Genomic DNA, 115,343 nt, shown 5'->3' with positions numbered 1-115,343 from the left:
GCCAAAGTGCGCTTCGCCGTGTCCTGACCGATGACGTAATTCTCCAGGAAGTCCCGGATCTCCATCGGCTTCGGGAGTTCGTCGAGCTTCACCTCGCTGGACTCGGCCAGCTCTTCCTCGATGATCTCGTTGCACAGGTCGATGCACTCATCGCAGATGTACACGCCCGGACCTGCAATGAGCTTCTTGACCTGCTTTTGGCTCTTCCCGCAGAAAGAGCATTTCAGCAGGTCGCCGCCGTCACCGATGCGCGCCATCTCGTGGGTTCCTACTTCCTTGTCCGCGTGCGACCGTCTAGCTCTGATTGTGGACGACCAAGCGAACACAGCCGACAATCAGAAACCATGGCCCATGATGAGACCGTACCCGCAGATCGCGAGCGAGGTCGACTCCTTAGCGGTGATTCGCGATCAGAAGCCTGCATTTGTCGCTCACCCCACTCTCTTTCGGCAAAATACCTGGGCGCAACTGCGCAATCACTGCGAGCCCGGCCGTCGGCGGCCGGATCGGTGACTCAGAGTGGCGCGGATTCAGGCAGATTGCCTGCAACCTCGCGTACCCCGGCGTGTCGCGATCCGGCCGGTCCGCCTAACGCTGAGCGCTGAGCTTGCGGTAGTCGAACACCTGGTCCACGATCCCGTACTCCTTGGCATCTTCGGCCGTGAGGATCTTGTCGCGGTCGGTGTCCTTGCGAATGGTGTCCGCATCCTTGTTCGTGTGGCGAGCCAGCGTGGTCTCCATCAGGCGACGCATGCGTTCGATCTCAGCGGCCTGAATTTCCAGGTCGGAAACCTGGCCCTGGATGCCACCCTCGACCGAAGGCTGGTGAATCAGCACGCGGGCGTTGGGGAGGCACGCACGCTTGCCCGGCGTACCGGCGGCGAGCAGGACGGCGGCGGCCGACGCGGCCTGGCCCAGGCAGACCGTCGCGACATCGGCACGGACGTACTGCATCGTGTCGTAGATCGCCATCAGCGCAGTGAAAGAACCACCGGGCGAGTTGATGTACATCGTGATGTCACGGTCCGGGTCCTGCGACTCGAGCACCAGCAGCTGCGCCATCAGGTCGTTGGCGGACACGTCGTCGACCTGCGAACCGAGGAAGATGATGCGCTCCTCGAACAGCTTGACGTACGGGTCCATCGTCTTGACGCCGTAGCTGGTCTGCTCGGTGAAGCTGGGCAGGATGTAGCGCGACTGCGGCATGCCGGCGGGTGCGCCACCGGAAATGGAACGGGGGTCGAACAAGTTAGCCATCTTCTCTCCAAGAGTGTGGGGTGGTGGACTGCAGCGACGACTCGTTACGACGTCCCCGTACCGCCGGCCTGCGTTGCGCGAGAAATGACGTGGTCGACGAAACCGTATTCGAGCGCTTCCTGCGCGGTGAACCAGCGATCGCGGTCCGCGTCGGCCTCGATCTGCTCGACCGACTTCCCGGTGTGTTCCGCGTTCAGCTCGTTCAGTTCACGCTTCGTGCGCTTCAGCAGCTGAGCAGTGATCGCGATGTCGGCCGCGGTGCCACCGAACCCGCCCGAAGGCTGGTGCATCATGATTCGCGCGTGCGGGAGCGCGTAGCGCTTGCCCTTGGCGCCGGCGGTCAGCAGGAACTGGCCCATCGATGCGGCCATGCCCATGCCGTACGTCGCGATGTCGCACTCAGCGAACTGCATCGTGTCGAAGATCGCCATGCCGGCGCTCACCGAACCACCCGGTGAGTTGATGTAGAGCGAGATGTCCCTTGTCGGGTCCTCGGCCGAAAGCAGGAGGATCTGGGCGCAGAGCTTGTTGGCAATATCGTCGTCGACCTGAGTGCCGAGGAAGATGATGCGCTCGTGCAGCAGACGCTCGAAGACCGAGTCGGTGAGATTCATGCCCGACGACGCTGCCCTCATGACAGGCGCAATGTTGCGCGTCGCGTCGGTACTCGTCGCGATCAGACCCTGCGTCGACTCGTTATGCGGTGTCACGGTACCTGCCTTCTCGATTGCATTGACTTCGCTGACACAAACACTAACGAAGTAAGGCGGCGCCGGAGTCCCGGCGCCGCCTTACTTCGCTCAAAGCGGAAATTACGTATCCGCTACTTCTCTTCGGCCGACACAGCTTCTTCGTCGGCTGCGATCACTTCGTCGTCGTCCGAGTCGTCTTCGAAATCATCTTCTTCGAACTCGTCCGCGTCGGTGACCGTCTCGCCGGCCTCGCTGCCGAACAGTGCGGCGGTGTCGATCGAGTTGCCTTCGGTGTCGCTGACGCTCACCCGGTCGACAACGCCGGCCAGCGCCTTGCCACGACGGACATCGGCAAAGATGGCGCCGAGCTGGTTGGCCTGCTGGATCTGCTGGATGAACTGCTCGGGCGAGATGCCGTAGCGCTGCGCCTGGAAGATGATGCGCTCGGTCAGCTCTTCCTGGCCGACCTCGGTGCCTTCGGCTTCCGCGATCGCGTCGAGCAGCAGCTGGATCTTCACCGACCGCTCGGCCGACTTCTGCGCGTCCGCCTCGAACTCTTCGCGGCTGCTGCCCTGCGCCTCGAGCAGTGTGTTGAGCTGCTCGTCGTCGTGATCGAGACCGTGCAGCGCGTCGTGGATCTGCGCGTCGACCTCGGACTTGACGACACTCTCGGGCACCGGAATCTCGACGGTCTCGAGCAGAGTCTCGAGCACCTTGTCGCGGATCGAGCCGGCCTGCTCGACCTTGCGAACGCGTCCAACGCGCTCACGGAGGTCGGCCTTCAGGTCGTCCAGCGTGTCGAACTCGCTCGCGAGCTGAGCGAACTCGTCGTCGGCCGCGGGCAGCTCGCGCTCCTTGACCGAACCGACCGTCACCGTGACGAGTGCTTCCTTACCGGCATGGTCACCGGCAACGAGGGTCGACGTGAATTCCTTGGTCTCGCCCGACGACAGTCCGATGAGCGCCTCGTCGAGACCCTCGATCAGCTGACCCGAACCGACCTCGTGCGACAACCCGGTCGCGCTGGCTTCCTCGACGGTTTCGCCGTCGACCGTGGCCGACAGGTCAATCGACACGAAATCGCCGTCCGCAACCGGGCGGTCGGCACCGGTGAGGGTGCCGAATCGCGCCTGAAGCGACTTCAGCTGCTCTTCGATGTCGTCATCGGTGACCGCGATCGGATCGACGGTGACGCTGATCGTCGAGTAGTCCGGCAACGCGATCTCGGGACGAATGTCGACCTCTGCGGTGAACGACAGTTCCTGGCCGTCTTCGATCTTGGTGATCTCGATATCGGGCTGACCGATGACCTTGACTGCCGACGTCTGCACGGCCTCGCTGTACTTTCCGGGCAGGGCGTCGTTGACGACCTGCTCCAGGATCGCGCCGCGACCGACACGGGCTTCGAGCAACTTGGCGGGTGCCTTGCCTGGGCGGAATCCGGGGATACGGACCTGCTGCGCGAGCGTCTTGTACGCGCGATCGAAATCAGGCTTGAGTTCCTCGAAGGGCACCTCAACGTTGATCCGGACTCGCGTCGGGCTCAATTGCTCGACGGTGCTCTTCACGGAGTTACTCCTTTGTAGATTTGTCACGTTCTCTGCACTCGCCTGGGTGGCGAGTCGATCTGCACGGCTTGGGAAAGCTCGTGTTCCTGCTGGTCGGGGTGACAGGATTTGAACCTGCGACCCTCCGCTCCCAAAGCGGATGCGCTACCAAGCTGCGCTACACCCCGTTCCACTCACACACTTCGACTCCAAGAGCCATCGCGTCCAGCGAACAGGACACTGTGGCGGGAGCCAGCACGCAATCCTACGGTGCCCCGATTACCGATACCAAAGCGAGGTTCGGTACAGTCTCATCGCACACGACATCCGCGGCGATCCCGACTGGTGTCGTTTGCATGCCGATGTAGCTCAATGGTAGAGCCTCAGTCTTCCAAACTGATTACGCGGGTTCGATTCCCGTCATCGGCTCCAGCTCGTAGCAGCATCGATCCACACCCCGCCGACCAGGCCATTGTCGCCGCGGCTATTCGCGAAACTCCCCAGCAACCGCCTGTTCGGCCGACGATCCCAGCGTGACGCCCGGCGACCTATCGGCGCCGCACTCCGTCAACCCCGCGGCGGCCTTGGCAGGAAATAGCTGGTTCGCCGCTGATATTCGGGGTAGCCGGGGCGCTTGGCCATCGACCGCTCCAGGAGTCGCGCGCCCGTCGCGAAGACCAGAAAATACGTCATCACGACCGGCGAGGCCACGGTCAGCACACCGGGCCACGCACTGGCCGCGATCAGCCAGAGCCCCCACCACACGGCCGAGTCGCCGAAGTAGTTTGGGTGCCGCGTCCACGCCCACAGACCCTTGTCCATGATCGTGCCCTTGTTCGCCGGGTCCGCCTTGAACTGCGCGAGTTGCTGATCGCCGACCGCCTCGAAGATCTGACCGAGCGCCCACACGGCGACACCGAGAGCAAGGAGCGGAGTCCAGCCGGTGCCGCTGACCGCCGATACCTGCAACGGCAGGGACACAAACCACTGCGCGACTCCCTGCGTAGCGAAAACTCGCCGGATCGCCTCGCCCGGACTGGCGCCGTCGAGCATTGCCACGTAGCGCGGATCTTCGCCCTTGCCCGCCGACTTCCGGTACACGTGCCAACTCAGGCGAAGTCCCCACACCGCAGTGAGCACCAGCAACAGGACGCGCCGCGTGCCGTCGCCGTCTCCGATTACGGCGCATGCCGCCGCGACGACGACGAAGCCGATCCCCCACGCGACATCGACGACGTTGTACCTGCCGATTCGACGGCCGACGACGAATGCGCCCACTTGCACCACGACGAGGAGGACAGCACTCACTCCGGAGACGAGCGCGAAGCTCGACCACCCACTCATAGCGACTTCGACATCAGGATTTGATCGACGCCCATACGGCCCTCTTCGAAACTCAGTCCGCCGCCGACGAGATACAACCGCCACACACGCGCGACCTCGACGCCGACCAATGCCACCACTTCGTCCCAATGCTCTTCGAACGTTTGCAGCCACGCGGCGACCGTCCACGCGTAGTGCTCGCGAAGCGCGTGCACACCACGGATCTCGAACCCCGCACCTTCGAAATAGGACAGGGTGTCGCCGACCGGTCGCATGGTCATGTCCGGGGCAATGAAGGACTCGATGAACGGCCCACCGCCTGGATAGCGGCCACGACGTGACATCTGCTGCACAAGAACGTGAGCTCCGGGCAGCGCCCGATCGAACAGCGTCCGCGCGTAGATGCCGTAGTTCTTCTCACCGACGTGTTCGCCCATCTCGATCGACGCCACAGCGTCGAATTCCCCGGCGATCTCGCGATAATCGGCCAGCCTGATCTCGACCCGGTCGGCCAAGCCCCTGTCCGCGATCCGCTTGTCGATGAACGCCTTCTGCTCACGGGAAATCGTGATACCGACGACCTGCGCGTCGTAATGCTCTGCGGCGTGCAGGCTGAGCGATCCCCAGCCGCATCCGACATCGAGCAGACGCATACCCGGTCGGCCGAGCCCGATCTTGCGGCACACCAGATCGAGTTTGTCGCGTTGAGCGTCCGCGATGCCGTAGTTCGGATCCGGTTCCGTACCAGGGACATTCCGCGTGAAGTACGCACACGAGTAGGCCATCGACGGATCGAGGATCAGCGAATAGAAGTCGTTCGACAGGTCGTAGTGGAAGCTGATCGCCGCACGGTCGCGAACCCGACTGTGCAGCCGGCCGCGAACCGCGGCTTGGCTCGCGGGCGGTGCCAGGGGTCTGCCGACCGCGCCGAGCCGACGGGCTAGACGCAGCAGTCGCGCGATGTCCCCCAGTGCCGGTGTGGCCCGGAGTCCACGTTCGGCCGCCACCTGCCGGACGTGGGTCAGCGCTTCCGACAGGTCACCCTCGACGTCGAGCGCGCCGGTTACGTATGCCTGCGCCGCGCCCAGTTCCCCTGGGCTCCACAGGATTCGGCGCAGCGCATCCGGGCTGTCGAGAACGACGCTCGGAGCGCCGACCGGTCCCGCGGTACTTCCGTCCCAGGCCGTGAGGTGCACCGGCAGGTCGCCGTCGACCAACGGCCGCAACGCTTTCTCCAATTGCGCTGCGACGGTCACGCTTTCACCTCGTCGCGCACTAGGACCAACTGTTCGACATCCAGGTAACCCGAACGGAATCCTGCCTCGGAGTAGCCGAGGTAGAACTGCCACATCCGGCGGAAGACCTTGTCGAATCCGAGTTCGGCAGCCTTTCCGCGCTCGGCGTCGAATCGCTCCCGCCACAGCCGCAGCGTTTCCGCGTAGTGCGGGCCGAGAGCGAGCCGCTCGCGGACCCGCAGCGTCGTGTGTTTGGCCGCGACAGTTTCGATCGCCTTCGTCGACGGCAGGAACCCACCGGGAAAGATGTACTTCTGGATCCACGTGTAGGTGTTACGAGTGGCCAACATTCGGTCGTGCGGCATCGTGATCGCTTGCAGCGCAACCTTGCCGCCAGGCGCGAGCAGCTTGTCCAGCGCGCCGAAGTAGGTCGCCCAATGTTTGTGACCGACGGCTTCGATCATCTCGACCGACACGATCGCATCGTATTCGCCTGTGACGGAGCGATAGTCGAGCAGATCGACCTGGACGGCAGCGCCGTGCCCCGCCTCGGCGACTCGCTTCAGCGCGAGTTCCTGCTGCTCGCGCGACAACGTGACCGACCTGACGATCGCACCGCGCGACGCCGCACGAATGCAGAGTTCGCCCCACCCGGTGCCCACCTCCAGAACCCTGCTGCCCGGCCCGACGCCGGCGGAATCGAGCAGCCGGTCGATCTTTCGTTCCTGCGCGGCCTCGAGCTCTTCCCAGCTCGGCGGGTCCGCGACAAATGCGACCAAATCGGTTCTGTCGTCGGTGGTTCCGACCACCTGCGGCTCGCCGAACAGGGCGCTGGAGTAGGTCATCGTGGAATCGAGAAAGAGCGCGAAGAGGTCGTTCGACTTGTCGTAGTGCGCCGAGATGTTCGACTGGGCATTCTCTTCCGAGCCGAGTTCACTGGCGGGCGGTCCCGCGACAGCGATGCTGCGCAGGCGTTGCAGCGGAGCCGGAACGAGCTGCGCCATGCGCGACGCAAAGATCGTCAGAACGCCGGCGAGGTCAGGTGCAATCCAATCCCCCGCCATGTACGACTCACCGAACCCGATCAGGCCGCGCGCGCCGACGCGCTCGGCAAATGCATCGGGTCGGCGAATGATCATGCGCGGGAGTATGTCCGAGTCGGCACGCGCACCGATGACCGATCCGTCCGGGTACTCGACCCGAACCGGTAGGCGCGATGCTGCGCGTCGAAACAGCTTATCGGCCGCCCACGCTCGCACCCGGAGCCGCGTGGACTGTGGAACCCGAGCGAGTCCCGGCCAGTCCGTGAAGTCCTCGTCGGGCTGCCGTGGAGTCACATCGTCGATGCTGCTGCTCACGTACTTACCTCCTGTGCACGTTTGGCGTCCGGCCGTGGCACCACCGGCAGACCGCGCGCCCACAACGCGATTCCCTGCTTTCGGATACGAGCTGAAACTGCCAGTGGGGCGACTGGCCTACGAAGCTGTGCACGAACGACATTCGCGATCGTGACCGGTTCACGGGTGCCGTCCATGCCGGCGAAGAACGGTTCGGTTCCGTCGCGTCGAAGGACGATCCGGACGGCAAGTTCGGCATCGGGTTCGGGCACAGACAGTTCGTACTCGCCCGAGACATCGTTGAACGGTGATACGTAGAACCGCTTTTCGGTCGTTGCACGCCCGGATTCGGACGGCTCGACGACGTATGCGTGCCGCTGGCCGTAGGTGTTGTGCACCTCGGCCACGACCGCGCGCAATTCTCCCGAATCCGATCGGCACCAGAACACGCTGAGCGGGTTGAACACGTGCCCGAGGACACGCGCATTGAGCAACGCTGTTATCCGCCCACCGGCGAAGTGAATATCGTTGCGCGCGAGCACCGTTTCCACCCTGGAGCGCAGATCGGTACCCGGCGGTTCGAGATGGTCGGCTGCACGAATCTGCGCGAACGGTCGCAACCACAGCGGCAAACGCGGCAACTCGTCGACGTCGACGAACCAGCTATAGCTGCGATATTCGAATTCGTTGCGAAGCGGCGCGGTGCGGACGTGCCGGATTCGGGTCGAGTACAGCGCGGGCGTCACGACGGGACCCCGTGCAACTCGACGATGTTCCTCGGCGCGTCTGTATCGGCATCCCACGATCCGCCGATTCGTTCTGCCGCTCGAAGACCGGATAGCGCACCGTCCTCGTGGAATCCCCACCCGTGGTACGCACCGGCGAAAGCGATTCGGCTCGTGCCGATTTCGTGCAATCGTCCCTGCGCAGCAACCGAGGACGGCGTGTACACCGGGTGCTCGTAGGTCATCTCGGCGATCACCGAAGCTGGATCGACACGATCGGACCCGCCGAGCGTGACGAGGAAGCGCCGGTCGGTGACCGTGTCGATGCGCATGAGGCGCGTCAAGTCATAGGTCACGACTACCCCGCTGGTCGGGTGTGCCGGAATCAAGTAGTTCCACGACGCTCGCGCCTTGGGCGCGGTCGGCAGGACCGAACTGTCCGTGTGCAATTGGACGTGGTTCTGCACGTACGGGATAGCGCGCAGCACGTCGACCGTCTTCGCGGACGGGTTGGCGAGCATCGACGCAGCCTGATGTGGATGTGTTGCAACGACGACCGCGTCGTACGTCCGCGCCTCGCCCCGCTCGTCGACGAGCTTGACGCCGTCGTGACTGTCGATCACGCGGCGCACAGCAACTCCGGTACGCACCTCGTGAATCCGGGCGGCGATCTTTTCGACGTAGTTGACCGAGCCGCCCGTCACTGTCCGCCAGGTCGGTGAGCCGAAGACCGTCAACATGCCGTGGTGTTCGAGAAAAGTGAAGAGGTATTTCGCCGGGTACTCGTCGGCGACCTCGGGATCACACGACCAGACCGCAGCGATGAGCGGACGCATGAAGTGCTCGACAAAGAAGCCGCTGAACTTGTGCCTGGCCAGAAACTGCGCGATGTTGTCGCTGCGGGCACCGGGTTCGGTCGGTTCGGCCAGGAGCGCCCGCGCGTGACGGTGGAAGCGAACGACCTCGCCGAGCATCACTAGGTAGCGTCCGTTCGTGGCGGTCCGCGGAGTCGGGAACAAGCCCGCGCCGCCTTTCGCACCGGCGTACTCCAGGCCACTGGCTTCCGAACGAACCGACATGGACATGTCCGATTCCTGCGTCTGCACGCCGAGTTCACCGAACAGGCGCAGCAGGGTCGGGTAGGTCCGGTCGTTGTGGACGATGAAGCCAGTGTCGATCGCGACGTGTTGACCGGTGTCGAGGGTCAGTCGGTGCGTATGCGCGTGGCCGCCGAGTCGTTTGTCGGCTTCGTAGAGCGTCACACGGTCGTGTTTGGCCAGCACATACGCGGCAGTGAGGCCTGCAACACCGCTTCCGATGACGGCGACGCTGCGCCGACGCGAAGGCATCACACCGGCGGCCTCGACAGGCCGGAGATGTGTCGCGTGCGAGTTCCTCATATGGACGTTTCGGAGCTTTCTGTCGAATGGATTGGTCATCGGGAAGGGGTCACACATCCCTGACACGTGTTCATGCCCCGATTGTGGCATCAAATCCAGAAAATTGCATCGTTTGTGCATCGATTTTCTGGCTTTGTCCGCCAAAAGATCGGGACCTGCTACTCGAGTAGGCACCGCATGCGCGAAGATGGATCTATCGAGGCACAACGAGCAACCGATTCGGCCACGCCCGCCTACACGGTGCGGGCGGTTGCCGACCGTCTCGGTGTCCCGACGGCGACGCTCCGGAGCTGGAACCGGCGCTACGGCATCGGGCCGCAGACCCACGAGCCCGGCCGCCATCGCAACTACACCGAATACGACATCCGCGTCGTCGAGAAGATGCTCGAGCTCATCAGTGCGGGCGCGAGTCCGGCGAGCGCGGCCCAGGCAGCCACCAACGGCCGCTACCAGCCGGCTCCCGAACTCGGCGATACCGCGCCCCTGCTGGCTGCGGCCTTCCAGCTGGACACGGTCGAACTGCTGCGCCTATTGGCCATCCATTTCGAACATTTCGGCGTCGTTGCCACCTGGGAGCACCTGTGCAGGCCGGCGTTCGCAGCAATCGTTCGCGAGCAGGGCGACACGGGCGGGTGCGTCGACGTCGAACACGTGCTGTCGTGGTCCGTGGTCGCCAGCTTGCATCGCATTCCGAACGCTGCACGCCCGGGTTCGATCCTCCTGGCCTGCGCCGAGGACGAGTTGCACACCATGCCACTCGAAGTTCTGCGCGCTGCCCTGGCCGAGCGGGACGTCGGTGCTCGCGTTCTGGGTTCGGTTCCGCAGGTCGCGTTGGCCGATGCGATAGCGCGCACAGGTTCGCCGGCGACCGTGCTGTTGTGGGCAAGCAGCCGCGCAACGATCGACAGGGCAGCCCTCATGGCGACCCGGGACGCGCATGCGCGTGTCTACGTCGCCGGTCCGGGCTGGGGTGGTTCCCAGCCCAGCGGCACACGCTTGCTCGAGTCACTCGCCGCCGCGGTCGAGGAGCTCGTACCGGTCAGCCTTCAGCTCGCTTGATGTCGTCGTAGCGAGACAACGCAACCTTGCGCTCGACCTGATGGTCGACGATCGGAGCGGGGTAACCCGCCGGGCGGTCGCCGTCCAGCTTGTGGACCTTCGCACCCGCCACATCGCGCAACTCGGGCACCCAGCGCCGCACGTATTCACCCTTGGGGTCGAACTTCTCTCCCTGCGTCGTGGGGTTGAAGACGCGGAAGTACGGCGCCGCGTCGGTACCGCAGCCTGCGGTCCACTGCCAGCCGTGCTGATTGGACGCGATGTCCCCGTCTGCGAGCAGTGTCATGAAATGCCTTGCGCCCCACCACCACGGCAGGTGCAGATCCTTCGTCAGAAACGAGGCCGTGATCATCCGGACGCGGTTGTGCATCCATCCCTCCGCCCGCAGCTGCCGCATCCCGGCGTCGACGATCGGAAAGCCCGTACGACCGTCGCACCACGCCTGGAACGCTTTGTCCGCGTCGGCTCCGGAGTTGTACTCGATGGCGTCGAATCGTTCGTTGTAGTTCTCGCGGGCGGTCTCGGGGCGATGGAACAACACGTCCGCGTAGAAATCGCGCCAGGCCAGTTCACTGCGATACGTCGTCCTGCCCGCTCCGTCGCCGCGCAGGTCACGCAACATTGTCCGTGGGTGGACACAGCCGAACTTCAGATACACCGACATGCGACTCGTGTTGTCGAGGTCGGCGCGATCGCGCTCGTCGTTGTAGCCGGTGAGGGCATTTTCCCGAAAGTCGTCCCACCGTTCGAGCGCAGCGGCTTCTCCCGCCGGCGGCAGTTCGATGCCGTCCAGCGAATCGTCGTCGGGGATCTCGATCCGGCCGTCGATGTCGGCGGGATCGAGCCAGCTCACAGTTCCCGCGTCGGTCTTCGCCGGTAACCGCCAGCCATGGTCGTACCAGGCTCGCCGAAACGGTGTGAACACCTTGTACGGCGTCCCGTCACCTTTGGTCAGCCGGCCGGGGGCGACGGCGTACGGCGATCCGGTCGCAATCAATTCGACGTCGCCGAGGGCTTCTGCGACCCGCTCGTCCCGCTTTGTTCCGTACGGACCGAAGTCGGCACTGACGTGGACCGATCCGGCCCCGATCTGCTCTGCGAGCCGCGGAACGACCTCGACCGGATCACCGTGCAGCACCAGCAGACGGCCGTCGAGTTGGGCATCGAGTTCGCGCAGGCATCTGAAGAGGAAGACCCGGCGCGGCGAACCCGCTGGTCCGAGCAGCCGATCATCGAGAACGAACAACGCCATCGAGTCCGACGCAGCGTCCGCGGCGCTCGACAACGTCGGCAGATCACCCACTCGAAGATCGCGGCGGAACCAGACTATTGCGGTGCGGTCCATAGGTTCGAGCATCCACGCAAGCCGCGTTCTTCGCCAATGAGGGGGAAACTTGTTGTCAGTATCCTGGACGAAACGGAGGGGGGAGCTATGGAATTCGTCTTCATAGTGTTGATCGTGCTCGGGGTGCTCGTCGTCATCGTCAGCCTTGCCGCCCGCGGTGGCCGGGGAGCAAACAGACGACGGCCACGCTCGTTCGGCAGCAGCGACGGCGGCGGCTCTTCGTGGGGCGGTTTCGTCGACGGCGGAAGCGGCGGTCACCACCACGGCGGCGACAGTGGCGGCGGCAGTAGCTGCGGCGGCGGGGGAAGTAGCTGCGGCGGGGGCGGCAGCAGTTAGTCCTGCTGGCAGCCCGGGCACCAGAAGAGGTTGCGGCCCTCCAGAACCGAGTGCGCGACCGGTGTCGAGCACACCCTGCACAGCGAACCGGCCCGGCGATAGACGTAGGTCCGCGGGCGGTCCTTGGCGTAGGAGCCTTCGCCATGATCGTGTTCTTTGGCGACCGTGAACATCTTGCCGCGGCGAAGTGCGACCTTCATCATTGCTACGAGGTCCACCCACATCTCGTCCCACAATTCGCGCGAGATCTCGGTGCCGGGCCGGGCCGGTGAAACCTGGTGCCGGAAAAGCAGTTCCGCGCGATACACGTTGCCGACGCCGGCGATGACGGACTGATCCATCAACAGCGCACCGATCGACTTGCGAGACTTGTGCAACCGAGCAAAGGCACGCTCAGGATCGGCGTTTCGGCGCAACGGATCAGGGCCCAATCGGTCTGCGATTGCGGCCAGTTCTTGCTTGCTGACGACCTCGCAGGCAGTCGGACCGCGCAGGTCGGTCCCGAACGCGTCGCCGACCATGCGCATCCGCACCTGCCCGACCGGTGGTCCCATCGGAACCGATGACTCGCTGAAGGCGCCGTACAGCCCCAAATGGACATGTACGACGAGGCCCGAATCGTAGTAGTGCAGAAGATGTTTGCCCCACGCCTGGGCTTTGGTCAGCACGTGCCCGTCGACGAGTGCTGCGCCTGACGCGAACTTGCCCTGCGGGCTGGACACGCGCACGGGTGCACCCGCGAAATTGCGCTGATGTACGCGAGCCAGCCTGTGCAGTGTCGGGCCCTCAGGCATCGGTCGGGTCCGTGGAGAAGCAGTCGCGCATAGGAGCGATTCTGTCAGGCCGGTCCGACACGTTCGTCGCTCCAGCCCGAACCCCTGGCGTCAGTCGAATTGCGGCTCCTCGTGCCGGGTCCGCTTGAGCTCGAAGAAATGCGGATACGACGCGAGCGCCACCGCACCGTCCCACACGCGGCCGGCATCCTCACCACGCGGAATCCGCGACAGCACGGGACCGAAGAAGGCGACACCGTTGATGTGAATCGTTGGAGTTCCGACATCGTCGCCGACCGCATCCATGCCCTCGTGGTGGCTCTTGCGCAACGCCGCATCGTTCTTGTCGGTATCGGCGGCTGCAGCAAGTTCGGCAGGCAATCCGAGCTCTGCGAGGGACTGCTCGATCACCTCGGCGAAATTCTTGTTGTTCTCGTTGTGGATTCGCGTGCCCATCGCCGTGTAGAGCGGCAGCAGGATGTCGTCGCCGTGCTCCTCGGCAGCCGCAATGGCCACGCGGACGGGTCCCCACGCTTGCTTCAATCCCTCGCGGTAGGCCTCGGGCAGATCGCGACCCTCGTTCAGCACGGCAAGGCTCATCACGTGGAAGTTCGCCTTGATGTCGCGCACCTTCTCGACCTCGAGAATCCAGCGGGACGTGATCCAACACCACGGGCAGAGCGGGTCGAACCAGAAGTCGGCGGTATCGGTTCCGGAATCCTGCAGCACTTCGGTGCTCACGTGTAACTCCCAATTCGATCGGCGATGTCATCTAGTCATGTATTCGTTAGGCGGCGAAACTACCCACCCTCCACTCCAACGCGGGGCGGCTGGAAATGCTTCCCGCGATGTCGGGTCGGCGCAGTAGTGTCGATGGTGGAAGGACACATTCGCCTCGCCCACTCGAGGAGTACCCGAAATGTCAGCCCAGCCAACATTCGTCATAGTCGGCGCCGGTCTTGCGGGCGCCAAGCTCGCAGAAGCGTTGCGAGCGCGAGACTTCCCCGGCACGGTCGTCCTGATCGGTGCCGAAGAGCATCTACCCTACGAGCGCCCGCCGCTCTCGAAAGCGCATCTCGCAGGGCAGAAATCACTCGAAGAATTCACGGTTCTTCCGGCTCAGTGGTATCGAGACCACCATATCGACGTCCGCCTCGGAACAGCCGTAACGGCCATCGACCGGAGCGCGAAGACCGTGGCTCTGCCCGACGGCTCGACGATCGCCTACGACAAACTCGCCCTCGCCACGGGTTCGCGATCACGTCGGCCGCCGATTCCCGGATCCGATGCCACGGGCGTGCACTACTTGCGGACCATCGATGAATCCGACAGTTTGCTCGATGTCCTGACGGGCAACGACCGACTGGTCGTCGTCGGCGCCGGCTGGATCGGACTCGAGGTCACGGCGACCGCGCGGGAGAAGGGCGTCTCCGTCACGGTCGTCGAGACCGCCGAGTTACCGCTGCTCGCCGCCCTAGGCAGAGAAATGGGCGAGGTGTTCGCCGAGTTGCATCGCGCGCACGACGTCGACCTCCGCCTCGGCGCGTCGGTCGAAGAAATCACGACCGCCGACGGAAAGGCGACCGGCGTCCGACTCGGCGATGGAACGCTCGTCGAGGCGAGTGCTGTTCTCGTTGCCGTCGGGGCGCAGCCGAACATCGAAATCGCGCAAGCCGCTGGGCTGGATGTCGACGGTGGCATCGTGGTCGACGAGTCGTTGACCACGAGCGATCCCGACATCGTCGCGGTCGGCGACATCGCAGCGCAAGAGCATCCGGCACTCGGGACGCGAGTTCGAGTGGAGCACTGGGCGAACGCGCTCAACCAACCGGCGACCGCCGCGGCGACCATGCTCGGAAAGTCCGAGCCGTACTCGAAGCTGCCGTACTTCTACACCGACCAGTACGACCTCGGTATGGAGTACGTCGGCTACGCGCCGAAGTATGCGCGCGTTGTCACGCGGGGCGACACGAGCAAGCGCGAATTCGTCGCGTTCTGGCTCGGTGCCGACGATCAGGTGCTGGCCGCGATGAACGTGAACATCTGGGACGTCGGCGACGCGGTTCGCGCATTGATCGAATCCGATCGTGCGGTCGACCCGGATCGCCTCGGTGATCCGACCGTCGATCTCGATGACGTATACGCCTGACAGACTGTTCGTCAGACTCATCCGACAGCCGTTCTACCCGCCCGCCCAGGCGCGGGCATATGCCGACGTAGGAGGCACTCTTGGCACCACCGAACCTGACTCGTGAACAGGCGGCGACACGCTCGAGCCTGTTGACGGTCCACAACTACCGGATCGACCTGGACCTCACCGACGATGTCGGCAGGCCCAGCGAGAAGACCTTCTTTTCGCGCAGCACAATCACTTTCGACGCCACGGCCGGCGAGAGCACCTTCGTCGACCTCATTGCCGGCAATGTCCGTTCCGCAACCCTGAACGGCGCAGCGATCGATCTGAGCGGGTACGACGAAGCCACCGGGATCACTCTCGACAATCTCGCGGCTACGAACGAGTTGGTCGTCGAGGCCGATTGCGACTACTCGCACACCGGCGAAGGCCTGCATCGATTCGTCGACCCGACCGACGATTCCGTCTACCTGTATTCGCAGTTCGAAACGGCGGACGCGAAGCGCATGTTCGCGTGCTTCGACCAGCCCGATCTCAAGGCGACATTCGACATCGCAGTGACCGCTCCGCACGAGTGGAAAGTCATCTCGAACGCCCACACGCTCGGTAACGAAGGCGAGCAGGCCGACGTCCATCAATTCGCCACGACGCCCAAGATGAGCACGTACCTGGTTGCCCTGATCGCTGGGCCGTACGCACACTGGTCCGATCACTATGCCGACGAGCACGGGACAATCCCGCTGCGGATCTTCTGCCGCGCTTCACTGGCCGACCACATGGACGCTGAGCGGCTCTTCAACGAAACCAAGCAAGGTTTCGGCTTCTACCACCGCAACTTCGGGACGCCGTACGCCTTCGGCAAGTACGACCAGCTGTTCGTACCCGAATTCAACGCCGGTGCAATGGAAAACGCGGGCGCGGTGACCTTCCTCGAGGACTACGTGTTCCGCTCCAAGGTCACGCGCTACTCCTATGAGCGGCGAGCCGAGACCGTCCTGCACGAGATGGCGCACATGTGGTTCGGCGACCTCGTGACCATGAAGTGGTGGGACGATCTGTGGCTCAACGAGTCCTTCGCCACCTTCGCGTCCGTGCTGTGCCAGGCCGAGGCCACGGAGTACGTGAGCGCGTGGACGACGTTTGCGAACGTCGAGAAGTCCTGGGCCTACCGGCAGGATCAACTGCCGTCGACGCACCCGATCGCCGCGGACATTCCGGACCTCGCCGCGGTCGAGGTGAACTTCGACGGCATCACGTACGCGAAGGGCGCCAGCGTCCTCAAACAGCTCGTCGCGTATGTCGGTCTCGAGCCGTTCCTCGCCGGTCTGCGCTCGTACTTCACCGATCACGCCTACGGAAACGCGACGTTCGACGACCTCCTGTCCGCGCTCGAAAAGTCCTCGGGCCGTGTGCTTTCGGACTGGGGCTCGCAGTGGCTGAAGACCACCGGCCTCAACATCTTGCGACCTGAGTTCACGCTCGACGATGCAGGAAACTTCACGTCGTTCGCGGTTCTGCAGAGCGGGGCCGAACCCGGTGCCGGGGAACGGCGCGTACACCGGATCGCGGTCGGCGTCTACGACGACGACGAGTCCGGAAAGTTGGTGCGCACCAAGCGAGTCGAACTCGACGTCCAAGCCGAAGAGAGTACCGACGTCGCCGAGTTGGTCGGTACGCATCGGGGCAAGCTCGTGCTGGTCAACGACGACGACCTCACCTACTGCTCGGTTCGGCTGGATGCCGACTCCCTGTCGACTCTCATCGCACGCATCGGCGACATTGCCGATTCGCTCCCCCGCACCCTGGCGTGGTCCGCGGCCTGGGAGATGACACGGCAGGCGGAGTTCAAGGCACGCGACTTCATCGAGTTGGTCCAGCGCGGGATCGGCGCGGAGTCCGAGGTCGGAGTTGTCCAGCGATTGCTCTTACAGGCGCAGACGGCGCTGGGCAGCTACGCGGACCCGGAGTGGGCGCAGGCCGAAGGCTGGCCGAACTTCGCCAACCGCCTTTTGGAGTTGGCGCGCGAGGCAGAGGCCGGTTCCGACCATCAACTGGCGTTCGTCAATTCACTGACGTCGTCCCTGTTGTCGGACTGGCACACAGAGGTACTGCAGGAACTCCTCGACGCCGATCCTGCGACCGTTGGTCTGCCCGGCCTCACGATCGATGCAGACCTGCGCTGGAAGGTGCTCTACGCCTTGGCCGCTGCGGGCGAGATCGACTCCGACGGTGCCGAGGCTCCGGTCATCGACGCCGAGGTCGAGAGGGATCCGACAGCAGCAGGCCGTCGGCAGGGCGCTCAGGCGTCAGCAGCCCGGCCGCAGGCCGCGGTGAAGGCCGCTGTCTGGGAGAAGGTGATCGGAGACGACTCGATTCCGAACATCACGGCGCGTTCGATCATCGGCGGGTTCGCACCGTTCGGCCAGAGCGAGTTGATCGCGCAGTATCGCGACCGCTACTTCACCGACATCCCGGACGTCTGGCAACGCCGGTCGAGCGAGGTCGCGCAGACGGTGGTTGTCGGCCTGTATCCGAGCTGGGACATCAGCAGCGACGCGGTCGAGGCAGCGGACCGATTCCTTGCCGGTGACCATCCCCCGGCATTGCGCCGACTGGTCATCGAAGGCCGAGCCGGGATCGTGCGGTCGTTGCGGGCGCAGGAGTTCGACCGAGGCTGACCCTCGTGTGCGGTTGGAGAGTCCAGGGGCTCTCCAACCGCACCCCACGAAGCCAACTGGTCCAACCAGTTGACAAGTTGACCTCTGTTCGGCGATTCTTACCGCATGTCGATCTCACCGATCCCCAGAGCGGCGATCTCCGACGCCGTCTTTGCGCAGCTCGTCGACGAGATCCTGTCCGGCCGCCTAGCACCGGACGATCCGCTGCCGGCCGAGCGCGATCTCGCCGAGTCTTTCGAGGTCAACCGGCATGCCGTGCGCGAGGCGCTGAAGCGGGTCCAGCAGTCCGGGCTGATCCGGATCGCGCAAGGCGGTAAGACGCGGGTTCTCGACTGGCGGGAAAACGCCGGTCTCGACTTACTCGTCGAACTGACCAGGACCGGGGCCGTGCCCCCACGTCGGCTACTCCGCGATATCGCGGAAATGCGCTGCTCGGTAGGCACCGACGCGGCACGACTGTGCGCGCTGCGCGCGACCGACGAACAGCTGGCACGCGTCTCGGCAATCGCCGCACAGCGGCGCGGCGCAGACGCTCCGTTCGCCGAACTTCTCCTCGCCGACGGCGTCCTGTGGACCGCGATCATCGACGGTTCCGGCAACCTCGCCTACCGCCTCGGCCTCAACACGATCATCGAGTGCATCGCCGCGATCGGCGGGCACCATCTGATCGGCTATCCCGCCGAACTCGCAGACCGCGAAGCGCACCTGGAACTCGCTGCGCGGATCGCCGATCGCGACTCGGTCGCAGCACGCGACCTCGCGCAACAACTACTGGGCCGCGTCGTCGACGCGCTGAACGACTGAAGGACCGCTCATGTTCGACCTGATTCTGCATGCCATACCGGTGTTCATCCTGTGCCTCGTCCTCGAAGCGGCCTCGTTCAAGTTTCTGCCCGACGACGACGAGAAGGGCTACGAGCTCCGCGATTCGGCAACCAGCCTGTCGATGGGTCTCGGCAACGTCTTCATCAACATCGGCTGGAAACTTGCCGTCCTCGCCGCCTATGCAGCGCTGTATTCGATTGCGCCGGTTCACCTCTCATCGACCAACCCCCTGGTATGGGTGGCGTTGTTCTTCGCCGAGGACCTCGCCTATTACTGGTTCCACCGGCTGCACCACGAGGTCCGCGTGCTGTGGGGATCGCACGTCGTCCACCATTCGAGCCAGTTCTACAACCTCACGACGGCTCTGCGGCAAACGTGGACACCCTGGACCGCACTGCCGTTCTGGCTACCGCTCGCACTACTCGGATTCTCGCCGTGGATGATCCTATTGCAGCAATCGATCAGCCTGCTGTACCAGTTCTTCCTGCACACCGAACGGGTCGGCAAGCTGCCGCGGCCAATCGAATTCGTGTTCAACACACCATCGCACCACCGGGTCCACCACGGTTCCAATGCCGAATACCTCGACCGCAACTACGGCGGGATCTTGATCATCTGGGATCGGCTATTCGGATCGTTCGAGCCCGAGGGCGAACGAGTGCGCTACGGCCTCACGAAGAACATTCGAACGCACAATCCGGTGACGGTTGCGTTCGGCGAATATCACGCGATGTGGCACGACGTGCGGACCGCACAGTCCTGGCGCGAACGGTTCGGTTACCTCTTCCGTGGGCCGGGGTGGTCGCCGGCTGGGTGACCACCCCGGGACACGACTACGGAGAAGTGATTGCGGCGCTCATGACGCGGACGGCCGAGACCAGTCCGTCGATCAGATCGCCGTCACGGAACGCCGAGATCGCTGCGGTGACACCGAGTTGCGCAACCCGGGTGTTCGCGCGGTCGGCAACATCCCTCCCGGTCCGGACCTCGACTGCCTTGTCGTTGGGCGACACGGCGATCAATATCGAACGCGCAGCCTCCGGAGTTCCCGGAAACAGTTCGTCCGCCCCGGTACCGGTGTCGCTACCGAGATCGCCGACGTAGATGTTGAAGCGGATCTTGGTGCTGCGAGTGGCCGCGGTGAGCGCGTCGTCCAGCCGAATCAGTTCCCGTTCCGTGAAGGGCGGTTCGGCAAATTCCTTACCCGCCTCGTGCACGGCCGATACGCGACCGCTGGACGTCAGTACCGAACCAAACGGCAACTGCGACTCGATGACTGCCGGGTACCGATTGCTACCACTTGCCATGTGCCGAACCTCCGATCAGATCCTCGGCCATGCCAGCGGAATGCCCGTGGTGGCCATGCGTAGTTACTTCGTCGGTGGCGCTCCACAAGACAGGCTCGCGAGTCCAGCGATCACCGAGGGAGAAGTGAGCCGGGTGTGTCCCCGCGATCGGCCTGCTCAGCAAGAAGCAGGCCGACGCGATGATGGCGGTCACCACGGCCGGGATGCCAACGTAGATCAGCGATGTTTCGAGAATGCTCACATGCCAAAGGTAGTCGAGGCGACCAAGATCGGGACACTCAACGCCCCTATTTCATCTGCTACGCCTACGCCGCGCCCTCACCGAGATACCGCAACCAGGTCGGATCCAGCTCTTTCGTGGTCGCGAGCAACCGCCAATGCGGTCCCTTCGGCGGCACGAGCGCTGCGCGCAGCGTCCAACCCAACTCGGTCAGCAGCTTGTCTGCCTTGCGGTGATTGCACGGCGCGCAGCTTGCGACGCAGTTCTCCCACGTGTGCTCACCACCGCGGCTGCGTGGCACCACGTGGTCGATCGTTTCGGCCTTGCCGCCGCAATAGGCGCAGCGAAATCGGTCCCGATGCATCAGTGCGGCCCGCGTCATCGGAATCCGCGCACGGTACGGAACCCGGACGTAGTTTCGAAGCCGGATCACGGACGGCACCGCGACCGAGCGATCTGCAGAATGAATCACCGGACCACCCGGATCTTCGTGAACAGGAAGAGCCTTGTCGCAGACGAGCAGAACGACTGCGCGACGAACAGGCAATGCGGTCAGCGGCTCGTAGGTGGCATTCAGAAGCAGCACCCGGCGCTTGACCCAGGCAGGGACCGCATCGTCGTTCAGGCCAGGCGGCTCGACTGCATGCGGACTTTCGGAGAGAACGTGGAGAACAGGGGCCCCCGACGCCGCACTGGGCACGTCGGTGGGCACGAGTTGTCGATGCGCTCGGGCATCATGTCGGTGCTTCATACGGCCTCCGAATGCGCAGCAAGGTGGGCTGATGGAGAGTGCCACCAGTGCATCACGGATGGTCGAGATATGCACGCCGATTTGCTACAAAGTCGCAGTACATCGGAGTGAACAAACTGTTACGAAGGACTGCTGTTCGGCCGGTGCCGCAGCGCCAGGCACAATGGATACGAGGCGACGGGAGGTGGAGCACGCAGATGACAAGCGCAGAAACGTTCTACGACGCCGTCGGGGGTGCAGAAACATTTCGCCGCATCGTTGCGCGCTTCTACCGCGAAGTCGCGGCCGACGAGATCCTCCGACCGCTGTATCCCGAGGAAGATCTCGGGCCCGCTGAGCGGCGCTTCCGAATGTTCCTCGAGCAATACTGGGGCGGTCCCAGGACGTACTCCGACGAGCGCGGCCACCCCCGGTTACGGATGCGCCACATGCCGTTCACGATCGGCCCATTCGAGCGCGATGCGTGGCTGCGCTGCATGTATGTGGCTATAGCATCGATCGATTCGCAGACGCTCGACGACGAACATCGCAAGGCTTTCACGGAGTACATCGACATGGCGGCGCACGCGATGTTGAACTCCGCGATCTGAGCCGACTCCCCCGAATGTCGCGGGCATCACATTCGTTTGGCACGATGTGCGCTTGTGGACGAAGTAGAGAACGCACCGGCCGCCGTCAAGGCTTCTGCTCACTGGTGGCAGAAGTCGGTGTTCTACCAGGTCTATCCGCGTTCGTTCGCCGACTCCAACGGCGACGGGATCGGCGACCTCGAGGGCATTCGGGAGAAACTGGGTTACCTCGAGCTGCTCGGCGTCGACGCGATCTGGCTCTGCCCGGTCATGCGGTCACCCATGGCCGACGGCGGGTACGACGTCTCCGATCCGCGTGATATCGACCCGATGTTCGGCGGGGTGGAAGCCTTGGACGGACTGGTCACCGAAGCACACGCGCGCCGGATGCGCGTGATCATGGATGTCGTCCCGAATCATACGAGCGACCAGCACGTATGGTTTCAAGAAGCCCTCACGGCAGCGCCGGGCAGCCCAGCGCGTGGCCGGTACATCTTTCGGGAGGGTCGGGGTGCAGACGGCGCCGAGCCGCCCAACAACTGGCCCAGCATCTTCGGCGGACCGGCGTGGACCCGGATCACCGAACCCGACGGCACCCCCGGCCAGTGGTACCTCCACATCTTCGCGACCGAGCAGCCCGACCTGAACTGGGACAACCCCGAGGTCTTCGACGACCTCGCCGCGACACTGCGGTTCTGGCTCGACCGAGGCGTCGACGGATTCCGGATCGACGTGGCACACGGTATGGCGAAACCTGCGGAGCTACCCGACATGTCACTCGCCAATAACAGGCTTTTGGCGAACAACGACGACGACCTGCGGTTCAACAACGCTGGGGTCCACGAGATCCACCGCAGGATCCGGAAGGTTCTGGAGGAGTATCCGGACGCGGTCGCCGTCGGCGAAGTGTGGGTCGACGACAACGAGCGGTTCGGCGAGTACGTCCGCCCCGACGAACTCCACCTTGCATTCAATTTCCGGCTCGCCGAAGTGGAGTTCGCAGCCGAAGCCGTCCGTGAGGCCGTCGAGAACTCGATGTCCGCGGTAGCGACGGTCGGCGGCACTCCGACGTGGACACTCTCCAACCACGATGTGGCGCGCGAGGTTACGCGTTACGGCGGCGGCACGGTCGGCGTCGACCGTGCCCGCGCCATGGCACTGGTCGAGCTCTCGTTGCCCGGTGTCACGTTCATCTACAACGGCTCCGAACTAGGCTTGCCGAACGTCGACGACCTACCCGACTCGGCATTGCAGGACCCGGTCTGGGAACGCTCCGGTCGCACCGAGCGTGGCCGCGACGGTTGCCGCGTCCCGCTGCCATGGGAAGGCCGCCAGCCACCGTTCGCCTTCACGACAGGGCAGCCCTGGCTGCCCATTCCGCCTGCGTGGAAATCGTTGACTGTGGAAGCGCAAATCGAGGACTACAACTCCACGTTCTCACTGTTCCGGAAGGCGCTCGAACTGCGCGCGATCCGTCCCGAATTCTCGGGCAACGACATCGACTGGTACGGCAGTCCCAAGGGTTGCCTGGTGTTCCGGCGCACCGGTGGCCTGATTTGCGCGCTCAATACAACAAATGCCGCGATCCCGCTGCCGCCTGGCGAGGTGCTCTTGGCGACGCAACCGATCGAGGGCCGCCAGCTGGCCGCGAATGCCGCTGCCTGGCTCGTTTAGACGCTCAACTTCAGCCCGCCTGTCCGGTGCCTGGTCACCGAGCCGTACCGGGCGTCCAGGCGCACCCATGCTTTGGTCGCCCGGACGCGGACCTTCTCCCCCGGGTTGTCCGGCACGAAACCCATTGCGGTGAGCGCAAATACGACGCGCATAGGGACGCCGAACTGTTCGCCGGGCCCATGCACCTCCAGAACCTCCTGGTCGAGCAACGACGACGGCGGACCGTGCGCACTCCCGTGGTCTTTTGCCAGCTCTGCGCCGCGCTGGGCGAGGTCCAGCAACACGCTTGCCGGGACATCCTCCAGGTGCACGAAACCCGAATCGGGCGGCAAGGCCGTTCGCCAGGACGAATCCATCGAGTAACCGAGGTCGATCGGCGGACCGCTCCGCAAGCTTGCCAGCACCACATCTGCAGCGACGGTCGTGTCCGAGGGTCGTAGCGTCGCGTCGATGACACGAACGGCCAGCACATCGAATCCCGTTGCAGCCCAAGCTGCGACGAGACCGTCAGGCCGCGCCTTCAGACGGATTACCGCTGCCTCGTTGAGCCGCAGCGCGCGGTCGACGAACGCGACGAGGTTCGCGCGTTCGATCGGATCGGGTATGTCGAGCGACCTGTCGTTCACGCCTCCTCAGACCCGGCGCCAGCTGTCGAGATACGCCTTCTCCTCAGGCGTGAATCGTCGCAAACGCTGCGCCTCGATATCGAACGCGGCGATCTGCGTCGACGCCGTCACCGCTGGCTTCGTGTCTTGCGGCGCACCGCCCGGCCGAACTTCGTAGCCGACCGTAAAGTCCACTGCCCGAAGCTTTTCCACCCACATGACAATGTCCAGCGGCGTGTCTTCGTGGTGTAGCTGTCCCCGGTAACTCACATGGAGGTCGACGATCACCGCCCCGTCGCGCAGTGTTTTCGTCGGCCGATCGTCGTAGAACAGCCACGGGATCCGCGCTTCCTCCAGCAGCGTCACCATGCGTGCATGGTTGATGTGTTGGAACGCGTCCATATCGGACCACCGCACCTCGACCTTGGTATGGAAACCCTTCAGCGGGTCGGGTGCTTGTGTCAACGATTTGCCTCCGATTGTGAGCCGACGCCGCTGACCATACTGCGCACCTGCCGGGCCGCCACAGACAGAGTCGCAAGATCATGAGTCCCGGCCTCGAATATCTCCGCAAGCGACGCTCGGGCACGACCGAGCCTGGACTGGTTCGTCGACTCCCAATATTCGATCTTTTCCTGCGGCGACTCGTCCGCTTCACCGCCGACCAGCACGTCGAGCGTGAGTGATCGCAGCGAGCTGTACAGGTCGTCACGCAAGGCGAGCCGCGCGAGTGCATGCCAACGATCGCCGCGGGCCAAACCGCTTACCGCGGTGAGCAACCAGTCCACTCCGAGATACGCGTCGAGGGCGTAGTACAACTCGCCGACCTCGTCGCCGTCCCTATCGGTGATATCGGAAATGTCGAAGATATCCATGAGCGGGAAGAGATCGAGTAGCACCAGGACCTCCTGGGCCAGATCCGCCGGCACCCCACGCTCCGCGATCGCGCGGGCGCGCTCCTCGAGGCTGGTGGCCCGGTGACCTTGCAGCCACCCGGGAACCTTGGGACCCAGCTCCCGAATTGCCCTGCTGAACCGGTTGATCTCGGCGCCGACCGCGATCGGCTGCGGGCGGTTCATCAGCAACCACCGCGATGCCCGGTCGAGGGTCCGCTTCGACTCCAGTTCGAGTTCGTCGGCCAACCGAACGGACATGTCCGCGCTCCGGATTCGCTTCCACAGACTGCGCAGATCGAAGATCTCGACCGCTGCGGCGTACGCGCGCACGGAGTCGGTACTCCGCGCTCCTGCCTCCTCGAAAAGCCTGTACGCGTACGTGATTCCGCCGAAGTCGACAGTCTCGTTCGCGATCATCGTGGTGACGATCTCGCGTCGCAGAGGATGGAGCTTGATCGCTTTTCCGAACCGCTCCTGGAGCGGAATCGGGAAGTACGACGGCAGCCTGCGCGAAAAAACTTCCATGTCGGGAACATCCGACTTCAGCAGATCGTCTTTCATCGCAAGCTTCACGTGCGCCATGAGGTTGGACAGCTCGGGTGACGTCAGTCCCCCGCCCTCCTGCTTGCGGCGGATGATCTCGGCCTCGGACGGCAACGCTTCCAGTTCGCGGTCGAGTGCACGGGTGCGTTCCAGATCAGCGATTACGCGACTGTGCACACTGAGCATCGCGACCGATTCGGCACGCGAAATTCCCATGAGGAAGTTCTGGGAGATGTTGTCGTCCAGTACCAATCGAGCCACTTCGTCGGTCATCGAAGCAAGCAGCGGATTGCGATCCGGTTCCTCGAGATCGCCGCTACTGACCAACCGGTCGAGCATGATCTTGATGTTGACCTCGTGGTCGGAACAGTCGACTCCGGCCGAGTTGTCCAACGCGTCGGTGTTCATCTTGCCGCCGTTGTGGCAGAACTCGATGCGACCGAGCGCTGTCGCACCCAGGTTGCCGCCTTCGCCGATCACCTTCACACGAAGGTCGCTGCCGTTCACACGAACTGGGTCGTTCGCTTTGTCGCCCACGTCCGCATTGGCTTCGGTGCTCGCCTTGATGTAGGTGCCGATGCCGCCGTTCCACAGCAGGTCCACGGGTGCAAGCAAAATCGCCTTGACCAACTCGGGCGGCGACATCGACGTCACGTCGTCGCCGAGCCCGAGTGCAATGCGCACCTGCGGACTGATCGGCACCGACTTGACCGTCTTGTCGTAGATCCCGCCACCCTCGCTGATCAGCGTTTCGTCGTAGTCTGCCCACGACGATCGGGGTAACGCGAACATCCGTTCCCGTTCGGTAAACGACGTCGCCGCAACGGGATTCGGGTCCAGGAAGATGTGCCGATGGTCGAACGCCGCCACGAGCCGGATGTGCGGGCTCAGCAACATGCCGTTGCCGAACACGTCTCCGCTCATGTCACCGACACCGACGACCGTGAACTCCTGAGCTTGCGTGTCCACGTCGATCTCACTGAAGTGTCGCTTGACGCTCTCCCACGCGCCCTTCGCCGTGATTCCCATCGCCTTGTGGTCGTAACCGGCCGACCCGCCCGACGCAAATGCGTCGCCGAGCCAGAATCCGTACTCCTTGGCAACGCCGTTCGCGATGTCGGAGAAGGTCGCGGTCCCCTTGTCCGCCGCGACAACGAGGTAGGTGTCGTCGTCATCGCGACGCACCACGCGCGCCGGCGGCAGGACCTTCCCGGTCACCCGATCCACGTTGTCGGTCACGTCCAGCAGACCGGAAATGAACAACTTGTAGCAAGCGATGCCTTCGTCGCGGAACGCCTGCCGATCGGCCGCGTCGTCGTCCGTCGGACGCGGTGGGTTCTTGACCACGAAGCCGCCCTTGGCGCCGACCGGCACGATGACGGCGTTCTTCACCGCCTGCGCTTTCACCAGGCCGAGGATCTCGGTGCGGAAGTCTTCTTGCCGGTCCGACCAGCGCAACCCGCCACGCGCGACACGGCCGAAGCGTAGGTGCACGCCCTCGACCCGCGGTGAGTACACAAAGACTTCGAATCGCGGCTTGGGCTTGGGTAGTTCGACGATCTCGCGCGGTTCGACCTTGAACGACAGGTATGGCCGCTGAGTGCCCGCGCTGTCGACGACGAAATAGTTCGTGCGCAGAGTTGCCCTGATCAATCCGAGAATCGCGCGGAGAATCCGGTCGGCGTCGAGGCTGACCACCGCGTCGATCTTGGCGCGCAGCTCGTCCTCGAGTTCCTGTGCCCGGTCGGGTGTCGCGTTATCCGGATCGAACAGTGCGACGAACAGCTGCACGAACAGGACAGCCGTTCCCGGATTGGTCAGCAGGACTCGTGCGATATTGGCATGACTGTAGGGAAAACCTGCTTGCCGCAAGTACTTTGCATACGCCCTGAGTACCGCGGCCTCGCGCCATTGCAGGCCCGAGCGCAGCACGAGTTCGTTGAAGCTGTCGGCTTCCGCGAGCCCGTACCAGACGGCTTCGAAGGCGTCGCTGAACCGTTCCTGCAGTTCAGTCACCCGTGCGGTCATCGCTCCGTTCGAGGCGTTGAGCGCATCGTCCATTTCCTGGTCCAACGCTCCGCGCAGGAGTTCGGGCGGCGCGACGATGCCGAAGTCATAGATCCACTGCTCGGAGTCGGCAAGACTGATCCGGTACGGGCGCTCGTCGAGCACCTCGACGCCCAGACTCTGCAATACCGGCAGCACCTGGCTGAGTGACACCCCCGTGCCCCCGATGTAGAGCGAGAACTGCCAATGCCCCTTTTCGGCGTCGTCGTCCCGGTAGAGGTGCAGATCGATCGCACCCTCTTGCAGCCCTTCGAGTCTTTCGATATCCGCCAGCGCGCGGCGTGGTCCGAAATCCTGCTTGTATGCCTCGGGGAATGCGTCCGCGTATTGCTGAGCGAGCGCGGGCAGGACACTCGTGGATTGGGACACTTCGTCGCTCAGGTAGTCGTCCCAGGTCCTGCTGGCTTGCGCGAGCATGTCTTGGATTCGAACCCGCTTTTCCTCGGACATGTCGGTGCTCGCGCCCGCCGTCACGTCGGTACGACGAACCGTGAAGTGCACGTTCGCGAGATCGGATTCGGTGACTCGCGCCGAGTACTCGATCGATGTTCCGCCGAGTTCGCGGACGAGAATGTCCTGCATCGCAAGCCGAACCCGAGTCGTGTACCGATCGCGCGGTAGATAGACGAGACAGGACACGAATCGGCCGTACGCATCTTCGCGCAGAAACAGCCGAACCTGTCGGCGCATACCGACATTGAGGACCGAGCTGGTCGTCTTGAACAGGGTGTCCGCGTCGGAGGAGAAGAGTTCGGTCCGCGGGAACGACTGGATCACTTCGAGCATGGCCTGGCCCGAGAACGAATTGATGTCGAAGCCGGCCCTGTCGATGACCGCCCGCACCCGGCTCGCAATAACGGGGATGTCCAGGACGTTCTCGTGGAGCGCTGTCACCGTGAATACACCGACGAACAGGTGCTCACCGACGACTGCGCCGCTGTCGTCGAACGCGGCGACGCCGACGAAGTACGGATACACGGACCGATGCACAGTCGCCGGTGTCGAGCCTTGCGTGAGAACCAGGAGTGGCCGATCTTCCGATGGCGGCGGAATCGGAATGTCGACGTGGGTTCGGTCGAGCACACCCGCCCGCAGAACACCCAGTTGTGTGCCTTCGACCGCGTGCGCGTGGGAGCGGTCGGACTTGTTCCGCTCGTAGCGGCTGTACCCGAGCACCGTGTAATGGCCTTCGGCCAACCACCGCAGGAGGTTCGCACAATCGGTCAGGTCGTCGGCGCTGTAGTGCGACTCACCTGCCGCCGCGGCGCTGTCCAATTTTTCGGCGAGTTGACGGTGCACACCGCGCATCGCGTCCGTGTCATCGACAACCTGGCGGACATCTGCCAGCACATCCGGCACGACTTCCGCGATCCTGTCGAGCAGCGCCGGATCCGTCGAGGGGTGCAGTTGTACGTGCATCCATGATTCACGGAGCCGACCGTCGTCCTCTGTGTTGTCGACGTCATGAGGTAGCACGCGAACAAGGCGGTTCTTATCGTCACGCCAGACATCGAAGATCGGATGAATGACTTCGCTGAGGCTGACGCCGTGGCGACCGAGCATCGATGTGATCGACTCGACGAGCAGCGGCATGTCGTCGTTCACGATTTGCACCGCTGCGCCCAACCCGTATTCGTCGTCGGGTCGGTACACGCGGGAGATCGCTTGTCCCGGAGTGCGTTCCATCGCCATATCGAGGTGACGTGCAAAAACTTTCGCCGACGAACCAACGATCGCGCAGTCCGCGTCACCCGCATCGACGTGTCTGAAATATGCGCCTTCGAGGGATTCGATCTCGGACCGTACTCCGTCAGGTAGCTTGGCCGCCCACTCGGAGTCGATCAAATCTGGCGAAGCTGTCATCGCGGCCCACTTTCGGTCAGTCCCTCACCCAGCGCTCGTTTCGAGCGTAGTCGCGGCGTCCGCGAAACGCGCCGGAAACACTTGGCGCGCATATCGCGATGCGCGGCGCTGCGCCGCCGACCGGTCATCCGGGGTGCCGTCGACTGCAGACCGGGGTTTCGACACGGGCGACAGGCGACGAACAGTTTTCGGCGGTGATCACGTCGAGGTCGCCGGTGATGCGGGCGCGGCCGTTGACCCCGGACACCGAACCCGTCGCCGAGGACGTCGACCGCAACTGGTGGGACCTGAGCCGGTTACGCCCCGGCCGGATTCGGCGAACCAGCGCGACGTCGACGCCTCCCCCAACCCGCGAGCCTCGATCTGGGCGAGCACCGCCAAGGCCGGAAAGCTGCGCGAACCCGCGCTGCGACGGCGTCAGCCCGTGACCTCACAACCCTGCAGCGAGCCCCAACTGTTTCCGGCCCGCTAAGGCTGGTTGGAGAACTTCTCCAACGCCGACCGCTCGGCGTCGGAGAGTGGCCGCGACGTCTGGTCTTCGGTGTCCCAGCCGACCATCACGGCAGATCCGACCGCACACACCTCGCCGGTGGCGTCGCGCATCGTGTGCCGCAGTGAGTACGACGTCGTGCCGATGTGCAGGACCACCGTTTCGATGTCGAGCGGACCGGCATCTACGAGAACGGGGCGTAAGTAGTCCATGTCGGCGCGCCGCAATACGACTGCGCGGCGTCCGCGCTCCCCGGCGAAGACAGCTTCTTGGTAGAACCTGACCCGCGCTTCCATCGCGTACTCGAAGTATTTGGTGTTGTTCACGTGCCCGAGCAGATCGAGGTCCGCCCAGCGGACCTCGACCTGGCAGGTGAACGACTTACCAGCTGACCTGTCTGCCACTGCGACTAGCTTCGCGTCAACTTGCGATGCGTGACGCGATGCGGGCGTGCAGCTTCGAGGCCGAGACGCTGAATCTTGTTCTCCTCGTACCCCTGGAAGTTGCCTTCGAACCAGAACCACTTGGCGTCGTTGTCGTTGTCGCCCTCCCACGCCAGGATGTGCGTGCAGGTGCGGTCGAGGAACCAGCGATCGTGCGAAATGACTACGGCGCACCCTGGAAAGTTCTCGAGCGCGTTCTCCAGCGATCCGAGCGTTTCGACGTCGAGGTCGTTGGTCGGCTCGTCGAGCAGGATCAGGTTTCCACCCTGCTTGAGCGTCATCGCCAGGTTCAGTCGGTTGCGCTCACCACCGGACAGAACGCCTGCCGGCTTTTGCTGGTCCGGTCCCTTGAAACCGAACGCGCTGACGTACGCGCGCGACGGCATCTCCTGCTGCCCGACGTGGATGTAATCGAGGCCATCGGAAACGACTTGCCAGACGTTCTTCTTCGGATCGATTCCCGAACGGTTCTGGTCGACGTAGCTCAGCTTGACCGTCTCACCGACCTTCACCTCGCCGCTGTCCGGCTCTTCGAGACCCACGATGGTTTTGAACAGCGTCGTCTTACCGACACCGTTGGGCCCGATCACGCCGACAATGCCGTTGCGCGGCAAGGTGAACGACAGGTCCTTGATGAGGGTGCGGCCGTTGAAGCCCTTGTCGAGATGCTGCACGTCGACGACCACACTGCCCAACCGCGGCCCAGCGGGGATCTGGATCTCCTCGAAGTCGAGCTTCTTGCTCTTCTCGGCTTCGATGGCCATCTCTTCGTACCTGCCGAGTCTGGCCTTGCTCTTCGCCTGCCGGGCCTTCGCGCCCGAACGAACCCACGCGAGCTCGTCTTTGAGGCGTTTCTGCAGCTTCTGGTCCTTCTTGCCCTGGACTTCGAGGCGCTCGGCCTTCTTCTCGAGGTAGGTCGAGTAGTTGCCTTCGTACGGGAATGCGCGCCCGCGGTCGAGTTCGAGGATCCACTGCGCGACGTTGTCGAGGAAGTACCGGTCGTGAGTGACCGCCAGAACCGCTCCGGCGTACGACGCCAAGTGCTGTTCCAGCCAGTTGACGCTCTCCGCGTCCAGGTGGTTGGTGGGCTCGTCGAGCAGCAGTAGGTCGGGCTTGCTGAGGAGCAGCTTGCACAGCGCGACGCGGCGGCGTTCACCACCGGAAAGATGTGTCACCGGCTCTTCCGGGGGCGGACAACGCAGCGCGTCCATCGCCTGTTCCAGCTGCGAGTCGACGTCCCACGCATCGGCGTGGTCGAGGTCTTCCTGGAGGCGGCCCATCTCGTCCATCAGCTCGTCCGAGTACTCGGTCGCCATAAGCTCGGCGATCTCGTTGAACCTATCGAGCTTGACCTTGATTTCGCCGAGGCCCTCCTCGACGTTGCCGCGAACGGTCTTCTCCTCGTTCAGGTGCGGCTCCTGCATCAGGATTCCGACGGTGGCGCCATTCGCGAGGAATGCCTCGCCGTTGTTCGGCTGATCCAAGCCCGCCATGATCTTCAAGACGCTCGACTTGCCGGCACCATTAGGCCCGACGACGCCGATTTTGGCACCGGGGAGGAAGTTCAACGTGACGTTGTCGAGTACGACCTTGTCGCCGTGCGCCTTACGCACCTTAAGCATCTGGTAAATGAACTCAGCCATGCCGCCCACCCTATCGGTGCGACCGACTCCGGATGAAACTCCGGGCGCCCCCGCGACCTGCTAACCAGCGTCGGTGCACCAACTCCCGGTTTCCGGCACCGCGCCGTCGACCAGATATGCATCGACCGTGTCCACGATGCACTGATTCCGGTCGCTCCCATACGCGCCGTGGCCGTCGCCGTCGTAGGTGACGAGAACCCCTGACTGCAGTTGCTCGGCAAGGCCTTCGGCCCACCGATACGGCGTCGCCGGATCCCGCGTCGTGCCGACAACCACGATCGGCGGAGCGCCTGGCGCCTGGATCTCATGCGGTTCGCCCTTCGCCGCCGGCATTCCCGTGCACGTCGCCGACCACGCGAAAAGCGGTGCGAAGATCGGTGAAAGCTCCCGCAATTCCGGCAGTGCATCGGCGACCTCGTCGACCGCAAATTCGGGTGGACCATCAAGACAATCGACGATCCCGACAACATCCCCGAGACTGCTGTAGTGGCCGTTCTCGTCACGACCGCTTATGGCATCGCTCAAGGCCAAGAACAACTCGCCGTCTCCCGCCTGCGCGTCGGCGATTGCCGTTCGCAGAACAGACCAGAGTTCTGGCGCGAACAGTGCGACGGCGAACCCGTTCAGAAGTGTCGATTCGCTCGTTTTCCGATCGCCGTCGCCGGGGAGCGGCGTACGGTCCGTCTTTGCAACGAGGTCGACGAGCAACTGTTGTGCAACGACGGGATCTGCGCCGACCGGACAATCGGCTTGCGTCACGCAATCTGCGACGAACGAATCGAGCGCCAACTGAAAGCTCGCCGATTTCGTCGCGGTGTAGCCGGGTGCGAATGGCCATTCCCGCGGGTCGGTGGCACCGTCGAGCACGAACCGTCCAACCTTGTCGACGAAATGTTCCGCGTAGATGGCGCCGAGGTAGGTCCCATACGACACACCGAGGTAGCTCAGCTTCTCTTCGCCTAGTGCGGCGCGCAGTATGTCGAGATCGCGCGCGACCTCGACCGTCGACATGTGGTCGAGCAGTCCGTCAGGGCTGTTTGCACGGCACGCGGCCGCCGTCTTTTCGGAATGAGCAACGAGCGCCTCGACCTCAGCAGCGGTTTCGGGAGTGGGGTCGACCGACGCCGCCGCGTCGATTTCCTCGTCGGACAGGCATTCGACGGCGGTGCTCTCACCAACTCCGCGCGGATCGAAGCCGACGAGGTCATAGCGCTGGTTGACCGTCGGCGAAAAGAGGATGTCCGACGTCATCGCCACTGCCTCGACGCCTGATGCGCCCGGTCCACCGGGGTTGTAGACGAGTGTCCCGACGCGGATGTCCGGGTCATCGGCGGGCTTGCGGACGACCGCGATCTCAATCGTCCTCTCTCCCGGATCTGCGTAGTCGAGTGGAACCGCCAGACGACCGCATTCCTTGCCGTCGTGGCACTCCGACCAGGAAATGGTCTGCCCGTAGAACGTCTGCAAATCGGTGGCCTCCGGAATCGCGCGCCCAGACTCGACCGCGTGAGCCGCGCAGCCAGCTATCGCCATGGTCGCCACCAGAACAGAGACACCTGTTCGCGATCTCGCTGCCGCCACGTCGTCTCCATCCGTCCGCTAACCGACTCGCAACCCCTTGTGCGATTCGATCTTCTGCCGTCCGATCCTTCGTCGATAGCAACCCAAGGGGTGGACAGTTCACCCCGAGGTTCCGAACCGCGAGCCGAGCAACACACTTTCGGCCAGGCCTTTCCACGCCCGCAGATGTGGATCGCGCGTCGCATCCCGCTGTTCCAGCGCATAGGTCATGGCAACGCCGCGCATGCTCGTGTTCAGCAGTTCGCGCATCTCGCTGTAGCCCTCGACTTCCGCTAGATCAGCGCCGAAAAAGGTGTCGGTCGATTCACGGACCATGCGGCCGAGGTCACGCTCGAGCGGAAGCAGAGCGGCGCGGAGGTCGTCGTGTGCCCTCGAAGCAAGCCACAGTTCCATCGAGGCCCAGAAGTACGGCTGCTGATAAGTCGCCCACATCGTGTCGACGGCCGCCGAAATACGATCGGCGGCGCCGATCGGCCAATCTGACCGATCGCTGAGCGTTCGGAACCGCGTAGCAGCGAGGTGATGGACCGCCGCAATCAGCAGTTCATCACGGGACTGGAAGTAGTTGAGCAACTTCCCTCGCGAAACGCCGGCCTCTTGCTGAATCCGGACAGTCGATGCCCCCGAGTAGCCATCCTTGATCAGCACCGTGACTGCGGCATCCAGAATCTGCTTCTTCGCGACGCGACTGCGCTCTTGCTCCCCGCGCCGCCGCACATCGGACTCCCCGGTCACATCAGCCCGTGACGTCGCGACCGATGAGCTGGCGAGCAATGACCCATTGCTGCAATTCGTTTGCCCCCTCGAAGATTTCAAGAATCTTGGCGTCCCGGTAGAGCTCCTCGAGCCGCACAGACTCGCCCGTTTCGGATACTTGCCGAGCAAACCCGTAGCCGCCGTGAATCTGGAGTGCGTCCCTGACCGTATCGACGGCAACCCGAGTACCGAAGGCTTTCGCCATCGCGGCTTCCGGTTCCGCGGCCCGATCGCCTCGATCCAGCCGGACGGCTGCCTTCTGGTAAAGCGAACGGGCACATTCGATTTCGGTCGCGCGCTCAGCCATTTTGAACTGCCAGTACTGCATCTTTCCTAGCGGGCCGCCGAAGAGCTGCCGTGTTCGCAATCGATGGACCGCGAGGTCGACGGCCGCCTGGGCAACACCGACTCCGGCTGCACCGATCCCGATCCGACCCCTGGTCAAACACGAAATGGCCACTGACAGACCCGATCCCACCTGCCCGAGAACATTTTCGCGCGGCACGAATACGTCGTCGAGGACGATGTCCGCGGTGACCTGGCCACGGTGGCCCATCTTCAGGTCGGGCGACCCGATCCGAACACCGGGCGACCTCTTCAGATCGACCAGTAGCATCGTCATCCGGTCATCCGTCCGGCACAGGATTGCCGCCCACGTCGCGACGACGCTGTTGGTGATCCAGCGCTTCCGGCCGCTCACCCGAAATCCGCCGTCCACCTCGACGGCGACAGTCTGCATGACATCGACCGAAAGATCGCTGCTCGCATCGGGTTCCGTCGTCGCAAACGAGAATGCCTCGTCGCCCGACGTCAACGCGGGTAGCAATCGGGCACGCAACGGCGGCGCCGCGAACGACAGCGCCTGGGGAACCAGAATGCACTGACCGTCGTAGACGCCGGCCATACTCGACGACTCGTAGGCAATTTCCTCGGTCACCGTGCAGGTGCCCAGCATCGGGTACTCGAGCCCGCGGCCGAACTCGGCATCGAACGGAACGGTGAACATCCCGGCCTGCGCCAGGCCGCGGAATGCCTCCCACGGAAAGCTGTCGACCGACTCTTCGCGCTGACCGATGACACGGGCGTAGGGGGCCAACTTCTCGCGAACCGCCTGGCGCGCCTCGGCGCGCAAGGCGACCGTCTCGGCCGGTAGCCACACATCATGCGACATGCGGTCTTGGGTTCGGTCGACCTCTGTCGCCGCAACATCATCCAGTACTGACATCTTCGACCATTCCTCTCGCAGCGATTGCGTTGCCGAGCGTATCCGCGATGTCACTATTCAGTCAAGACTGACTGAATAGTGACATTCGTGCTGCTCAGAACGGCGGCGCCTCGTCGACCGCAGCGCCGACGCCAACCAACTCGGCTGCTCGGGGATCTTCCATCGTCGGCACGAGCCGCACGGGACCACGAACGACCTTCATCACCTTCGCCGTCGCATACCGCAGCGACGGACCTATTTCGTCGACCTCGAGTTCCATGACCGTTCGCTTCTCGCCATCGCGGGTCTCGTACGTCCGCTGCTTCAGCCTGCCCTGCACGATCACACGCGTGCCCTTCACCAGCGTCTCGCAGGCATGTTCGGCTGCTTCGCGCCAAATGCTGCATCGAACGAAGAGCACCTCACCGTCGCGCCATTCGTTGTTCTGCCTGTCGTAGAAGCGCGACGACGACGCGATCGTGAAGTTCGCGACGTTGGCCCCGGTCCCCGTGGAACGAAACTCCGGGTCTGTCGTCAGGTTGCCGATCATCGTGATGGTTGTCTCGCTTGCCATTTCTCGTTCTCCTCGCTCGATCCCGGCCTTTCACCGCGCTGATTGCGCCCTTCCAGACTTGCGAACGAAACGACGCAACGGGGATTCGAAAAGAGATCTGGGGATAGCGCCTTCGGCTGTGAACAACTCGCCGCACGGCAGCAAGGGAGGCGAGGAATCAGTCGGTGCCACCTGCTATACGACGAAACCGACCGTGATGTTCGCCGGCAGTTTCGCGAAAGTTGCGCGCACTGGAGGCCTTTCAATGCCTGACATCGGTCTTGCCGGACGCGACGCTGGGGGGCTACCTGGAGACCTCCTCGACGTCTTCGCCTACGCCGTCGATTACGTCTCGCGTATTGCAGAGATGGCGACCGCCACTGGTAGTGGATCCGATCGCCGCACAGGCCCAGCTGGAGTTCTATCGGTCGTCGCCGTAGAGGTCTCTGGGGTCGGTGTTTGCGCCACACAAGACGATGATGGGCCGCTCGCCCGACTGCGGCACGTAGGCACCGGACATGACGGCCGCGAGAGCCGCTGCCCCACCCCATTCGACCGCGATCCGGAACTGCCGCCACAAACACGTACGCGCCGCGATAATTGCGGAGTCCTGCACCAACACCGACGATACAGTTTGCCGCGCAACGATTTCCATCGCGACTCCACCGAGCCGGGTGGCGCCGAGCGAGTCCTCTGCGACACCGTGCACGGAGACGTCGACCGGTTCGCCGTGCTTCATGGCTTCGTGCAGAGTCGGGGATCCCTCGGGCTCGACACCCACGACGCGCCGGTTCATCCCGACTGCTGCTGCTACTCCCCCGATCAAACCACCGCCGCCGACAGCGACGAGGATGGGATTCGGCTCTGGGACTTGCTCTTCGAGCTCGAGGCCGATGGTTCCGGCTCCGGCCACGACGTCGGGCAGGTCGTATGCGTGCAGTTGAAAGGCGTTCCGTTCGGCGGCAAGTTCGGTCGCTCTCGCATACGCGACTTCGTAGGTACTGCCGTGTAGCACCACGGTTGCGCCTAGGTCGCGCAGGGCATCGACCTTTGCCTGGGGCGCGTTCTCTGGAACAACGACGACGCACCCGACCGACTGCGCTCGAGCCGCCGTCACGGCGGCGATCCCTGCATTTCCACCGGACGCGATAACTATTTCCGAACACCCACGCGCACTGTGCAACAGCGTGTTCAGACTCCCGCGAATCTTGAAAGACCCGCCGAACTGCAGGTACTCCAACTTCAAGGTGACGGGAATGTCGCCTGCCGGACCCGGCACGTCGGCGTCCAGCACGGGCGTCGAACGAACGCGGCCGGCAATCCGCTCGCGAGCAGCAACGACGTCCGCGCGCTCGATCATCGTCCCGCTTCCCGTTCCCGCCGGGCGAGCTCTCGGAACATCGCGTTGTGCGCAGCCAACTCCGCATCGTCGTCACGGTCGGCAGCGCGGTCGTATCGTTTCGCGGCTCGCTCATCGGTGCGCGACCACTGGATGAGAAGTGCCATCATGACGAGAACCAACGGGATTTCACCTGTGGCCCAGGCAATTCCGCCACCCAGGCGTTGGTCACCGAGCAGATCGGTATTCCAGGTCAAGCCGAGGCTCCGGTAGAACCACGCACCCATGACGGTGTCCATGCTCATGAGCACGACACCGAAAAATGCGTGAAAGGGCAACGAACCGAACACCATTGCCAGCTTCGTGACCGGCTGCACCTGCCGGGGTGACGGGTCGACGCCAATCACCACCCAGTAGAACAGGTATCCGCTCAGCAGGAAATGCAACGTCATCAGCACGTGGGCGGGGTGCGAATCCACCGTCGAGTCGAAGATCCCGCCCAGATACAGCGCATAGAAGCCACCGACAAAGAGAGTCGCCGCCACGACTGGCTGAGTCAGGAACCGCGACACCGGACTGTGCAGGCCGGCGAGAATCCATTCGCGCATCCCCGGCGGCTCGTTCTTGCCGGCCGGTGAGAGTGCGCGCAGCGCCAAGGTGATCGGACCGCCGAGCGCGAGCAGCACCGGCGCCAACATCGACAGAGCCATATGCGACGCCATGTGCACGCTGAAGACTGCCGGGGAATAGCGACCGATACCCGACGACGTGCCGATCAGAAGGACGACGCAACCGAGAACCCAGGCGACTGTCCTGCCTGCGGGCCACTGGTCGCCGCGCCGCCGCAGTCGTCGAACACCGACGAGATAGAGCACCGCGAGAACGATCGCAGCCGTGCCGAAAAGGAGATCGAATCGCCAGTCGAAGGCCAACCGCCCGAACGTCGGCGGACCCTCCAGGTTGTAGCCGAGTTCGGCCTCCGTCAGCGTCGGAACCTTTACCGCGTCCGGTGGTGGCGGGGTCCGGCCGAGCCCCACTCCGAGTCCGATTGCTACGGCGAACAGCATCGCCTCGATGCTCGCGAACCGGATCAGTGGACCGCGCGCAGTCGGATCGGCGACCAGGGCAGGCAACGCACGTTTGCGCTGCGCAAAGCCGAGCACTCCGAGCAAGATCAACGCGGCGGACTTCGCGACAATCAGGAGTCCGTACGTCGTCGTGAATACGTCGTGCAGCGGCAGCCGGACGAGCGAATTGATGACGCCGCTCGCGGCCATGACCACGAAGGCGATGCCGGCGATGGTCGAGAAGCGGCGGGCGGCGACGCCCATGTACGCGCCGTTACCGCGCGCGTGTGCGAGCAAGGCAAGCAGTCCGCCTGCCCAGAGCGCGGCCGCCACGAGATGCAGAATCAGGCTGTTGGTCGCCAAGTCGTGTGATCCGCCGGCTGACGAGTGCCCGTTCACCGCAAGTGGCATCAACGTCAGCAACGCGAGACCGAGCAACGGCGGCGTCCACCCCCAGCGCAGGACGAGCCGGCACCCCACTGCGAGGACGACAGCGAGACCGGCTGTCCATGCCCACGCACTCGCCATCTCGACCAGGCTGATCGTTCGCCACACGTTGTTCGGGTCCATCGCAGTGGACAGCGGCTGGCCCGTCGTATCCGAACCGGTCAGCGGAACAAGCAGAGCGGCACAGAACGCCCAGACGAGCGCAGCGTTGGACGCGACTCGAACCGCGCGGTAGCCGTCGACGTCGAGCACGCCGTTCTTCTGTGGCGGAACCAGGAACGCCGCGAGCAACAGACACCCCACAGCCACGACCGCGGCAAGCTCACCGATGGCCCGAACCGCCGGCAGGCCGTAGCTCGTGAGCGCCCCGGGATCGGGGATGCCGAGCACAGCCAGAGCCTTCGACGCGGAGAGGCTGACGACGAACGCTGCGACGAGACCAGCAACCAAAGCCGCCAGGACGAACACCGCCGACGAACTCGCGCGTGCCGTCTGGGAAGTTCGCGGCGATTGCGCGAGGTCGGGTGTTGCCATGGAAACCAGATTAGAGCCGTGGCGGGAGTCACCCCTGCGCGGAGGCGGGCGATCGCAAGTTCAGGTTGGTCGATCGGTCCCGAATAGCCTTGTGAAGTGGGATTATATGAATCCACCCGAACACTTCGGAGGCCGGTGATCATGAGCAGCGTTTTCCAGGACATCTCGGAGCGAAACCGGCTCCCGATGTTCTTCCTCTTCCTGAGCATCGTCTTGGCGTTCGCGTTCATCCGCTTCAGCGTGCGAATGATTCGAGCGGAGGTGAAGTGGTGGCCGGGGAACGTGACACCCGGCGGCCTTCACATCCACCACGTCGTTTTCGGGCTCGTGTTCATGCTCGTCGGCGGCTTCGGTCTGGTGGCGTTGGCACATCAATACTCGCCCGTCGCGTCGTGCATCCTGGCCTCGATTTTCGGGGTCGGTGTAGCGCTGGTGCTCGACGAGTTCGCGATGGTCTTGCATCTGCGCGACGTCTACTGGGCAGAGGAGGGCCGCAGTTCGATAGATACGGTGTTCGTCGCTATTGCAGTCACCGGCCTGTTCATCCTGGGAATCCACCCGATGGGCTTTGCCGGTGACTTCGATGCCCTTCGGGACGACGGCAGCATCGTGGCGGTCGTGAGCGTGTTCTTCTTCTTCGCCGTGAACTGCGCTATAGCCGTGGTCGTGCTGCTGAAGGGCAAATTCTGGACCGGTTTCCTCGGTCTGTTCTTCTCGCCGCTGCTTCTCATCGGTGCGATCCGCCTCAGCCGGCCCGAAGCGCCGTGGGCGCGGAAGTTCTACACCGCAAAGCCTGCGAAGCTCGCTCGCGCCGAGAAGCGCGAGCGGCAGATGCGCGAACCGGTCATCCGACGAAAGATCTGGGTCCAGGAAGCGGTGGCAGGAAAGTTCGGGACGTGATGCACGGCCGAACTCCGCTGCCACGGCGTGCCAGCGGAGTCAGCCCGAATCGAAAGTGACGGAAACTATCTATGCGGCAGGCGCTGCGGGATCCACAGAAGAATGGTGAGTTGCAATCAACCAGCCACCGTTCTCGTATTCGTAAACCCAAGTGACACGGGCGTGCACATCTGCGCCATTTGCATTTATTACCCATAGCCCGGTGTCATACGCGAGATTGCACTCGGATTTCTTGACGCTCAACTCCATTCGCGGCTTCGGGTTCGCTTTGATGAGATTGACGAAGTAATCGGTGATTTCCTGCGGCGTATCCGCGATCGGCATCGAGAGGGTCGGCAGCAGCACCGCATCGGGTCGGTACAGTGCAGCAACCTTGGTTGCGTCGCCCGATCGCAAGGCCTCGTCCCACTTCGCAAACAGCGCGTCGAGCTCGCCGTCACCCGCCTTGACACAATTGTCGTCGGCCTTACCGGAATCGTCTTCGCTCGAACACGCCACCATCGAAGCGGCTAGCGCTAGAGCACAAAGTCCCATTCCGAACGGTTTAAGATTCATTGCCTGTCTCCTATTCGATCTGCGCGCGCGGATGCTCCGGCCGAACGCGTGAATAGTAGCTCTGAACTGCGCCTTTCGGGACATTTTTCACGACGCGCAACCGTGCCATTCAGCAGCAATTATGTGGCAATTGAAAGACGCCTTAGAAATGGGCTCCTGACGCAGAGAAGGCGGTTCGCCGCTATTCGCTGACGCGCTACCTACAGCATCAGACCTGAGTGCCCCCGGCAGGATTCGAACCTGCGACCAAGGGATTAGAAGGCCCTTGCTCTATCCCCTGAGCTACGGAGGCGCGCGGCAATAATAACCGGTCGGCAGGTCAGGGCTCACACACCCTTAGCGACCCTGCAGCCAGCGCATCTTCATGGCGAGATGGTTGCCTACCCACTGCTGCAACTGCGCGGGATCAGCGGGTGGCGGCGCTTCACCCGGAAAGAGCAGCGAGCCGTCGGGATTGCCGACCCGTGTAGTCGACGGCGCGGCTTCGACAGGCGCGGGTTCGAGCGACTCGGCCTGCAGCGGCGCGGGTTCCAGTGCGAGCGGTTCGGCGATCACCTGCGGGGCCTCGGTGAGCACCGGGTTCGCGACCACGGTAGGCACGGCAGGAAGTTCGGGCACCGGTACGACGGCAGCGTCGGAGTTGTAACTATCGGTCTGCACATAACCGGGGACTTCGACGACGGGCTGTTCTGCAACCGAAGGAATGGCTTCGGGCAGCACAGGGGCCGCTACGACATTCGGCTGCGCAACAGGATTCGACGCAATGGGTGCCGCGGCGTTCTCCCGAGTCCATGGGCCGGCGATTACCGTTGCGACAGAACCAGTTCCAAGAAGCGTCACGGCGACGGCAGCCAGCGTGTGGCGCCGCCCCCAGGACGCTTCGACCCGAGCGTGATGGGCCGCGTGGTGCCGGACCGCGCCATGCTGGGGCACCACTGCGAGGGCAGTGACAGGCTTGAAGAGTGCGCGCGGCGCGGTGAAGGGAATCGCGGCCGAGCTACCTGTGACCAGCCCTGCGATGAACTCTGCATCGACGCTGTGACGGCCCATGTCTCGACCTTCCTTCGGCCTCGACGTCGAGGCACTCCGGGTGTTGCGAGACTTACGCTACCTGATTCGATATCGTTTCGTAACCATTTCGTGATGATTTCTTGCCTACTCGGAAGCCGCGTCCAGGCCTCAGCAGGGTTCGGCGGAAATCGAAGCGATAGCGCACGAAATCCCACCGAGCAGACCTGCTCCGCCCCGAATGACATCGGGATTTCCCAGAATGAGGTCGCGGATGCCCGCGCCCAGCGGTGCTGCCTGATCACCGATGATGGGCGGCACCTCGATGTAGGGCAGAACCTCGACCGGGACGTTGAACAGCGGTGGCGCATCCGCGGCCGCCAACGCCGGGAGCGCCACGGACAAGGCGAACGGCGCCGCAAGGAGGGCCGTAGTGACTGTTCGCCAGATCATGAGTGCCTCCTTGAACCCCGACGCGCAGCCGAAGTAGCGCCGAGTTTGCCGACTCGGCTCACGTTATCGCAGAGGTCCTGCGCTGCGATGGCGTTCGATCAGACCCACCGCCGGCAGCCACCCGGCAGACTGATGTGAGGTTCCAGGAGACGGCCGAGGGAAGGGTTCTATGAACATCGGAATTCTCGGAAGCGGGCACATTGCCATGGCAATTGCCGGCCACGCGACGGGTGCCGGATATCCCGTCATGATTTCGCGGCGTGGCGATCCCGAGTCGCTCGCGCCGAACGTCGCGACGCTTGGACCGAGTGCGCGAGCCGGATCGTTTCAAAACGCCGCCGAGTTCGGCGACATCGTTTTCATCGCCGTCGTCTGGGATGCGGTTCCCGCGGTGACCGCGCAAATTCCGACGTGGGACGACAAGATCGTCGTCGATCCGACAAACCCGTTGCGCGCTGAGAATGGCGGGATAACCGTGCTGGAATACGCCGCAGCGACCAGTAGCGAGGTCATCGCGGACCTCGTTCCCGGAGCCCGGCTCGTGAAAGGCTTCTGCACGTACACCGCCGCCGATCTCGCCGCCGACCCTCAGGTGGACGGTTGGCGGCGCGTGATGATGCTCGCCGGCGACGACAACGCGGCCAAGCTCGCTGTTGCTGCACTGACGTCCGACATGGGATTTGCCCCGGTAGATGCAGGCACACTCGTCGAAGGTGGCGGTAAGTTCCAGGTCGGAGGACCGTTACGCGCGCAGCTGCGCGGATTCTGAGAGGGCCGAAATGACCGAACCACTTGTGCTGAGCTCGATTTCGAACGGCGTAGCGACGCTCACTCTCAATCGTCCGGACAAGCTCAACGCATTGACCCCCGGAATGTTCGCGGAACTCGAAGGACACCTGACCACGCACGCCGCGGATCCGGACGTGCGCTGTCTCGTCCTGACCGGCGCCGGCCGATCCTTCTGCGCTGGACACGATTTGGGGGCCCTGACCGAAACGGAAGACCCGAATCATCTCCGGCACGCGGCCGCGGTCATCGATCAGCTCGAGAACCTTCCGTATCCGACGATCGCGAAAATTCGCGGCCACTGCATGACGGGCGGTCTCGAACTCGCACTCGGCTGCGATCTGCTCGTCGCCGCGCAGTCTGCGCAGTTCGCGGACACGCACGGCAAATGGGGTCTCGCGCCGGTCTGGGGAATGTCGGTCCGGCTACCCGAACGCGTAGGACGTTCCAAAGCAAAAGAATTGAGCTTTACCAGCAAGCGCATCGATGGCCGTACGGCCGATGAGATCGGTCTCGTCGACCATTGCGCGACGGACGACCGGCTCGACTTGGCCGTCGAAGAGCTCGCCGCGCAGATCCTGGCGAATTCCGCGGGGACCAACCGGATCTACAAAGCCCTGTTCGCCCATCACACCGGAACCGATCGCGCCCAAGCGCTCGAATTCGAGCGCGTGCTGCCGTTCGGAATGCCGGACGACCTTGCGTCGCGACTCGGCCACAACACGGACAAGGCGTAGTGGCAGGTCCCGCCGACCGGATTGCGTGGGCTGTAGAGACCATGCGCGTCGACCCGTCCGACCGCGTCCTGGAGGTCGGTTGCGGGCACGGTGTCGCAGTGACTCTGATTGCTGAACAGCTCGACGGCGGTCGAATAGTGGGTGTCGACCGTTCACCAAAGATGGTGGCGGCCGCGGCAAGACGCAATGCTGCTTTCGTCGAGTCCGGCGTCGCGACGTTTCATTGCGCCGAACTCGCTGACCTGGATCTGACCGGCGAATTCGACAAGGTTCTCGGCATCCACGTACCAGTCTTCGCCAGGGGCGAACCGGCGCGCGAACTTGCGGCCCTCCGTACGCGCCTCACGCGCGGGGGACTGCTGTTCCTCAGCTACCAACCCCTCGAGCCGGGTCACGTGCCATCGATCGCCGACCGGTTGTCGGCAGTCTTGAACGACAACGGTTTCGGCGTTCGGAACGTGGCGATCGCAGATTTGCCCTCGGGAACAACGCTGTGCGTCACCGCTGAGATCGCCTGAACAACGACGAATGGCCGCCCCGATTCACCGGGACGGCCATTCGCGATGGGTTGAGGTTCAGACTTCAGAATCGTCGGAGTCGGACCGATCTTCCTGCGCCTTTTTCGTGGCTTCCCGCATCTCGAGGCCGTCGGTGATCAAATCGCCGATTTCGCGAGTGACATCCTTGACGGCTTCGGTGATGATTCCGGCAATGTTGCCGACACGGGTCGCGGCCGACTCAGTGAGGTCCTGAATCATATCTTTGTTGCTCTCGAACTTTCCGACCATGATCTCTGCGTACCCCTCAGGCTGCGGCGTTGTGACGTTGAAGAATAACACCGGGCGCTGAACTGGGCCTGACCAGCGAAGGCGGTAGAGCCAGCTTGAAGATCTTCGCCCAGACCGATCCGATCTGCTTGAAGAAGCCACCCTTGTTGTACGAAAGGTTGTACTTCTTGCACAGCGCCTCGACCTCCGGAGCAATCTCCGGATAGCGGTGCGCGGGCAGGTCCGGGAACAGGTGGTGCTCGATCTGGTGGCTCAAGTTGCCCGACATGATGTGGAAGAGTTTTCCGCCGGTGATGTTCGCTGAACCGAGCATCTGGCGCACGTACCACTCACCCTGGGTCTCGTCCGCGGTCTCGTCCTGGGTGAACGTCTGTACACCAGTGGGAAAGTGACCACAAAAGATGATCGAGTACGTCCACAGGTTGCGAACCAGGTTCGCCGCGGCGTTTCCGAGCAGAGTGGAAAGGAACAGCGGACCGGTCAGCAACGGGAAGACGACGTAGTCCTTCAACACCTGCTTGCCGGCCTTGCGCCGCCAGCCCTGCAGGATCGGCTTTACGTCGCTCCATTTGCGCTTGCCCTGCACGACGTTCTCGGCCTCGAGATCGTGCATCATCACGCCCCACTCGAAGAAGACCATCAGCAGGAACGCCCAGACCGGGTTGCCCAGGTAGTAGGGATTCCACTTCTGGGATTCATCCATGCGCAGGATGCCGTAGCCGATGTCGCGATCCATGCCGAGGATATTGGTGTAGGTGTGGTGCATGTAGTTGTGCGAGTGCCGCCACTGGTCTGCGGGGCACACGGTATCCCACTCGAACACACGGGAATTCAGGCCATCTTCACGCATCCAGTCGTACTGGCCGTGCATGACGTTGTGGCCGATCTCCATGTTGTCCAGAATCTTGGACACCCCTAGTGCCGCGACTCCGGCCAGCCAGAACGGAGGCAGGAAGCCGAGGTACATGAGGCCACGTCCGGCGACCTCGAAACCTCGCTGGGCCTTGATGATCTTGTAGATGTACTCGCGGTCGCTGTCGCCCAGATCGTCGACGATCCGCTGGCGCAGCGCGTCGAGCTCCTTGCCGATCTCCTCGACCTGAGCGGCAGTAAGGACGACCGGCGCGGCCTGATCCTTCTTGATTCGAATCTTGTTGCCCCGCAACAAAGGTGTGGGCAAGGTCAATACGGACATGATGTTGTCCCTGTCTGTGGTGGTTGGTCAGATTTCGATGGCGACGTCGCCGACGGCGGCCGAAATGCAAAGCTGGATAGGCTGATCCGGATCGCTGTCCGTCTCCCCCGTCTTCAGGTTCTTCGTGCACCCACTGGTCTTGACGGCGGTGCAGGAGAAGCAAATTCCCATCCGGCAGCCGTACTCGGGCGTCAAACCGGCGGCTTCGGCCTGGTCGAGCAGTGTGCCGCCATTGTTCTCCGCTTCGACGCTGCTGGCCGTGAAGGAAATGGTTCCTGTCGCATCGTCGTCGCCGACTGCGATCGCTGGCGCGAATTCCTCGGTGTATAAACGATTTTCGAGACCCAACTCGGTGAACAGTGTGCGGACACCCTTCATCAGCCCGGGCGGACCGCACAGGTAGGTCGCGGCGTCGGCATGCCACGGTGCGGCATGCTCGAGGTGTTCGATTCCGAAGAAGCCCGATAGTCCGCTCGACTCGGGCTGCGCCGTGTAAGCGAAGACGACCTCGACGTTGTGCCGATTCGCTGCAATATGTTGCAGCTCGTCGCGATACGGTACGTCGGCCGCCTTGTCCGCATAGTGCAGGAACGTGATCGGTCCTTGATGACCCTCGTCGACGAGGGTGCGCAGCATGGCGAGCACCGGCGTGATGCCGCTGCCACCACTGATGAGGAGAACCTTTTCCGGTCGCTCCGCAGGCATCGCGAAGACACCCGACGCCTGGGTCAGGCTGACGATCAAGCCGGGCGCAGCGTGTGCGTGAAGGTACTGGGACACAAGGCCTTCGGGGTGCGCCTTGATCGTCAGCTCGATGCGTCCGTCTGCGCGATACTGCGAGCATGCCGGCGAATAACAGCGAGTGTGGCGAACGCCGTTGATGACGACGCCGATCTGAACGAACTGACCCGCCTCGAATCCATCCCACTGCCAGGTCGGCCGCAGGGTGAGCGTGACGGTGTCGTCGGTCTGTCGAAGAACATCGGTGACCTCGGCGCGCAGATCGCGCACCGAAGCCATTGGGTTGACGAGTTCGAGGTAGCGATCGAGCTGGTGCGGCGTGGCCATCGTTTCCACGAGGGAAAGCAGCTTGTTGCCAGCCAGACGACGCGGTCGCGCGAGTCGCTTCGGCAGAATAGAGGTCATGGGCTGACTCCTGAAAGATTTCAGTGCACATCCGTGCACCGAAATAAGTGTGACATCCAGACCCACCCAACTGTCAACTGGCAAAACCAGTGATCCCGTCGACGCGCACAGCGGGATGTGACGCAGTGCACAGCTGTACGCTGTAATCCATGACTGAGGCGCGCACACGGGCTGAGCGCAAGGAGCAAACACGGCAAGCTCTGCTCGATGGCACGCTCGAACTCTCGTCGGATCGCGGGTTCGCGAACGTGAGTCTCCGCGAGATCGCACGGTCCGCCGGGCTCGTGCCGACGGCGTTCTACAGGCATTTCGCATCACTCGACGAACTCGGCCTGGCCTTGGTCAACGACGGCATTCGCGCGTTGCGCCTGATGCTGCGCGACGCCCGTAAGACGTCGGGCACGTCGAGCGCCCGGCAATCGCTCGAGGTTCTTTCCAAGCACATGCTGGCAAACCCGGAACTGTTCCGCTTCCTCTACCGCGAGCGTTTCAGCGGTTCCGCGGTCGTCCGCAACGCGATCGAGTCGGAGCTGACGCTGATCGTCCGCGAACTCACCGTCGATCTCGCACGCGTGCCGGTCACCGACGAATGGGACACCGACGACCTGGAAATGGCGGCGGACCTCATCGTTTCGGCAATGATGAATGCGATGGCGACCTACTTGGCAGCCAGTCCGGTCGACCGCGACGACGTACTTGCACGGTCGGGGAAACAGTTGCGATTGATCCTGGTCGGCGTTACCGGGTGGCGTCCGTCCCGGCGATAGCCTCCGGGTCCGGCGCTCGGACGATCGACAAAGCCGCAAGGCCCAGCCCCAGAACGACCAGAATTCCGACGATTCCCGCACGGTCGTTGCTGAACGCAAACGCGAAGAGCCCGAACAGCGCAGGTGCGATGAACGAGGCGGCGCGACCGGTCGTCGCATAGAGGCCGAACATCTGGCCTTCGCGGCCGGGTGGTGTGAGCCGTGCGAGGAACGTTCGCGACGACGACTGCGCCGGACCGACCCACAGGCAGAGCAGAAGGCCGAAGACCCAGAACATCAGCGGACCGGACACAACCAGCAGAATCACGCCGGCCACGATCATGCTCACGAGCGACACTGTGATAACCAGCTTGGGGCCGACGCGGTCGTCGAAGCGCCCGGCAACTACAGCACCGAGGGCTGCGACCACATTCGCAGCAACTCCGAACAGCAGAACATCGGCGTCCGCGATTTCATACACACTGACGGCGAGCACCGCTCCGAACGTGAACACACCAGCGAGGCCATCGCGGAAGAGAGCACTCGCAATGAGGAAGTGGACGGTCCGCCGGTCGGCAGCCCAAAGGTCGCGCACGTCGTGCCACAGAAGGCGATACGACGCGATGAAACCGACCTGGGCCTTCTCTGTGTCAGCCGCACTCGGCGGCAGTTCAGGGACGGTGAACAGCACGGGGAGGGCGAACACCGCGAACCAGACCGCCGCAAGGATCGCGACGAGGCGAATGTTCATGCCGTCGTCGGTGGTGATGCCGAGCAGACCGCGTGTGTCGCCATCGCCTGCGATGAATCCGAAGTAGCAGATAAGCAGCAGCACGATGCCACCGAAATAGCCCATCGCCCAACCGAATCCGGAGACTCGGCCGATTGTCGCCGGCGTAGAAACTTGGCGCAGCATCGCGTTGTAGGGCACCTCGGCAATCGCGAACACAACGGTTCCGACGCCGAGTAGAACGAGGCCCAGCCACAGGTACTTATAAGTGTCGCCGACGAAGAACATGCCGGCCATCGCAGCGACTGTCACCGCGGTCAGTAGGCCCAGCGAGCGCTTTCGTTTCGCCGACGCATCGAACCGCTGCCCACTTACCGGGGCAAGCACCGCGACGAAGAAGCCCGCGATGCCCAACGACCAGCCGAGCCATGTGCTCGCCGATACCGGTCCGGGCAGATCGTCTCCAACTTTGTCCGTCAGATAGACCGAGAACACAAAAGTGAGGATCACCGCGTTGAAGGCCGACGAGCCCCAGTCCCACAATCCCCATGCGCCGATTTGCCTGCGTGTCGCGGCTTCGCCTATCCCTGCGGGCGCCGTGGTGTCCATGAAACGGGAGCCTAGGTGAGAACACTGCGCCGCAGCGTCGTACTGCGGTATGGCACGCCAAGGTGTCGGCGTGCTTAGTACGCACTTAGTTGCATAGGCACCTAGGTGCATATAAATTCTGATGCATGGCCCTCGAACACGCGATCATGGTTGCGCTCATGGAGCGCTCCGGCTCGGGATACGAGCTTGCGCGTCGCTTCGACAAATCCATCGGCTACTTCTGGAAAGCCACCCACCAGCAGATCTACCGAGTTCTCAAGCGGATGGACGAAGCCGGCTGGGTCCAGGGCGAGGCCGTTGCACAGGACGGCCGACCTGACAAGACGATGTACGAGGTCAGCGCCGCCGGCAAGGCCGAGTTGGCCAGGTGGATCGCCGAACCCACCGACATTTCGCCCTTCCGGAACGAACTTGCACTCAAACTACGCGGCGCCGAATACGGCGATCGCGACGCGATGTGCGCTGAGGTGCAACGGCACCTCGATCAGCACGTCGAGCGCCTCGAGGTGCTCCGCCTGATCGAAAAACGCGACTTCCCGGCCCCGGACCAGCTCTCCGGGACCGCTTTGCACCAGTACCTGGTCCTACGTGCGGGCGTCCGCGCCGACGAGGGGTACGTCGAATGGTGCGGGGAGATTCTCGACGCTCTGCAGCCCAGAACCGAAAGGCCTACCGACCGATGACGTCGTTCCCACACCTCCTCAGCCCTCTCGACCTCGGCTTCACCACGTTGAAGAACCGCGTCGTGATGGGATCCATGCACACCGGGCTCGAGGACCGAGCCTGGGACACCAAGCGCCTCGCGGAATACTTCGCCGAGCGCGCACGCGGCGGCGTCGGCCTCATGATCACCGGCGGTTATGCACCGAATCGTCAGGGCTGGCTCCTGCCCCTTGCGGCACAGATGATTTCGAAGCAGGAGGCGTACCGCCACCGCACGATCACCAAGGCGGTGCACAAGGAAGGCGGCAAGATCGCGCTGCAGATCCTGCATGCGGGTCGCTACGGTTACCACCCCTTCAGCGTGTCCGCGTCGGCAATCAAATCGCCGATCACGCCGTTCAAGCCGAAGGCGTTGTCCACCAAGGGCGTCGAGTCCACGATCGACGACTACGCGCGCTGTGCCGAACTTGCCAAGCTCGCCGGGTACGACGGCGTCGAAATCATGGGCAGCGAAGGCTATTTCATTACCCAGTTCCTCGCACCCCGCACCAACAAGCGCACCGACAAGTACGGCGGCAGCTCCGCGAATCGACGCCGCATGGCGGTGGAAATCGTGCGCCGCACCCGCGCCGCAGTCGGCCCCGAATTCATCATCATCTACCGGATCTCGATCGCCGACCTCGTCGAAGGCGGACAGACCTGGGAAGAAGTCATCGCGCTGGCGCAGGAAGTGGAGGCCGCGGGCGCCACGATCCTCAACACCGGCATCGGCTGGCACGAGGCTCGCGTGCCCACCATCGTGACGTCGGTGCCACGCGCCGCCTTCGTCGACATCACCGCGAAACTCAAGCAGCACGTGAGCATTCCGGTCTGCGCGTCGAACCGCATCAACATGCCGGAGACAGCGGAGGAGGTGCTGACGCGCGGCGATTCGGACCTTATTTCGATGGCACGGCCCCTGCTCGCCGATCCGAACTGGGTGAACAAAGCACAGGCCGGCCGTGACGATGAGATCAATACCTGCATCGCGTGCAACCAGGCCTGCCTGGACCACGCGTTCGTCCACAAGACGGTGTCTTGCCTGCTCAACCCGCGCGCGGGCCACGAGACCGAACTGAAGCTCCTCCCGACTCGGCGCACCAAGAAGATCGCCGTCGTCGGCGCTGGACCGGCCGGGCTGTCGGCGGCGGTAAGCCTCGCCGAGCGCGGGCACAATGTGCACCTGTTCGAGGGCGACGACAAGATCGGCGGCCAGTTCGACCTCGCGCGCCGAATCCCCGGCAAGGAAGAGTTCAGCGAGACACTGCGTTATTTCACCCGCATGCTCGAAACCACCGGCGTCACAGTGCATTTGCAGACACGGGTGTCCGCGCAGCAGCTGATCGAGGGCAAGTACGACGACGTCGTACTTGCGACCGGCGTCAAGCCGCGCATCCCCCGCATCCCCGGCATCGATCACCCGATGGTGCTCTCGTATCCCGAACTCGTTCGCGAGGAGAAGCCTGTCGGCAAGCGTGTCGCCGTCATCGGTGCGGGCGGAATCGGATTCGACATCAGCGAATTCCTCACAGTCGAAGGATCCCCCAGTCTCAAGCTCGACGACTGGAAAGAAGAGTGGGGCGTCACCAATCCCGAAGACGCACCTGGCGCGCTGACAAAGCCGAAGCCTTCGCCGTCGCCGCGCGCTGTGACGCTGCTGCAACGCAAGCAGGGACAGCTCGGTAAGGGACTCGGCAAGACATCGGGCTGGGTGCACCGTGCGGCCATCAAGGCGAAGGGCGTCGAGCAGATCGCCGGCGTCAACTACGAGAAGATCGACGACAAGGGCCTGCACATCAGCTTCGGCGAGAAGCGTGAGCGACCCAGGGTCATCGAGGTCGACAACGTGGTCATCTGCGCCGGGCAGGAATCGGTACGGGACCTCGAAGCGGAGTTGCTCGAAGCCAACGTCAAAACGCATGTGATCGGCGGCGCGGCGCTCGCCGCCGAACTCGACGCAAAACGCGCGATCGACCAGGGCACCCGATTGGCCGCCAAACTCTAGGCTCCCGATCTTGACGAAAGTGCAGTTGCTGTCGCGCGCACTCGGCCGATGCGACAGCAACTGCACACTCGGCGTTGGGGTTAGGGTGGCGTCGTGACCGTCACCGATGACCAGCCGTCGCAACGCGATATCAAGCTCCTGCGCAGCGCGCTTGCGCCGTGGACGAAGCTCTTCAAACCCCGCTGGTTCGGGCTCGACAACGTGCCGCGTGAGGGCGCCGTTTTGCTGGTCGGCAACCACTCGGTTCTCGCGTTCGTCGATATGCCCGTCATGTTCCTCGAGTTGGAACGGAAGACAGGGCGCTTTCCGCGTGGTCTCGCCGATCGGCTGCACTTCGGCATTCCCGGGTGGCGCGATCTGCTGACGCGGATGGGCGCGGTCGAGGGCACCCGTGACGCGTGCCGCGAAATGCTCGCTGCTGGCGAGGCCGTTCTGGTCTATCCGGGCGGGGCACGCGAGGTCGCCAAGCGGAAAAATGAGAAATACCAACTGATTTGGAAGCAACGAACCGGATTCGCACGCATGGCGATCGAGGCCGGTTGCCCCATCGTTCCGTTCGCGGCGGTGGGTGCGGAGGACAGCCTCGACGTGGTCGTCGACGCGGACAGTGCGCTCTATACGCCGGTCAAGAAGATCGTCGAACGGTTCGGCGGACGTTGGGACGCGGCATGGCCGATCGTGCGCGGAATCGGGCCCACTCCCCTGCCGCGGCCACAGACGCTGTACTTCGCCTTCGGCGAGGCAATCGAGACAGCCGGATTCACGGATGACGACCACGACGTTCGCGTTGTGCGCGACCGGACCAAGCATGCCGTCGAAGAGTTGATCCAGACGCTCCTCGAGCAACAGGCCGCGGACCGCACGGGCTAGCCTGTCGACGTGAGTCTGCCTTCCCCCACAGCCGAAAGCCGCGCCGTCGTCACCGGTGCATCGTCAGGAATCGGCGTTGCCCTCGCCACGGAACTTGCCGCGCGCGGGTACTCCCTCATCCTTGTCGCGCGCCGCGGTGACCTGCTCGAAGCATTGGCGACCGAGCTGCGCGCCAGGTACGGCGTCGAGGCCGAGGTTCGGCCGCTCGACCTCGCCGACCGCGAGCGCCGCACCGAGTTCGTTGCCGAGCTCGCCGATCGCGAGATCTCGATCCTCTGCAACAACGCGGGCATCGCGACGTTCGGTCCGATCGCCGGCCTGGATCCCGGTTACGAGCGCGATCAGGTCGAGCTGAATGCTGTTGCGGTACACGACCTCACGCTGGCAGTCCTACCGGGAATGCTGCAGCGTGCCGCCGGCGGAATCCTGATCAGCGGCTCTGCCGCAGGCAATATGCCGATTCCGAACAACGCAACCTACGCGGCAACAAAAGCATTCGCTAACACCTTCGCCGAGTCACTTCGCGGCGAACTCAAGAACACCGGTGTGCACGTGACGCTGCTGGCGCCCGGACCGGTCCGCACCGAAATCCCCGACCCCGCCGACGCGTCGATCGTCGACAAGCTCGTACCGGACTTCCTCTGGATCTCGAGCGAGTACACGGCTCGCGTCTCACTGGATGCGTTGGCGCGCAACAAGATGCGCGTCGTTCCCGGCATACTCAGCAAGGGCATGTCCGTGGCGGGGCAGTACAGTCCTCGCGCCTTCGTTGCACCGATCGTGGGGAACTTCTACAAGAAGCTCGGCGGCTGACCCGCCCCTATCGCCTTCGTCGTGTCCCGAAAATGCTCCGGCTGATCTCACGTCCCGCCGCCGACGCGGCCGACCGGAGAAAGCTCTTGACCGCCGGGTTCTTCATGATCCGCTCGGCAGCCGTTGGTTCGTCGCGCGCAGGTGGCGGGGGTGGCGGCGGCGCGTCCTGCGGCTCGGGGGTCGCCGCGATCTTGGCGCTCAGCTTCTCGTAGGCCGACTCGCGGTCGATGGTCTGTCCGTACTTACCCGCCAGCGGGCTGGACATCGCGGCAGCCTTGATTGCATCTGCGCCGATCGTGTCCATCAGCGAACGCGGCGGCCGGAGGCGCGTCCACGCAACGGGCGTCGGAGCGCCGCGCTCGGAGAGCACGGTCACGACGGCCTCGCCGATTCCCAAAGAGGTCAGCGCCTTTTCGAGGTCGTAGACATCCGTCTTCGGATACGTGCGGACCGTCTTGTTGAGCGCCTTCTGGTCGTCCGGAGTGAACGCTCGCAACGCGTGCTGAATCCGCGCCCCCAGCTGCGAGAGCACCTCGTTGGGGATATCGGTCGGCAACTGCGTGCAGAAGAAGACACCGACTCCTTTCGAGCGGATCAGCTTGACGGTCTGCTCGACCTGATCTTTGAACGCCTTCGACGCATCGGCGAACAGCAGATGAGCCTCGTCGAAGATGAAAACCAACTTCGGCTTGTCGACATCACCGATCTCGGGCAGCGTCTGGAACAGGTCAGCGAGAACCCACATCAGGAACGTCGAGAACATCGCAGGCCGCGCGGCCTGCGCGCCGAGTTCGAAGAGGGTGATGATCCCGTTGCCGCCGACCGTTCGCAACAGGTCTTCGGTATCGAGTTCGGGCTCGCCGAAGAAGGTGTCGCCGCCGTCGGCTTCGAGATTGACCAACGCGCGAAGGATGACGCCTGCCGTCGCCGAGGACACGCCACCGATGCCCTTGAGATCGGCTTTGCCCTCGTCGCTCGTCAGATGCTGGATAACCGAACGCAGGTCCTTCAGGTCGAGCAACGCGAGGCCCTGGGTGTCGGCCCAGTGGAAAATCAGCCCGAGAGTCGACTCCTGAGTCTCATTGAGCCCCAGCACCTTGCTCAGCAAGATCGGGCCGAACGACGTGATGGTGGCACGGATCGGCACGCCGATACCCTCGGTGCCGAGGGACACGAACTGCGTCGGAAAACCCGCGGGTGCCCAGTCCGTCGCGCCGGTCTCGGTCGCCCGTGTGCTGATCTTGTCGTTCGACTCGCCGGGCTTCGACAAACCTGACAGGTCGCCCTTGACGTCGGCCAGGACGACCGGCACGCCTGCCCGCGACAACTGCTCGGCGATTCCCTGCAACGTCTTGGTCTTGCCGGTACCGGTCGCGCCGGCAACGAGGCCGTGCCGGTTGACCGTTGCGAGCGGAATTCGGACGCGCGCCTGCGGATCGACAACGCCGTCCACGACGACGGTCCCCAGCTCGAGCGCGGCACCCTCCGAGGCATACCCCGCCGCGATGGTCTGCGCTTTCTCGGATCCACCCGAGCTCGGTGCGGCGGCCTGTTGCTGTGCGGCAGCTTCCTTTTCGGCGGCCTCCAAAGCGGCCGCGGCCTCTGCTGCAGCCTTGCGGGCGGCGGCAAGCTTCTCGTCGGGAGTCGTCATTCCACGTACCTTAGCGGTGCCGAACTCACGTCGTGGGCTACGCCGAGCCGACGATTGCCGACGATCGGACGGTCGCCAACACGAGGACCGCAGCACGTCCACGTTTAGGCGTGACTACTGTGGGTCCGGTGCAAGACAAATTGGTGTGGATCGACTGCGAAATGACCGGGCTGCGACTCGAGACCGACAAGCTCATCGAGGTCGCCGCGCTCGTCACCGACAGCGAATTGAACATCCTCGGCGACGGCGTGGACATAGTCATCCACGCTGACGATGCCGCGCTCGACGACATGCCCGATGTCGTCACGGAGATGCACCGCAAGTCAGGTCTCACCGACGAGGTTCGGCGGTCGACGGTCAGCCTCGCCGACGCGGAGAAGCGAATTCTGGAGTACATCCGAGAGCACGTTCCGGTCGCCGGAACCGTGCCGCTGGCGGGTAACTCCATCGCGACAGATCGCGGATTCATCGCGCGCGACATGCCCGAACTCGACGCATACCTGCACTACCGGATGATCGACGTCAGCTCGATCAAGGAACTGTGCCGCCGCTGGTACCCACGCATCTACTTCGGTCAGCCCGAAAAGGGTCTGGCACACCGTGCACTCGCGGACATCCAGGAGTCGATCCGCGAGCTCGAGTACTACCGCCGCACCGCGTTCGTTGCCGAGCCCGGTCCGTCGACGTCGGAAATCGCGGCCGTTGCGAGTGATCTTGCCAACAGGAAGGCCTGAGACGGCTAACGATTGGCGGGCGACGCACTTCGCACGCTAGTATCGACGGCGCTGCAAGTTTGGGGCCCAGCCCGGAACGAGCCGTGGTGGGTGTAGTTCAGCTGGTAGAGCGTCAGGTTGTGATCCTGAATGTCGCGGGTTCGAGTCCCGTCACTCACCCAAAAGGCGAGGCCGGTTCTCCGAAATGGAGAACCGGCCTCGCCTGTTTCGACTCTGCGCGGCTACTGCTGGCCCGCGTTGCCCGCCTTCCACTCCGACCACGGAATGTTCCAGTCGCCGAGCCCGTCAGTGCCCGAAAGGGTGCCCCCACTCGTGTTCTTAACGATTGCGACATCGCCGAGCTTGGTGTTGTTGAAGACCCAGATCGCATTGGCTGGACTCAGGTTCAAGCACCCGTGACTCACGTTCGAGTAGCCCTGTTGCCCGACAGACCACGGCGCCGAGTGCAGGAAGATGCCGCTGTAGGACATGCGCGTCGCATAGTCGACGGGCGTCTTGTACCCATCGGGTGAGTCCGAGGGCACGCCGTACGTCGACGAGTCCATGATGATGCGTTCGTGCCGGTCGGCGATGATGTAGGTGCCGTTGGGCGTCTCGTCGCCCGCCTTGCCCATCGACGTCGGCATCGTCTTGATCACCTCGCCGTTGCGCGTGACCACAACTTCCTTCGTGTTGTCGTCGGCGGTCAGAATCACCGCGTCACCGATCGTGAAATGCGTGCTGATGTCCTCCGACCCGAAGACGCCGTTGCCCAGGTCCTTGCCGTAGACGTTGACGTCGACTGTGACCTTTGTCCCAGGATTCCAGAAGTTCTCGGGCCGCCACCGGACCTCACGTCCGTTGACCCAGTAGAACGCGCCCTCGACCGGCGGGTCCGTGACGACGGTGATGGCTTGCTGCGCCGCCAGGCGGTCCGGGATCACCTCGTCGAACTGAATCGCCACCGGCTGCGCAATGCCGACCACGGCGTTGTCTCCGGGGTTCAGGTAGGGCTTGGTCAAGTTGTCCGGCACGCTCGTCGTGAAGACCATCCGGGCCGACGTCGAGCCGCCGAGGCCCAACGCCTCAGCGGTCAGCGTGTACTCCCGGTTGTAGCCGAGCGGTTCGGTGTTCTGCCAGGACTTTCCGTCCGGCGCGATGGCGCCCTGAACAGGCGTTCCGTCGGGAGTCAGTAAGGTGACGGCGGCAAACTTTCCGTCCGCGACCTCGGTCTTTATCGGAACGCTCGGCGAAATGCCGACGTCACCGTCCTTGACGACCGATGTCACCTTCGGCTTCATCAGCTCGGTCAAAGGATTCGAATCGATGGGCGCGGACGCGGGCGCTGCGTCCTCGCTGCCCACGGTGCACCCGGACAACATGGCGATGCCGGCAAACGACACCGTGACCGCGATGAGCGCGGTCTTTATCCGGGTCGTGGTCCGTCGATCACTGCCGCGACATAGTTTCATGCGAACTCCGCTTCATGTTCTCACTCAGCTGCCACGTCTGCGTCGACCCAAATGCGCTTTCCCCATCCCCTGAGGGACTGCGCGTCGAGACCGTGTGCAAGCCCCTATTCTGCCAGCACCAGAGCCCGCGAACCAATCACAAGTACGTTGCAGCCCTGGGACTTCTATCACTGAAATGGGGCGGCGGACCCGGATCGTTACAGCCCGCACCGAACCGAAACACACCCGCAACCCAAACGGATTTCACTTCCGAGCCCCGATCCTGTTATGGTCTCTCCCGCACGGTTTCGCGCCATTAGCTCAATTGGCAGAGCAGCTGACTCTTAATCAGCGGGTTCGGGGTTCAAGTCCCTGATGGCGCACCAAGAAATACCGATCTACCTGCGGATTCCTTCGGAATCCCAGGTCGTACCTCCGAAGTCCCAGGTCGTCGTTGCGAGTCCGGATACTGTGTTTCCGACCGCTCGGCAGCTACGAACCGATGGACGACAACAACAGGACGCGATCCCACGTCGGGTCGATATCGGTCGCCGCGGCGAGCAGCGCCAGCGCTACGCCCGCCTGTCCGTCGAGAACGCCCGGGGTTTCGGGCAACCGTCCGGATTCGGCCTCGTGCAGCAGCCGTAGCGCCCACTCCCGCGCGGCCGGTGTGACGGACTCCTCATGGCACGCCAGCCTGCCCATGGTGTGTGCGACTCCGGCCGTTCCGTGACACAGTCCGAGACCGGCCACGCCCGAGGTCTCGTAGGACCGCGTCGCGGCCGCTGCGGCAGCGCGAGCCGCGGCGGCACCGATATCGGGGTCCGTCAGCGCAGCGCTTGCGGCAGCCAGTGCCAGCGCCGCACCGGCGTCGCCGTAACACCACGCCACCTGGGTCGGCGTGGGCTCAACACCGGGTTCGATCGTCGCCGGAAAGCGACTGTCCAGCGAGGTGTGCCGAAATTCGTGTGCGAGCAAGCATCGTGCGGCCGACGCGACCAGTGCACTGGCCCGGCCGTCGCCCGACCGCGCCGCCGCACTCGTCAGCGCGAGCACGCCGGGCACCCCGTGCGCCAGCCCGAGATCGACGTACCGCGGTGGGCGCCGCGAAGTGGGGCCGAAGAGCGTGAGGGTGTCGGTAACCCAGTCGTCGACGGCGATCTCGGACAGCCGCGCGAGCACGGGAGCCAGGCAGCCGCCGCCGGCTTCCAGCGCGTAGACCCCGAAGCCGACCAACCCGTAGAACAGTTCCCACGGCCCGTCCCACTCCTCGAGCAGCGGGAGCAACAGGTCGTCCATGTCGCCGGATGTCGGTTCCACTCCCGCGAGCCGGTCGAAGTGCGCGCCGACCCACCCGACACCGCACGCTCCGGAGGCAAGGCTGAGGCCCGCAGCGGCAGGGGCCGCGCCGAGCGTGTCATAGGCCGAACAGAGGAAATCGTCGGCAGTCGCCCGATCGCCGCCGGTCGCGAGAGATACATGCGCGAGTGCGAGAGCGATTCCCGCCGAACCGTCGCACAGTGCCGGGTTGAGGTCCTCGGGGTGCAGCGAACCCAGCCGCCGCGCGATGTCGTCGACGACCCGTAATGCACGCTCGCGTTCCTCCGCGCGCAGCAGCCCACGCCACGGCGACACCGAGTCAGGCCGCATCGCGCAAGATGGTGGCCGCGTTGAAGACGCTGCGCCGATAGTCGTCGCAGGGCGCGCACGACTCGATATGGCGCGCAACGCGTTTGCGGAGCAGGACGGTGAACTTCCCGTCCGAACCGGCCAGCGTCGCGGCCAACGTCCGGCAGCCGTTCAGGTCGGCGCGGCGCACGACCAACAGTGCGCCGATGGATCGCTCGACTGTCGCACGTACTCGCTGTAGCAACTTCTTCGCCGAATCATGGCTGATACCAAGGGCAGCTGCGAGCTCCGGGCCGGTGAGGCCCTGCTGGTAGGTGAGCTCCAGCACCCGGCGATCCCGCTCCGGCAAGCCTTCGGTGGCTTGGGTCAGCAAGTGCGCCAGCTCGTTTCGTGATGCGACGGTGAACGGCTCCGGCTCGGCCGAAGGGCTGTCGGCAACTTCGTCGCTGGCGGCTTCACGGTGTCGAAGACGCAAGGCGCGCAATGCGTTCCGCCGAGTGATCGCATACAGCCACGGGGCCAGCTTGTCCGGGTCCCGTAGCCTCGGCAGCTCTGTTGCCGCCGCGCAGAAGGCATCGTGCACGCAGTCCGCGGCGAGATGATGATCGTGCACGACCGTCACGCAATACTTGTGCAGCCGAACGGAGTATCGCTGATAGATCGCGGCGAACGCGGTGCGGTCGCCGGCCGCGGCGGCCTTGGCCAGGTCGGCGTCAGTGGGACACTCGCCGTGGCTGCGTCCGGATGTCGATGTCATGGACGTAATGGTCCGCAAAAGTCACTCGTAGCAGAATCTCCCGAGCACGAGAATCGACCCCCTGACAGGGAAGGATTTCCTGTCCCCGCGGCAAGTATCGTCGCGCACACGACAACCGCCCCATGGCCGGTGGGCCATGGGGCGGCGGGGGGTGTGTCGACTTCACTCAGGCTTAAGACCGTCGAACTACTTGGTCTTGCACTTGTCGGACGTCGCGCACTGGGTGCCGTGCTCCGAGAACTTGGGCTTGCCGCCATGTGCGGTCCGCAGCTCGTCGACCGTCAGCGAACGGATGCTGCTGCGACGAAGGGCAAGCTTGTCACGGTTGGTGTTCATTTCTTCTCCTTGTGGGTGTTGTGTCGGCGTTGCCCCCGTGGGCCTCGCTCATAAGTAAGAGCAGCCGGCCGGTCCGGGGGAGACAATTTTTTTCCGGAATCTTTTGGTAAACAATGATTTTGGCGCCGCGTGCCGTGTCGAACGGCATGCACGTCACGACAGGCCACGCGCGAGCCGGCTCCCGTAGTAGCGCTCCAGGAAGCTCAGCAGGACCAGTTCGTGGGTACGAGCGGCCGAGCGGAGCAGCCGCACCGAGTTCAGGTGGCTGACGCTGCGCACAACATCGAGGTACGGCGCCGTCAACTGGTCACGTCGTGCTGCCAACTCGGCGAACAGCGGCGCCAATCCGACAGATCGTTCCCGGAACACCTCGCGCACAGGTTCCCACGGATGATCGACGGTGTCGTCGAGAAGCCGTGAGAGATCGGCACGCTCGGTGCGCCAGCGCGCTCCGATGCCCGGGTCGAGCCCGGGAGCGTTCGGGTACTCGGTTCGGTATCCGGCGGCAGCGTCCCTGACCCAGGCGCGCCGTGCCGCGATGTCCAGCCCGGCGTCGGCCAGCAGCCGATCGGTCGCATACAGGCACAGCTTCCACCGCGCGTCCTCCTCACCGTCCAGCAAGGGCAGCGCAGCGATGACGGCGACGCTGTCGACCGCATGGATCTGCTCGGCAAGTTCGATACCGGCGTCACCGCCGTAGCGTTCGATCTCGCGTTGGTAGGTATCGACCACGATCTTCCACACGGTGCCGTCCTCGATCCGTGGTGCCAGCGCATCGGACAGGGCGGGCATGGCCGCACCGAGCAGTGCCGACGGTTCGCCGTGCAGACGAACCCGCAGGTGGTGGTCGGGGTCGCCGTAGCGAAGGAAGAACCACCGATCCGCGACGCCCGCGTCGGCGAGTTGGGCGAGCACAGGTCCGAGAGCGCCGGTCAGAACTCGGTCTGCCGTCGCCGTCCCCGTGTAGACCTTGAGGTAGAGCCACTCACCGCCTGGAGTGAACGTCCGACGCACGGCGGTCGCGGCGCCGGTCGGCCGCTGGTCCGGCGCTGCCTCAGGCTCGGCGCGGCGAACGAACGGCACGATCAGTTCGTGCTCGAAGCGGCCTTGGGGGCCGACCGCTGTGCCGGTGGACAGGACCTCGTCGACGAGTGCGGACGTGCGCCCACGCAACACCTTGGCGGCCATCGAAGTCAGTGCGGCACTTGCGGTATCGATGTACAGGCGGTTGTCACCGTCGACGATGAGCAGTTCGGTGGGAAGGCCGCGCCGGCTGGCCAATTCAGCCCAAGCGGCGACCGGGTCACGGCCGGTGACGGCGGCGATTTCCGCCGCCGACAGACGCCAGCGGGCTCGGCTGAGCACGACGGAGCCCGCGGCGCCGGTCACGCGCGGCAGCCACGGCGCGGACGCGCACGCACCCCAGTTCCAGCCGAATGCGTCGGCCACTCCGTCGCCCGGCAGTGCCGCGAGAAACCGGTAGACCCCGAACCCTCGCCAGGCCGCGTTGTGCGCAGTTGTCAGCCGGGGTCGCACTTCGGCGCCCAGTCGCGGGCAGAAGAGGACGATCCGGTCGCCGTCGAGGCGAACGGTCAACTCGTCGACGCCGATCTGGCGGTCCGTCGGCGCGCCCGAGCGGCCGAGCAGGATCAGCTCGTGGCCCCGAAGCACGGGGCGGGTCAGGATGTTGCCGATGCGCCCTTCGGGCAGGTGAACAAGTTCGGCGAACACGACGCCGGGTGCGTGGGCTTCTTCGGCGCGCAAATGTGCGCGCACCGCCTGTTCCAATGCGGCGTCGCCGTGGCAGAACCGCCCGAGCAGTTCCGCGCCGGAGGGGCCGCAGACGCTCTCGATCTCGACGCCACTGCCTAGCAGATTGGCGCTCACCGCGAAGGCGTCGGGCAACGGCAACCGCGTGGGCGGCTCCAGCCGCTTGATCAGGTCGGCATCCAGTTCGATACTGGTGGAATCACTTTCGCGCGCGCGGAGCAGCACGTCGAGCAGCACCGCGTCGCGGGCGCCGAACTCGGACGGCTGTGCTTCGCCACCGAGGTCGAGGCCGGCGAGCAACCGTGATTCGTCGGAAGCCGGGTGGTGCGACCGGTCGAAACCGATACCGAGTTCCTCGTCGAGCGCTTCCATCAGCGGAACCTCGCGGTCTGCGTAGCGCGCCGCGAATTCTGCTTTGAAGCGCGCGAGGGCCGGGTCCTCGGAACTCGGGGAAACCTTGTGCAGCAGCGCCAATCCCTTGGTGATCAGGTCGACGGTGTCGGAGCCGAGCGTCAGGCCCGACCCTTTGCGGTGCAGGTCGACCTGGATCAGGTGGGCGTCGTTGCCGTCGGCGAACTCGCGCAGTGTCGCCGTAGCGGATTCGTAGGACGAGAGCGGATTGCCGAGCCCCGCCGCGTCCAGTGCGGCGAGTTCGCTCGATACACGCGCCAACGCGGTCACCGTCGAATCGTGCCCGCGCAGGGACGAGAGTACGTGCGCCAGCGGCTCGGGACCGGTCACCGTCGGCTCGGCCACGGGCGTGAGCACCTTCGCCGCGACGAGCGCGTCGACGTAGTCGCGCGCCTCGTCGAGATCCACCTCCACCTGTGCGGCGACAGCCTTGACGACGTCATCGACGACAGCACCACCTGTCGCCGCCTCGAGCGCGAACCGCAACGGCGCGTCGTCCTCGACGACGACCAAATGATGTGTGCGACGGTCTTTTTGCCACCGGCTCTCGATCAGCCGCAGCGCACCGGCCGCGTGATAGCGACTGGAGTTGGGCTCAACCGCCATCGAAGGCCGTGTTGCGGGGTCGGCAACGAGCCGCTCGACGAGCGTCGTGAGCACCTCGGTGTCGGGCCGGCTGCGCCGGGTGGTCCCCTCAGGACCGTCGACCAGCAAGGCTGTATCGGCACCGACCGTGCCCAGCGAGCAGCCGGCGAAGAGTCCGAAAGGTGTTGCCCGGGTGCACATCCGCACCAGATATGCGGTCAGTGAGGCAACGACCCGATCGTCGGGATCGTCGTCGTCGAGCCGCCGCGTGAGTGCGGGCGACCCCAGGTACAACGCCTCCCGCACGTCCGGACGGGAAACCAATGTGCGCCAATATGTTTGATCGGCGCGCAGCTTGTCCAGTTCCTCCAGCGGCAGCAGCGGGGCGCGCAGCACGAAGAATTGGGCGTCGAACGATTCAGGCATTGCAAGCTCCTTGTCACACGAGTTGCCCGGCAACGAGCTGGGCGTAATGGCCGTCTGCGGCGACGAGTTCGAAGTGGGTACCGGCTTCCACCACCCGGCCCGCGTCGAGCACAACGATGTGGTCGGCGTCGATCACGGTGGCGAGCCGGTGTGCGATGACGACGACAGTGCAGCCGAGCCGCGCGATATTGGCGTGCACCCTTGCCTCGGTGACGGTGTCGAGGCTGCTCGTTGCCTCGTCGAGTAACAGGATCCGCGGGCGCGGTGCAAGTGCTCGCGCCAGGGCGAGTCGCTGTCGCTGTCCCCCGGACAGCGACGCCCCACCGTCGACGAGAGCGGTTTCCCAGCCCATCGGCATTGCGTTGATGTCGTCGAGAATTCCGGCCGCCTCTGCGGCTTCCTCGAGTTGGTGCATCGGCAGGTTCGGGTCTGCCATGAGCAAGTTGTCGCGGATCGAGAGTCCGAAAATATAGGGGTCCTGCGTGACAACGCCGATCTGAGAGCGCAGGCCTCGCGGGTGCAAGGTCGAGATGTCCAGATCGTCGATCAGCACGCGGCCCGACGACGGCGGATACAGGCCGAGCAGCAGCCGGCCGAGCGTGGACTTGCCGGATCCGGACCGCCCGACAATTGCCACGACCTGGCCGGGCGACACGGCGAGGTCGACGCCTTCGACGATCGCCGGACCGTCCTGCTGATAGCGGAAGCCCAGCCCTTCGGCACGCACGGATCCGGCCAGATCGGGCGCATGTCGCAGCTCACGCCCGGCTGTCTCGGTCGGCGTGTTGAAGACGTCGTCCAGGCGCGCGAGGTAGCTGCCGAGCAACTGCACCTGCAGCGCTGTCGCAACGAGGACGCCCAGGGGCTCGAGAAAGGCGGACGCGAGGGCAGCCAGCGCAAGCATGGAACCGAGCGACAAAGCACCGCTGCCAACCAGGTGAGCCCCGACGAGCAGGACAGCGATCGGCGACAGCAGCGCCAGGCCATGGATCGCGGTCTCCACGAGGGCTTCGAGGCGACCGCGTCGCAGCGAGACGTTGAGTTCTGCGACGAACAAGTTGGTCCAATGCGAGACGGCGCGTCGTTCCGCGCCCGCGGCCTTGAGCGTCTCGACTGCCGAGAACATCTCGTACGCGTAGGACTGCGAGTGCGCCTCCGTCGCCAGCGCCTCCCCCATCAGATGCTGGTTGCGGCGTCGAGCTGCCAGCAACACCGTCACCTGGGCTGCACCGAGAACTGCCACGAGCATCCCGAGCACAGGCGACAGCACGACGAGTACAACCAGATACAGCGTCGCGAGCGCGCCGTCGAGCAGCGCCGCGAGGGTGCCGGTCGTCAAGATCTCACGAACGGTCGCGTTGCTGCGCAGCCGCATCATCAGGTCACCCGACGACCGCTTCAGGAAGAACGCGTACGGCAAATCCACGAGATGTTCGAGGAAATCCAGCGTCATGGTGATATCGAGCCGACTGCGCAGCCGGAGCAGCAGATGGGCCCGAAGGTAGCTCGCGGCAACCGAATACGCGATGAGGGCGGCCATCACGGCGCCCAGCACCTTCAGGAGGTGACCGTCGCCGTTCGGCACCACGCGGTCGACGACCAGGCCGGTGAGTACGGGCACGGCCAGTGCCATTATCCGCACGACGACCGACGTCGCCAGTACCGAGCCGATCCCGCTCGAGCGGGTCAGCAACCGGCGCGCGTGATGCAGTGCACCCGGCGCTCGGCGGCCGCCCGCGACGAAGGAGTCGGTCGGCTCGAGCATGATCGCGACACCGCTGTACAGGTCGCTGGCGGCGCTCCAGGAGACGCTGCAGCGTCCGACGGCGGGATCGACGATCGTTACCCCGCGCTTCGACGCCGAGTCGAGAACGACGAAATGAGCCGAGCTCCAATGCAATACAGTGCCACGTGGCAGCACGCGCAGGTCGTCGAGTTCGGTGGAAACCCCGCGAGCACGTAAACCGTAGGTAGCGGCGGCTTCGGCGAGTCGACGGCCGTCGATTCCATCGCGTCCGGTGCCGGTGGCTTCGTGCATCTCGGCCAACGAGACATGGCGGCCGTGGTAGCCCAGCGCCATGGCCAACGCGGCGGCACCGCAATCGGCGACCTCTGCTTGCGCGACGAACGGAATCGAGCCTCGGCGCGGCATCACCAGAGCCTCGGCACGAGGATGTCGATCAGCCGGTCCTCGGCCGCGGGAACGACGAGTTCGCCGACCACCAGCGAGCGCGGACCGTCCAGTTGCGCGTGCACCTGCGTCGTCGTCACCTCGATGACGATCGCGGGCCACGACATGCCCGACGCGTCGCGAAACTCGGCGACGGTGCCCAGGTCGGGAGCCGGCTCGCCGGACCGCATTGCCACGACAGAGTCGCCTTGCGTCACGGCGGTGAGCGCCTCGGTGCGGGCAACGGTCACCGCGTTCGCTGCGGCCACCCCTGCAAGCGACAGTGCACCGAGGGCGACGAGTCCCGTGGTGATCCACCGCGGCTGCTCGAGCAGTTTGCCCGGCCCCTTCGACGCGGAACGACTGTCGCGCCAGCCCTGACGAAAGATCGAATCCCGCTCCATCGCAACGGCGTCGGTGCCTGGTTCCATCGGCTTGCTCCCCGGAGTCATGGTCATGTGTCAGGGGTTGGAGGAGCATGGGGGCCTCGCGGGGAAGCTGCCAGATGGGGGACTTCTCCCCACAGAGTTTTGCGCCCCTGCCAAATAGAATTGGCGAATGGCTTCCCACCTGGAGATCTGGCGACCGTCTGGACGGGAGCTTTTCTCGTTGACCGAACACACTGCGACGATCGGCAACACTGTGTCGACCGGCAGAACTGTGACGATCGGTAAAGCGGCGACCAATGTGGTCTCGATCGACCACGATGCGACCGTTTCCCGCCTCCACGCTGTGCTCGAGTTTCACGGATCGGCGTGGTCGCTTCGCGACATCGGGAGCCGGAACGGTACCTATGTCAATGGGGAGAAGGTTGCCGGCGAGCGCGTCCTTCGCTCCGGCGACGAGATGCGAATTGGCAAGTCACGCTTGGTGTTCTGGGACCGGAGTCGTCTCGACAGCACACTCGGCGACGAACCGACCCGGTCCGTCGAAACTTTCGTCGCACCGCCCCGGCTGACGCCGCGCGAACTCGACGTCCTGCTCGCGCTCTGTCGGCCGCTGGTTTCCAGCGATGGGTTTCCCGTACCTGCGTCGACGCGGCAATTGGCACTCGAATTGGTCGTCACGGATGCGGCCGTCAAGCAACATCTGCAGAACATGTACGACAAGTTCGGGATCCCGGCGGAGGGGGACCGGCGCGTGCGTCTGGCGAATGAAGCCCTGCGCCGCGGCGCGGTCACACTGGCGATGCTGCGCACCTGATGTTGGAGCCCGGCGGTCGCCGGCGGCAGAGCCGGGGAATCCCTGAACATCAGACCGAAAGCAGGCCCGCCGGCAAGCCTGCTTTCGGTTCGGACACGAGACAGTTCTACCGCGGGTAGACGCCGGCGATCGGGCCGTTGTTCACGGTCACCTGATCGGTGATCGTCATGGTCGCGGTGTCGTAGAAATCCAACGTCGAACCTTCGGGATTCAGGATCGGGTACACGACCTGAGCAAGCTTGGCCGGGAACAGGTAGTCGGGAATCTTGTCCGACGACGGGCCGAGGTTGCTCACGTAGGCCGTTTTTCCGTCAGCCGAGAATCCGGCGTAGATGGGCAGGCCGTTCGACTTCACCTTGTGGATGAGTTCCATCGTGTGTGCGTCGTAAACCAGGATCAGGTTGTCGCCCCAGTTGCATACCCACAGGCGTTCGCCGTCAGGGGTCAGCGTCGCCGACACGGGACCCGACACCAGTCCTGAGAACTGCACGCGCTTGACGTACCAGCCCGCGGTGTCGATTGCGGTCACGCCGGAGAACAGGTTGATCGCGTACAACGTGTCACCGTTCTCGGACAGCCCACCCCAGCCTGGGCCGATGCCGTACCCCCACAGCGGCGGTGCGAGCGGAGCGCCCGTGACGGCGTCGTACTTGGTAATGAAACCTGCCAAATGCATGGCATAGAAGGACTTGTTGTCCTTCGCGACCTCGAGATGGATCGGCCCGCCCGGCGGGAACAGGACCGGTATGACGCGGACCGTCTCCAGTGTGCTGGTATCGATGACCTGGACCGCGCTCAGGGAGGTCGGCACGTAGAGGTACTTGTGGTCGTGCGACATCGCTGTCACCGCCCAGGCGTTGCCGAACGTCGGGATCCGCTTGATGATCTGCCCGGTCCGGACGTCGGTGACGCTGACTTCCCAGATGAGCGGACCGAAGCTGTTCGTGAACAGCAGCGTGCCGTCTGCGTTGGCCTTGATCACCACCGGGTGGTCAGCGGCGCCCTGCACAGTCTTGACGACCTGCTTGGTCACCGGATCGATGCCCTGGATAGAGCCGATGCCGGCACTGGGCACCCAGATCAGGCCGTCGCCGCTGGTGCTGCCGGGAATCGACGGATGGGCGCTCACAGTCGCGGGCACCATTACCGTCGCAAGGACGGCAAGCAGTGCGCTGGCGAGCGCGGCGATATTTCGGTTCATCGTTGTGGTTCTCCTCATCCGGGATCTTCCCGGCAATCGATGCAGTGCGACCTCGAAGTGCGATGCCCTTGTGGGCGCTGAGGCCAGACGTCCAGCGTCGTATTCAGCAGATTGAACGGCTGAGAGTTTACTGTTCCTGACAGTTGCATATACACACCCGTTCTCACGGATTCGCGCCCCGCTCGACCGCAACGCCCGCATTTACGGACTGGTCAGATGAGCGCCGCACGCGGCTTCTTCATTGCTACGCAGGTCATTTGGCGGACGAACCGCCACTCCGAACGGTTGCAAGTTCGGCGTCGATGCGGCGCCCGAGGCGTGACCGAACACACCGAAGTCGGCTCTAGCGCTGCGCCTCACATACACTGTCTGAGACAGTTCGAATTCCGTGAGTTCGGAGGGTAACCCATGACCAGCACTGCCACCACGTCATCACTGACGATCGAGAGACTCCACCGGCCGAGCGTGCCCGCGAGGATCGTCTATCCCTTGGCGTTTGCAACTGCACGCGCGGGGCTCGAATTGGCAGGCCGCCTCGGCGAATTCAGCCCGCGTCCGCACCCACAGATCTTCCGGATCGCCAACTTCGCGGACCTCGCCGCCGCACCACTCCCGCTGATGCGCGGCACTCGTCGTCGACGTCTCGCCCTGAATCGATGTGGAGCCGAATGGATCTGGCACCAAGACCAGCAGGGACCCGATGCGTCAGACGCCGGTGCGGTGCTGTTCTTCCAGGGTGGCGCATTCATTGCAGGCGGACTCAACGCGTACCGCCGACTCCTGGGACGAATGGCGATGGCGAGCGGAGCCCCGGTTCTCAACGTGGCCTATCGGCGATTGCCGAACTACCACATCACCGACACAGTCGCGGATGGCCTGGATGCGTACAAACATCTACTTGCCCAAGGCTTTCCCGCGCGCAAGATAATCTTCTCGGGCGACTCGGCAGGCGGCTTCCTGGCCTTCGCGGTCGCGATCGCAGCGCGCGACGCGGGCCTGCCCGTCCCCGGCGGAATCACCGCGATCAGCCCGGCGGGCGATCTCGACAGCACCGCGCGACTGGCGCACCCGAACGCCAACAGGGACGCGATCCTCTCGCCACGCGCGGTAAAAGTGATCCTGGATTGGGGCTACGCCAAGGACGGAACGCTCGATCCGGCGTGGTCTCCGGTCAACCACGAGTTCGACGGCCTGCCAACGACATTGATCATCTGCAGCGCGAGCGAGGTGCTGCTGTCGGACGCCGAGCGACTCGCGCAACGCTGCGCCGCGGCGAATGTGCCATGCCGCCTGCAGATCTGGGACCACCAGATCCACGGTTTCCCCGTCCTCGCCGACGTACTTCCCGAGGGTCGCGCAGCATTCCGAGTGATCGAGGCTTTCCACCGATCGGTACTAACCCCCTCCTGAGCACCGGTCCGGGTGGTCGCCGGGCAAGGGCTTATCTCGTCGGCGGGTCGAGAACCATTCAGTCGGGGTCGTCGCGGCTGGGCCCTCGCACCCACGATGATCACGAGCAAAAGGCTTGCCCACTCGGCGCGTCGTGAACCATTCCCTCGTGATCACCACGGCTGGGCCCTCGCACCCCCGATGATCACGAACAAAAGGCTCGCCCGCGCGGCGCGTCACGGACCATTCACTCGTGATCACCGCGGCGGGACTCAGCGACCTCTGCCCACCCCGCCGACCCCTACGACGATCACGAACAAAGGGTTCGCCTGCCCGGCGCGTCGTGAACCATTCACTCGTGATCAGCACACCGGCCCTCGCACCCCGATGATCACGAACAAAGGGTTCGCCTGCCCGGCGCGTCGTGAACCATTCACTCGTGATCACCACACCTGGCCCTCGCACCCCCGATGATCACGAGCAAAAGGTCTGCGCTGCAGCCCCATCCACGCCCAGACCGACCAAAAGGCTCGCCCACGCGGCGCGTCGTGAACCATTCACTCGTGATCACCAAGCCTGGCCCCGACGATCACGACCAAAAGACTCGCCCACGCGGCGCGCCGCGGACCATTCCCTCGTGATCACCACGGCTGACCCCCGCCAGTCCAATCACTCCCCCGGCACAGGCACCAGGTCCGCAGGAGCACCCGCCGACGGAACCGTCTGATCCGCCCCCTGATTCATGCCGTAGACCTTCCACACCCCGTTTTCCAGCATCAGGTCGACGTACATCGCGGTCGCTACCTGGGTCGGCTGGGTGAGCTTCACCGACTGGATCGTCTGGTCGACCAGGGCGAGTACCCGGACTGAGTTGTCGGTCTGACTGGAGATCGCAGCCTGGCTCACTGTGCCGGCGATCCTGAGTTGCGACGCCTTGATCACTTCGCCGATGCCACTCTTCACTGGTTCGTACGAGTCGCGGAAGGCGCCGGTCGAGCCGTCTGTCATCTGCTTGAACCACGGATCGAGGTTCTGGTAATCGATGTTGTTGGCCGTGGTCATGAAGTTGGTCGCCGCGGTCAACGCCGCCGCGCGGTTCTGCTCCGTCTGCCGTTGCGCCGCAACGGTTCCCTCGAGGTCACTACTGCGGTCCGATGCGCTCCAGTACAGGTAGCCGAGGACGCTCGTCAGCGCCAGCGCAAGGAGGACCGCCGCAGCCACGACGAGTACCGGGATTCGGACACCGAGTTCACGCCAACTCTTGCCAGTCCTCGGAGCCTCGGGTTCGGAAACGGTGTCGTCGATATTCACGACGTCCTCGTCCCCTGTCAGCCTGGACTTGACGATCGATCCGTTGGTGATGTTCTTCGTCGGCACTGTGCCTCCTTATTTCGGTATTTCCACGAGCAAACGCATCCCGTGTCCGTTCGGAAAAGCCTGCAGGAGAACGTCCATCACTTTGTTCGCGTCGATCGGCAGGCTGCGGATCGGGTCGAACAGGACGGGTTGCAGGATGTCGAGGATCGGCTCGGTGTCCGGGCCGAGCAAAAGCTCGATGTAGCCGATGAGCTTGCTCAACAGCGGCGTGTAGGGAGCGATCTTCGTTCCGCCGCTCGAATCGACGATCGTGATCGCGTCGTCGATCAAGGCAGGCAGTTCTGGAATCAGTGTCGCCCCGAGCCGTCCGATGGCCTCGGCCGCCGCTTCCTGCGACTCCCCGGACGCCGCCGACGCGCCGGCGACGAACTGCAGCAGGCGGGACACGAGATCCCTGTTCTGCCGAAGCGTCGTCGCGAACATGCTGCCTGCGTGAACGAGTCGCGCAATATTGGGCCGAACACCGTCGACCGCGACATCGGCACTACGCAACAGCCTGTTGATATCGTCCGGTCGAACCTGTCCCATGAGGTCGTCGAGCCCGTTGAGCGCTCGCGTTATCGTCAACGGCGGCACGACCTGGCTGCCCGAAATCCGTGCACCGTCGGCGAAATACGGTCCCTGCGCGGTCTTCGGCGCGAAATTCAAGTACTGCTCGCCGATTGCGGACAAGTTGGCAACAGTCACAACCGAATCCATGGGGATCGGGTAGGACGATTCGACCGCGAGGTCTGCGACGACACCGCTCATGCTCTCGTCCAGCGCAGTCACCTTGCCGATCTGCAGACCGTTCATGGTGACCGGCGATGTCTCCATGAGCCCACCGGAACTCGGTAGTTCGACGACGAGATGGACTGTCGACTCCCCCGGGTCGTACTTGAAGACGCCGACCACGAGATAGGACGCACCTGCCAGCGCCAGCGCGACCATCGCGGCCGCAGAGACGGCAATCTTCCCCCTCATCGAACGAACCCAAGCATCCGCAGTACGGGCGTGACCTTGTCGCGGAACGCCTGCTCGTTGGCGGCGATGATTCGCGCGTCCTTGTCCTGGTCACCGGTCAGAGCGCTCGCCGGCGTCTGGGGTACGACGTCGGAGACGATGATGTTGGGCCGGCCGTTCGCGGCAAGGAACGGGCCGATCTTGTTGCTGAGTAGCGCGTCGATTGCTGCCATGTTCTTCGGAATTGTGTTGGGCGACATGATGATCGACTGCAGTACAGGCGTCCACGCGCCGAGGGCATCGGTGACGGACTGAGCACGCACATCGCCGACCTCACCGCCCCATGCGCCGATGTCACGGATGCCCCGGACGAACGTGACGAGGTCGGGAAGTACGCGCAACACCACGTCCAGCAGCACCGGAGTATCGGCGAAGACGAAGCGCCACAAGTCTTCTGCCTGCCCAGCTACATCGATCACCTGGCTCGCGTGGTCGAGCACCTGCGCCAGCTGGTCGTTCGATTCGGCAATCCGATGCAATGTCAGCGTCGACTTCTGGAGAAACTTCTCGAAATCTGCTGGGCGCTGCGGGAACGCACTGTTGACGTCGGTGAGGAAGTTTTGGATGAACGGGATCGATCCGCCGTTCACCCAACCTACGACGGCGATCATGTAGTCCTCGAGCGCGTCCGCTGGCCGCGTCTGCGTGATCGGAATCGTGTCGCCATCGGTAAGCGTTCGCCCCGAGGGCTTTTCGGGGAGGTTCAGTCCGATGAACAAGTCGCCGAACAGCGTGTGCTGACGCACTTCGACGGTCGTTTCCGCAGGTAGTTCGACCTTCGAGTCGATCTGGAGTGTCGCGATCGCGAGGTAGGACGGCTGTTTGTCCGCAGCCAGCGACGGTACGGACGCGTCGGGATCCGAACGGACGTCGACGTTTTCGACCATACCTACGACCGCGCCGTTGAGTTCGACGCGAGTTCGCAGCGGCAGGTTGAGTACGCTGCCGAACTCGACGTCGATCCGGTAAGTAGGCCCACTCATGCGCGTTCCCGGCAGTGGGAGGTCGAGAGGCCGAACAGCGCATCCGGCAAGAAATGCACCGAGGACGGCAATGAGAGCAACTCGTCGCAGCATCGACGTCACCGTTGCCCTGCAGCGGCGAGGATCAACTGCACGATGCCGAGATCCATCGCGCCGCCGGTGGTGAAGTCACGATTGCATGCCGGATAGACCTGGACGGCGATCATGCAGACATCCTGCGCGAGTTGCGGATTCACCCGGAAGCTCGGCGGCCGGTATTGCAGCCTGCCCGCGCCCAGGTCCTCATCGAACATCCTCATCATGTTCTGTGCAGCAGGCGGGATCTGCCGCAGCACGTCGACAGCCGCGGGCACGTTGCTCAAGAAGGTGTGGACGTGCGGGTACGCGTAGTCCGCGCCGGCAACGAGCGGCTCTCCCCACCTGTAGATGAACCGCGCGATCGTCGGAACCCACACCGAGACGTCGTGCGTGATCCGGACTATGTCCGGGATGATCTCGGTCAGGATATTCGCTGCGTCCGCCGCAGCGGACAACGTGAACTCGGCACCCGAGTTGCCTGCGTCGAGCCCCTGCGAGATCTTGCCGACGTTGTCGAGTACTTGACGGAGAATGAAGTTGGCCGCCGACGCGCTGTCACCCAGCAGTCCGGAGACGTTCTTGATCGAACCGTTCAACGGCTCGGCAACCGATTCGACCTGTCCTGCAAGCACATTGATCGCATGGCTGAGCTCGTCCGGCGGCGGCGCCTGCAGTGGCGCGTTTTCGTCCTTGCCGGTGATGTCGTTGGACAGCTGCGTGATCGCACGCATCGACTCGGTGAATCCGACCGGCGTTCGAGTGCGCTCGAGTGGAATGCACGCGCTCGAGTCGAAAGTCGCACCGCCGGTATATCCGGGCGTCAGCTCGACACGTCGGTCGGTGACGATCGAGCTCGCGATGGTCACCGCGCCCAGTTCGGCGGGCAGTGTTGCCTTGCGGTCCACATCCATTCGGACGAGGACATGATCGTCGACCGGCTCGATCTCGGTGATGTTCCCGATCTGGACGCCGAGCATCGTCACCTTGTTTCCCTCGTAGAGGCCTACCGCGTCGCGGAAGTACCCGCAGATCGGTATCGGGCCCCGGTGTGCGTCGTAGTACCCCTTGCCTGTGACGGTCACAACGGCTCCCGTCGCGAGGGCGACGACGAGAAGCATCGCCACCACGTACTTGTTGCCAGTCACGCGCTTCACCGTCAGCATCCCGGTGTCCCCGCGGGGCACAACTGCGTGCCGGTCACCGTCGCGCCCGAATGGTCGACTGTCACGTACGGGTTCTCGGAGTGCTGGGAGAACCATTCGAGTACTGGGGCGATCTCTGTGCTGAACCGATCGAGTTCGTCCTTGTGTGCCAGCAACTCGACGACCGCTTTGTCCAAGCTGTCGTACCCCTGCTCCAACGTCGGCTCGATCAATTCGTGGAACAGGCCGACGGGAATGGTGATGTGGTCGAACAATCTGCGGATCTGGGAGGCGAAGGTGACGATCTGTTCTCTGCGCGCCGAGAGATCGCGATAGAGCTCGACCAGCTGGTCCCCCGCCCTGCCGAGGCGATCGACCTTGCTCAACATGACCTCGAAGAACTCGGTGCTCACTTTCAACGAACGCTCGAGCTGCTGCTTGCGCGCGTAGGCAATTGCCGAGAGCTCGTTGACGTTCTGGAGGATCTTTTCCAGAGCCTCCGGCTGCTCTTCGAATGCACCCGCCAGCTTCGCAATCGACTGCCGCAGTTTGCCTCCGTCGAGCTTCATCAGCGCAGGCGCGGACTCCTCGAATACCGAACCTAGGTCGAACGGCGTCGTATTGCGTTCACGCGGAATGATTTTCCCCGCGGCATCGCCCGCACCGGCCGGCTTCACATCGAGATAGCGACCCCCGATCGGGGTGAGTGCCTTGATATGGACGGCCGTCTCTTCGCCGAGATGCACTGCGCTGTCAAGTCCGAACTCGACCTCGACGTGATCGCCGACGAGCATCACCTTGCGCACCGAGCCGAGCGGAATACCCGCCACCCGGACCTCGTCGCCGATGCGAGCGTCGCCGGAGGTGGCGAAGTCGGCCCGATAAACGGTCTCGCCGAAGGGAATCACCGCGGCGCCGACCCCGACAAGTAGGGCGACAACAGTGACCATGATGGCAGCGATTCCGACCCGGAACTCGAATCGCCGCTGCTCGTCTGTCGTGCGCGCCTTCATTTGCAGAGTTCCATTCGTTCCGTGCCGACCAGGACAGTTGTCGGGATCGGCAGTCCGGCAAGGCAACTCCACCGTTGCCCGGAGCGCTGATCAAGGAAGAGCCCGTTGAGCGTCGTCGCCGCAAGCGGGACAGCAGCAAGGGTCTGCCGAATCAGCGAAATCGCTACCGATGGCACGTACTCGTTGTAGAGCCTGTCGAAGCCGGGAAAGTTGTCGTAGTAGAGCGCCGAGATCTGATCGACCCACGGCAGGACCACCCCGAGGCCTGGTACCCCCGTGTCGAGCAAAGACTTCAGGAGGTCCGTGTGCCCGTGCACCTGGTCGAGCATGGCCATCGTGCGGTCGATCATCTGATCGAGCAACGGCGCCTTGCCCTCGAACCGGTCCACCATCGAAGCGAGGTTGTCGGCTATCGCCGTGACGATCGGATCCTGATCGGCCGCAACGGAAATGATCTTGTCGAGATCGTCGAGAACAGGACCCAGACCGCGGCCGTCGCCCGAGACGAGCAGCAACAGATTCTGCAGGAAGTCGTCGACGCTTCCGCTCGACACCGTTTCGAAGATGGGTCGCACGGCGTCGAACAGCTCGGATATGTCGAACGACGACTGGGTCTGTTCCAGCGGAATCGTCGATCCCGACTCGAGCCGAGCGCCGGGAGCCTCCTGCTGCAGCAGCGCGAGATAGCGCTGTCCAACCAACGATTGGAAGAGCACGGCACTGACCGTGTTGTCGTAGACCACCTGATCGTCTCGGACGTTGAAGGTCACCGCGGCGACCGTGCCGTCAAGCTCGATGTCGGTGACCTTGCCGACCTGGACACCCGCCATCCGAACATCGGCGCCCCTGTGCAAGCCGGAGACGTCCTCGATCAACGCGGTGAACGTCTGTCCCGTAGTACCTTTGACCGGCGTCCGCAGAACGGTCACCAGCATTGCGGCCATCAGTGCGATCACCGCCGTGGCGATGCCGAGCTTGATCGCCGATACCCGAACCGAGTTCATCGGGGCACACCTCCTGGAACGGGCAGGCCCGGCAGCGGTAGCCCAAGCAGCGGAATCGTCGGCAGTGCGACTCCGGGCAGACCCGGAATCGGCCCTACCGCAGGCCTTCCCACACCCACCGACGCCGGGTCACCGGCGAGATAGGGCATGCTCGCCAAAATCACCTGCAGTTGGAACGACACCGTCCCGTCCGTGTTGCGGACAAATGACTGGTCGACGCGGTCGAGCAAGTGCGGCAATCGGTTGTAGAACCCCGCAATTCCGCTGGCACCGGTCGTGAGCGGACTGGTCATCGAAACAATGGCGTCGACCCACTTGTTCACCCCGCTGCGCTGGCGGTAGATCGCCGCGCCGGCGTCTCCGGTGACGATCGAGATGAAGTTGACGATCGCCGCCTCGTCGTCGCCGTGCGCGACAAGATAATCGAGTCGGTCACGCATCGACCGGAACCCGTCCAGTGCGTCGTTGGTCATCCGCACCGCTTCTTTGCTGAGCTTGGTCACCGAATCGATCGTGGGACGCGGGTCCAGGCCGACCAGCATTTCGTCGCCGACCTCGATCTGACCGAGTTCGATTGCGGTCCGGATCATGTTGGCGATGCCGGCCGAACTGCCTTCGAACATCATGGTTTCCGCGACGCGTCCGGCGGCATCGGTGTCGATCCGGTCGAAAGTACGGGTGATCTTGCGGATCATCGACGTGACGGTGATCGTGCGACTGTCCGCAGGTAGCTCGATAGTTCCGCCGGCTTCGAGCGGTTTTCCCGGCGCGCCGAGGTAGAAGAGCTCGACCGAACTCATCCCGAGCGTGTTCGAGGAGACGAACCGTGCGTTGAGATTCTCGGTGATGTGTTCGGCTTCGTTCGGATCGATCGCGATGCGGAGTCGCTGGCTTTGGGCGCCGAGGGTCTGGACTTCGGTGACCTGGCCGATCCGGAGTCCGTTCATCTTGACGTCGGACCCGGCGACTATGCCCTCGCCGAGCTGTGCAGACTCGATATTCACCTCGAACACGTCGGTGAATTTGCCCTGGGTGTACATCGAGAAGACGAGGGCGATCGCGGTGAGGACGACCGCGCCGCCGACCCCGATGCCCAAGAGCTGCGGCCTTTTCAGGCCACGGCCGGAGAGATCTTCGAATCTGTTCACGGCTTCATCCCGTCACCCTGACGTCGCCGGCGACTCCCCACATCGTCAGCGTGAGCAACATGTCGACCACGATGACCAGCACCAGACTGGCGCGGATCGCGCGCCCCGATGCGACACCGACACCCTCCGGGCCACCACTGGCGTAGTAGCCGAAGTAGGAGTGCACCAGGATGATCAGCACCACGAAGATGACGGCCTTGAGCAGGGACAGGATGACATCGCTCGGGACGAGGAACGCTTCGAAGTAGTGGTTGTAGGTACCACCTGCCTGACCGTGCACGACCTTGATGAAGAACGCCGTCGCGAAGTAGCTGCACGCGAGCGTCGCGAGGTAGACCGGAACAATTATCAGCACCCCCGCAATTACGCGCGTCGTGACGACGAACGGAATGGGCCGCACCGCAGTAGCTTCCAGCGCGTCGATCTCCTCGGAGATGCGCATGGCCCCGATCTCGGCCGTCATCCGGCACCCCGCCTGCGAGGCGAAGCCGATCGCGGCGACGAGGGGCGCGAGTTCGCGAGTATTGGCGAACGACGAAATGAATCCGACGAGCGGACCCATGCCGAGCATGTCGAGGACTCGGAACGCCTCGATGCCGATCATCGCGCCCGTCGACACTCCCATCAAAACGACGACGCCGACGGTGCCGCCGCCGACGATGATTCGGCCGTTCCCCCAACCGATGTCGAGGAAGACGACGCCGATCTGGCGGCGGTAATGCTTGACCGTGTGGGGAACCGCGCGCAGGACTTGGAAGGCGAACGCCAATTGATGGCCGAGTCCGATGAGCGGATCGGACGCGAGCGAACCGAGACGAGCTGCATACCGGGCGCCCGACGGGAGATGCTTGGAAGGAACCATCAGAGTGCTTGCTCCGGAATCCAGATCGACAAGAGTTGGGTGATGAGCACATTGGCGGTGAACGTAGTCAGGACGCCGATCACAACCGCCGCATTCACGCCGTCGGCAACACCTTTCGGTCCGCCGCCTGCCTCCATGCCGCGCTGGCTCGCAATGAAGACGACGAGAATCCCGAAGATCACGGTCTTGGCGATTGCGATGAAGAGGTCGGTCGTCGAGGCAAAGGCAGCGAACGAATTGAAGAATGCGCCCGCAACGCCCCCCTGCATGAGCATCGTCGCGTAGATCGTGCACATCGCGATGAAGATGATCAGGATGCAGAGCAGTGGGCCGACAATCAGCATTGCAGCGACGCGAGGTCCGACGAGCCGATGATTCGGGTTGATACCCATGGTCCGGATCGCGTCGATTTCCTCGCGGATGGTCCGTGCGCCGAGGTCGGCAGCGATCGCAGCGCCGACCGCCCCGCCGAGGAGAATTCCGGACACCATCGGTGCCGCCTGCCGGATCACGCCGAGTCCGCCGGCAGCGCCCGCCTGGGATGTCGCACCGACCTGTGCGGCGAGCGAACCCACTTGCGCCTGGATCACGATCGCAAATGGAATGGCGATGAGGATCGCGGGAAAGAACGCGACGCTCATCATGAACCATGCCTGAGTAAGCGTCTCCTTCCACGGGTGGCGGAGCCGCGTCGCTTCGCTCACGAGACCGGTCGTCGTGTCTGCGACGAGCAGCATGAGCCGGCCGAACGTGCCGATCGAGCCGATGACGGTGTTCCACGCCCATGCGAACAATGCGAACGGCATCCGGATGAACCACGGTGTCCCCGGCTGTGGCCGCCGTAACGGCGAATTCACGACCGGAGACTCAGCAATTGTCACGTGGCTCGCCCCTTCCTTCGCGCTGTGGTGCGCGGTGTCGCCTACGATTTTCGAGCAACCGACGCTGGACTTTCGAGCATCCGACCCAGACAGATGCGCACCGATACCTAGCGTGGTGCGACAATTCGGCTGTCACTGCGCGGCTATCTAATCTCATCAAGGCGTTCGATTCACTATTACTGTCTGGGACAGTACACCCAGGGACGTGGAGATCGCCCCACATGGCGTTGTATTGTTACCCAGGAATGGAGAAATCCGGCGAATTTCGCCGAATGGAGAACACCCGTCTGGGTCGGACTGGCTGACACGCAGGAGGAACGATGACGATGCGCCTCGGGACCGTGATCGCCGGACTGGCGGCGGCGTTCGCACTGACCGCATGCACTGGGTCGAACGTGAAGGACGGGCCGGCGACCAGCACCCTGGCCGCTGCCGCCGCGACGCCGATCTCCGGGGGGCCCACGGCAGGCACAGGGCTACCGCCGGTCCCGACCGCTGCCGAGTTGGATACGCGGATCAGAGGAGTGCTCGACCGTGGCCTGCCCGACGAAGACCGGCTTGCGCTCATCGAAGAGGGTGAGTCCTTCCGGGCCGACGCACCCGATTTATGGAAGGCGATGGAAGAGAACCCCGGCGCGAAGTACGGCGTCAAGGATCCGGTCGAGGACAACGGCGACGGCACGCTCAACGCAACGTTCTGGCTGCAGAAGGACGGTTCGGTGGCGTCCGAACGAAACTTCCAGGTCCAGTTCGTCGCCCTCGACGGAACATGGAAGGTGCGCAAGGGCGACGTGTGTGCAATCTTGCAGATTGCGGACTACCCGTCGCAGGCCTGCATCTAGCGCGGGACGCCGACCATGTTCCTCGCATTGGGCCGGATCGCCTTCACCTTCCGGTACCCGTCGATAGTGCTCGCAGTTCTGCTCATGGGCGGACTTGGCCTGTACGGCATGGACTTCGGAAACCAGCTCAGCCAAGAGGGCTGGTTCGACGACACGAGCCAGTCTGTTGCCGGATCGATCCTCGCCGACGACACGTTCGGCCGCGATACCGACGCTGACGTCATCGCGCTCTACACCGCGCCGGACGGCAGGCGCGTCGACGACCCCGACATCGCGGCCGCCGCGAAAGCGCACTTCACGCAGCTGCGCACGGACCATCCGGACGAAATCCTCAGATACGACAGCTTTTGGGACAGCTCCTTCGCAAAAGACCTGGCAGACAACGACCGTCGGCACGCATTCGCGAGCATCGGCCTCGCGGGCGACGGCGGCAACGAGACACTCGCCAACTACGAGGCGATCAAGGACGACCTCGCAATCGACGGGCTCCGGCTTCAAGTCGCCGGGCTGCTCCCCGTCGCGGATGCGATGCAATCCGGGATGGAGTCCGACGTCGGCCGCGCCGAACTGATAGCGCTTCCGCTGGTGGGTCTGCTCCTGTTCTTCGTCTTCGGCAGTGTCGTCGCCGCGGCCCTGCCGGTGTTCATCGGTGGGCTCACCATCCTCGGCGCAGGCGGCATCCTTCGCTTGGTCATGCTGTTCACCGATGTCAACGTCTTCGCCAGCTCGGTGGTCACGCTGATCGGCCTCGGACTCGCCATCGACTACGGACTGTTCACCGTCAGTCGATTCCGGGAGGAGATCGCCGAGGGGCGAACACCCGATGAAGCCGTGCGGATCACCGTCGCGACTGCCGGTCGCACGATCGCATTCTCTGCATCGATCATCGTCACCTGCCTGGGCGGGCTTCTGATTTTCCCGCACGGCATCCTGAAGTCGGTTGCCTACGGCGCGATTTCGACCATCGTGCTCGCCGCCGCCCTGTCGATCGTCGTGCTTCCTGCGATTCTCGGCATCCTCGGTCGCCGGGTCGACATGCTCGGCCTGCCGTTCCTGCGCAGAACGAAGACCGGCGCCGAGATCGACGCGGGCACGTGGTCGCGTCTGGCGAACTGGGCGATGAAGCGACCGTGGCTGCTCGGCGTGCCGATCACCCTGCTGTTGCTCGCACTGGTGATTCCGTTCAAGAACGTCGAATTCGGCGGGCTCAGCGAGAAGTACCTCGCCGCCGACAACCCGACTCGGGTCGCACAGGAAACCTACGACCAACTGTTTCCCGACCGGCGAACCGAACCCATCCGACTCGTTGTAGCCGGTGCCGACAACAAGGCGGCCGGCGAAATCCGAAGGGCCGCAAGTCGAGTGTCCGGACTGACCGACGAATTCCGCGTAGCCGAGGCGACCAAGAACGGAATCAACGTCTACAAGGCGGGCCTGGACGACCGCGACAATCCGCACAGTGTCGACGACGTGATCACCCAGCTGCGAGCGATCACACCGCCGGACGGAGTGCAGGTCATGATCGCGGGAACACCTGCGCTGGAACGTGACAGCATCAACGGACTGATCGATCGCTTGCCCTGGCTGCTGGGCATCCTGCTGGTGGCTTCTTTCGTGCTGATGTTCCTGGCATTCGGCTCGTTCGTCCTGCCGATCAAGGCGACGCTGGTCAGCTTCCTCAGTCTCACAGCGACATTGGGCGTCGTCACGTGGATCTTCTACGAGGGCCACGGGGCGGGATTGCTCGAGTTCACGCCGAGCCCACTGATGTTCGCGGTGCTGATCCTCATCGTCACCATCGTGTTCGGCCTGTCGACCGACTACGAGATATTCCTGATGTCCCGCATGGTCGAACGTCGCGCGGCGGGACACGACACGCCTGAGTGCATCCGGTACGGGATCGCCCACACCGGCGGCATCATCACCGCTGCCGCCCTGATCTTGATCGTCGTCACCGGCGCGTTCGGGCTGTCGGAGATCGTGATGATGAAGTACATCGCGTACGGCATGATCGCGGCACTTGTATTGGACGCCACCGTCATCCGAATGTTCCTGGTGCCGGCGATCATGCGGATCCTCGGTGACGCGTGCTGGTGGGCTCCCGCCTGGGCGAAGCGACTACACGTAAAGTTCGGGTTGAAGGAATACGCATGAGCCTGCCTGGCGGATACCGCGGATACCTGTTACTGGCGGTACCCAATTCTCCTTCGAGTCGATAGACTGTGTCCTCGACCACAAGGGGAGGCGGGCAGATGAGCAGAGATCGGTTCGGCCCAGCAATGCCCGTCACCGCCCGACGCCGGACCGCGAAACTGGCGACAATACCGGTCGCCTACGCGGGCAGACGCGCGGTCGGCGTAGGCAAGCGGGCGCTCGGCCGCCCGCGGGAACAGGTCGAGCAGGAGCTTCAAGAGCGGACCGCCGAACACCTCTTCGCGGTGCTTGGCGAGCTCAAAGGGTGCGTCGCCAAGCTCGGCCAGCTGCTGGCGATCTTCGAACTCGGGTTCGGCGGTCCGCACAGAGAGGCGCTCGCGCGCCTGCAGGAAGCCGCACCGCCGATGTTGCCGTCGGCTGTCCACAACGTCCTGCGCACGCACATGGGCGAGGACTGGCGGGCGGAGTTCCGCGAATTCGAGGACCGGCGCGCCGCCGCCGCATCCCTCGGGCAGGTGCATCGCGCGGTCTGGCACGACGGCCGGACCGTTGCGGTGAAGGTCTTGTATCCGGGCATCCGTACGGCGATGGAATCCGACCTCGCGCAATTGCGCAGGCTCGCCATCCTCGCCCCTGCCCTCTTCCCGGGAGCAGATACCGACCGTGTCGTCGACGAGGTGACCACGCGGCTGCGGAACGAACTCGACTACGCGCACGAGGCGGCAAACCAGGCAGCGTTCGCAGCGGCCTACGCGGATGATCCCGAATTCCTTGTCCCGCAAGTAGTTGGGCAGTTCGGCGACGTTCTGATCAGCGAGTGGGTCCCCGGCATTCCGGTTGCGCGCATCATCACTTCCGGAACCCAGGATCAACGCGACCGGGCCGCCATGCTGATCTGGCGATTGAACCTGTCCAGTCAGTACCGGTGCGGTCTCGTGCACGCCGATCCACACCCGGGAAACTTCCGTCTGCTGCCGGACGGTCGGCTGGGGGTACTCGATTTCGGCGCCTGCGCGGTCGTGACCGGCGATCAGCAGACACTGCTGCGCGAACTGTCCGAAGTCTTCCTCACCGGCACCCCGCCCGAAATCGAGGCTATGCTCCGCAAGCACGGCGTGATACGCGACGACCGTCCGATCGATATGGACGCCGTCGTCGACCGCATCCGGGTGGTCTTCGACCCGATCATGGCCGCCTCGTTCCGGTTCACCCCGGAGTGGGGGCGAACGCAGGTTCAGGCGGTCACGTCACCGCAGCTGTCGAATGTGCACCGGCAGTTGACGATTCCTGCTCAACTGACGGACTCGGTCCACGCTGTAACCACCAGCATGGGCGTCGCGTGCCAACTGCAGGCACGCGGCGCTTACAGCGCCGAGGTCGCGAGGTGGGTGCCGGGCTATGCCGAGGCGCTTGCCAAGCGCGTGTCCCGCGAGGCCTGAAAACTCGTCATTTCGAGTCCCAGTCGTAGGTTACTCCCGTGCTCGACTCGGACTGTTCCCACAGCTGATGCGCCAGCGCGCGACTGTGTGCGAGCGGGCTGCGCAGCCCCGGGTCGGGGTAACCGCGGAATTGGAGCGGCGGCACCGGTCCGTACGGTCCGAGATACGTGTTGCCGCGAACATCCGGCATGGTCGCCGCATACAACTGAGGCAAGGCACCCATCGAATCCGGCTGTGCGATCATGTGCATCCCGGTCTGCACAGCAGCGGTAACGAGGCCCGACAGGCTGCGCTCGCCCTTACCGTCGAAGAGGTGCGTGTCGGCAAGGCCGGGATGAGCGGCGGCCGAAAGTAGCTGTACCCCCGCGCTTTCCGCGCGTCGCTGCAGCTCTGCGGTGAAAAGCAGATTCGCGAGCTTCGACTGCGCGTACGCCGGATACCGCAGGTACACCCCGCCCCGCCCCTTGGCTGTCGGTAGACCGTAACCGCCCCAGTGCGCGTTGGACGACACGGTCACGACACGTGGCGCCCGCGAGCGCAACAACGCCGGCAGCAACAGACCGGTCAACGCGAAGTGGCCGAGATGGTTGACACCGAACTGAGTCTCGAACCCATCGGCAGTTTCGCCGCGCGGGACTGCCATCACGCCGGCGTTGTTGATCAGAACGTCCAGCGACGAAAAGGAGGTGTTCAGTTCCTCGGCCGCCTGCCGCACCGACTCGAGGCTGGCGAGATCCAACGTGACCAGTTGCGGCTTCGGCCCGCTGGCGGCCTTCTGCACGATCCACGCGGCCTCCTCGGCTTTCGCCGGATTCCGGCAAGCAAGAACGACTTTGGCGCCCTTGGCTGCCAGCGCCTCCGCGCTGCGCAGGCCGAGCCCGCTGTTCGCGCCGGTCACGACCACGGTCTTGCCCCCCTGGTCCGGGATGTTGTCTGCAGTCCAACGACGTGCCATCGTCCACCTTTCTAGTGTTGCGAACATGTCCCGCACCGCCTGCCCCCCTACTGCAGACGGTGCGCCACCCGGCCTCAGACAGCCGACAACGACTTCCCGTCGGCGACACCGAGCAGAATCGCGCCGACCGCGTCCGAGTAGAAGAAGGGCTCGAGCCGCGCACGAATCTCGCGCTCCAGCACGCCGTTTCGCTGCAATGCGGCTACGACCGGCGGCAGGAACCGGACGATCTCGTGAGTCACGTGCTCGTCGCTCAACCGCAATTCACGCAGCAATTGCGTCACACTGAAGGAGCCGTACCGCTCGAAAACGATATCGACGCAAGCGTCGATGACGTGCTGGTTGTATTCCTTGTTTCGCGCCGTCACGACGAGCTCGTACGCGATCAGAACCAGGTCGTGCAGATCCTGCTTCGACAGGAACTCGCGCAAGTTGCCGATCGGTTCGTTGGCCTGCAGGTCCCAGATCTCCATCGCCGCGTCGTGCATCGACCCCGAACGAAGCACATCCCGAACGGCATTATTGGTGCGGCGCAACGCGAATTGCGCGCTCTTGCCCGCGAGTTGCCCGAGCCTGCCTTCCGAACTGCGGACCCGCTCAGTCGCCTCTTGCCCCGATTTGATCAACGATTTGACGCCCGGAATTCGTTCTGCGCGTTTGCGCGTATTCTCCGCGAACTCACCGACGATCCTGTTGACGAACGACGATGCCACGTTCGCCACCAGCGGGCTCTCCAGGAGCCGATCGAAGATACGATCCTGCATGGTGTGCATGAGCAGGACCTTCTCGATCGAGGCCGCGACGTGCTCGCGGTCGACGAGGTCGCCCAGCTGGTAGCTCTCGTTTGCCGACAGATCGTAGATCCCGTCGGCGAACCCGCCCGCGACCTCCTTGAAGACCGGACTCTCCCCCACCACGTCGATGGCGATCCGGATGCTCTCCTTGACCTCTGCGGCATCGACGACCTCGGCGATGACGAGCCTGTCTGCCATTTTCAGGACATCGGCGACCTCGCGGGAGACAACTTCGGTCAGCCTCGTTCCGCTGAACTCTCCGACGACGTAGTCGACTGCCGCATCGAGCAACCGCTCTGCCGTTTCGTTCGAAGTCATACGGCGATGCTAGCACTGTCTCAGACAGTTTGATCAGGCGGACGCGACGTGCCCGACGGCGGGCTCCTCCGCAGGACCCACGAGTTCGTCGAACCGCATGACGACGCGATCGTGGTACATCGCGAACATGTCGTCGAACAACGCGAGTTGCGCGTCCGACGGCGCGGTCCCCGAGTCCCACACAGCGGCGAGCGACCGCCAGACGAGTACGTGCAGGTCTGCCGCGACCGCGAAGTGGGACTCGACGGCTTCCGGAACGTCGAGGATCATCTCGCCGATCGAGTTGAGCAACGCGCGCTGCATCGTCTGACCGAGGGCGCCGAGCAGGCTACGGACGATGGCCAATTCGACGGCGAGCATCGCCGGCTGATCGGGTTCCGCCGCACGCGCCAGCGTCTCCAACTCATCGATAGCGGCACGCAACTCGGAATGATCGAACTCGCCGGCCTGCTCGGTGTACGCGAGCAGCGCATCCATCACGATCGACCGCTCGGCGAGGACGATGTCGTGGAACAGGTCCACTGCGAGTTCGCCCGACGCCATGGACAACCGGAAGAGCCGGCGGTACACATCGACGCCGCCCTCGATGCGCACGTCGCGGATCCGAAAGCCCTTGGCGCGCTGGGCTTCGACCAAACCGAACGATTCCAGGCGGCCGAGGACCAACTGGGCCGTCGCGCGGTTGATCGTGAACTCGTCGGCGACCTGGCGCACCGAGGGCATGAGGTCCCCCGGCGGGTACTCACCGGATGCGATCCTGCGGGCAAGCTCGTCGGCGACGTCGGCGACCACCGTTTTGGCTTCCATTGGCGGGGTCACCTTTCGTCGGTTGCCAAATCGTCTCAGACAGTCTAGGTCATGATCTCCGACTTCGGCCTTCGACACCAATCCGTGTGGCGGCTTCGCCCGACTCGCCGCGGTGATCGGGTAACAAATCGTGCCCGACCCGCGCGATGGCATACCGGTAGAGGCGCGGTGCGATTCGGGACGCGGCATAGGCCGCCCAGGCTTCGCGTCGTACCGGCGCAACTCCCCAATCGAAGTTGGTCACGCGCACGATCTGCGCGGCGACATCGTCGCCCGTCGCACTCCTTGCCGGACAGACGACCGAGACTCCGACGCCGTATCCGGCCATCTCGGTACGCAAACATTCCGAGAACATTCGGATGCCCGCCGCTGCCGTGTTGTACGCCGTGCTCATCGGCAGCGGCGTGTAGGCATGCACCGAAGCGACGTTGACGATCTGGCCGCGACCTTCGTCGACCATACAACGAGCAAATATCCTGCAGCCGTTCACAACTCCCTCGAAGTTGATGGCGAGTTGCCGGTCCCAGGACGGCTTGGGCTGGTCGACGAAGCCACCGGAGACTGCTGTCGCGGCGGCGTTCACCAGTACGTCCGGCGTGCCGTGGCGTTCGATGACCGTGGTAGCGAGTCCGGCCCAGGCCGATCGGTCGGTGACATCGAGTCGGAAAGCGACAGCCTTCCCCTGCGCGCCGACGATCTGGGCGACGGTCTGTTCGGCTGCCGCGAGATCGGCGTCGGTCGCGATCACGGTCGCGCCGTCGCGGGCGAAACGCACTGCGGCGGCCTGACCGATTCCGCTGCCTGCACCGGTGACCAATACCAATGTGGGTCGACGAATTCCGAAGAACATGATGGTCTCTCCCGTTCTCAGCGGACAGCGTTGGCGGCGAAGGACTCTGCGGCGACGATGGCCTGCTCGGGCACGAGTCGACCGGTGATGCGCACGAGCGCCTCGACGCGCTTCGGTCCCATCTGGGCACTGCCCACACGGACCAACTCCGGCGCGAAACGCCCCGCCAGCTCGGCGAACCACGCGTCCGGTCGGACCGGCACCAGACCGAGGTTGTAGGTCACCGCGCGGACGATACCTTTCGCAATTCCGTCCGGGCTGGCGATCCAGGACCCGTACCGCTGAATCAGTGTGTCGGCGACAGCCTGCATTCGCTCTATCTTTTCCGCGTTCGCGTCGTCGAACGACAGGTTCGCAGTGCCGAAGATTCCGGTCGCCGAACCGCCGGGACAGACGACCGATACACCGACTCCGTGCGGTGCGAGTTCGCCGCGTAAGCACTCGGAGAACATCCGGACCTGCGCCTTCGACGTCGCGTACGCGGAGAACAGCGGCGTGGGCAGGAAAGCGGCCCCCGATGCGACATTGACGATCTGGCCGTGCTGCTCGGTCATCATCAGCGGTGCCACCGCGCGGCAGCCGTTTGTCACACCTGCCACGTTGACCGCCATGAGGCGATCCCACTGCTGTTCGGTGGTCCTGAAGAAGGGCGCGATGACGCCGATGCCCGCATTGTTGATGAGGACGTCGGGCACTCCGTGGTGTTCGAAGACGTTCTGCGCCAGCAGATTCCACGCATCCTGATCGGTAACGTCGAGCCTGTGAGCTTCCGCGACGCCACCCGCGCCGAGGATCTTCGAGACGGTCTCGTCAGCTCCGGCCTTGTCGATATCGAGTACGACGACCCGCGCGCCCCTGGCGGCGAAGCGAATTGCGGTCGCGCGGCCGATGCCGGCACCCGCACCGGTTATCAGGACGAGCTTGGGATCGCGGATACCGCGGAACAATCGACCACTCATCTGCTGCGGGCCTCCTCCGTTGGATGTCGCCGCGAGCGTAACACTGTCTGAGACAGTTGTGTCTATAATTCCGAACACCCCCATCGATCCGCGCCCGAGGGCAGTCACCACATCGACGTGAAGACAAAGGAGACCGAAAATGAGTGTCACCCCGGACCACGAGGTTGTCGTCATAGGCGCCGGACCCGGAGGAATCGCCACGGGTGTCAAGCTGAAGCAGGCCGGCATCGACGACTTCGTCATCATCGACCGTGCGAGCGGTCCTGGCGGCACGTGGCACGAGTACACCTATCCCGGCATCAGTGTCGATCTGCCGGTTGTCCTGTACCAGTTCACCTTCGACCGCAGCAAGACGTGGACGAACCTGTTCCCGCCGGGTGCGGAGATCCAGCGGTATCACGCCGATGTCGCGACGCGGCACGGTCTCGACCCGCACTTCCGCTTCGGAATCGAGATCGAACGACAGATCTGGGACGACGCCGGCCACCATTGGACGTTGCACACTGCGCGGGGCGACATCATCACGGCACGGTTCATCGTGGTGGCGACAGGCGGCTTCCTCAATCCGAAGGACGCGCCGATCCCCGGACTCGACACGTACAACGGCCTCATCCAGCGACCCGGCCGGTGGAACAACGAGATCGGCTACCGTGGCCTGCGGGTCGGCATCGTCGGCACCGGAGCCAGCGCCGTCCAGATCATCGCCGAGATCGCTCCACAAGTGCAGTCGCTCACGGTATTTCAGCGGACACCGCCGTGGGTTTTTCCACGCCCGCGTATCCCCATGCAGCGCTTCCCGTTTTCCCTCACGTGGCTACCCGGCGTCGTACCACTCGTCCACTTCGTGGGTGAGATAGGAATCGACATCTTCTCGCAGAGCGCCGCCAAGCTGTCTCCACCGAAGGCGCTGATCATTGCAGGCGGCCGGACGTTCGACGCCGTCGCCAAAGCGCTCTACCGGCCCTACCTGTACTCGCGAGTGCGAAACCGGGAGGCGCGCAGAGCATTGCGGCCGAACTACGGTCCGGCCGCCAAACGGCCGACGTTCAACTCGGCATTCCTGCCAACCTTCGACCGCGACAACGTGCACCTCGTGACCGAGGCGGCGGACCACTTCACCGAACACGGCCTCGTCACCGCCAGTGGCGCCGAGCACGAACTCGACCTCGTCGTCATGGCGACCGGTCACGAAATGTTCACCGAGCCAATGGATTACCATCTCGGCACGATCGTCGGACGCGACGGGTTCGATCTTGCGCAGTTCTGGCGTGCGAACGGTATGCAAGCCTACGACTCAGTGTCGGTCCCCGGCGTGCCGAACCGGTGGATGACCTCGGGTCCGTACGCCGGCGGTTCGACCGGCTGGCACGATCAGGTCGAACGAGCCGCCGACCACGCGATCACCGCGATCAAGGCGGCACGCGAGCGCGGCGCCACCCTGGTCGAGGTGCACAAGCACGTCCACGACGCGTATCACCGCGCGCAGCACAGGTATGTCCGGCCGGCGACCTACTACTTCACCGAAGTGAACAAGCACGTCAACACCTACTATCGAAACTCGCACGGCGACAGCCCGATTGCGATGGTGGGCGGCGTGTTCCGCGCGAAGCGCAGAGCACGGACGATCGACAACGACGTCTACCGCTTCGAACGGGTCGCCGCGGTCACCGAACGGAGATCGGCTGCAGCGAAGCCCGTGTCGACCTGATCAGGCGATGACGTCCAGCGCGGCACGAACGATGCTGTCGGTATCGATGCCGTGGTATTTGTACACGTCCTCGAGTGCACCCACCTGACCGAAGTGCGTCACGCCCAGCGCCACGCTGGCGACCCGATTGATGCCGGAAAGGAACGCGAGCGTGTGCGGATGGCCGTCCAGAACGGTCACCAACGGAGTCGCCCGCGCTGCCGGGAACACCTGATCGAGGATCCAGGTCTCACCGCTGCCGCGGCCCTGCCTTGCCTGGATCGCTTCGAACAACAATCCCGGACTCGTCACGCACACGACATCGGCGGGCACGCCGACCTGGTCGAGACGGTCTGCGGCAACAAGGGTTTCGGTCATCATCGCCCCCATGCCGACGAGGGTCACAACCGCGTCGTCGGTGCGGCGAACGACGTAGGCACCAGCGACGACTTGGCGCCGGCGGCGCTCGCGTGCCGCCGGATCCGTCGGCACGTCCGCCAGGCCTTGATCGACTGGCCGCGTAGACAGCCGCAGGTAGGCCGACGTCCCATCGGGCCTGCCGAGGCGCGCGATGCTTGCCAGCAGTGTCCATTCCGTGTCGATCGCAAACGCAGGTTCGTAGCTGATGCAGCCCGGCTGCTCCAGCCCGATGGACGGAGTCGTAATCGACTGGTGCGCACCGCCTTCGGCAGCGAGAGTCACCCCGGACGGTGTCCCGACCAGAATCGACTGACCGCCTGCATAGATGCCGTAGGACCACGGCTCCAGTGCACGCTCCACGAACGGGTCGTACATGACACCGATCGGATACAGCGGCTGGCCCCAGCGACTCCAGGTGGCACCGAGCTCACCGATCAGGCCGACGAGGTTGGTCTCCGCGATACCGAGTTCCATATGCTGCCCGGTCGGCTTCTCGCGCCAATGCATGATCGTTTCCGCATCGTCTGCAAACCAGTTGCGACGCTCGGTTGCAGACCACACCCCCACCTTGTTGACCCAGCCGCCGAGGTTCGTCGTCGAGCTGACGTCCGGACTGACGGTCACGACACGACGGGCGGCTTCCGGTGCCTCCCTGGTCAAATCGAGCAACACCCGGCCAAGGGCGGCTTGCGTGGTCGCCGTGCCTTTCGGCGTGCGACCGATGTCTGCCGGAACCGCGGGCGGAGCCACCCCGTCGATAGGCTCACGCTGCAACTTGGCTGCGGTGCTTGCGCACAGCTCGCTCGCGGCCGAACCGTCGGGAAATCGACCCCACGGATTCTGCGAGTCCATGCCCAACGCGGCCGCGAACGTCGCGTACTCCTCCACCGTGAGCAAAGACGAATGATTCTGCGGGTGGCCCTGAGTAGGGAGGCCGTAACCCTTGATCGTGTACGCGATGATCACCGTGGGTCGCGAATCGTCGATCTGCCGATATGCAGCCGACAGAGCCGCGAGATCGTGCCCACCGAGATTTCGGATCGCCGACAGCAGCGTTTCGTCATCGAGCTGCGAAATCAGCTCACCGAGTGCGCCCCTCTCGGCTCCTTCGCCTGGTAGCCGTTCTCGGAGCTGGTCGGCTGTGCAGCGCAGCAGCCTCTGATACTCCGGATTGGGCATGTCCAGGATTCGGGTCCGCAACGCCGAACCACCAGGGCGAGTGAACAATTCCTCGAGCAGGGTACCGAACTTGACCGTGATCACTTGCCAGCCTGCGGCGTCGAACATCTTCTCCAGACGTCCCGCCGCGATGTTGGGAATCACGCGGTCCAGCGATTGCCGGTTCAGGTCGACGATCCACACCACCTCGCCGAGGTCGGAAATACCAGGATCGAGAATTGCTTCCCAGATCGCGCCCTCGTCGAGTTCGGCGTCCCCGACGAGTGAGTACTGCCGGCCCTTACCCGCCGCGCCGCTGATCGTGTGGACATAGCGTCGCGCCATGGCACCCCAAATCGGTGCGGTCGCACCGATTCCGACCGATCCCGTCGAATAGTCCACCGGATCTGGATCTTTGGCGCGGCTCGGGTACGACTGCAAGCCGCCGAATTCGCGAAGAGTCGTCAAATAGGATTCGTCCAACTGCCCGAGTAAATAGTTGATGCTGTGCAGCACGGGCGACGCGTGGGGTTTGACCGAGACACGATCGCCTGGCTGCAACTGCTCGAACCACAGCGACGTCATTATCGAGACCATCGATGCACAGGACGCCTGATGTCCGCCGACTTTCAGACCGGACGGGTTCGGGCGAATTCTGTTGGCATGATGAATCATCGAAGTGGACAACCACAGCACTCGCTCGGCAACGGTCGAGAGTGTGCCGGACGCGCCGTCCGCACGATATTCGATGATTGCAGCGTGATCCACGGGAACTCCTATTCGAAACCAGTTGACACCGTGCAACTGGGAGCGCGCAAGCGACTTCGCGGAGTCGTGCGCCTTATGGCCTGAGGACGGCCCGGGCCACCGGATAGGTGGCGCCGAACCCGTCGACGTGCATGCGCTTGATGAAGCGCAGCGAAGGGACTTCAGGTTGTGCAGTCCGCTTCATAATTCGATCAGTGAGTGGAACTATGCGCAATACACGAAGAACAAACTGAGCAATATGCATCGCTAGTCGTCCGCTGCGGGAGTACTGACCCGGCACATTGCACGGGGCTCGGCTACTGCGTGAGTTTCGCCTTCAGATTCGCCACCGATTCCGGGGTCAGCCCGAGCCCGTCTGTGAGGTAGTTATCGAACCCCCCGTAGGTGCGGTCCACCTCGTCGAAGCCGGCCTGCAGGTACTCGGGTGCGACTCCGAGCAGCACGTGGAACATCGCTGCAGCCTCGGGGCCTTTTGCCTGCGCAACCTGCGCAGTGGTCGCGTCGATCGAGGCGCGGGAATACTCGTTGGTCAACAGGTAGTCGTCGAGAATCGTCTGACGAGGCACACCGGCGACCGCCAGCAACAACGCCGTCGCCCAGCCGGTCCGATCTTTACCGGCAGTGCAATGCACGATCTGCGGACCGGATCCCTCCGCAAGATCTGTCAGCAGGGTCTTCAGCTGCGCGCGCTGTTCGGCGTTGGTGACGAACTCCCGGTTGAACGCTGCCAGCAGGTCGGCTGCCTGCTCCGGCGTGCTCAGTGCCGCTGCCGCTGCAGCAAGGTTCCCGTCCGACGCGTCGCCCATGACGTTCACTCGCACATACGCTGCGCCGGGCAGCGGCGTATCGGGAGTCGCGGTCACTTCGGCCGTCGTTCGCAGGTCATAGATCGCCCGGATGCCGAGTCCGTTCAGTGTCGCGAGGTCCGCTTCGTTCGGTGTGACCGCATTGGAGCGGTAGACGACGCCGTGCCGAACTCGCTTGCCGTCCGCGGTTGTATAGCCATCGCCCGGACCGGCGATATCCCGGAAGTTGTCCATCGAGGCGAGTCGTGGTGTGGTGACTGCCGATTCGACGGCCGAGGTCGTCGGTCGATCCGCTACGGCCACAGAGCCGGAACTGTCGGTCGAACCGCAGCCGGCCAGACCGATCGCCACCACTGCCGCACAGGCGGCGATCCCTCGTGCGTTCATCAGCGCTCCGTTCGGATCCGGATCCAACCGCAACCGCAGCCTTCGACCCGGTCGCTACGTCGATTATGCGGGAAGCGATCGCGACACGAACAGCGCGGGATCCACCGTCGTCAGTTTCGTTGTGCGCTCGAACGGGAAGTACTACGGAAGGTTCGGCCATCAGCCCGCCGACCGTTATCTAGGAGAATCGATGTCGACCGACGCAATCGTCCTGCTCAAAAACGACCACAAAGAGATCAAGAAGACCTTTCGCGAGTTCAAGAATGCGGGACCGAATGCGGAAGGCCAAAAAGGCAAGATCGTCGCGAAAATCGTAGAGCTACTGACGATCCATACGTACCTGGAGAACGAGTGCATGTATCCCCAGGTGCGCAAACTCCTCCCCGACTTGGAAAGCGACATTCTCGAGTCCTACGAGGAGCATCACGTTGCCGACCTGCTGGTTATGGAATTGGCAGCGATGAAGCCGTCTGCGGAGCGCTTCGACGCGAAGACCACCGTCCTGATCGAGAGCGTCGAACACCATATCGACGAAGAGGAAGACCAGTGGTTTCCTGAGGTTCGAAAGCAATTGAGCCGCAAACAGTTACAGGAGATCGGCGCAGAAATGATCGACCGGAGAAAGGACGCGCCGCGCTCACCCACCCAGCCGTCGGCGCTCAAGAAGGCCGTAGACGCGGTCATCTCGTGACAACCGGGAAGCAAGACTCCGACAGCGCAGACGACGGTACCGAGGTCCTCACTGATCCGCCGGGCCCCGTCGACCACGGCGGCGAAGGCGGCATGGCGACCCGTGAACAAGCTGCGAAATCGACAGAAGGGCAGCAGGACACCGCCCCGGACTGACCGAACCGGCGGAGTCGAATCGAGTTCGACACGCGCTCGTCAGTGGTGTGCGATCAGCATTCGACGACGGCGACGGCCAAGCCGCCCAGTGAAGTCTCCTTGTACTTGTCGAGCATGTCCGCACCGGTCGCGCGCATTGTCTGGATCGCTTTGTCGAGCGACACGTAATGCTTCCCGTCGCCGCGGATCGCCATCCGAGCAGCGGTGATCGCCTTCACCGCCGCGACACCGTTGCGCTCTATGCAGGGGATCTGCACCAACCCACCGATCGGATCGCAGGTGAGGCCGAGGTTGTGCTCGATGCCGATCTCGGCCGCGTTCTCGATCTGCTCGGGCGTGCCGCCCAGCACAGCAGCAAGGCCCGCGGCGGCCATCGCGCAAGCCGAACCCACCTCGCCCTGACAGCCGACCTCGGCACCCGAGATCGACGCATTCTTCTTGATCAGCAAGCCGATCGCGCCGGCGGTCAGCAGAAACTCGACGACAACATCGTCGGTACACCCGACGCCGAACCGGTCGATGTAGTGCAGCACGGCGGGAACGATCCCCGCTGCCCCGTTCGTCGGAGCTGTCACGACTCGTCCGCCGGCCGCGTTCTCCTCGTTGACGGCCATCGCGTACAGCGTTACCCATTCCATTGCGCGCAGTGGGTCGCTTTCGTCCGCCTCCGCGTCGAGTCGTGCCAGAAGCGCAGCAGCACGTCGACGAACGTGAAGACTCCCCGGGAGAACACCCCGGCCGACCGTTCCCCGTTGCACGCAGGCACGCATCGCCGACCAGATCTCGAGCAAACCCGCCCGCACCTGTTCCTCTGTTCGCCAGGATATTTCGTTTGCCATGAGCAGCGAGCTGATCGGCAGCCCGGTCGCCGCCGCAGTCGCCAGCAATTCGTCAGCGGTTCCGAACGGATACTGGACGACTGTCTCCGTAATCGGTTCGCCAGCCTCGTCGTCGACGACGAAGCCGCCGCCTACCGAGTAATAGCGATGCTGCGCGAGCTCGGCTCCACCCTCGCCGGCCGCATGGAAGGACATTCCGTTGCTGTGGAAGGGCAGCCGCTCGCGCCGGTGCAGGACGATGTCGTCGTCGACTGCGAAGGCGATCGGGTGCACTCCCCCGAGCAGCAACGCTCCGCTGCGACGCGCCGCAGCCGCGCCTGTCACGACGACCTCCGGATCGACCGTCTCCGGCTGCTCACCGGAGAGGCCGGCAACGATCGCCTCCACGCTGCCGTGGCCGCGTCCCGTTGCGCCGAGGGATCCAAACAATTCGACCCGTACTGCCGTCGTATCATGCAGCACACCAGCCGCTTTCAGCTCTTCGAGGAACCTTCCCGCGGCGCGCATGGGTCCGACCGTGTGCGAGCTGGACGGACCGATGCCGACGCGGAAGAGGTCGAACACGCTGACCGTCATGCCGGGCTGCGCAGGTCGGGGTACAGCGGAAACCGTTGTGCCAGTGCGTCGACCCGATCGGTGAGCTCGACGACCGATGCCGACGAGAGCAGCGCCATGGCGATGATATCCGCGACCTCGGCGAACGCGTCCGCGTCGAATCCTCGAGCGGCCAGCGCGGGCGTGCCGATGCGCAGTCCGGAACTGACCATCGGCGGTCGGGGATCGAAGGGAACTGCGTTCCGGTTCACCGTGATACCGATGTCGTGCAGTCGGTCCTCCGCCTGCTTACCGTCGAGTTCGGAGGCACGAAGGTCGACCAGGACCAGATGCACGTCGGTACCGCCGCTGACGACGCTGATGCCGGCCCGGCGGCAGTCGTCGGCGAGCAGCCGGTCGGCCAGTAGGCGCGCCCCCGCCAGCGTGCGCTCCTGCCGATCCCGGAACGCCGGTTCGCCCGCCATCTTGAACGCGACTGCCTTGGCTGCGATTACGTGCTCGAGCGGTCCGCCCTGCTGCCCGGGAAACACCGCGGAGTCCAGCTTCTTGCGCAGCTCTTCGATTGCAAGAATAAAGCCGCCACGCGGTCCACCGAGAGTCTTGTGCGTCGTCGAGGTGACGATGTGCGCGTGCGGCACTGGCGAAGGGTGCAGCCCCGCCGCGACGAGTCCGGCGAAGTGCGCCATGTCGACCATGAGGTAGGCACCGACATTGTCTGCGATGCGGCGAAATTCGGCGAAATCGAGGTGCCGCGGGTATGCAGACCAACCTGCAACGATCAGCTTCGGGCGATGCTCGTGCGCGAGTCGTTCGACCTCGGCCATATCGACGCGATGGTCGTTCTCCCTGACGTGATAGGCCGCGACATCGTAGAGCCGGCCGGAAAAGTTGATCTTCATTCCGTGCGTGAGGTGACCGCCGTGCGCCAGCGCCAGGCCGAGGATCGCATCGCCCGGACGGAGGACGGCGTGCATTGCCGCGGCGTTGGCCTGCGCACCCGAATGCGGTTGCACATTAACGTATTCCGCGCCGAAGAGTCCGCGCAAGCGCTCGATGGCCAGCGACTCGATCTCGTCGACATGCTCGCAGCCGCCGTAGTACCGGCGACCTGGGTAACCCTCCGCGTACTTGTTGGTCAGGACGGTGCCCTGTGCCTGCATGACCGCAAGGGGTGCGTAGTTTTCGGACGCGATCATTTCCAGCCCACGCTGCTGGCGCTCGACTTCACGATCGACCAATTGCGCTACCAACGGATCGAATTCGCGCAGCGGTGTGTCGAGTTCGGTACGCACGGCGGTCGCTGGGTGAGCCATGAGGAGCCTTTCGTAAACGCACGCGGGTGTGCGATGGGTGGCTCCTCCCGCTCTGTCCGAATGGCCTGAGAGATTCACGCGTCAGCGCTTGCCCCGTCGGCGAGTGCATAGGCACTGCTTTCCAGAGTTGCCTGCGCGCAGCGGTATTGGGCCTGAGAGATTCCCGGGAGGTGTTGCTCCTTCGGCTCCCCACACGTGTGGAGATCTCCCGCCGCGCATGTGCGGCAGTATGAAGTTTGTTTCTGTAGACGCAACAAGCGCGCTATACGCAACTAGTATCGCGGCTGCGGGCAACCCGTGTCAACGCCGAAAGTGCACTTCTTGTCGGGAATATCGAGTAACCGCGCAGACAAGTGCACACTCGGCCGGGGGGCGAAGCCCAGCGACCCCAGCCGAGCCGAACCGTTGATCAGCCGATATAGCCAAGGCGGCGGCTGATGTCGTCCGCGCTCGCGATGGCGATTTTTGCGACCGACTCGAAGCGGTCGACACCGAGGCGGTACGCCGGTCCCGAAACACTCAGCGCCGCAACGACCGCGCCCGTGCTGTCGCGCACCGGCGCCGCAACTGCGTTCAGGCCGATCTCCAACTCCTCACGCACGCTTGCCCAGCCGATCTCACGAACCTGGGCGAGCTCGACATCCAGGTCGACGATGCGGTTGACGGTGTTGTCGGTAAAGGCTTCGAGTTTTGTTCCGAGGCGCTTGCGGACCTCACGCGGGTCCAGGCCGGACAGCAGCACCTTGCCGCTCGACGTCGCATGCGCAGGGCAGCTCTGTCCCACCCACGAGCGCAACGAGATCTCGCCCGCACCGGATGCCTCGACGATGTTGATTGCGCGCGTATCGTCGAGGATCGCAAGGTTGGTCGTCTCCCCCGCTTCCGCTGCCAGGGCGTCGCATGCGCTCTGGCTCTGTTTCGCCAGATCGAGCTGCGCACTCGTGGAGCCGGCAAGCCTGACAATCGAGAAGCCGAGCCGATACTTGCCACGATCGGAAAGCTGCTCGACGTAACCGCGGGACTCGAGGACGGCGATCAGACGCGAGACCGTCGACTTGTGGACGCCGAGCTCGGCGGCGATCTCGGTAACACCGGCCTGCCCGAGCTTCGCGAGGATTTCCATGACGAGTAACGCACGGTCGACCGACTGCACCGCCGCAGTCCGGCCGCTGTCTTCGTTGTCCTGTTTGGCCATATCGAACACCAGTCTAGGCGGTCGGCATCCCCAGGTCCCCGACACGGCGCTGAACAGCCACGATCTCGCGCAACGCGTCGTTGAGCAGACTGCGATTCAGGGCCGAAAGTTCGGACATCAGGATGATGTCGCCAGGGCTGTGGCCGCCCGACAGCTGCTCGACCTGATGCGCCATGCGCAAGCGCTGGAGCATCGTGAAAACCTCACCGAGAATCGTCGCGTCTCGATCACTCAGCGCACCTGTGCCGGCGGCTGCCGCGAGCCGGACCGGGGTAGACGCGGACGCCACTCCTGCGGTCAGTCCGCCCCAGCGGGCGAGGTTGACGATCGGCGTCAGCGCGTGATTCTTCAGGTCGAACGTTCCGCCGCGCCGTGACAGAACATCACGCAGCGAACGCGTCCGCACCCGTCCCGACAGTGCATCGAGCAGCTGCAAACGAAGCGTATTGGGGTGCTCCGAACGAATGCGCCGGTATGCGGTGGGCACCGTTTGCCACGCTGCGTCACCCCACACGACGCGTCCGTCAATCAGCAGGGACGACATGATCAGCCCGCGATCGTGCAGTGGGTCGCCGAGCCAACCCTCGGCCGCCTTCGCCCATTCCGATTGAGAGCGGGCGAACTTCGGCTTTGAGGCGACCGCACCGTTGCTGTCCGCCGGTAACCCGCTCGCGTCGAGAATCGCGTGCACACGCTTCGCGAGTTCGCGCAATCGGCCACCGGCAGAGGAGAGTTCATCTATCCACGAGAGCGCACTGTCCACGTCCGACGAGGGCATCGCCTCGCGGCGAGCGACGCTACCGAGCGTCAGCCACGCGAATCCCTCCGTCGGCGCATTGTCGGTCTCTGCGAGTGCAATCTCTAGCGCCCTGCGGACCACGGTGTCGATGACGACCGACAGAATGGCGCTCGTCGCAGTTGCTTTCGTGCCGTTACGGAACAGATCGACTGCGGTGCCGGTGATTTCCCGCGCGACGCGCTGCAACTCGGTCGCATCCTTCGCTGCGCCGATCGAGCGGCGGAGTACGAAACTTTGCCGCGCCGAGGCGGCGAGCAGGTCTGCGTCTTCGAGGACACCGATCACCTCGCCGCGTTGCGTGAGAACCGGCATGTGCCGGAGCCCGCATTCGAGCATGTCCATCAATACCGTCTCGGCGGTCAGATCGGCGGTGACGGTCCGAGCGGGCGCACTCATCACCTGCGCGACCGGTACGGTCACCGGCAGGCCCGCAGCGACGACGCGTGACCGCAGATCGCGGTCGGTGAAGATACCCAGTTCGCCGCGCGGCAGCGAGATCAGCACGTACGACACACGATGCTCGGTCATCTGCACGACGGCGTCGCGCACGCTCGTGTCGGGGATCGCGAAGACCACCGCACCGTGCACCAGCTCGCCGACCGGCCGGCTGTCCGACACCGGTGCCATCGGAGTTCGATTCCCGGACACCGTGTTCCATGCCGACGAGGCGAGGAACGCAAGACCGGCAGGCTTGGCGAACTGCGCACGGACCTGCGCGCCCGGCAATCGGATCAGCGTGCTCGGTTCGGTCGTCCGGGCTGAAAAGTCCGCACCGCTACCGGTGAGTAGTGGAACGTAACCGAAGATTCCGCCCGATTCGACAGTGTCGATCGCGGACCCGTCGGCGCTCGCCTGCAGGCTGACGTGCCCTGTACAGACCATCCAGATGTCGTCGGGCACCTGCACGGCATAGTCCATGACCATTGCGCCGGCAGGAAACTCTTGCACCGACGACTCCGCCGCGAGCTCCTCGAGCTCGCGGCGGGACATCGTCTGGAACGGGGCGTGGTCGCCCAGAAAGGCCGCTAGTCCGGCCTCGGTCGGCACTTTCGTCTCACGTCGTTCGGATGAGATCCGCGCACTTCTCTGCCATGGTCATAACAGTAATATTCGGGTTCACCGCAGGCAGTTTCGGCATAGCCGACGCGTCGACTACGCGAAGTCGGGACACGCCCTTCACCCGCAACTCGGGGTCGAGCACCGCCATCGGATCGTCGATCGCTCCCATCCGGGCAGTCGCCGCGGGGTGATAGACGGTGTTGTGCGTGGCATGGATGTAGGCCAGCAGTTCGTCGTCGGTAGTTGCGTCGGGCCCCGGAGCCAGCTCGCGGGCGATCCACTCGCGAAGCGGGGCTTGATCGGCGATCTTGCGCGCCAACCGAATTCCGGCCAGCATGATCCGTTCGTCGTGCCCGTCGGGATCCGTGAAGTAGCGCGGATCGACCTTCGGCCGGTCCCGGTAATCCAGGCTGCGGAGCCGGACCGTACCGCGCGACAGCCCCTGAGTGACGTTGGGCGTCAAGCAGAAACCATTGTCGGTCGTCGGGTAGCCCCGGCGCAGCGTGTTCATGTCGAAGGGCACGCTGCCGTAGTGCATCATCAGGTCCGGCTGGTTCTGCGACTCGTCGATCGTGGTGAAAAGCCCGATCTCCCACCACTGCGTCGACGTCGTGACCATCGGCTTCGCGGCTTCCCAGAACACGAGACCTTCGACGTGGTCGTCGAGGTTCGACCCGACACCGGGCGAGTCGACTCGCACAGCCACGCCGATCTCGCGCAAGTGCTCGGCGGGACCGATTCCCGAAAGCATCAACAACTTCGGCGTATCGATTGCACCCGCCGTGACGATCACTTCCCGTTTCGCGGACACAGTGTCGTAGCCCGTGAGGTCGGGCCGCTGATAGCGAACTCCGGTGGCGCCCAATGCATCGTCGAACAAGATCTCGCTGACCCAGCACCCCGTACGCACCTCGAGATTGGGCCGCTTGCCCAGAATCGGATGCAGGTAGGCATGCGACGTCGACATTCGATTGCCGTCTTCGCTCGCATTGATCTGGAACCAGCCGGCGCCGTTGCGAACTGTCTCGCCACGGTTGAACGCAACGGTCGGCAGCCCAACCGCCGCAGCGGCTTCGAGGACCGCCGCGCCACAGGGGTCGTTGGGCGGGATGTCACGCAGCCGCACCGGACCGCTGTGACCGTGCTGGTCACCCGGCGCATCGTTGTTCTCGAGCCGCGTGACGTAGGGCAGCACGTCTGTCGCGTTCCAGCCCTTTGCACCCATGGCGGCCCAGTCGTCCAAGCCCTCCGCGGGCGGCCAGAACGCGATGCACGAGTTGTGCGACGAACAGCCGCCGAGCACTTTCGCCCTGGCGTGGCGCATGAAGCTGTTGCCGCGTTCCTGCGGTTCGATCGGGTAGTCCCAGTCGTAACCGGAGTCGAGCAGGTGCATCCACTGTGCGAGTTCGAGAATGCTGCGGTCTCCGACGTCGGACGGGCCCGCTTCGACGAGGCAGACGGTCACATCCGGGTCCTCGCTGAGGCGCGCGGCGAGCACGCATCCGGCAGTACCGCCGCCGGCGATCACGTAGTCGAAAACGGTGTCAGACATCGGCGACCTCCGCGCCCGCTTTCGGCGCTGCCGCGTGTGACGCGAGCGTGCCGATATGGTGGCGGCCCTTCACGCCGTACCAAAGCAGACCGACACCGAGAATGCCACCGATGTAGACGAACGCGCCCCAGGTGTTGTACCAGGGCGTTCCGTAGATCGCCTCGCGCGGCCACGCGAGGTTCAGAGCCATTCCTGCGCCCCACAGGACGGCGACGATATTGACGAACATCCCCCACCTGCCCATTGTGAAATAGCCGCCTGCCTTCAGATCCTTCGGCGGCCACTGGCCTTTGAACCGCTTCACCAACAGCGGACCGGTGACCATCAGGTAGGCCAGGTAGATCATGATGATCGCGATCGATGTCAGCACCGTGAAGATGTTCGGCTGGCCGACGTTGACGACCAGGATCAGCACGGCCAAAACGCCGATCACGACAGCAGGCACGATCGGTGTCTGCGTCTTGGGGTGGACACGAGCGAGCTTCTCGCCGAACGGAAGTGCGTTGTCACGCGCCATCGCGAAGGTCAACCGGATCGCTGCGGTGTGGACTGCGAGCGAGCAGACGGTCACCGCAACCACGATGCAGATCAGGAAGATATCGCCGAGCGGTCCCCACATCACTGCTTCGACGATGTATTGCAGACTGCCGCTGGCTTCCCCGAGTTGCGGGTCACTGAGGTCGGGCGCGGCCATGATCGCGAAGACGAGAATCGCTCCGCCGATGACGAACGACGCCAAGATCGCCCGCAGGATCGCCTTCGGTGCCGTGCGCCGCGGTTCGACGGTTTCCTCCCCCAACGAGCTTGCTGTATCGAACCCGTACATCACGTAGCCGGAGGCGAGGGACGCGATCAGGAACGCGCCCAGGTAGCCGCCGCTCTCCCCCGCGCCATATCCGTTGGTGCTGAAGAAGACGTCCGGACCGCGATCGATGTTGATCGCCAGAATGATCGCAATCATCACTGCTGCAATCAATTCGATGAACACACCTGCGCTGTTGATCCGCGCCATCAGCCGGACACCGAGCGCGTTGATCGTCGTGGTGAAGACGATCATGAGCGCGCCGAGCAACACGGCGTTGGCAGCAAAGTCTTTCGCACCCGATCCGTCACCGATGATCTGGAACCCACTCCAGAGTCGGGGCAGGTTGAGCTGCAGCGCGAGCACCACGGCGGACAACGTGACTATCGACGCGGTCAGCATGAGCCAGCCGGAGGACCAGCCGACGATCTTGCTACCGAGGATCTTCGACCAGTTGTAGACGGCGCCGGCGACCGGATACTTTGCGGCGAGCTCCATGAAGCAGAGGGCAACCGCCATCTGGCCGACGAAAACCATTGGCCACGACCACAAGTAGGCTGGGCCGGCGTTGCCGAATCCGATGTAGAAGAGCTGGAAGGTGCCGGTGAGGATGGAGATATAGCTGACGCCTGCAGCGAAGCTCGCGAACTTGCCGATGCTGCGGTCGAGGGATTCCTTGTAGCCGAAATCCTCCATCCCATTGTCGCCGGACAGGCCCTGTTCCGTAACTACCATGTTGCCGTGCCTCTTTCGCGGTGAGGGCCGGGACTGGATGTTCCGACCGAACTCGAAACGAAGAATCAATCCCCTTTGAACCAGCCGGCCGGCTTCGGCGCCGTGTTGTGCCAGATGTGTTTGATCTCTTGGTATTCCGCGAGCCCGGTCGGCCCGAGTTCCCTTCCGTTGCCCGACTTCTTGAACCCACCCCACTCGGCTGCCGCGGTGTAGTAGCCGAAGTCGTTGAGCCACACTGTGCCGTGCCGCAGCGCGCGCACAACCCGCTCGCCGCGCGCGGCGTCAGAGGTCCGTACCCCGGCTGCGAGGCCGTACTCGGTGTCGTTGCCCAGTCGGATCGCGTCTGCTTCCGTCTCGAACCGCTCGACCGTCAGAATCGGCCCGAAGGTCTCCTCCGCAACGATCCGCATCGATCGATCGCAGCGATCGAAGATAGTGGGCCGATAGAAACTGCCACTCGCCAGCGCCGGATCGCTCGGCCGGGTGCCACCGGCAACCAACTTTGCACCCTCCGAGATGCCCAGCTCGACAAAGGCTTCCACCTTGGCACGATGCTGCTCGGAAACGAGCGGACCGGTCTCGCTCGCCGGATCGAGCCCATTGCCCACGCGGATCTTCTCTGCGCGATTCGCCAATTCGGCAACGAAGTCGTCCGCGATGGAATCCTCGACGATAAGCCGCGTCCCCGCCGAGCACACCTGACCGGAGTGCAAGAAGACGCCGGTCAGCACCTGATCGACGGAGCTTTCCCAGTCCGCATCCGCGAACACGATGTGGGGATTCTTGCCGCCCAGTTCGACCGCCACCTTCGTCACGTGCTCGGCGGCGACCTTTGCGATCGTCCTGCCGGTCGCGAGCCCTCCGGTGAACGAGATGAAGTCGACGTCCGGATTGTCGGTGAGCGCGGCGCCGAGCACGGCGCCGCTGCCCTGCACCAGGTTCAGCACTCCGTCGGGGACACCCGCCTCTTCGGCGAGACGGACGAAGGCGATGGTGCTCAGCGGCGTGACCTCGCTCGGCTTGGCAACCATGGTGCAACCGGCCGCCAATGCGGGCGCGATCTTCCACGACATCTGCAGCAGCGGGTAGTTCCACGGCGCAATCAGGACGCATACGCCGATCGGCTCGCGCACGACCCGACTGATCACCGTCGGATCCCCTACGTCGATCAGACGGTCGGCCTCGACACCGACCAACTGCGAGTAGAACCGGAATACCGAGATGATGTCGTCGATATCGATCCGGCTCTCCACCAGGGTCTTTCCGGTGTCCAGCGTCTCGACGCGCGCCAGCGCTTCCTTGTCCCGCTCGAGCAGGTCGACGATGCGGGCCAGCAGCGCCGAACGCTCGGCCACCGGCGTGGCCGGCCACGTTCCGGCGTCGAACGTAGTGCGGGCGGCGGAGACTGCCCGGCGCGCATCGTCGGCTGTGGCCTCGTCCACGGTCGCCGCGACACTGCCGTCGGCTGGATTGATGATCTCCCTCGTGCCGCCGTCCGAGGCGTGGCTCCAGGTACCGCCGACCAACAGGTCCGGCTCACCGTTCATGTCAGCTCCTCGCGTTGCCGATTCGGCCGAGCAACCACTCGTGGAACTCTGCGATGTGATGTTCGGCGGGAACGAGTACTCCCCCGTTACGGTATGCCCGCGAGGACATCGCCGGTTGTGTTCGCTCACATGCGTCGAAATCTTGTTGGTTCACGCGGTGGAACAACTCGACCGAGCGGGACACGTCGCGCCCCTGCGCGACCACATCGGAGGTGTAGAGCCAGTCGCATTCGACGACTGTCCGGTCCGGTCCGAGTGGGAACATCCGGTGGAAGATGATGTGGTCGGGGACCAGATTCACGAAGACAGTCGGCCGCACGGTGATCGCGTAGTAGCGGCGATCCTGATCGGCACCGACCCCGGGCAGACGATCGAACCCCGCCCTCCCGTCGACGGTGAATCCGGCAATCTCCGAGCCGAACTCGGCGCCGTGGCCGACGAAGTACTGAGCCGCGAGACCGTCCGCGAACTCGGGTAGGACCTCGGTGAGTTCTGGGTGGATGGTCGCGCAGTGGTAGCACTCCATGAAGTTCTCGACGATGAGTTTCCAGTTCGCCGCGACGTCGTAGACCACGCGGCGGCCCACCTGCAGACCGTCTATTTCGTAGCGATCGATCACCGCAGCGTCGCCCAATCGCTGCGTGACCGCTCCGATGACTTCTTCTTCGAACGAGGGCTGCTGGTCCGCCAAGCACACCCAGGCGTAGCCGAGCCACTCGCGCAACGCGACCGGCACGAGTCCATATCGGACGCGGTCGATGTCCGCGCCTGTCTCGTCCTTGAGCGTCGACATGTTCGGTGCCGCGACGAGCTTGCCGTCCAGGCCGTAGGTCCACGCGTGGTACGGGCACTGCAGGTTTCGGCGTACCTGACCTTCGGACTCGGTACACAACATCGCGCCCCGATGCCTGCAGATGTTCAGAAACGCGCGCAGCCCCTTGTCCCTACCCCGGACGATCAGCACGCTCTCGCGCCCGACCTGCACCTTCTTGAACTGTCCCGGCTCCGCGAGATCACTCGTCCGCACCGCACAGAACCACATCGATTCGAAGACGTGTTCTTGTTCTGCAGCGAAAATCTCTTCGCTGCAGTAATACTCGCCACCAAGGGTCGGGATCAGAGCGGGTGCCGTCAGGGGCGGCAGTTCGGCCGCGGTCACACGGTCACCAGCCTTTGCGGATCGAAGAGCTTGATGGGGTGCTTCGTCCGCCCGTCGGTCGCGAGGTCGGCGAGGATTTCTCCGACAACCGGGACGAACTTGAAGCCATGTCCTGAGAATCCGCACGCGACAGTCACATTCGCGCAGTCCGGGTGGCGGGCGATGACGAAGTGCTGGTCGGGGGTGTTCGAGTACATGCAGGTTGCCGAATGAACGCTCGGACCGTCGAGCGCGGGCAGCAGCTCACCGACCCGGTCGCGCATTTCCTGTATTTCGTGTGGGTGTACGACGCGGTCGATCGTCTCCGGAGTGCATTCGATGCCCTTGCGGAAGAAGGCGACCTTGACGCCGCCGGCAGGTCCGTCGATGGCGGGGAACCCGTAGATCTGCATCCCGGAAGCGTTCTCGTCGATGAAGATCGGCTGGCCTTCGAACGCGGCCGTACCGCCGACCGGCTCGAGCCAATAGAGCACCTGACGTTCGACGGTGATCGGAATTCCGAACTCCGCCAACAACTGTGGCGCCCACGCGCCGGGACAGATCACCACCTGGCCAGCAGAATAGGTAGCGCGTGACGTCGTGACGGTGACGCCGGTACCGGTCTCCTTCCAGCCGAGCACCTCCTCACCGAAGGACAACGTCGCACCGGCGCGAAGGGCGAGGTCGATGTGCGCCTGCACGGTCAGCTCCGGCCGTGCGAAGCCGGCCTTGGCTTCGTAGACAGCGAGATCACCGTCGTTCGGCGTGTAGTTCGGGAAGCGCCGCCGCAGTTCCCCGGCGTCGAGAACCTCGTGCTCCAAAGACCATTCACGGCTTGCGCGCAGGCTGCCCGCGACCGTGAGGCAGTCCGGCGGTCCGATGAAGAGTCCGCCCGTCAGGCGGTACACCTCACGCTCGGCATCGTGCGCCAGTTTCTCCCAGAGTTCGTAGGACCGGAGCAGCAGCGGAACGTATGCCGGGTCCTCGAAATAGGACTGCCGGATGATGCGAGAACCACCGTGGCTCGAGCCCTTGTCGTGCGCAGGCGTGAACTTCTCCAGGCCCAGCACGCGCTGACCGCGCGCGGCGAGGTGATACGCAGCGGCGCTTCCCATTCCGCCGAGCCCGATGACGATGACGTCGTAGCCGGAGGTCGCATGTGCCATGTCGCTACCTCCGAATTCTGGACATGTCGGGGTCCACGACGGGCTCCGCATGGACGGCGGCGGTGTAGCGGGTGCCGCGATAGTCGACCTCGACGGGGTCTCCTGGCGCGGTCGCTGCTGGCAACCACGCGTAGGCGATGCTCCGGCCGATGGTCGCGGAGTAGCCGGCACTGGTGACGTAGCCTGCGCACTCTCCGCCGACGAAGACCGGTTCCTTGCCGAGCACGACTGCCGACGGTTCGTCGAACACGATGCTGCGCAAGATCTTTGCGGGCGGCGCAGCCCTCTCCAGAGCCTCTTTGCCGACGAAGTCGTCCTTGGTCATTCGGACCGCGAAGTCGACACCGGCCGCCGCGGGTAGATGCTCGGTGGTCATGTCGCTCCCCCAGCCGCGGTAGCCCTTCTCGATTCGCAGGCTGTTGAATGCGATTCGGCCTGCGGCGATCACGTCGTGCGCCTGACCCGCTGCCCAGAGGAGGTCCCATAGCGCGGCGCCGTATTCGGCAGTCGTGTAGATCTCCCAACCGAGTTCGCCGACGTAGGACACGCGCATCATGGTGACCGGAATCGCGCCGAGGTAGGTCTGCAGCGCACGGAAGTACTTGAACGCCTGATGGGACAGATCGTCGGCGCACAACGGCTGCACCAACTCTCGCGCCGCGGGCCCCCAGACACCGACACAGCAGGTCGAGCCGGTGCTGTCGCGCAGGGTCACGCTCCCGTCGGCAGGCAGGTGACGGGTGATCCAATCGAAGTCCAGCGGACCGTTCGCACCGACCTGGAACAACGTCGGTGCGAGGCGAGCGACGGTGAGATCACTGCGTATGCCGCCGTTTTCGTCCAGCAGCAGGGTGTAGGTGACCGAGCCGACAGTCTTGTCCAAATTGTTCGTCGTCAGCCGTTGCAGCAACTCGAGCGCACCGGGGCCACTCACCTCGTAGCGGGTCAGCGGCGTCATGTCGAACATCGCGACGCGCTCACGCGTCCACTTTGCTTCGGCGATCGAGATCGGCGACCAGAACCGGCTCGACCAGTCGTCGCGCTCGGGGAAGGGCACACCATCGTCGCGAAGTCGCTGCGCCAGTTCGGCATTGGCCTCGTACCAGGCCGGACGCTCCCAGCCGCCACCCTCGAAGAAGTAGGCGCCGAGTTCCTGCTGACGCTGATAGAACGGGCTTGTTCGTAAGCCTCGCAACGCTGTTCGGTACTGATGCGGGTGAACGATGTCGTAGACCTCGACAAATGCCTGCGAACTCGTCTCGAGGATGAACTTGTCGCTACGCGCGACTTCCTCGAACCGGTACAGATCGCATTCGTGGACATCGGTGTGCGGTGCGCCCTCGATTATCCATTCCGCCATCGCCTTGGCCACACCTGCGGAGTGCGTGACCCAGACCGCCTCGGCAACCCAGAAGCCGGCAAGTTCCCGATGCTCACCCATGATAGAGAAGCCGTCCGGCGTGAACGAGAAGATGCCGTTGAAACCCTCCTCGACCTTCGAATCTCCCAGCACTGGAAGAAGTTCCATGGACTCGCGCCATGCGGGTGCGAAGTCCTCGTCGGTGAAGGGCAGCATCGACGGCATCGCCTCGCCCGCCGTGTCGGCGAGCAGTGTGGACATGTCGACGGGCATCGGTTTGTGGCCGTAGTAACCGATTCCGATCCGGTCACCATGCTCACGGAAGTAGAGGTCCTGATCCTGGTGCCGGAGGATCGGCAGGCTCGCTTCGCCGACCTCTGTGTTCCGACCGACCAGCGGGGCGACCTGCCCGGTCTTCGCATACTGGTGCGCCATCGGCACGAGCGGCACGACGAGGCCCACCTGCTTCGCGAGCTGGGCACCCCAGAAGCCCGCTGCGCACACGACGATGTCCGCGTCGATGATCGCGTCGGCCGTCTGCACGCCCGCCACCCGCCCATTGCGCGACACGATGCCCAAGACTTCTTGATAGGGGCGGAACGTAGCGCCGCGGGCGGTCGCCTGCCGCGCCTGCGCCTCGGCCGCGCGCAGCGCCTTGGCCAGACCGTCCGCCGGAGTGTGGAAGCCACCGAGTATGCGATCGGCGTCGAGCAGAGGATGCAGCGCGGCGCACTCCGCGGCGTCGAGCAACCGGCCCTCGATCCCCCACGACTTGGCCCAGCCGGCCTTGCGGTGCAGGTCGGCCATGCGCAGCGGGGTCGTCGCGACTTCCAGACCGCCGACCGCGTTGAACGCCCACCCGTCGGGGTGCGTCAAGGCACCGAACTTCTCGGTGGTGTATTTCGCGAACTCCGTCATCGTCTTCGACGGATTCGTCTGGAACACCAATCCCGGTGCGTGCGAAGTGGATCCGCCGGTGGCGAAGAGCGGTCCGCGGTCGAGCACGGTGACGTCGGTCCAGCCCCGCGCAGTGATTTCGTCCGCCAGCGACGTCCCGACGATTCCGGCGCCGATTACGACGACTTTCGGCTGAGCCAAGGCTATCCTCCGATGTTGCTTATTGCGCAACGCCTGTGCATTACGCAACAAATGGTGATCCTCCGGCATTCGTCTGTCAACCGCTGCAGCCTGGGGATTTTTACCCACCTTCCCGGGGTTGACGAGATGCGGGAGGTCTAGGAGACTGTTGCGTAATGCGCTTGTAGTTGCGCTATACGCAACTCAATGGAGGGTTGATGGATTCCATCGCACACGTCCCGGACGTGCTGAGCACAGACCTGTTCGTCGCACGCCTGGACGACTTGCCGGTCGGCGAGGTCGTCACGCTGCGACCCGTTGGCCGCGAACCGATTTCAGTTTTCAACACCGACGAAGGTCTGTACGCGATCGACGACACGTGCACCCATCAGGACGCATCCCTCGCCGACGGCTGGGTCGAGAACTGCACCGTCGAGTGCCCGCTGCACGAGTCCTGCTTCGATCTGCGGACCGGTCAGGTGTCGGGACCGCCCGCGAAGGTCGGCGTGCGCACCCATCCCGTCTACGTCGTCGACGGTGCTATTCGGGTGGCGGTGTCATGAGTTCCAGCTCTGTGGTCGTGATCGGCGCATCCCTCGCCGGATTGTCAGCGGTGCGCGCACTGCGCGAGCAGGGGCACCGCGGACCGATCACCGTGGTCGGCGATGAACTGCATCCGCCGTACGACCGGCCGCCGCTGTCGAAGGAATTCCTGCACGACGACATCGACATTTCACTCGGCGGCGAAGACGATGAGGCGGACGCCGACACCACGTGGCTGCTCGGGCGGCGGGCGATCGAAATTTCGACCGATTTCGGTGGGCATGTCGTCATTCTCGAGGACGGGACGCGACTCGCAGCGGAATCGGTCGTCATCGCGACCGGCGCTCGCGCTCGAACCCTGCCGAGCGCGCACGCACTCGACGGCATCCACACGCTCCGAACCGTCGACGATGCTCGCGCGCTCCGCACTTCCCTGCGCTCGGCGCGATCGCTGGTAGTCGTCGGCGCCGGGTTCATCGGCGCCGAGGTTGCATCGAGCGCGGCTGCCCACGGTCTTTCGGTCACGGTCATCGAGATTTCTTCCGCGCCGCTCGAGTCGATCCTCGGCCCGCACATCGGGTCCCTCTGCGCGGGCCTGCACGCAGCCAACGGCGTTCGACTGCTCACCGGCGTGGCGGTCGACCGGTTCGTCGGCGACAAGCGGGTCGGGGCAGTCCAGCTGACGGACGGAACGGTTGTGCCCGCCGACGTGGTCGTCGTCGGGATCGGCGCGGTCCCCAACACCGAATGGGCGAACGGCTCGCAGCTGCACATCGACAACGGCTTCGTCACCGATCCGCTCTGCCGTACATCGGTTCCCGGCATCTATGCGATCGGCGACTGCGCCCGCTCTTACGACGAGTCCGCCGGCTCGCACCATCGCTCCGAGCATTGGACCAACGCCACCGCACAAGCAAGAATCGCGGCCGCCGCCATCGTCGGCGCGACGCACAAGGCCGCCGGAGCGCCGTACTTCTGGTCGCGGCAATACGGCCGAATGCTCCAATTCGCAGGTCGGTGCAGCCCGACCGACGAGGTCCGCTTCGTCGAAGGCGACCCGTCCACAGCTACCTTTACGGCCGTATACGAGCGAGCCGGCGAACCGGTCGCCGTATTCGCCATCGACAGCCCCCGCGTGTTCACGCGGTATCGCAAGCAGATCGAGCGACGCCCAGTCGCCGCACCCCTGACGTAGGAGGATTTTGTGCCCGAGACCGTGCGCGGCGTCATCGCTCGCAGCAAAGGAGCACCGGTCGAGCTCGTCGAGATCGTCATTCCCGATCCCGGCCCGCAAGACGTGGTCGTCCAGGTGCAGGCGTGCGGCGTATGCCACACCGACCTGCACTACCGCGAAGGCGGCATCAACGACGAGTTCCCGTTCCTGCTGGGGCACGAGGCGGCCGGCGTGGTCGAGACGGTCGGCGAGGCTGTCACACACGTTGGGGTCGGCGACTTCGTCATCCTGAACTGGCGCGCGGTATGCGGCGATTGCCGAGCATGTAAGCGCGGTCGCCCCTGGTACTGCTTCGCCACACACAACGCGAGCAAGAAGATGACGCTCGCCGACGGCACCGAACTGAGCCCGGCGCTCGGAATCGGTGCGTTCTCCGACAAGACGCTCGTGCACGAGGGCCAGTGCACGAAGGTCGACGCCGACACCGACCCGGCCGTGGCCGGCCTCCTGGGCTGCGGCGTAATGGCCGGCATCGGTGCGGCCATGAACACCGGCAACGTGTCCCGCGGTGACACGGTCGCCGTAATCGGCTGCGGCGGCGTCGGGGATGCTGCAATCGCCGGCGCTCGGCTGGCAGGCGCCAGGATGATCATCGCGATCGACCGCGACCCACGAAAGCTGGAGTGGGCGAAGCAGTTCGGTGCGACGCACATCCTCGATGCGGGATCCGAAGACGTGGTCGAGACGGTCCAGGAGTTGACCGACGGCTTCGGCGCGGACGTCGTGATCGATGCGGTCGGCAGGCCGGAAACGTGGAAGCAGGCGTTCTACTCTCGCGACCTCGCGGGCACCGTCGTACTGGTCGGCGTGCCGACTCCGGACATGACCCTCGAGATGCCACTCATCGACTTCTTCTCCCGCGGTGGCGCGCTGAAGTCGTCCTGGTACGGCGACTGCCTGCCCGAGCGCGACTTCCCCATGCTCATCGACCTGCACGCCCAGGGCCGGTTGCCGCTCGACCGGTTCGTCAGCGAACGCATCGCACTCGACCAAGTGGAGAAGGCATTCGACGCCATGCACGCGGGTGAGGTCCTGCGTTCGGTAGTTGTGCTGTAGCGCCTAAGCGCGCATTGCCGCCCCATGGCGGACATCGATCACCTGTGTGCCACCGGCAATTTTGTCGTGCAGTCCTTGCTTCGCCGGGCTGGCGAAGATCGAAATGCCGATGACCGTGACGGCAATGCCCCAAGGCCAGTCACCGATGATCGGCACTGCATAAAAGAGGATCAGCAACACGAAACTGTTCCGCAGCACCGATGCGTGAAAATCGGGTTTGTGTGCCCCACCTGGGCCACACACGTATAGGCCCAGCAGTTTCTTGCCGGGACTGGTGCCTTTGGTGACCTCGAAGCCGACGAAGTAGGTCAACATCAGGACGGCGAAGAGTGTGGCTGCCAGGGCTTTCTTCGGCAAACCGTTGTCCATCATGCCGAGCGGTATTGCGACGATCCACAACACAGCCCCGACGATCACGATATCGATCATCCGTGCGGCGAACCGAATTAACGCATCAGCGGGGAACCCGCTGCGCCGAGGTGAAACTGTCGAATTGTTCATTGAGACCTACGTTCGGATTCGCCGGAATAGTGCCGAATTCAGTCTCGAACGTAGTTGCGTCGCACAACAGGACCCAGAGGTGGTGAATTCCGCACCCTGGCGCAGCGGGTTCACACGCCGAGTACCCCTTCAGCCGCACCACACGGGGTTCGCCAGCCGAACGGGATGATCCGGGGCGATCTACCCGGCCGACGCTCCGCTAAGGGCCTGGTCGGCGGGTAACCCGGCGCGTCGCGGGTTCACCCGCCAAGCACCCCCTCAGCCGCACCCCTTCTCGGGATCCGCACCCCGACTTGCCGAACGACACGCCGGGGCTCCCCCAAAAAGGGGTGCGACTCAAAGCACCACACGGGGTTCGCCAGCCGAACAGGATGATCCGGGGCGATCTACCCGGCCGACGCTCCGCTAAGGGCCTGGTCGGCGGGTTCACTCAGCCGCACCCCTTCTCGGGATCCGCACCCCGACTTGCCGAACGACACGCCGGGGCTCCCCCAAAAAGGGTTGCGGCTCAAAGCACCACACGGGGTTCGCCAGCCGAACAGGATGATCCGGGGCGATCTACCCGGCCGACGCTCCGCTAAGGGCCTGGTCGGCGGGTAACCCGGCGCGTCGCGGGTTCACACGCCAAGCACCCCCTCAGCCGCACCCCTTCTCGGGACCCGCACCCCGACTTGCCGAACGACACGCCGGGGCTCCCCCAAAAAGGGGTGCGGCTGAGGTGACGCCAACCGAACCGTCAGGCCTTCGTGGCGTTTCGGGTCTTCAACAGGCTCGCCACGGCGGTGACGACCAATACCCCCAGGATCACCAGCAGTGACAGCCCCGTCGAGATCTCGGGCACGCTCACTGCTTCACCACCATTGACGAACGGCAAGGTGTTCTCGTGCAACGCGTGGAGTACGAGTTTCACGCCGATGAACGCGAGAATCAGCGAGAGTCCGTAGGACAGGTACACCAGACGCTCGAGCAGTCCGCCGATCAGGAAGTACAACTGACGTAGTCCCATGAGCGCGAAGGCATTGGCCGTGAAGACGATGTACGGCTGCTCGGTGAGGCCGTAGATCGCCGGAATCGAGTCGAGTGCGAACAGGATGTCGGTGAACCCGATCGCGATCAGTGCCAGCAGCAGCGGAGTCACGAGGCGCTTGCCGTTGATCTTGGTAACCAGCTTGTCGCCGTCGAATTCTTCGGTCGTCGGCAGGTACCGCTTCGCGAGCCGGATGATTCGGTTGTCGCGTTCCTCCTCGGCTTCCTGTTCGTGACCGGCCTCGCGGATCAGCTTGTACGCGGTGTACACGAGGAACAGACCGAACAGATAGAAGACCCAGCTGTACGCATTGATCGCCGCTGCGCCCACCGCGATGAAGATGCCGCGCATGGCGAGTGCCATCACGATGCCGATCAGCAGCACCTTCTGCTGGTACTGCCGCGGTACTGCAAAGGTCGACATGATGATCACGAAGACGAAGAGGTTGTCGACCGAGAGTGCTTTCTCGGTGACGTAGCCGGCGTAGTACTCCCCGCCGTAGGTACCGCCCCACGCCCAGATCACGATGACGCCGAAGAGGAGCGCGATTGCGATATACACCGCCGACCACGTCGCGGACTCGCGGAAGGTCGGCTCGTGCGGAGTGCGCACATGGGCGAAGAAGTCGAAGACGAACAGGCCGAGAATTACGACGCAGGTGACGCCCCATACAAGGGGTGTGACGTCCATCAGCTAAGGCCTTCCTGTTGGGTCTAGCCGGGCGGGGTCACTGTCCATTATGTCCGTTCCGCTCGCGCGGGGTGGCTGCGGCGAATCCGTCGAGCCTTGTCGCTGCGCTTTCCTTCATACATCGCCGAGTCGGCCCGGTGAATCAAATCGCTCGCCGACTCCCCCGAATCCGCATCGGCTTCGGCTAGACCGATGCTGGCACGCACAGCCAGGACGAAGTCGTCGACCGCGAACGGTTCGGCCAACGCAGCCTCGATGCGAGCCATCACGGTGAGCGCTGTGACCGTCGTGGTGTCGAGCAGGACCACGAACTCGTCACCGCCGAGCCGGGCGACCGTATCCGACCCGCGAACACAACCGACCATTCGCTGCCCGACGATTTTCAGCAGCTCGTCGCCGACGCCGTGACCCAACGTGTCGTTGATCGGTTTGAAGTCGTCCAGGTCGATTACCAACAGCGCCACGCCGGCCCCGTCGCGGCGATGCCGCTCCAGCGCTGCGTCCAACTTTTCGTCGAGAAGCGCGCGATTGGCAAGTCCCGTCAGCGGATCATGATGAGCGCGAAAGGTGAGCTCCGCCTGGGCAGCCGATATCTGCCGTACGAGCGCGTTGTTTTCGACGACGATGAGAACTTGACGCGCGAGCAGACAACACACGATGAACCAGCCCGCGAAGACCGTCAGCGCGTCGACCGTATGGCCCGCGACGAGCCGCCACGTCGCAACCGATGCGAGCACTGCGACCAACATGTACGGGAGCACCAAGTGCGTTCGCTGTAGCGACATCGTCCGGGAATCACCCTCCGCAACCACCTGATCCGCCGGCGTCGCGGCAGCCAAGGCGATCAATACCGGACCGGCGATGAAGCCGGCGTCCGCGAGGGTGGGAATCTCGGTGGCGCCGCTTGCCACGAGATAGGCAAAGGCGCCGTCGGACAAAACCAGCATGACCATGCCCGCCCCGAGCAGGCGAGTCTGCGATCGGAACCGCGCAGGAATGCGACCCATGGCCCACAACCCGACGAAGGCGGTCACCATGACGAAGTCGGTAACCGGGTAGCACATAGCGACGACCAGCCCCAGGGTCGTTTCGGCACCGGCGTGCACAACCGCGCCGAGGGTGGTCGCCCATGCGACGACGAACATCGAGCCGACGATCACCGCACTGTCGAGTAACGACACCGCCCACACATGACGAGAACCGACTTCGGCACGCCACGGCGTCTCGCCGGTCAGCACGAACAGCGCGGGCAAGGCCATCAGCGGCAGGGTGAAGAATCCCAGATCAGCGATCGACGGCGACGGCAAAGGGACATGCAACACCGACCGATACAGCGCCCAGAACACCATCCCGACCGTCCAACCAGCCATTCCGATGGCCATCAACAATCGCCAGCGGCGTTCGGCTCCCAGCCGTCGGCGCGCAGTCCACCAGCAAACTGCAGTTGCTGTCGAACCCCCAGCCAATTGGGCAACGTCATCGAGCAACACACTGTCGCGCTTCGACAGCAGCCCCGAGCCCG

General features: G+C 64.1%; 100 protein-coding genes, 5 tRNA genes and 2 riboswitches (2 of these 107 cut by a window edge). Of the genes, 32 read left to right on the top strand and 73 right to left on the bottom strand.

Going from position 1 to position 115,343, the window contains the following annotated elements; genetic code table 11:
* From clpX to JGU72_RS19080, 5 genes are all read right to left on the bottom strand, one after another.
* Nucleotides 1-257: the 5' end (the start) of an ATP-dependent Clp protease ATP-binding subunit ClpX gene (gene clpX, locus JGU72_RS19100; protein WP_199685590.1), read on the bottom strand. 1,024 nt of this gene lie to the left of the window's left edge; the window shows 257 of its 1,281 coding nt (coding positions 1-257); the start codon lies at nt 255-257; its stop codon lies off the left edge, out of view.
* Between the two features lie 331 nt (nt 258-588).
* The gene (locus JGU72_RS19095; RefSeq protein WP_199685589.1) at nt 589-1,257 is read right to left on the bottom strand and encodes an ATP-dependent Clp protease proteolytic subunit; all 669 of its coding nucleotides are present in this window, start codon (nt 1,255-1,257) and stop codon (nt 589-591) included.
* A 44-nt stretch (nt 1,258-1,301) separates the two neighbouring features.
* Nucleotides 1,302-1,934: an ATP-dependent Clp protease proteolytic subunit gene (locus JGU72_RS19090; RefSeq protein ID WP_374101139.1), complete on the bottom strand. Its 633-nt coding sequence runs from the start codon at nt 1,932-1,934 to the stop codon at nt 1,302-1,304.
* Nucleotides 1,935-2,080: 146 nt separating this feature from the next.
* On the bottom strand, nt 2,081-3,517 hold the full coding sequence (tig, locus tag JGU72_RS19085; RefSeq protein ID WP_199685588.1) for a trigger factor: 1,437 nt from the start codon (nt 3,515-3,517) through the stop codon (nt 2,081-2,083).
* A 90-nt stretch (nt 3,518-3,607) separates the two neighbouring features.
* Nucleotides 3,608-3,684: transfer RNA gene (locus tag JGU72_RS19080), tRNA-Pro, on the bottom strand.
* 170 nt (nt 3,685-3,854) lie between these two features.
* On the opposite strand from JGU72_RS19080, the gene JGU72_RS19075 reads away from it, so the two are divergent.
* A tRNA-Gly gene (locus JGU72_RS19075) sits at nt 3,855-3,928 on the top strand.
* 135 nt (nt 3,929-4,063) lie between these two features.
* On the opposite strand, the gene JGU72_RS19070 is transcribed toward JGU72_RS19075, so the two are convergent.
* The 5 genes from JGU72_RS19070 to JGU72_RS19050 are packed head-to-tail and all read right to left on the bottom strand — an operon-like array spanning nt 4,064 to nt 9,465.
* Nucleotides 4,064-4,840: a DUF1295 domain-containing protein gene (locus tag JGU72_RS19070; protein ID WP_199685587.1), complete on the bottom strand. Its 777-nt coding sequence runs from the start codon at nt 4,838-4,840 to the stop codon at nt 4,064-4,066.
* A complete protein-coding gene (locus tag JGU72_RS19065) occupies nt 4,837-6,075 on the bottom strand; it encodes an SAM-dependent methyltransferase (protein ID WP_199685586.1) in 1,239 nt (412 codons plus the stop codon). The genes JGU72_RS19070 and JGU72_RS19065 overlap by 4 nt, the downstream gene beginning before the upstream one ends.
* Entirely contained in the window at nt 6,072-7,412 is a 1,341-nt protein-coding gene (locus tag JGU72_RS19060; RefSeq protein ID WP_199685585.1) for a class I SAM-dependent methyltransferase, read from the bottom strand. The genes JGU72_RS19065 and JGU72_RS19060 overlap by 4 nt, the downstream gene beginning before the upstream one ends.
* Nucleotides 7,409-8,137 (bottom strand): DUF1365 domain-containing protein, encoded by a 729-nt coding sequence (locus JGU72_RS19055; RefSeq protein WP_199685584.1) that lies wholly within the window; start codon nt 8,135-8,137, stop codon nt 7,409-7,411. The genes JGU72_RS19060 and JGU72_RS19055 overlap by 4 nt, the downstream gene beginning before the upstream one ends.
* Complete coding sequence (locus tag JGU72_RS19050; protein WP_199686082.1) at nt 8,134-9,465, bottom strand: NAD(P)/FAD-dependent oxidoreductase; 1,332 nt, start codon at nt 9,463-9,465, stop codon at nt 8,134-8,136. The genes JGU72_RS19055 and JGU72_RS19050 overlap by 4 nt, the downstream gene beginning before the upstream one ends.
* 228 nt (nt 9,466-9,693) lie before the next feature.
* Here JGU72_RS19050 and JGU72_RS19045 point away from each other — a divergent pair, with 228 nt between their 5' ends.
* Nucleotides 9,694-10,575, top strand: coding sequence for a MerR family transcriptional regulator (locus tag JGU72_RS19045; RefSeq protein ID WP_199685583.1), 882 nt, complete (start codon nt 9,694-9,696; stop codon nt 10,573-10,575).
* On the opposite strand, the gene JGU72_RS19040 is transcribed toward JGU72_RS19045, so the two are convergent.
* Nucleotides 10,556-11,920: a cryptochrome/photolyase family protein gene (locus JGU72_RS19040; RefSeq protein ID WP_199685582.1), complete on the bottom strand. Its 1,365-nt coding sequence runs from the start codon at nt 11,918-11,920 to the stop codon at nt 10,556-10,558. The two genes, JGU72_RS19045 and JGU72_RS19040, sit on opposite strands and share 20 nt — an antisense overlap.
* An 87-nt stretch (nt 11,921-12,007) precedes the next feature.
* Between JGU72_RS19040 and JGU72_RS19035 the strand changes: the two genes are divergently transcribed.
* The gene (locus tag JGU72_RS19035; protein ID WP_199685581.1) at nt 12,008-12,256 is read left to right on the top strand and encodes a hypothetical protein; all 249 of its coding nucleotides are present in this window, start codon (nt 12,008-12,010) and stop codon (nt 12,254-12,256) included.
* On the opposite strand, the gene JGU72_RS19030 is transcribed toward JGU72_RS19035, so the two are convergent.
* Both JGU72_RS19030 and JGU72_RS19025 read right to left on the bottom strand, forming a co-directional pair.
* Complete coding sequence (locus tag JGU72_RS19030; RefSeq protein ID WP_199685580.1) at nt 12,253-13,050, bottom strand: Fpg/Nei family DNA glycosylase; 798 nt, start codon at nt 13,048-13,050, stop codon at nt 12,253-12,255. The genes JGU72_RS19035 and JGU72_RS19030 overlap by 4 nt on opposite strands.
* A gap of 90 nt (nt 13,051-13,140) precedes the next feature.
* Nucleotides 13,141-13,770, bottom strand: a complete 630-nt coding sequence (locus JGU72_RS19025) for a mycothiol-dependent nitroreductase Rv2466c family protein (RefSeq protein WP_307828513.1) — start codon at nt 13,768-13,770, stop codon at nt 13,141-13,143.
* Nucleotides 13,771-13,948: 178 nt separating this feature from the next.
* Here JGU72_RS19025 and JGU72_RS19020 point away from each other — a divergent pair, with 178 nt between their 5' ends.
* The 4 genes from JGU72_RS19020 (at nt 13,949) to JGU72_RS19005 (ending at nt 19,483) form a co-directional block, all read left to right on the top strand.
* Complete coding sequence (locus tag JGU72_RS19020; protein ID WP_199685579.1) at nt 13,949-15,178, top strand: NAD(P)/FAD-dependent oxidoreductase; 1,230 nt, start codon at nt 13,949-13,951, stop codon at nt 15,176-15,178.
* An 80-nt stretch (nt 15,179-15,258) separates the two neighbouring features.
* Entirely contained in the window at nt 15,259-17,841 is a 2,583-nt protein-coding gene (gene pepN, locus JGU72_RS19015) for an aminopeptidase N (protein WP_199685578.1), read from the top strand.
* A gap of 105 nt (nt 17,842-17,946) precedes the next feature.
* Nucleotides 17,947-18,645, top strand: a complete 699-nt coding sequence (locus tag JGU72_RS19010) for a FadR/GntR family transcriptional regulator (protein WP_199685577.1) — start codon at nt 17,947-17,949, stop codon at nt 18,643-18,645.
* 10 nt (nt 18,646-18,655) lie between these two features.
* Complete coding sequence (locus JGU72_RS19005) at nt 18,656-19,483, top strand: sterol desaturase family protein (protein WP_199685576.1); 828 nt, start codon at nt 18,656-18,658, stop codon at nt 19,481-19,483.
* A 16-nt stretch (nt 19,484-19,499) separates the two neighbouring features.
* On the opposite strand, the gene JGU72_RS19000 is transcribed toward JGU72_RS19005, so the two are convergent.
* From JGU72_RS19000 to JGU72_RS18990, 3 genes are all read right to left on the bottom strand, one after another.
* Nucleotides 19,500-19,973, bottom strand: coding sequence for a DUF5130 domain-containing protein (locus JGU72_RS19000; protein ID WP_199685575.1), 474 nt, complete (start codon nt 19,971-19,973; stop codon nt 19,500-19,502).
* Nucleotides 19,960-20,214, bottom strand: coding sequence for an aa3-type cytochrome oxidase subunit CtaJ (ctaJ, locus tag JGU72_RS18995; RefSeq protein ID WP_199685574.1), 255 nt, complete (start codon nt 20,212-20,214; stop codon nt 19,960-19,962). Before ctaJ ends, JGU72_RS19000 begins: the two co-directional genes overlap by 14 nt.
* A gap of 64 nt (nt 20,215-20,278) precedes the next feature.
* Nucleotides 20,279-20,944, bottom strand: coding sequence for an HNH endonuclease (locus JGU72_RS18990; RefSeq protein ID WP_199685573.1), 666 nt, complete (start codon nt 20,942-20,944; stop codon nt 20,279-20,281).
* Between the two features lie 197 nt (nt 20,945-21,141).
* Between JGU72_RS18990 and JGU72_RS18985 the strand changes: the two genes are divergently transcribed.
* Together JGU72_RS18985 and JGU72_RS18980 are read left to right on the top strand one after the other, a co-directional pair.
* Nucleotides 21,142-21,534: a globin gene (locus tag JGU72_RS18985; protein WP_199685572.1), complete on the top strand. Its 393-nt coding sequence runs from the start codon at nt 21,142-21,144 to the stop codon at nt 21,532-21,534.
* Between the two features lie 54 nt (nt 21,535-21,588).
* Nucleotides 21,589-23,187 (top strand): glycoside hydrolase family 13 protein, encoded by a 1,599-nt coding sequence (locus tag JGU72_RS18980; protein WP_199685571.1) that lies wholly within the window; start codon nt 21,589-21,591, stop codon nt 23,185-23,187.
* On the opposite strand, the gene JGU72_RS18975 is transcribed toward JGU72_RS18980, so the two are convergent.
* The 11 genes from JGU72_RS18975 to JGU72_RS18925 form a co-directional block, all read right to left on the bottom strand.
* Entirely contained in the window at nt 23,184-23,813 is a 630-nt protein-coding gene (locus JGU72_RS18975; RefSeq protein ID WP_199685570.1) for a hypothetical protein, read from the bottom strand. The two genes, JGU72_RS18980 and JGU72_RS18975, sit on opposite strands and share 4 nt — an antisense overlap.
* A gap of 6 nt (nt 23,814-23,819) precedes the next feature.
* Nucleotides 23,820-24,257, bottom strand: a complete 438-nt coding sequence (locus JGU72_RS18970; protein WP_267909244.1) for an acyl-CoA thioesterase — start codon at nt 24,255-24,257, stop codon at nt 23,820-23,822.
* Nucleotides 24,254-29,161 (bottom strand): NAD-glutamate dehydrogenase, encoded by a 4,908-nt coding sequence (locus tag JGU72_RS18965; RefSeq protein ID WP_199685569.1) that lies wholly within the window; start codon nt 29,159-29,161, stop codon nt 24,254-24,256. The genes JGU72_RS18970 and JGU72_RS18965 overlap by 4 nt, the downstream gene beginning before the upstream one ends.
* Before the next feature lie 468 nt (nt 29,162-29,629).
* Nucleotides 29,630-30,055, bottom strand: coding sequence for an acyl-CoA thioesterase (locus JGU72_RS18960; protein ID WP_199685568.1), 426 nt, complete (start codon nt 30,053-30,055; stop codon nt 29,630-29,632).
* Nucleotides 30,056-30,060: 5 nt separating this feature from the next.
* The gene (ettA, locus tag JGU72_RS18955) at nt 30,061-31,737 is read right to left on the bottom strand and encodes an energy-dependent translational throttle protein EttA (protein WP_199685567.1); all 1,677 of its coding nucleotides are present in this window, start codon (nt 31,735-31,737) and stop codon (nt 30,061-30,063) included.
* Nucleotides 31,738-31,797: 60 nt separating this feature from the next.
* Nucleotides 31,798-33,270, bottom strand: a complete 1,473-nt coding sequence (locus tag JGU72_RS18950) for an alpha/beta hydrolase (protein WP_233532691.1) — start codon at nt 33,268-33,270, stop codon at nt 31,798-31,800.
* Nucleotides 33,271-33,417: 147 nt separating this feature from the next.
* A complete protein-coding gene (locus JGU72_RS18945) occupies nt 33,418-34,053 on the bottom strand; it encodes a TetR/AcrR family transcriptional regulator (protein WP_199685565.1) in 636 nt (211 codons plus the stop codon).
* 1 nt (nt 34,054) lies between these two features.
* Nucleotides 34,055-35,299 carry an acyl-CoA dehydrogenase family protein gene (locus JGU72_RS18940; RefSeq protein WP_233532690.1) on the bottom strand — a complete coding sequence of 415 codons (1,245 nt, stop codon included), beginning with the start codon at nt 35,297-35,299 and terminating at the stop codon, nt 34,055-34,057.
* 94 nt (nt 35,300-35,393) lie between these two features.
* Nucleotides 35,394-35,852 (bottom strand): single-stranded DNA-binding protein, encoded by a 459-nt coding sequence (locus JGU72_RS18935; protein ID WP_199685564.1) that lies wholly within the window; start codon nt 35,850-35,852, stop codon nt 35,394-35,396.
* Nucleotides 35,853-36,252: 400 nt separating this feature from the next.
* Complete coding sequence (locus JGU72_RS18930) at nt 36,253-37,191, bottom strand: threonine/serine dehydratase (protein WP_199685563.1); 939 nt, start codon at nt 37,189-37,191, stop codon at nt 36,253-36,255.
* Nucleotides 37,188-39,218 (bottom strand): bifunctional copper resistance protein CopD/cytochrome c oxidase assembly protein, encoded by a 2,031-nt coding sequence (locus tag JGU72_RS18925; protein ID WP_199685562.1) that lies wholly within the window; start codon nt 39,216-39,218, stop codon nt 37,188-37,190. Before JGU72_RS18925 ends, JGU72_RS18930 begins: the two co-directional genes overlap by 4 nt.
* Before the next feature lie 141 nt (nt 39,219-39,359).
* Here JGU72_RS18925 and JGU72_RS18920 point away from each other — a divergent pair, with 141 nt between their 5' ends.
* Nucleotides 39,360-40,118 carry a hypothetical protein gene (locus JGU72_RS18920; protein ID WP_233532689.1) on the top strand — a complete coding sequence of 253 codons (759 nt, stop codon included), beginning with the start codon at nt 39,360-39,362 and terminating at the stop codon, nt 40,116-40,118.
* A 69-nt stretch (nt 40,119-40,187) separates the two neighbouring features.
* Here the strand turns inward: JGU72_RS18920 and JGU72_RS18915 are convergent, their stop codons facing one another.
* The 4 genes from JGU72_RS18915 to JGU72_RS18900 form a co-directional block, all read right to left on the bottom strand.
* The gene (locus JGU72_RS18915) at nt 40,188-40,673 is read right to left on the bottom strand and encodes a nuclear transport factor 2 family protein (protein WP_199685561.1); all 486 of its coding nucleotides are present in this window, start codon (nt 40,671-40,673) and stop codon (nt 40,188-40,190) included.
* Between the two features lie 219 nt (nt 40,674-40,892).
* A tRNA-Arg gene (locus JGU72_RS18910) sits at nt 40,893-40,965 on the bottom strand.
* Nucleotides 40,966-41,009: 44 nt separating this feature from the next.
* Nucleotides 41,010-41,723 (bottom strand): hypothetical protein, encoded by a 714-nt coding sequence (locus JGU72_RS18905; RefSeq protein ID WP_199685560.1) that lies wholly within the window; start codon nt 41,721-41,723, stop codon nt 41,010-41,012.
* Nucleotides 41,724-41,852: 129 nt separating this feature from the next.
* Complete coding sequence (locus JGU72_RS18900) at nt 41,853-42,134, bottom strand: hypothetical protein (RefSeq protein WP_199685559.1); 282 nt, start codon at nt 42,132-42,134, stop codon at nt 41,853-41,855.
* 169 nt (nt 42,135-42,303) lie between these two features.
* Here JGU72_RS18900 and JGU72_RS18895 point away from each other — a divergent pair, with 169 nt between their 5' ends.
* Genes JGU72_RS18895 through JGU72_RS18885 form a run of 3 tightly spaced genes read left to right on the top strand, consistent with a single transcriptional unit; the run spans nt 42,304 to nt 44,175 of the window.
* The gene (locus JGU72_RS18895; RefSeq protein ID WP_199685558.1) at nt 42,304-42,903 is read left to right on the top strand and encodes an NADPH-dependent F420 reductase; all 600 of its coding nucleotides are present in this window, start codon (nt 42,304-42,306) and stop codon (nt 42,901-42,903) included.
* Nucleotides 42,904-42,913: 10 nt separating this feature from the next.
* Nucleotides 42,914-43,657: an enoyl-CoA hydratase/isomerase family protein gene (locus tag JGU72_RS18890; protein ID WP_199685557.1), complete on the top strand. Its 744-nt coding sequence runs from the start codon at nt 42,914-42,916 to the stop codon at nt 43,655-43,657.
* Nucleotides 43,657-44,175 (top strand): SAM-dependent methyltransferase, encoded by a 519-nt coding sequence (locus JGU72_RS18885; RefSeq protein WP_199685556.1) that lies wholly within the window; start codon nt 43,657-43,659, stop codon nt 44,173-44,175. Before JGU72_RS18890 ends, JGU72_RS18885 begins: the two co-directional genes overlap by 1 nt.
* A gap of 57 nt (nt 44,176-44,232) precedes the next feature.
* On the opposite strand, the gene JGU72_RS18880 is transcribed toward JGU72_RS18885, so the two are convergent.
* From JGU72_RS18880 to JGU72_RS18870, 3 genes are read right to left on the bottom strand one after another with little or no spacing between them, the layout of a single operon-like run.
* A complete protein-coding gene (locus JGU72_RS18880; RefSeq protein ID WP_199685555.1) occupies nt 44,233-44,445 on the bottom strand; it encodes a hypothetical protein in 213 nt (70 codons plus the stop codon).
* Nucleotides 44,446-44,461: 16 nt separating this feature from the next.
* Entirely contained in the window at nt 44,462-45,640 is a 1,179-nt protein-coding gene (locus JGU72_RS18875; RefSeq protein WP_199685554.1) for a fatty acid desaturase family protein, read from the bottom strand.
* 27 nt (nt 45,641-45,667) lie between these two features.
* Complete coding sequence (locus JGU72_RS18870; RefSeq protein WP_199685553.1) at nt 45,668-46,786, bottom strand: ferredoxin reductase; 1,119 nt, start codon at nt 46,784-46,786, stop codon at nt 45,668-45,670.
* Nucleotides 46,787-46,935: 149 nt separating this feature from the next.
* Here JGU72_RS18870 and JGU72_RS18865 point away from each other — a divergent pair, with 149 nt between their 5' ends.
* Nucleotides 46,936-47,553: a TetR family transcriptional regulator gene (locus JGU72_RS18865; RefSeq protein WP_199685552.1), complete on the top strand. Its 618-nt coding sequence runs from the start codon at nt 46,936-46,938 to the stop codon at nt 47,551-47,553.
* Here JGU72_RS18865 and JGU72_RS18860 read toward each other — a convergent pair.
* A complete protein-coding gene (locus JGU72_RS18860; protein ID WP_199685551.1) occupies nt 47,525-48,871 on the bottom strand; it encodes an MFS transporter in 1,347 nt (448 codons plus the stop codon). The two genes, JGU72_RS18865 and JGU72_RS18860, sit on opposite strands and share 29 nt — an antisense overlap.
* Nucleotides 48,872-48,996: 125 nt before the next feature.
* On the opposite strand from JGU72_RS18860, the gene JGU72_RS18855 reads away from it, so the two are divergent.
* The 4 genes from JGU72_RS18855 (at nt 48,997) to cmrA (ending at nt 53,261) form a co-directional block, all read left to right on the top strand.
* Nucleotides 48,997-49,554 carry a PadR family transcriptional regulator gene (locus tag JGU72_RS18855; RefSeq protein ID WP_199685550.1) on the top strand — a complete coding sequence of 186 codons (558 nt, stop codon included), beginning with the start codon at nt 48,997-48,999 and terminating at the stop codon, nt 49,552-49,554.
* Nucleotides 49,551-51,578 (top strand): NADPH-dependent 2,4-dienoyl-CoA reductase, encoded by a 2,028-nt coding sequence (locus tag JGU72_RS18850; RefSeq protein ID WP_199685549.1) that lies wholly within the window; start codon nt 49,551-49,553, stop codon nt 51,576-51,578. Before JGU72_RS18855 ends, JGU72_RS18850 begins: the two co-directional genes overlap by 4 nt.
* 93 nt (nt 51,579-51,671) lie before the next feature.
* On the top strand, nt 51,672-52,448 hold the full coding sequence (locus tag JGU72_RS18845) for a lysophospholipid acyltransferase family protein (RefSeq protein WP_199685548.1): 777 nt from the start codon (nt 51,672-51,674) through the stop codon (nt 52,446-52,448).
* Between the two features lie 9 nt (nt 52,449-52,457).
* The gene (gene cmrA / locus JGU72_RS18840; RefSeq protein ID WP_199685547.1) at nt 52,458-53,261 is read left to right on the top strand and encodes a mycolate reductase; all 804 of its coding nucleotides are present in this window, start codon (nt 52,458-52,460) and stop codon (nt 53,259-53,261) included.
* A gap of 7 nt (nt 53,262-53,268) precedes the next feature.
* Here the strand turns inward: cmrA and JGU72_RS18835 are convergent, their stop codons facing one another.
* Nucleotides 53,269-54,912 (bottom strand): helicase HerA-like domain-containing protein, encoded by a 1,644-nt coding sequence (locus tag JGU72_RS18835; RefSeq protein ID WP_199685546.1) that lies wholly within the window; start codon nt 54,910-54,912, stop codon nt 53,269-53,271.
* 128 nt (nt 54,913-55,040) lie between these two features.
* Here JGU72_RS18835 and orn point away from each other — a divergent pair, with 128 nt between their 5' ends.
* Together orn and JGU72_RS18825 are read left to right on the top strand one after the other, a co-directional pair.
* Nucleotides 55,041-55,646 carry an oligoribonuclease gene (gene orn, locus JGU72_RS18830; RefSeq protein WP_199685545.1) on the top strand — a complete coding sequence of 202 codons (606 nt, stop codon included), beginning with the start codon at nt 55,041-55,043 and terminating at the stop codon, nt 55,644-55,646.
* 86 nt (nt 55,647-55,732) lie between these two features.
* Nucleotides 55,733-55,805 (top strand) — tRNA-His (locus JGU72_RS18825).
* Between the two features lie 62 nt (nt 55,806-55,867).
* On the opposite strand, the gene JGU72_RS18820 is transcribed toward JGU72_RS18825, so the two are convergent.
* On the bottom strand, nt 55,868-57,097 hold the full coding sequence (locus JGU72_RS18820) for a L,D-transpeptidase (protein ID WP_199685544.1): 1,230 nt from the start codon (nt 57,095-57,097) through the stop codon (nt 55,868-55,870).
* A gap of 289 nt (nt 57,098-57,386) precedes the next feature.
* Here JGU72_RS18820 and JGU72_RS18815 point away from each other — a divergent pair.
* A tRNA-Lys gene (locus JGU72_RS18815) sits at nt 57,387-57,462 on the top strand.
* 106 nt (nt 57,463-57,568) lie between these two features.
* Here the strand turns inward: JGU72_RS18815 and JGU72_RS18810 are convergent.
* From JGU72_RS18810 to JGU72_RS18785, 6 genes are all read right to left on the bottom strand, one after another.
* Complete coding sequence (locus JGU72_RS18810) at nt 57,569-58,726, bottom strand: lanthionine synthetase LanC family protein (RefSeq protein ID WP_199685543.1); 1,158 nt, start codon at nt 58,724-58,726, stop codon at nt 57,569-57,571.
* Nucleotides 58,716-59,462 (bottom strand): RNA polymerase sigma factor, encoded by a 747-nt coding sequence (locus JGU72_RS18805; RefSeq protein WP_199685542.1) that lies wholly within the window; start codon nt 59,460-59,462, stop codon nt 58,716-58,718. Before JGU72_RS18805 ends, JGU72_RS18810 begins: the two co-directional genes overlap by 11 nt.
* Before the next feature lie 186 nt (nt 59,463-59,648).
* Nucleotides 59,649-59,798 carry a hypothetical protein gene (locus tag JGU72_RS18800; protein WP_199685541.1) on the bottom strand — a complete coding sequence of 50 codons (150 nt, stop codon included), beginning with the start codon at nt 59,796-59,798 and terminating at the stop codon, nt 59,649-59,651.
* A 153-nt stretch (nt 59,799-59,951) separates the two neighbouring features.
* Complete coding sequence (locus tag JGU72_RS18795; RefSeq protein ID WP_199685540.1) at nt 59,952-62,990, bottom strand: lantibiotic dehydratase; 3,039 nt, start codon at nt 62,988-62,990, stop codon at nt 59,952-59,954.
* A gap of 13 nt (nt 62,991-63,003) precedes the next feature.
* Nucleotides 63,004-65,142 (bottom strand): peptidase domain-containing ABC transporter, encoded by a 2,139-nt coding sequence (locus JGU72_RS18790; protein WP_233532688.1) that lies wholly within the window; start codon nt 65,140-65,142, stop codon nt 63,004-63,006.
* Entirely contained in the window at nt 65,142-65,591 is a 450-nt protein-coding gene (locus JGU72_RS18785; RefSeq protein WP_199685538.1) for a hypothetical protein, read from the bottom strand. Before JGU72_RS18785 ends, JGU72_RS18790 begins: the two co-directional genes overlap by 1 nt.
* A gap of 127 nt (nt 65,592-65,718) precedes the next feature.
* Between JGU72_RS18785 and JGU72_RS18780 the strand changes: the two genes are divergently transcribed.
* Nucleotides 65,719-66,363 (top strand): FHA domain-containing protein, encoded by a 645-nt coding sequence (locus JGU72_RS18780; protein WP_199685537.1) that lies wholly within the window; start codon nt 65,719-65,721, stop codon nt 66,361-66,363.
* A gap of 106 nt (nt 66,364-66,469) precedes the next feature.
* On the opposite strand, the gene JGU72_RS18775 is transcribed toward JGU72_RS18780, so the two are convergent.
* Nucleotides 66,470-67,564, bottom strand: coding sequence for a YncE family protein (locus JGU72_RS18775; RefSeq protein ID WP_199685536.1), 1,095 nt, complete (start codon nt 67,562-67,564; stop codon nt 66,470-66,472).
* Nucleotides 67,565-67,972: 408 nt separating this feature from the next.
* Here JGU72_RS18775 and JGU72_RS18770 point away from each other — a divergent pair, with 408 nt between their 5' ends.
* Nucleotides 67,973-68,974, top strand: a complete 1,002-nt coding sequence (locus JGU72_RS18770; protein WP_199685535.1) for an alpha/beta hydrolase fold domain-containing protein — start codon at nt 67,973-67,975, stop codon at nt 68,972-68,974.
* Nucleotides 68,975-69,622: 648 nt separating this feature from the next.
* On the opposite strand, the gene JGU72_RS18765 is transcribed toward JGU72_RS18770, so the two are convergent.
* The 9 genes from JGU72_RS18765 to JGU72_RS18725 are packed head-to-tail and all read right to left on the bottom strand — an operon-like array spanning nt 69,623 to nt 78,419.
* Complete coding sequence (locus JGU72_RS18765; protein WP_199685534.1) at nt 69,623-70,330, bottom strand: hypothetical protein; 708 nt, start codon at nt 70,328-70,330, stop codon at nt 69,623-69,625.
* A gap of 9 nt (nt 70,331-70,339) precedes the next feature.
* On the bottom strand, nt 70,340-71,293 hold the full coding sequence (locus JGU72_RS18760) for an MlaD family protein (protein ID WP_199685533.1): 954 nt from the start codon (nt 71,291-71,293) through the stop codon (nt 70,340-70,342).
* Entirely contained in the window at nt 71,290-72,408 is a 1,119-nt protein-coding gene (locus JGU72_RS18755) for an MlaD family protein (protein ID WP_199685532.1), read from the bottom strand. The genes JGU72_RS18760 and JGU72_RS18755 overlap by 4 nt, the downstream gene beginning before the upstream one ends.
* A gap of 5 nt (nt 72,409-72,413) precedes the next feature.
* Complete coding sequence (locus JGU72_RS18750; RefSeq protein WP_199685531.1) at nt 72,414-73,538, bottom strand: MlaD family protein; 1,125 nt, start codon at nt 73,536-73,538, stop codon at nt 72,414-72,416.
* Nucleotides 73,539-73,549: 11 nt separating this feature from the next.
* Entirely contained in the window at nt 73,550-74,548 is a 999-nt protein-coding gene (locus JGU72_RS18745) for an MlaD family protein (RefSeq protein ID WP_199685530.1), read from the bottom strand.
* Nucleotides 74,545-75,552, bottom strand: a complete 1,008-nt coding sequence (locus tag JGU72_RS18740; RefSeq protein WP_199685529.1) for an MlaD family protein — start codon at nt 75,550-75,552, stop codon at nt 74,545-74,547. Before JGU72_RS18740 ends, JGU72_RS18745 begins: the two co-directional genes overlap by 4 nt.
* Complete coding sequence (locus tag JGU72_RS18735; protein ID WP_199685528.1) at nt 75,549-76,700, bottom strand: MlaD family protein; 1,152 nt, start codon at nt 76,698-76,700, stop codon at nt 75,549-75,551. The genes JGU72_RS18740 and JGU72_RS18735 overlap by 4 nt, the downstream gene beginning before the upstream one ends.
* A 4-nt stretch (nt 76,701-76,704) precedes the next feature.
* A complete protein-coding gene (locus JGU72_RS18730; protein ID WP_199685527.1) occupies nt 76,705-77,562 on the bottom strand; it encodes an MlaE family ABC transporter permease in 858 nt (285 codons plus the stop codon).
* Complete coding sequence (locus JGU72_RS18725) at nt 77,562-78,419, bottom strand: MlaE family ABC transporter permease (protein WP_307828512.1); 858 nt, start codon at nt 78,417-78,419, stop codon at nt 77,562-77,564. Before JGU72_RS18725 ends, JGU72_RS18730 begins: the two co-directional genes overlap by 1 nt.
* Before the next feature lie 344 nt (nt 78,420-78,763).
* On the opposite strand from JGU72_RS18725, the gene JGU72_RS18720 reads away from it, so the two are divergent.
* The 3 genes from JGU72_RS18720 to JGU72_RS18710 all read left to right on the top strand — a co-directional run bounded on the left by JGU72_RS18720 (nt 78,764) and on the right by JGU72_RS18710 (nt 82,878).
* A complete protein-coding gene (locus tag JGU72_RS18720; RefSeq protein ID WP_199685526.1) occupies nt 78,764-79,285 on the top strand; it encodes a WKL family lipoprotein in 522 nt (173 codons plus the stop codon).
* 15 nt (nt 79,286-79,300) lie between these two features.
* Nucleotides 79,301-81,439, top strand: a complete 2,139-nt coding sequence (locus JGU72_RS18715; RefSeq protein ID WP_199685525.1) for an MMPL family transporter — start codon at nt 79,301-79,303, stop codon at nt 81,437-81,439.
* Between the two features lie 98 nt (nt 81,440-81,537).
* Nucleotides 81,538-82,878, top strand: coding sequence for an ABC1 kinase family protein (locus tag JGU72_RS18710; RefSeq protein WP_199685524.1), 1,341 nt, complete (start codon nt 81,538-81,540; stop codon nt 82,876-82,878).
* Between the two features lie 7 nt (nt 82,879-82,885).
* Here the strand turns inward: JGU72_RS18710 and JGU72_RS18705 are convergent, their stop codons facing one another.
* The 5 genes from JGU72_RS18705 to JGU72_RS18685 all read right to left on the bottom strand — a co-directional run bounded on the left by JGU72_RS18705 (nt 82,886) and on the right by JGU72_RS18685 (nt 87,561).
* Entirely contained in the window at nt 82,886-83,833 is a 948-nt protein-coding gene (locus JGU72_RS18705) for an oxidoreductase (protein ID WP_199685523.1), read from the bottom strand.
* 74 nt (nt 83,834-83,907) lie between these two features.
* Nucleotides 83,908-84,945 (bottom strand): hypothetical protein, encoded by a 1,038-nt coding sequence (locus tag JGU72_RS18700; RefSeq protein ID WP_199685522.1) that lies wholly within the window; start codon nt 84,943-84,945, stop codon nt 83,908-83,910.
* A 33-nt stretch (nt 84,946-84,978) separates the two neighbouring features.
* A complete protein-coding gene (locus JGU72_RS18695; RefSeq protein ID WP_199685521.1) occupies nt 84,979-85,752 on the bottom strand; it encodes a GntR family transcriptional regulator in 774 nt (257 codons plus the stop codon).
* A gap of 49 nt (nt 85,753-85,801) precedes the next feature.
* Nucleotides 85,802-86,602, bottom strand: coding sequence for an SDR family NAD(P)-dependent oxidoreductase (locus JGU72_RS18690; RefSeq protein ID WP_199685520.1), 801 nt, complete (start codon nt 86,600-86,602; stop codon nt 85,802-85,804).
* 17 nt (nt 86,603-86,619) lie between these two features.
* Nucleotides 86,620-87,561: an SDR family NAD(P)-dependent oxidoreductase gene (locus tag JGU72_RS18685; protein WP_199685519.1), complete on the bottom strand. Its 942-nt coding sequence runs from the start codon at nt 87,559-87,561 to the stop codon at nt 86,620-86,622.
* A 139-nt stretch (nt 87,562-87,700) separates the two neighbouring features.
* On the opposite strand from JGU72_RS18685, the gene JGU72_RS18680 reads away from it, so the two are divergent.
* On the top strand, nt 87,701-89,269 hold the full coding sequence (locus JGU72_RS18680; RefSeq protein WP_199685518.1) for a flavin-containing monooxygenase: 1,569 nt from the start codon (nt 87,701-87,703) through the stop codon (nt 89,267-89,269).
* Here the strand turns inward: JGU72_RS18680 and JGU72_RS18675 are convergent, their stop codons facing one another.
* A complete protein-coding gene (locus tag JGU72_RS18675; RefSeq protein ID WP_307828536.1) occupies nt 89,270-91,579 on the bottom strand; it encodes a transketolase-like TK C-terminal-containing protein in 2,310 nt (769 codons plus the stop codon). It abuts the gene before it with no gap.
* 311 nt (nt 91,580-91,890) lie between these two features.
* Nucleotides 91,891-92,787 (bottom strand): tyrosine-protein phosphatase, encoded by an 897-nt coding sequence (locus tag JGU72_RS18670; protein WP_199685517.1) that lies wholly within the window; start codon nt 92,785-92,787, stop codon nt 91,891-91,893.
* A 190-nt stretch (nt 92,788-92,977) separates the two neighbouring features.
* On the opposite strand from JGU72_RS18670, the gene JGU72_RS18665 reads away from it, so the two are divergent.
* Both JGU72_RS18665 and JGU72_RS18660 read left to right on the top strand, forming a co-directional pair.
* Nucleotides 92,978-93,478: a hemerythrin domain-containing protein gene (locus JGU72_RS18665; protein ID WP_199685516.1), complete on the top strand. Its 501-nt coding sequence runs from the start codon at nt 92,978-92,980 to the stop codon at nt 93,476-93,478.
* Nucleotides 93,475-93,633 (top strand): hypothetical protein, encoded by a 159-nt coding sequence (locus tag JGU72_RS18660; protein ID WP_199685515.1) that lies wholly within the window; start codon nt 93,475-93,477, stop codon nt 93,631-93,633. The genes JGU72_RS18665 and JGU72_RS18660 overlap by 4 nt, the downstream gene beginning before the upstream one ends.
* Before the next feature lie 53 nt (nt 93,634-93,686).
* Here JGU72_RS18660 and JGU72_RS18655 read toward each other — a convergent pair whose 3' ends face one another.
* From JGU72_RS18655 to JGU72_RS18610, 10 genes are all read right to left on the bottom strand, one after another.
* Entirely contained in the window at nt 93,687-95,048 is a 1,362-nt protein-coding gene (locus JGU72_RS18655; protein WP_199685514.1) for an L-serine ammonia-lyase, read from the bottom strand.
* Nucleotides 95,045-96,340: a serine hydroxymethyltransferase gene (locus JGU72_RS18650; protein WP_199685513.1), complete on the bottom strand. Its 1,296-nt coding sequence runs from the start codon at nt 96,338-96,340 to the stop codon at nt 95,045-95,047. Before JGU72_RS18650 ends, JGU72_RS18655 begins: the two co-directional genes overlap by 4 nt.
* A 42-nt stretch (nt 96,341-96,382) precedes the next feature.
* Nucleotides 96,383-96,470, bottom strand: a riboswitch (glycine riboswitch).
* Nucleotide 96,471: 1 nt separating this feature from the next.
* Nucleotides 96,472-96,561, bottom strand: a riboswitch (glycine riboswitch).
* A 188-nt stretch (nt 96,562-96,749) separates the two neighbouring features.
* Nucleotides 96,750-97,535, bottom strand: a complete 786-nt coding sequence (locus JGU72_RS18645; RefSeq protein ID WP_199685512.1) for an IclR family transcriptional regulator — start codon at nt 97,533-97,535, stop codon at nt 96,750-96,752.
* A 13-nt stretch (nt 97,536-97,548) separates the two neighbouring features.
* Nucleotides 97,549-99,324, bottom strand: coding sequence for a putative nucleotidyltransferase substrate binding domain-containing protein (locus tag JGU72_RS18640; protein ID WP_199686075.1), 1,776 nt, complete (start codon nt 99,322-99,324; stop codon nt 97,549-97,551).
* A 64-nt stretch (nt 99,325-99,388) separates the two neighbouring features.
* Nucleotides 99,389-100,945 (bottom strand): GMC family oxidoreductase, encoded by a 1,557-nt coding sequence (locus JGU72_RS18635; protein WP_199685511.1) that lies wholly within the window; start codon nt 100,943-100,945, stop codon nt 99,389-99,391.
* Nucleotides 100,938-102,482 carry an APC family permease gene (locus JGU72_RS18630; RefSeq protein ID WP_199685510.1) on the bottom strand — a complete coding sequence of 515 codons (1,545 nt, stop codon included), beginning with the start codon at nt 102,480-102,482 and terminating at the stop codon, nt 100,938-100,940. The genes JGU72_RS18635 and JGU72_RS18630 overlap by 8 nt, the downstream gene beginning before the upstream one ends.
* Before the next feature lie 65 nt (nt 102,483-102,547).
* Complete coding sequence (locus tag JGU72_RS18625) at nt 102,548-104,029, bottom strand: aldehyde dehydrogenase family protein (protein WP_199685509.1); 1,482 nt, start codon at nt 104,027-104,029, stop codon at nt 102,548-102,550.
* Nucleotide 104,030: 1 nt separating this feature from the next.
* Nucleotides 104,031-105,188: an aromatic ring-hydroxylating oxygenase subunit alpha gene (locus JGU72_RS18620; RefSeq protein WP_199685508.1), complete on the bottom strand. Its 1,158-nt coding sequence runs from the start codon at nt 105,186-105,188 to the stop codon at nt 104,031-104,033.
* Nucleotides 105,185-106,333, bottom strand: a complete 1,149-nt coding sequence (gene solA, locus JGU72_RS18615) for an N-methyl-L-tryptophan oxidase (RefSeq protein ID WP_199685507.1) — start codon at nt 106,331-106,333, stop codon at nt 105,185-105,187. Before solA ends, JGU72_RS18620 begins: the two co-directional genes overlap by 4 nt.
* Nucleotides 106,334-106,337: 4 nt before the next feature.
* Entirely contained in the window at nt 106,338-108,791 is a 2,454-nt protein-coding gene (locus JGU72_RS18610; protein ID WP_233532687.1) for a GcvT family protein, read from the bottom strand.
* Between the two features lie 197 nt (nt 108,792-108,988).
* Between JGU72_RS18610 and JGU72_RS18605 the strand changes: the two genes are divergently transcribed.
* From JGU72_RS18605 to JGU72_RS18595, 3 genes are read left to right on the top strand one after another with little or no spacing between them, the layout of a single operon-like run.
* Nucleotides 108,989-109,333, top strand: a complete 345-nt coding sequence (locus JGU72_RS18605) for a bifunctional 3-phenylpropionate/cinnamic acid dioxygenase ferredoxin subunit (protein WP_199685505.1) — start codon at nt 108,989-108,991, stop codon at nt 109,331-109,333.
* Nucleotides 109,330-110,508, top strand: coding sequence for an NAD(P)/FAD-dependent oxidoreductase (locus tag JGU72_RS18600; RefSeq protein WP_199685504.1), 1,179 nt, complete (start codon nt 109,330-109,332; stop codon nt 110,506-110,508). Before JGU72_RS18605 ends, JGU72_RS18600 begins: the two co-directional genes overlap by 4 nt.
* A 9-nt stretch (nt 110,509-110,517) precedes the next feature.
* Nucleotides 110,518-111,603 carry an S-(hydroxymethyl)mycothiol dehydrogenase gene (locus tag JGU72_RS18595; RefSeq protein WP_199685503.1) on the top strand — a complete coding sequence of 362 codons (1,086 nt, stop codon included), beginning with the start codon at nt 110,518-110,520 and terminating at the stop codon, nt 111,601-111,603.
* Nucleotides 111,604-111,606: 3 nt separating this feature from the next.
* Here JGU72_RS18595 and JGU72_RS18590 read toward each other — a convergent pair whose 3' ends face one another.
* The 3 genes from JGU72_RS18590 to JGU72_RS18580 all read right to left on the bottom strand — a co-directional run.
* The gene (locus JGU72_RS18590) at nt 111,607-112,104 is read right to left on the bottom strand and encodes an RDD family protein (protein WP_199685502.1); all 498 of its coding nucleotides are present in this window, start codon (nt 112,102-112,104) and stop codon (nt 111,607-111,609) included.
* Between the two features lie 736 nt (nt 112,105-112,840).
* Nucleotides 112,841-113,821, bottom strand: a complete 981-nt coding sequence (locus JGU72_RS18585; RefSeq protein WP_199685501.1) for a TerC family protein — start codon at nt 113,819-113,821, stop codon at nt 112,841-112,843.
* 47 nt (nt 113,822-113,868) lie between these two features.
* Nucleotides 113,869-115,343 carry the 3' portion of a GGDEF domain-containing protein gene (locus JGU72_RS18580; RefSeq protein ID WP_199685500.1) on the bottom strand. Its footprint extends 67 nt past the window's final position, so the window shows 1,475 of its 1,542 coding nt (coding positions 68-1,542); the start codon falls outside the window, past its right edge; its stop codon occupies nt 113,869-113,871.

The organism is Antrihabitans auranticaus (genome assembly GCF_016481275.1).
Lineage (GTDB): Bacteria > Actinomycetota > Actinomycetes > Mycobacteriales > Mycobacteriaceae > Antrihabitans.
Note: the sequence above shows the minus strand (reverse complement) of the source record. Positions and strands in the feature narration are given on the sequence as shown.

Coding starts and splice junctions, on each gene's coding strand:
- JGU72_RS18740 (WP_199685529.1), bottom strand. CDS start 75,552: ATGAACTCGGTTCGGGTATCGGCGATCAAGCTCGGCATCGCCACGGCG.
- JGU72_RS18630 (WP_199685510.1), bottom strand. CDS start 102,482: ATGGTAGTTACGGAACAGGGCCTGTCCGGCGACAATGGGATGGAGGAT.
- JGU72_RS18655 (WP_199685514.1), bottom strand. CDS start 95,048: ATGACGGTCAGCGTGTTCGACCTCTTCCGCGTCGGCATCGGTCCGTCC.
- JGU72_RS18685 (WP_199685519.1), bottom strand. CDS start 87,561: ATGAGTGGTCGATTGTTCCGCGGTATCCGCGATCCCAAGCTCGTCCTG.
- JGU72_RS18600 (WP_199685504.1), top strand. CDS start 109,330: ATGAGTTCCAGCTCTGTGGTCGTGATCGGCGCATCCCTCGCCGGATTG.
- JGU72_RS18810 (WP_199685543.1), bottom strand. CDS start 58,726: ATGCGGCCTGACTCGGTGTCGCCGTGGCGTGGGCTGCTGCGCGCGGAG.
- JGU72_RS18700 (WP_199685522.1), bottom strand. CDS start 84,945: ATGACTTCGAACGAAACGGCAGAGCGGTTGCTCGATGCGGCAGTCGAC.
- JGU72_RS18835 (WP_199685546.1), bottom strand. CDS start 54,912: ATGACGACTCCCGACGAGAAGCTTGCCGCCGCCCGCAAGGCTGCAGCA.
- JGU72_RS18880 (WP_199685555.1), bottom strand. CDS start 44,445: ATGGTCGGAAAGTTCGAGAGCAACAAAGATATGATTCAGGACCTCACT.
- JGU72_RS18790 (WP_233532688.1), bottom strand. CDS start 65,142: ATGCCGCGCCGAGGCTCGATTCCGTTCGTCGCGCAAGCAGAGGTCGCC.
- JGU72_RS18895 (WP_199685558.1), top strand. CDS start 42,304: ATGAACATCGGAATTCTCGGAAGCGGGCACATTGCCATGGCAATTGCC.
- JGU72_RS18770 (WP_199685535.1), top strand. CDS start 67,973: ATGACCAGCACTGCCACCACGTCATCACTGACGATCGAGAGACTCCAC.
- JGU72_RS18680 (WP_199685518.1), top strand. CDS start 87,701: ATGAGTGTCACCCCGGACCACGAGGTTGTCGTCATAGGCGCCGGACCC.
- JGU72_RS18820 (WP_199685544.1), bottom strand. CDS start 57,097: ATGAAACTATGTCGCGGCAGTGATCGACGGACCACGACCCGGATAAAG.
- JGU72_RS18590 (WP_199685502.1), bottom strand. CDS start 112,104: ATGAACAATTCGACAGTTTCACCTCGGCGCAGCGGGTTCCCCGCTGAT.
- JGU72_RS18650 (WP_199685513.1), bottom strand. CDS start 96,340: ATGGCTCACCCAGCGACCGCCGTGCGTACCGAACTCGACACACCGCTG.
- JGU72_RS19050 (WP_199686082.1), bottom strand. CDS start 9,465: ATGCCTTCGCGTCGGCGCAGCGTCGCCGTCATCGGAAGCGGTGTTGCA.
- JGU72_RS18775 (WP_199685536.1), bottom strand. CDS start 67,564: ATGAACCGAAATATCGCCGCGCTCGCCAGCGCACTGCTTGCCGTCCTT.
- JGU72_RS18730 (WP_199685527.1), bottom strand. CDS start 77,562: ATGGTTCCTTCCAAGCATCTCCCGTCGGGCGCCCGGTATGCAGCTCGT.
- JGU72_RS18875 (WP_199685554.1), bottom strand. CDS start 45,640: ATGTCCGTATTGACCTTGCCCACACCTTTGTTGCGGGGCAACAAGATT.
- JGU72_RS18780 (WP_199685537.1), top strand. CDS start 65,719: ATGGCTTCCCACCTGGAGATCTGGCGACCGTCTGGACGGGAGCTTTTC.
- JGU72_RS18800 (WP_199685541.1), bottom strand. CDS start 59,798: ATGAACACCAACCGTGACAAGCTTGCCCTTCGTCGCAGCAGCATCCGT.
- JGU72_RS18670 (WP_199685517.1), bottom strand. CDS start 92,787: ATGAACGCACGAGGGATCGCCGCCTGTGCGGCAGTGGTGGCGATCGGT.
- JGU72_RS19040 (WP_199685582.1), bottom strand. CDS start 11,920: ATGGACCGCACCGCAATAGTCTGGTTCCGCCGCGATCTTCGAGTGGGT.
- JGU72_RS18855 (WP_199685550.1), top strand. CDS start 48,997: ATGGCCCTCGAACACGCGATCATGGTTGCGCTCATGGAGCGCTCCGGC.
- JGU72_RS18990 (WP_199685573.1), bottom strand. CDS start 20,944: ATGAAGCACCGACATGATGCCCGAGCGCATCGACAACTCGTGCCCACC.
- JGU72_RS18585 (WP_199685501.1), bottom strand. CDS start 113,821: ATGGACGTCACACCCCTTGTATGGGGCGTCACCTGCGTCGTAATTCTC.
- JGU72_RS18760 (WP_199685533.1), bottom strand. CDS start 71,293: ATGAGGGGGAAGATTGCCGTCTCTGCGGCCGCGATGGTCGCGCTGGCG.
- JGU72_RS18900 (WP_199685559.1), bottom strand. CDS start 42,134: ATGATCTGGCGAACAGTCACTACGGCCCTCCTTGCGGCGCCGTTCGCC.
- JGU72_RS18645 (WP_199685512.1), bottom strand. CDS start 97,535: ATGGCCAAACAGGACAACGAAGACAGCGGCCGGACTGCGGCGGTGCAG.
- JGU72_RS18745 (WP_199685530.1), bottom strand. CDS start 74,548: ATGAAGGCGCGCACGACAGACGAGCAGCGGCGATTCGAGTTCCGGGTC.
- JGU72_RS18935 (WP_199685564.1), bottom strand. CDS start 35,852: ATGGCAAGCGAGACAACCATCACGATGATCGGCAACCTGACGACAGAC.
- JGU72_RS19010 (WP_199685577.1), top strand. CDS start 17,947: ATGTCGATCTCACCGATCCCCAGAGCGGCGATCTCCGACGCCGTCTTT.
- JGU72_RS18920 (WP_233532689.1), top strand. CDS start 39,360: ATGAGCAGCGTTTTCCAGGACATCTCGGAGCGAAACCGGCTCCCGATG.
- JGU72_RS18915 (WP_199685561.1), bottom strand. CDS start 40,673: ATGAATCTTAAACCGTTCGGAATGGGACTTTGTGCTCTAGCGCTAGCC.
- JGU72_RS19035 (WP_199685581.1), top strand. CDS start 12,008: ATGGAATTCGTCTTCATAGTGTTGATCGTGCTCGGGGTGCTCGTCGTC.
- JGU72_RS19030 (WP_199685580.1), bottom strand. CDS start 13,050: ATGCCTGAGGGCCCGACACTGCACAGGCTGGCTCGCGTACATCAGCGC.
- JGU72_RS18965 (WP_199685569.1), bottom strand. CDS start 29,161: ATGACAGCTTCGCCAGATTTGATCGACTCCGAGTGGGCGGCCAAGCTA.
- JGU72_RS18720 (WP_199685526.1), top strand. CDS start 78,764: ATGACGATGCGCCTCGGGACCGTGATCGCCGGACTGGCGGCGGCGTTC.
- JGU72_RS18605 (WP_199685505.1), top strand. CDS start 108,989: ATGGATTCCATCGCACACGTCCCGGACGTGCTGAGCACAGACCTGTTC.
- JGU72_RS18985 (WP_199685572.1), top strand. CDS start 21,142: ATGACAAGCGCAGAAACGTTCTACGACGCCGTCGGGGGTGCAGAAACA.
- JGU72_RS18640 (WP_199686075.1), bottom strand. CDS start 99,324: ATGTCCCGCCGCGAGCTCGAGGAGCTCGCGGCGGAGTCGTCGGTGCAA.
- JGU72_RS18785 (WP_199685538.1), bottom strand. CDS start 65,591: ATGGAACCAGGCACCGACGCCGTTGCGATGGAGCGGGATTCGATCTTT.
- JGU72_RS18695 (WP_199685521.1), bottom strand. CDS start 85,752: ATGGAAGCCAAAACGGTGGTCGCCGACGTCGCCGACGAGCTTGCCCGC.
- JGU72_RS18940 (WP_233532690.1), bottom strand. CDS start 35,299: ATGTCAGTACTGGATGATGTTGCGGCGACAGAGGTCGACCGAACCCAA.
- JGU72_RS18710 (WP_199685524.1), top strand. CDS start 81,538: ATGAGCAGAGATCGGTTCGGCCCAGCAATGCCCGTCACCGCCCGACGC.
- JGU72_RS18905 (WP_199685560.1), bottom strand. CDS start 41,723: ATGGGCCGTCACAGCGTCGATGCAGAGTTCATCGCAGGGCTGGTCACA.
- JGU72_RS18890 (WP_199685557.1), top strand. CDS start 42,914: ATGACCGAACCACTTGTGCTGAGCTCGATTTCGAACGGCGTAGCGACG.
- JGU72_RS18950 (WP_233532691.1), bottom strand. CDS start 33,270: ATGGCGATAGCTGGCTGCGCGGCTCACGCGGTCGAGTCTGGGCGCGCG.
- ettA (WP_199685567.1), bottom strand. CDS start 31,737: ATGGCTGAGTTCATTTACCAGATGCTTAAGGTGCGTAAGGCGCACGGC.
- JGU72_RS19020 (WP_199685579.1), top strand. CDS start 13,949: ATGTCAGCCCAGCCAACATTCGTCATAGTCGGCGCCGGTCTTGCGGGC.
- JGU72_RS18795 (WP_199685540.1), bottom strand. CDS start 62,990: ATGCCTGAATCGTTCGACGCCCAATTCTTCGTGCTGCGCGCCCCGCTG.
- JGU72_RS18625 (WP_199685509.1), bottom strand. CDS start 104,029: ATGAACGGTGAGCCGGACCTGTTGGTCGGCGGTACCTGGAGCCACGCC.
- JGU72_RS18635 (WP_199685511.1), bottom strand. CDS start 100,945: ATGTCTGACACCGTTTTCGACTACGTGATCGCCGGCGGCGGTACTGCC.
- JGU72_RS18860 (WP_199685551.1), bottom strand. CDS start 48,871: ATGGACACCACGGCGCCCGCAGGGATAGGCGAAGCCGCGACACGCAGG.
- JGU72_RS19045 (WP_199685583.1), top strand. CDS start 9,694: ATGCGCGAAGATGGATCTATCGAGGCACAACGAGCAACCGATTCGGCC.
- JGU72_RS19070 (WP_199685587.1), bottom strand. CDS start 4,840: ATGAGTGGGTGGTCGAGCTTCGCGCTCGTCTCCGGAGTGAGTGCTGTC.
- solA (WP_199685507.1), bottom strand. CDS start 106,333: ATGGCACATGCGACCTCCGGCTACGACGTCATCGTCATCGGGCTCGGC.
- JGU72_RS18865 (WP_199685552.1), top strand. CDS start 46,936: ATGACTGAGGCGCGCACACGGGCTGAGCGCAAGGAGCAAACACGGCAA.
- JGU72_RS18850 (WP_199685549.1), top strand. CDS start 49,551: ATGACGTCGTTCCCACACCTCCTCAGCCCTCTCGACCTCGGCTTCACC.
- JGU72_RS19000 (WP_199685575.1), bottom strand. CDS start 19,973: ATGGCAAGTGGTAGCAATCGGTACCCGGCAGTCATCGAGTCGCAGTTG.
- JGU72_RS18715 (WP_199685525.1), top strand. CDS start 79,301: ATGTTCCTCGCATTGGGCCGGATCGCCTTCACCTTCCGGTACCCGTCG.
- JGU72_RS19005 (WP_199685576.1), top strand. CDS start 18,656: ATGTTCGACCTGATTCTGCATGCCATACCGGTGTTCATCCTGTGCCTC.
- JGU72_RS18870 (WP_199685553.1), bottom strand. CDS start 46,786: ATGACCTCTATTCTGCCGAAGCGACTCGCGCGACCGCGTCGTCTGGCT.
- JGU72_RS19095 (WP_199685589.1), bottom strand. CDS start 1,257: ATGGCTAACTTGTTCGACCCCCGTTCCATTTCCGGTGGCGCACCCGCC.
- JGU72_RS18930 (WP_199685563.1), bottom strand. CDS start 37,191: ATGATCGAGCGCGCGGACGTCGTTGCTGCTCGCGAGCGGATTGCCGGC.
- JGU72_RS18705 (WP_199685523.1), bottom strand. CDS start 83,833: ATGGCACGTCGTTGGACTGCAGACAACATCCCGGACCAGGGGGGCAAG.
- JGU72_RS18665 (WP_199685516.1), top strand. CDS start 92,978: ATGTCGACCGACGCAATCGTCCTGCTCAAAAACGACCACAAAGAGATC.
- JGU72_RS18690 (WP_199685520.1), bottom strand. CDS start 86,602: ATGTTCTTCGGAATTCGTCGACCCACATTGGTATTGGTCACCGGTGCA.
- JGU72_RS18805 (WP_199685542.1), bottom strand. CDS start 59,462: ATGACATCGACATCCGGACGCAGCCACGGCGAGTGTCCCACTGACGCC.
- JGU72_RS18925 (WP_199685562.1), bottom strand. CDS start 39,218: ATGGCAACACCCGACCTCGCGCAATCGCCGCGAACTTCCCAGACGGCA.
- JGU72_RS18755 (WP_199685532.1), bottom strand. CDS start 72,408: ATGCTGCGACGAGTTGCTCTCATTGCCGTCCTCGGTGCATTTCTTGCC.